The organism is Psychrobacter sp. MES7-P7E (assembly GCF_002863645.1).
GTDB lineage: Bacteria > Pseudomonadota > Gammaproteobacteria > Pseudomonadales > Moraxellaceae > Psychrobacter.
In genome coordinates this window covers 1-103,382 of sequence record NZ_PJBU01000117.1, presented here as the reverse complement: position 1 = coordinate 103,382, position 103,382 = coordinate 1, and the positions used below count along the sequence as shown (strand labels likewise).

82 protein-coding genes, 1 tRNA gene and 2 pseudogenes are annotated in these 103,382 nt (G+C 42.6%); 34 read left to right on the top strand and 51 right to left on the bottom strand.

Going from position 1 to position 103,382, the window contains the following annotated elements; all coding sequences use genetic code 11:
• Positions 1-95: 95 nt before the first annotated feature.
• The 8 genes from CXF62_RS14885 to CXF62_RS14545 all read right to left on the bottom strand — a co-directional run bounded on the left by CXF62_RS14885 (position 96) and on the right by CXF62_RS14545 (position 10,836).
• Positions 96-230 carry a putative transporter small subunit gene (locus tag CXF62_RS14885; RefSeq protein ID WP_219621825.1) on the bottom strand — a complete coding sequence of 45 codons (135 nt, stop codon included), beginning with the start codon at positions 228-230 and terminating at the stop codon, positions 96-98.
• 84 nt (positions 231-314) lie between these two features.
• A complete protein-coding gene (locus tag CXF62_RS14575; protein WP_322868758.1) occupies positions 315-1,964 on the bottom strand; it encodes a sodium:solute symporter family protein in 1,650 nt (549 codons plus the stop codon).
• 785 nt (positions 1,965-2,749) lie between these two features.
• Positions 2,750-3,832 carry a formate dehydrogenase accessory sulfurtransferase FdhD gene (locus tag CXF62_RS14570; protein ID WP_228153262.1) on the bottom strand — a complete coding sequence of 361 codons (1,083 nt, stop codon included), beginning with the start codon at positions 3,830-3,832 and terminating at the stop codon, positions 2,750-2,752.
• Positions 3,833-3,926: 94 nt separating this feature from the next.
• The gene (locus tag CXF62_RS14565) at positions 3,927-6,248 is read right to left on the bottom strand and encodes an FdhF/YdeP family oxidoreductase (RefSeq protein WP_102094942.1); all 2,322 of its coding nucleotides are present in this window, start codon (positions 6,246-6,248) and stop codon (positions 3,927-3,929) included.
• Between the two features lie 215 nt (positions 6,249-6,463).
• The gene (locus CXF62_RS14560; protein ID WP_057759272.1) at positions 6,464-7,258 is read right to left on the bottom strand and encodes an ABC transporter ATP-binding protein; all 795 of its coding nucleotides are present in this window, start codon (positions 7,256-7,258) and stop codon (positions 6,464-6,466) included.
• A gap of 64 nt (positions 7,259-7,322) precedes the next feature.
• Complete coding sequence (locus tag CXF62_RS14555) at positions 7,323-8,222, bottom strand: ABC transporter permease (protein WP_102094941.1); 900 nt, start codon at positions 8,220-8,222, stop codon at positions 7,323-7,325.
• Between the two features lie 446 nt (positions 8,223-8,668).
• Positions 8,669-9,709: an ABC transporter substrate-binding protein gene (locus CXF62_RS14550; RefSeq protein ID WP_102094940.1), complete on the bottom strand. Its 1,041-nt coding sequence runs from the start codon at positions 9,707-9,709 to the stop codon at positions 8,669-8,671.
• A 77-nt stretch (positions 9,710-9,786) separates the two neighbouring features.
• A complete protein-coding gene (locus CXF62_RS14545; RefSeq protein WP_102094939.1) occupies positions 9,787-10,836 on the bottom strand; it encodes an ABC transporter substrate-binding protein in 1,050 nt (349 codons plus the stop codon).
• Positions 10,837-11,440: 604 nt separating this feature from the next.
• Between CXF62_RS14545 and CXF62_RS14540 the strand changes: the two genes are divergently transcribed.
• Positions 11,441-11,842, top strand: a complete 402-nt coding sequence (locus tag CXF62_RS14540) for a hypothetical protein (RefSeq protein ID WP_102094938.1) — start codon at positions 11,441-11,443, stop codon at positions 11,840-11,842.
• A 93-nt stretch (positions 11,843-11,935) separates the two neighbouring features.
• Here the strand turns inward: CXF62_RS14540 and CXF62_RS14535 are convergent, their stop codons facing one another.
• From CXF62_RS14535 to CXF62_RS14525, 3 genes are all read right to left on the bottom strand, one after another.
• Positions 11,936-12,502 (bottom strand): DUF2441 domain-containing protein, encoded by a 567-nt coding sequence (locus tag CXF62_RS14535; RefSeq protein WP_102094937.1) that lies wholly within the window; start codon positions 12,500-12,502, stop codon positions 11,936-11,938.
• A gap of 18 nt (positions 12,503-12,520) precedes the next feature.
• Positions 12,521-14,614 (bottom strand): methionine--tRNA ligase, encoded by a 2,094-nt coding sequence (metG, locus tag CXF62_RS14530; RefSeq protein WP_102094936.1) that lies wholly within the window; start codon positions 14,612-14,614, stop codon positions 12,521-12,523.
• Between the two features lie 231 nt (positions 14,615-14,845).
• Positions 14,846-15,703 carry a GntP family permease gene (locus CXF62_RS14525; protein ID WP_228153261.1) on the bottom strand — a complete coding sequence of 286 codons (858 nt, stop codon included), beginning with the start codon at positions 15,701-15,703 and terminating at the stop codon, positions 14,846-14,848.
• 364 nt (positions 15,704-16,067) lie between these two features.
• On the opposite strand from CXF62_RS14525, the gene CXF62_RS14520 reads away from it, so the two are divergent.
• The 5 genes from CXF62_RS14520 (at position 16,068) to dcd (ending at position 20,614) form a co-directional block, all read left to right on the top strand.
• Positions 16,068-16,769, top strand: coding sequence for a CoA transferase subunit A (locus CXF62_RS14520; RefSeq protein WP_102094935.1), 702 nt, complete (start codon positions 16,068-16,070; stop codon positions 16,767-16,769).
• A gap of 103 nt (positions 16,770-16,872) precedes the next feature.
• Positions 16,873-17,502 carry a 3-oxoacid CoA-transferase subunit B gene (locus CXF62_RS14515; RefSeq protein WP_102094934.1) on the top strand — a complete coding sequence of 210 codons (630 nt, stop codon included), beginning with the start codon at positions 16,873-16,875 and terminating at the stop codon, positions 17,500-17,502.
• Between the two features lie 128 nt (positions 17,503-17,630).
• On the top strand, positions 17,631-18,431 hold the full coding sequence (locus CXF62_RS14510; RefSeq protein WP_102094933.1) for a 3-hydroxybutyrate dehydrogenase: 801 nt from the start codon (positions 17,631-17,633) through the stop codon (positions 18,429-18,431).
• A 204-nt stretch (positions 18,432-18,635) separates the two neighbouring features.
• Positions 18,636-19,862: an iron-sulfur cluster carrier protein ApbC gene (gene apbC, locus CXF62_RS14505; protein ID WP_102094932.1), complete on the top strand. Its 1,227-nt coding sequence runs from the start codon at positions 18,636-18,638 to the stop codon at positions 19,860-19,862.
• A gap of 176 nt (positions 19,863-20,038) precedes the next feature.
• Complete coding sequence (gene dcd / locus CXF62_RS14500; RefSeq protein WP_058024138.1) at positions 20,039-20,614, top strand: dCTP deaminase; 576 nt, start codon at positions 20,039-20,041, stop codon at positions 20,612-20,614.
• A gap of 149 nt (positions 20,615-20,763) precedes the next feature.
• Here the strand turns inward: dcd and CXF62_RS14495 are convergent, their stop codons facing one another.
• From CXF62_RS14495 to CXF62_RS14470, 6 genes are all read right to left on the bottom strand, one after another.
• Positions 20,764-21,201: a ClpXP protease specificity-enhancing factor gene (locus CXF62_RS14495; RefSeq protein WP_102094931.1), complete on the bottom strand. Its 438-nt coding sequence runs from the start codon at positions 21,199-21,201 to the stop codon at positions 20,764-20,766.
• 133 nt (positions 21,202-21,334) lie between these two features.
• Positions 21,335-21,949, bottom strand: a complete 615-nt coding sequence (locus tag CXF62_RS14490; protein ID WP_058024136.1) for a glutathione S-transferase N-terminal domain-containing protein — start codon at positions 21,947-21,949, stop codon at positions 21,335-21,337.
• Positions 21,950-22,144: 195 nt separating this feature from the next.
• A complete protein-coding gene (locus CXF62_RS14485; RefSeq protein WP_101205476.1) occupies positions 22,145-22,858 on the bottom strand; it encodes a cytochrome c1 in 714 nt (237 codons plus the stop codon).
• Positions 22,858-24,078, bottom strand: coding sequence for a cytochrome b (locus tag CXF62_RS14480; protein WP_370587744.1), 1,221 nt, complete (start codon positions 24,076-24,078; stop codon positions 22,858-22,860). The genes CXF62_RS14485 and CXF62_RS14480 overlap by 1 nt, the downstream gene beginning before the upstream one ends.
• Before the next feature lie 7 nt (positions 24,079-24,085).
• Positions 24,086-24,670: a ubiquinol-cytochrome c reductase iron-sulfur subunit gene (gene petA, locus CXF62_RS14475; RefSeq protein WP_057759305.1), complete on the bottom strand. Its 585-nt coding sequence runs from the start codon at positions 24,668-24,670 to the stop codon at positions 24,086-24,088.
• Between the two features lie 521 nt (positions 24,671-25,191).
• Positions 25,192-27,135, bottom strand: a complete 1,944-nt coding sequence (locus CXF62_RS14470; protein ID WP_102094930.1) for an ATP-binding cassette domain-containing protein — start codon at positions 27,133-27,135, stop codon at positions 25,192-25,194.
• 231 nt (positions 27,136-27,366) lie between these two features.
• Between CXF62_RS14470 and CXF62_RS14465 the strand changes: the two genes are divergently transcribed.
• The 3 genes from CXF62_RS14465 to CXF62_RS14455 all read left to right on the top strand — a co-directional run bounded on the left by CXF62_RS14465 (position 27,367) and on the right by CXF62_RS14455 (position 31,015).
• Positions 27,367-27,624, top strand: coding sequence for a SlyX family protein (locus CXF62_RS14465; protein ID WP_102094929.1), 258 nt, complete (start codon positions 27,367-27,369; stop codon positions 27,622-27,624).
• Between the two features lie 222 nt (positions 27,625-27,846).
• Positions 27,847-29,346, top strand: a complete 1,500-nt coding sequence (locus CXF62_RS14460; RefSeq protein WP_102094928.1) for an outer membrane protein transport protein — start codon at positions 27,847-27,849, stop codon at positions 29,344-29,346.
• 313 nt (positions 29,347-29,659) lie between these two features.
• Complete coding sequence (locus CXF62_RS14455; RefSeq protein ID WP_102094927.1) at positions 29,660-31,015, top strand: outer membrane protein transport protein; 1,356 nt, start codon at positions 29,660-29,662, stop codon at positions 31,013-31,015.
• Between the two features lie 558 nt (positions 31,016-31,573).
• Here the strand turns inward: CXF62_RS14455 and putP are convergent.
• Positions 31,574-33,073, bottom strand: a pseudogene (gene putP / locus CXF62_RS14450) (sodium/proline symporter PutP).
• Between the two features lie 457 nt (positions 33,074-33,530).
• Positions 33,531-34,403 carry a LysR family transcriptional regulator gene (locus CXF62_RS14445; protein ID WP_101205469.1) on the bottom strand — a complete coding sequence of 291 codons (873 nt, stop codon included), beginning with the start codon at positions 34,401-34,403 and terminating at the stop codon, positions 33,531-33,533.
• 374 nt (positions 34,404-34,777) lie between these two features.
• On the opposite strand from CXF62_RS14445, the gene leuC reads away from it, so the two are divergent.
• The 5 genes from leuC to CXF62_RS14420 all read left to right on the top strand — a co-directional run bounded on the left by leuC (position 34,778) and on the right by CXF62_RS14420 (position 40,512).
• On the top strand, positions 34,778-36,196 hold the full coding sequence (gene leuC, locus CXF62_RS14440; protein ID WP_057759320.1) for a 3-isopropylmalate dehydratase large subunit: 1,419 nt from the start codon (positions 34,778-34,780) through the stop codon (positions 36,194-36,196).
• A gap of 142 nt (positions 36,197-36,338) precedes the next feature.
• The gene (leuD, locus tag CXF62_RS14435; protein ID WP_102094926.1) at positions 36,339-36,989 is read left to right on the top strand and encodes a 3-isopropylmalate dehydratase small subunit; all 651 of its coding nucleotides are present in this window, start codon (positions 36,339-36,341) and stop codon (positions 36,987-36,989) included.
• A 136-nt stretch (positions 36,990-37,125) separates the two neighbouring features.
• The gene (locus CXF62_RS14430; RefSeq protein ID WP_102094925.1) at positions 37,126-37,845 is read left to right on the top strand and encodes a hypothetical protein; all 720 of its coding nucleotides are present in this window, start codon (positions 37,126-37,128) and stop codon (positions 37,843-37,845) included.
• A gap of 62 nt (positions 37,846-37,907) precedes the next feature.
• Entirely contained in the window at positions 37,908-39,011 is a 1,104-nt protein-coding gene (gene leuB, locus CXF62_RS14425; protein ID WP_102094924.1) for a 3-isopropylmalate dehydrogenase, read from the top strand.
• Between the two features lie 379 nt (positions 39,012-39,390).
• Positions 39,391-40,512: a L,D-transpeptidase family protein gene (locus tag CXF62_RS14420; protein ID WP_102094923.1), complete on the top strand. Its 1,122-nt coding sequence runs from the start codon at positions 39,391-39,393 to the stop codon at positions 40,510-40,512.
• A gap of 260 nt (positions 40,513-40,772) precedes the next feature.
• Here the strand turns inward: CXF62_RS14420 and infA are convergent, their stop codons facing one another.
• The 7 genes from infA to dinB form a co-directional block, all read right to left on the bottom strand.
• Positions 40,773-40,994, bottom strand: a complete 222-nt coding sequence (infA, locus tag CXF62_RS14415) for a translation initiation factor IF-1 (RefSeq protein WP_021814850.1) — start codon at positions 40,992-40,994, stop codon at positions 40,773-40,775.
• Positions 40,995-41,115: 121 nt separating this feature from the next.
• Entirely contained in the window at positions 41,116-41,949 is an 834-nt protein-coding gene (truA, locus tag CXF62_RS14410; RefSeq protein ID WP_102094922.1) for a tRNA pseudouridine(38-40) synthase TruA, read from the bottom strand.
• Positions 41,950-41,992: 43 nt separating this feature from the next.
• Entirely contained in the window at positions 41,993-43,093 is a 1,101-nt protein-coding gene (locus tag CXF62_RS14405) for an asparaginase (protein ID WP_228153260.1), read from the bottom strand.
• Positions 43,094-43,256: 163 nt separating this feature from the next.
• Positions 43,257-44,933 (bottom strand): FimV/HubP family polar landmark protein, encoded by a 1,677-nt coding sequence (locus CXF62_RS14400; RefSeq protein WP_102094920.1) that lies wholly within the window; start codon positions 44,931-44,933, stop codon positions 43,257-43,259.
• Positions 44,934-44,984: 51 nt separating this feature from the next.
• The gene (locus CXF62_RS14395) at positions 44,985-46,742 is read right to left on the bottom strand and encodes a type IV pilus assembly protein FimV (RefSeq protein WP_102094919.1); all 1,758 of its coding nucleotides are present in this window, start codon (positions 46,740-46,742) and stop codon (positions 44,985-44,987) included.
• A gap of 110 nt (positions 46,743-46,852) precedes the next feature.
• Positions 46,853-48,055 (bottom strand): tRNA preQ1(34) S-adenosylmethionine ribosyltransferase-isomerase QueA, encoded by a 1,203-nt coding sequence (gene queA / locus CXF62_RS14390; protein WP_102094918.1) that lies wholly within the window; start codon positions 48,053-48,055, stop codon positions 46,853-46,855.
• A gap of 170 nt (positions 48,056-48,225) precedes the next feature.
• Complete coding sequence (gene dinB / locus CXF62_RS14385) at positions 48,226-49,311, bottom strand: DNA polymerase IV (RefSeq protein ID WP_102094917.1); 1,086 nt, start codon at positions 49,309-49,311, stop codon at positions 48,226-48,228.
• Positions 49,312-49,817: 506 nt separating this feature from the next.
• Here dinB and CXF62_RS14380 point away from each other — a divergent pair.
• Positions 49,818-50,063, top strand: a complete 246-nt coding sequence (locus tag CXF62_RS14380) for a hypothetical protein (RefSeq protein WP_057759343.1) — start codon at positions 49,818-49,820, stop codon at positions 50,061-50,063.
• 85 nt (positions 50,064-50,148) lie between these two features.
• Here CXF62_RS14380 and CXF62_RS14375 read toward each other — a convergent pair.
• Both CXF62_RS14375 and CXF62_RS14370 read right to left on the bottom strand, forming a co-directional pair.
• Positions 50,149-50,234: transfer RNA gene (locus CXF62_RS14375), tRNA-Leu, on the bottom strand.
• Positions 50,235-50,373: 139 nt separating this feature from the next.
• On the bottom strand, positions 50,374-51,147 hold the full coding sequence (locus CXF62_RS14370; protein ID WP_025650828.1) for a ferredoxin--NADP reductase: 774 nt from the start codon (positions 51,145-51,147) through the stop codon (positions 50,374-50,376).
• A 456-nt stretch (positions 51,148-51,603) separates the two neighbouring features.
• Between CXF62_RS14370 and tsaA the strand changes: the two genes are divergently transcribed.
• Positions 51,604-52,488 carry a tRNA (N6-threonylcarbamoyladenosine(37)-N6)-methyltransferase TrmO gene (gene tsaA / locus CXF62_RS14365; RefSeq protein ID WP_102094916.1) on the top strand — a complete coding sequence of 295 codons (885 nt, stop codon included), beginning with the start codon at positions 51,604-51,606 and terminating at the stop codon, positions 52,486-52,488.
• A gap of 104 nt (positions 52,489-52,592) precedes the next feature.
• Positions 52,593-54,392, top strand: coding sequence for a type IV pilus assembly ATPase TfpB (locus CXF62_RS14360; RefSeq protein WP_102094915.1), 1,800 nt, complete (start codon positions 52,593-52,595; stop codon positions 54,390-54,392).
• 21 nt (positions 54,393-54,413) lie between these two features.
• On the opposite strand, the gene CXF62_RS14355 is transcribed toward CXF62_RS14360, so the two are convergent.
• Positions 54,414-55,079, bottom strand: a complete 666-nt coding sequence (locus CXF62_RS14355; protein ID WP_102094914.1) for an acyltransferase — start codon at positions 55,077-55,079, stop codon at positions 54,414-54,416.
• A 253-nt stretch (positions 55,080-55,332) separates the two neighbouring features.
• On the opposite strand from CXF62_RS14355, the gene CXF62_RS14350 reads away from it, so the two are divergent.
• From CXF62_RS14350 to gspK, 6 genes are all read left to right on the top strand, one after another.
• Positions 55,333-56,121 (top strand): TatD family hydrolase, encoded by a 789-nt coding sequence (locus CXF62_RS14350; protein ID WP_102094913.1) that lies wholly within the window; start codon positions 55,333-55,335, stop codon positions 56,119-56,121.
• 233 nt (positions 56,122-56,354) lie between these two features.
• Positions 56,355-57,038 carry a TetR/AcrR family transcriptional regulator gene (locus CXF62_RS14345; protein ID WP_057759351.1) on the top strand — a complete coding sequence of 228 codons (684 nt, stop codon included), beginning with the start codon at positions 56,355-56,357 and terminating at the stop codon, positions 57,036-57,038.
• Between the two features lie 409 nt (positions 57,039-57,447).
• A complete protein-coding gene (locus CXF62_RS14340; protein ID WP_371546707.1) occupies positions 57,448-58,074 on the top strand; it encodes a prepilin-type cleavage/methylation domain-containing protein in 627 nt (208 codons plus the stop codon).
• Between the two features lie 23 nt (positions 58,075-58,097).
• A complete protein-coding gene (gspI, locus tag CXF62_RS14335; RefSeq protein ID WP_102094945.1) occupies positions 58,098-58,583 on the top strand; it encodes a type II secretion system minor pseudopilin GspI in 486 nt (161 codons plus the stop codon).
• Positions 58,580-59,443, top strand: a complete 864-nt coding sequence (gspJ, locus tag CXF62_RS14330; protein ID WP_102094911.1) for a type II secretion system minor pseudopilin GspJ — start codon at positions 58,580-58,582, stop codon at positions 59,441-59,443. The genes gspI and gspJ overlap by 4 nt, the downstream gene beginning before the upstream one ends.
• Positions 59,444-59,491: 48 nt before the next feature.
• A complete protein-coding gene (gene gspK, locus CXF62_RS14325; RefSeq protein ID WP_228153259.1) occupies positions 59,492-60,559 on the top strand; it encodes a type II secretion system minor pseudopilin GspK in 1,068 nt (355 codons plus the stop codon).
• Positions 60,560-60,581: 22 nt separating this feature from the next.
• On the opposite strand, the gene CXF62_RS14320 is transcribed toward gspK, so the two are convergent.
• The 4 genes from CXF62_RS14320 to ychF form a co-directional block, all read right to left on the bottom strand.
• Positions 60,582-61,262 carry a TetR family transcriptional regulator gene (locus CXF62_RS14320; protein WP_102094910.1) on the bottom strand — a complete coding sequence of 227 codons (681 nt, stop codon included), beginning with the start codon at positions 61,260-61,262 and terminating at the stop codon, positions 60,582-60,584.
• 104 nt (positions 61,263-61,366) lie between these two features.
• Positions 61,367-62,782, bottom strand: coding sequence for a deoxyguanosinetriphosphate triphosphohydrolase (locus tag CXF62_RS14315; RefSeq protein WP_102094909.1), 1,416 nt, complete (start codon positions 62,780-62,782; stop codon positions 61,367-61,369).
• A gap of 273 nt (positions 62,783-63,055) precedes the next feature.
• Complete coding sequence (locus CXF62_RS14310) at positions 63,056-63,664, bottom strand: hypothetical protein (protein WP_102094908.1); 609 nt, start codon at positions 63,662-63,664, stop codon at positions 63,056-63,058.
• A 128-nt stretch (positions 63,665-63,792) separates the two neighbouring features.
• Positions 63,793-64,884, bottom strand: a complete 1,092-nt coding sequence (ychF, locus tag CXF62_RS14305; RefSeq protein WP_102094907.1) for a redox-regulated ATPase YchF — start codon at positions 64,882-64,884, stop codon at positions 63,793-63,795.
• Between the two features lie 409 nt (positions 64,885-65,293).
• On the opposite strand from ychF, the gene CXF62_RS14300 reads away from it, so the two are divergent.
• The 3 genes from CXF62_RS14300 (at position 65,294) to CXF62_RS14290 (ending at position 69,505) form a co-directional block, all read left to right on the top strand.
• Positions 65,294-67,492: an ATP-dependent helicase gene (locus CXF62_RS14300; protein ID WP_102094906.1), complete on the top strand. Its 2,199-nt coding sequence runs from the start codon at positions 65,294-65,296 to the stop codon at positions 67,490-67,492.
• A 263-nt stretch (positions 67,493-67,755) separates the two neighbouring features.
• Positions 67,756-69,003, top strand: coding sequence for an NAD(P)/FAD-dependent oxidoreductase (locus CXF62_RS14295; protein ID WP_102094905.1), 1,248 nt, complete (start codon positions 67,756-67,758; stop codon positions 69,001-69,003).
• Positions 69,004-69,166: 163 nt separating this feature from the next.
• A complete protein-coding gene (locus tag CXF62_RS14290; protein WP_055124581.1) occupies positions 69,167-69,505 on the top strand; it encodes a RidA family protein in 339 nt (112 codons plus the stop codon).
• A gap of 189 nt (positions 69,506-69,694) precedes the next feature.
• Here CXF62_RS14290 and CXF62_RS14285 read toward each other — a convergent pair whose 3' ends face one another.
• On the bottom strand, positions 69,695-70,507 hold the full coding sequence (locus CXF62_RS14285; protein WP_102094904.1) for an enoyl-CoA hydratase: 813 nt from the start codon (positions 70,505-70,507) through the stop codon (positions 69,695-69,697).
• 337 nt (positions 70,508-70,844) lie between these two features.
• Positions 70,845-71,345 (bottom strand): lactoylglutathione lyase family protein, encoded by a 501-nt coding sequence (locus CXF62_RS14280; RefSeq protein ID WP_102094903.1) that lies wholly within the window; start codon positions 71,343-71,345, stop codon positions 70,845-70,847.
• Positions 71,346-71,452: 107 nt separating this feature from the next.
• Between CXF62_RS14280 and CXF62_RS14275 the strand changes: the two genes are divergently transcribed.
• A complete protein-coding gene (locus CXF62_RS14275; protein WP_102094902.1) occupies positions 71,453-72,322 on the top strand; it encodes a LysR family transcriptional regulator in 870 nt (289 codons plus the stop codon).
• 111 nt (positions 72,323-72,433) lie between these two features.
• On the opposite strand, the gene CXF62_RS14270 is transcribed toward CXF62_RS14275, so the two are convergent.
• From CXF62_RS14270 to ppsA, 8 genes are all read right to left on the bottom strand, one after another.
• Positions 72,434-73,570 carry a glycerate kinase gene (locus tag CXF62_RS14270; protein WP_102094901.1) on the bottom strand — a complete coding sequence of 379 codons (1,137 nt, stop codon included), beginning with the start codon at positions 73,568-73,570 and terminating at the stop codon, positions 72,434-72,436.
• Positions 73,571-73,682: 112 nt separating this feature from the next.
• On the bottom strand, positions 73,683-75,038 hold the full coding sequence (locus CXF62_RS14265) for a GntP family permease (RefSeq protein ID WP_102094900.1): 1,356 nt from the start codon (positions 75,036-75,038) through the stop codon (positions 73,683-73,685).
• Positions 75,039-75,507: 469 nt separating this feature from the next.
• Positions 75,508-75,747, bottom strand: a complete 240-nt coding sequence (locus CXF62_RS14260) for a hypothetical protein (protein ID WP_101205444.1) — start codon at positions 75,745-75,747, stop codon at positions 75,508-75,510.
• Between the two features lie 354 nt (positions 75,748-76,101).
• Complete coding sequence (gene rplI, locus CXF62_RS14255; protein WP_102094899.1) at positions 76,102-76,608, bottom strand: 50S ribosomal protein L9; 507 nt, start codon at positions 76,606-76,608, stop codon at positions 76,102-76,104.
• Between the two features lie 20 nt (positions 76,609-76,628).
• Positions 76,629-76,859: a 30S ribosomal protein S18 gene (gene rpsR, locus CXF62_RS14250; protein ID WP_010198808.1), complete on the bottom strand. Its 231-nt coding sequence runs from the start codon at positions 76,857-76,859 to the stop codon at positions 76,629-76,631.
• A gap of 16 nt (positions 76,860-76,875) precedes the next feature.
• The gene (rpsF, locus tag CXF62_RS14245) at positions 76,876-77,280 is read right to left on the bottom strand and encodes a 30S ribosomal protein S6 (protein ID WP_101205443.1); all 405 of its coding nucleotides are present in this window, start codon (positions 77,278-77,280) and stop codon (positions 76,876-76,878) included.
• 295 nt (positions 77,281-77,575) lie between these two features.
• Positions 77,576-78,556, bottom strand: coding sequence for an RDD family protein (locus CXF62_RS14240; RefSeq protein ID WP_102094898.1), 981 nt, complete (start codon positions 78,554-78,556; stop codon positions 77,576-77,578).
• A 114-nt stretch (positions 78,557-78,670) separates the two neighbouring features.
• Positions 78,671-81,055, bottom strand: coding sequence for a phosphoenolpyruvate synthase (ppsA, locus tag CXF62_RS14235; protein WP_102094897.1), 2,385 nt, complete (start codon positions 81,053-81,055; stop codon positions 78,671-78,673).
• Positions 81,056-81,771: 716 nt separating this feature from the next.
• Between ppsA and CXF62_RS14230 the strand changes: the two genes are divergently transcribed.
• The 3 genes from CXF62_RS14230 (at position 81,772) to sthA (ending at position 84,949) form a co-directional block, all read left to right on the top strand.
• A complete protein-coding gene (locus CXF62_RS14230; protein WP_101205440.1) occupies positions 81,772-82,668 on the top strand; it encodes a posphoenolpyruvate synthetase regulatory kinase/phosphorylase PpsR in 897 nt (298 codons plus the stop codon).
• Positions 82,669-82,797: 129 nt separating this feature from the next.
• Entirely contained in the window at positions 82,798-83,199 is a 402-nt protein-coding gene (locus CXF62_RS14225) for a DUF4377 domain-containing protein (RefSeq protein WP_101205439.1), read from the top strand.
• 100 nt (positions 83,200-83,299) lie between these two features.
• Entirely contained in the window at positions 83,300-84,949 is a 1,650-nt protein-coding gene (gene sthA, locus CXF62_RS14220; RefSeq protein ID WP_102094896.1) for a Si-specific NAD(P)(+) transhydrogenase, read from the top strand.
• A 101-nt stretch (positions 84,950-85,050) separates the two neighbouring features.
• Here sthA and CXF62_RS14215 read toward each other — a convergent pair whose 3' ends face one another.
• The 5 genes from CXF62_RS14215 to CXF62_RS14195 form a co-directional block, all read right to left on the bottom strand.
• Positions 85,051-86,241: an ABC transporter permease gene (locus CXF62_RS14215; protein WP_102094895.1), complete on the bottom strand. Its 1,191-nt coding sequence runs from the start codon at positions 86,239-86,241 to the stop codon at positions 85,051-85,053.
• Positions 86,241-87,548: an ABC transporter permease gene (locus tag CXF62_RS14210; RefSeq protein ID WP_102094894.1), complete on the bottom strand. Its 1,308-nt coding sequence runs from the start codon at positions 87,546-87,548 to the stop codon at positions 86,241-86,243. Before CXF62_RS14210 ends, CXF62_RS14215 begins: the two co-directional genes overlap by 1 nt.
• A gap of 3 nt (positions 87,549-87,551) precedes the next feature.
• Positions 87,552-88,751 carry an HlyD family secretion protein gene (locus tag CXF62_RS14205; RefSeq protein WP_102094893.1) on the bottom strand — a complete coding sequence of 400 codons (1,200 nt, stop codon included), beginning with the start codon at positions 88,749-88,751 and terminating at the stop codon, positions 87,552-87,554.
• Between the two features lie 48 nt (positions 88,752-88,799).
• A complete protein-coding gene (locus CXF62_RS14200; RefSeq protein ID WP_102094892.1) occupies positions 88,800-89,666 on the bottom strand; it encodes a YihY/virulence factor BrkB family protein in 867 nt (288 codons plus the stop codon).
• 102 nt (positions 89,667-89,768) lie between these two features.
• Positions 89,769-91,427 carry a TolC family protein gene (locus CXF62_RS14195; protein WP_102094891.1) on the bottom strand — a complete coding sequence of 553 codons (1,659 nt, stop codon included), beginning with the start codon at positions 91,425-91,427 and terminating at the stop codon, positions 89,769-89,771.
• 507 nt (positions 91,428-91,934) lie between these two features.
• On the opposite strand from CXF62_RS14195, the gene glpK reads away from it, so the two are divergent.
• The 4 genes from glpK to CXF62_RS14175 all read left to right on the top strand — a co-directional run bounded on the left by glpK (position 91,935) and on the right by CXF62_RS14175 (position 96,514).
• Complete coding sequence (gene glpK / locus CXF62_RS14190; protein WP_102094890.1) at positions 91,935-93,545, top strand: glycerol kinase GlpK; 1,611 nt, start codon at positions 91,935-91,937, stop codon at positions 93,543-93,545.
• A gap of 247 nt (positions 93,546-93,792) precedes the next feature.
• Positions 93,793-94,296: a hypothetical protein gene (locus tag CXF62_RS14185; RefSeq protein ID WP_102094889.1), complete on the top strand. Its 504-nt coding sequence runs from the start codon at positions 93,793-93,795 to the stop codon at positions 94,294-94,296.
• A gap of 266 nt (positions 94,297-94,562) precedes the next feature.
• Complete coding sequence (locus CXF62_RS14180; protein WP_102094888.1) at positions 94,563-95,585, top strand: endonuclease/exonuclease/phosphatase family protein; 1,023 nt, start codon at positions 94,563-94,565, stop codon at positions 95,583-95,585.
• Positions 95,586-95,821: 236 nt separating this feature from the next.
• A complete protein-coding gene (locus CXF62_RS14175; protein ID WP_057759404.1) occupies positions 95,822-96,514 on the top strand; it encodes a TetR/AcrR family transcriptional regulator in 693 nt (230 codons plus the stop codon).
• Between the two features lie 115 nt (positions 96,515-96,629).
• Here CXF62_RS14175 and CXF62_RS14170 read toward each other — a convergent pair whose 3' ends face one another.
• The 3 genes and pseudogenes from CXF62_RS14170 to CXF62_RS14780 form a co-directional block, all read right to left on the bottom strand.
• A complete protein-coding gene (locus CXF62_RS14170) occupies positions 96,630-97,406 on the bottom strand; it encodes a hypothetical protein (protein WP_102094887.1) in 777 nt (258 codons plus the stop codon).
• A gap of 155 nt (positions 97,407-97,561) precedes the next feature.
• Positions 97,562-102,895, bottom strand: coding sequence for an SdrD B-like domain-containing protein (locus CXF62_RS14165; protein ID WP_102094886.1), 5,334 nt, complete (start codon positions 102,893-102,895; stop codon positions 97,562-97,564).
• 139 nt (positions 102,896-103,034) lie between these two features.
• Positions 103,035-103,382 (bottom strand): annotated as a pseudogene (locus CXF62_RS14780) (hypothetical protein); the annotation flags it as partial.

Sequence of the window (103,382 nt, the reverse complement as noted above, 5' to 3'; positions counted from 1 at the left end):
TTTAGCCCCAATTTAGAAGCGTTTATACTGTTAATAGGCTTTTTCAAACTATTAGTAAACCAGTGTTTAATGATGATGGTTTAAAATATAGTGCGCTAAACTATATCTTTATTGTTACGTTTGGCACTTTTCACATCACGATAAGTGGCCGTGCAAATTAATACGAGTACGCCAAGAGTAATGGCGGGCCAAATTAAGATATATAAGCCGTAGATAAAAACGTTGTCCATGATATCTCCTTATAATATCGCTAAGTAAGTAGCGATTAGCCAAATACTTCTGGCCAATCGGCACTTGGATAAAGCGACTTTGATTTAAGATTTAAGTGACGATGGGATTTCCGACTTTTTATCGTAATTGCCCACACGCTGCTTAATTAAGTCGAAGTCGAAGTGTTCGTCTCCCATCAGGCTGATAATCACACAGACGACGGTACTAGCGCCGTAAGCTGTTAGAGAGGCTAGCAGGACCATATATTGACGTAAGAAGCCAGTAGCGAAGATAAGCATCAGCACTAGCGTGATAACTGCGGCGACCATGCCAATCTTACGACCTAAGAATCCAAAGACCATTAGCCCAATAACAACCGCTGCACCGACACTGGCCAGTATTTCAAAGAATAGGGCGGTGACACCAGTGATTGGGAGTAATTCGAAACGGGCAACGCAAAATAAGAGTAGTCCGACGATAACTGCTGAGGTAAAGGCAGTGTTGGTGACGCGATTCCAAAACACACTGGCGATAACAGGGAAGACAATAGCCCCCCATAGTGCACCAACAAATACTAGCATGACGAGAATATCAAGCTTAAAGCTCGCAAAAATTAGTCCAGCTGCTGTCGCAACAATCATCGTGCCGCGACCAATTAGCATCATTGTTTTAGGTTTAACATGGCCTTTTTTGGCGATATTTTTACCGTAGACATCCGCCATCATAATAGTTGATAGCGCTGACAAATCTGAATCAGCAGTTGAGGACAATGAACCAATCACTAAAATAAAAAATAATGCAATAAAGACTGGATGTAGATAAGTACTAACCATTTGAGGGATTAGGTTATTCATATTGCCATCGAGTGGTTCAACACCAATAGTCACAGCCATTAATCCAATCATACCAAGGCCGATGACGATACCCGCATAGCCAACCGTAGCAGTGATAAACGTTGCTTTGATTTTGGTCTTATCAATAGCAAATAGGCGCTGAGTGATGGTTTGATTACCAATAGCATATGCCAATACCGCTACAAAATAAGGCGCACCTTGTTGAAAGAATGCCTCAGAAGAAAAGAAATTCTGTTGCTCCAAAGTCAGGTTTGACAGGCCGCTAACCATAACTTCAGGGCCGCCCATAGCAAATAATACCGCTGGGATAATGACAATACCAATGGCCATTAGAGCGACCAACTGGGCGAAATCCGTAAAGACGGATGCTCGAAAGCCTGATGTTAGCGTATAACTTAGGACACCAATACCTGCAATCATTACCCCTGTTTGGAAAGATAATGGCGAAAGAACAGATACCAAGGCTCCAGCAGCAGTAAAGTTGACCATCAAGCTAATTAAACTGCCCATAATGTTGGATATGGCTAAGATTAATTGGCTTGATGAACCGTGGCGGGCATGAATCAGTTCACCTAGTGTATGGCCATCTGGTGCCAATTCACGAAAGCGCATACCAAAAGGGTAGATGAATAAAATCATCAATGCACCCCAAAAGCCATAATGTATCGGCCCTGATACGCCGTACTTATAGCCAGAGGTGGCCGCAGCGTAAAATGAGGCTGCCCAAATCCAAGTGGCGGTCATGCTGGCTGCACCCATACCAAAGCCAACACCGTGACCTGCGACCATAAATCCAGAAGTGGTCTCTTTATCTTTTTTGATTAATAAGGACAGTAAATAGGTGCCGCCATAAAATGCTAATAATAATAAAATAATCGTTAATGATGAAAATTGGAACAATGACTCAGTTTTCAAACTCAGACCTCGCAATTGTTAGTTGATGAATAAAGTTCAGCAAAAATGAAAGATACCAAACCATTAGGAATACAGCATAGCCTACACAGTCCTCATACCGAACGTATGTGGCTAATATAAATAGCGAAAATACCAACTGCAGTGGTAAGCAAATGCTAAGTGTTACGCCCAAATCTTAATGAGACAGATACTGTCAAATCAAAAAGACAGGGACTACTTTCAATAGGCGTCAGTTAATGGGTAAACCATCACGCTATTAATAGGCATACACAAAGGTAGCTACATGCTAAAGAAAACTCATGTGATGAGTGTCTATAGCGGAATTACGAATAAGCACTAAGCCATGATAAAATGACCCGAACTCGATTTAGACAGCCTTATCAGCTGTAATAAACAATAGCTGAGAAATCTCTACTCATCTATTGCGATTGATGTGTTACTAAGCGGCATTAATAAATAAAACTACATATTTGTTAAGTGCCTGTAACATATTTGCGGGATAAGAGTAACCTATTATGTCATTAACCTCAAACATTATCCGATATTTACCAAACAATGACCGAAGATGATATATAAGTATTTATTTAAAGAGATTTAATAATATTTTTAATAAAGCATTGAAAGATAAGGTTTTATTATTAGTAGCATCGAGTGATATATCGCTATGAGCTAAGTTATAACCATGAATGGTTAGCTGAAGCTTTCATTAGAAAAATAGATAATGAGCGATAGATGATGGTTGCTCTCAATGAACAAGTAGAAGTGAATTTTTATATATTATCTTGTTTGGTATAGTAAGTGACTCGGTTATCACGTAAAAATCCAGCCAATCCAAGGCCATAACGCTCAGCCACGCGCACTGCTGTACTGGTAGGCGCTGACATGCCAACTAGCCACGGGATTTGACTTCGAATAGACTTTTGAACCAGTTCAATAGAGAGACGCGAAGTCATAAGCACACAGCTAACGTCTGCTTTTTGGCGTAATTGCCAACCGATGAGTTTATCAAGTGCATTATGGCGGCCTACATCCTCGAATAAATGTAGCTGCTGATTATGTATCGTCGCTGCGGCATGTACCGCACCTGTCAGTTGATGCGTATGTTGCGCGGCATCCACTTGTTGACGCAGTGCCAATAGGGAGTCAAGACTTGGTGCGCTCGTTTGAATGCCATTTATACCTGTCTGTTGGTTATGTTCATGGTGTAAATGGTCTTGTGAGTAAGTACTTAAATCAGGCAAAGCTTGCGTTAGTCCAGTAATACCGCACATACCGCAGCCTGTACGCCCTGCGAGCTGACGTTTCTGTGCTTGGATACGTTGATGGCAGCGTTGGCTCAATACCAACTTAACGACATATATATCGTAATCTTGAAATTGTTCTAAGCTTTGCTCAATTGATACTGAGTCAAGGCTTTCATCATTCGAATCTTGAGCAAACTTCTGGTAGCTAGCGATATCTGCAAGGTGAGTCACTTCCCAGTCGAGTAACTCGTGACTGTATTGAATTAAGCCTTCACTAAATAAGAACCCAACAGCCAAATACTCTAACTGATGAGGACTGGCCATCAACACAGCATAATGAATCCCATTAATAATGATAGAGACCGCAGCTTCTACGGCTAAGCTAGTAGTCTGAGATTCAATTTGAAGGTGAGAGTCATGAGTAGGGTTATTGCTAACTGACGGGTAATGATGCTTTTGTGCTAAGTGGCTACGAGCAAGTGGTCTCTCTGACAACCTCTCATCGTTAGACAGCTCAGGTGTAACTATCTTAGTGCTAGTTGAGTTATCTATCATAGTAGGGTCGATAAGAGCCTCACTTTGCTGAGCGTTATTTTCAATGGTTATCACGGTTTATCATGGCCTAGAAATATGAGTGTGTTTATGGTCATTTAGAGGAGTAGCCAATGAAAATGTCATTCTCATCGGCTCTCCGCAGTATGATTTACGCAGGCGTAGCTATTGATGTATTTGCCTCTACGCGCTCTAAAACGACGGTCGTCGATTTGTACGCTGGGATATGAGATTCTGGCGCATGTGTCTCCAAATCAAAGAGATCATTGCACTCAGGGTAGTAAGCGGCGACAGCGTTAGAGGCAATATCCATCTCGCTCAATACCAATGGGCCCAATATGCGTGGTTGCTCTAGGCTATCTTTAGCACGCTGGCGAGTGACTATAACACGGTCACCTTTTTGCCAACCTAAACGACTTATTTCATCGGGATGCATGAACAGCACATCACGGCGATCCGTCTGACGATAGCGGTCTTTAAACCCAAAAATCATAGTGTTAAATTGGTCATGGCTGCGGACACTGGTCAATTGCCAAATCTTTTGCGCTGTATTTTCAACATCATCGATATCGTTTGCGGCTGCCATTTGTGCAGCGACAAAAGTAATCGGATATTGTGGGACTTCAAACTGGGCTTTGCCGCTTTCGGTATTCCATACACGATGACGCGCCGCATGATACAAATGAAAGCCACGCTCAGAGGTACGAATACGCTGATTGAAGTCTTCAAATCCATTAATCGCTTGAGCGATATAGTCCCGAATAATATCGAAATCCTCACTCATCGCAAGCCAAGGAATAGACGAGTCGGCGCCGAGTACATGGGTCGCAATATCCGCTACGATTTGAGCTTCAGATTTTAGAGTATCACTAACAGGTTTGAGTTTGCCCTGAGTGGGTACGATCTGACACATGGAGTCTTCGATAGTGGCAAATTGCTCACCCTTTGTTGTGACAATACGTTCGGTACGGCCTAAGCAAGGTAGGATCAAATTGTTAGCACCGGGGTATAGCATGGTCTCATTGAGCTTAGTACCGACAAATATATTAAGCTGAGTAGTGGTTAAGGCTTGCTCAATCGCGCTGGTATCAGGGGCGGCCACTGCATAGTTACCACCCATGCCCATAAAGACTTTCAATTTACCTGCGATAAGAGCCTTGGCACCTGTGACGACATCGTAGCCATGTTCTTGTGGCATAGGGTGCTTAAACACACGCTCTAAACTGTCTAGTAAGCTTTTGCTAGGACGCTCATGGATACCCATAGTGCGATCGCCCTGTACGTTGGAGTGCCCACGTACTGGGGATGCACCAGCGCCGTCGATACCAATCATACCCATCAGCAGGAGCAAGTTGGTAATCATCGCGACATTATCATCACCCTGTACATGCTGAGTAATGCCCATGCCCCAAGTGCAAATCGTTGCTGGACTATCAGCTACCAGCTCAGCGAGATTGATAATATCTGTCTGAGAAATACCGCAGCCAAGTGTGATATCTGACCATGATTGCTCTGTTAGCCACTGTTTTAGAGGTTCAAAGCCTGAAGTATGAGTGGTAATAAACTCATGATTTATTTTATCGTTTTCGATTAACCACTTGGCAATGCCCGTCAATAAGGCTGCATCACCGCCGATTTGAATTTGAATAACGTCATCGACCATATCAGCACTTTGACCGGCTGCCATGTGAGTTGGTTTTTGTGGATTTCTGAACTTGCTTAAACCTTGCTCACGCATCGGGTTGATTGAGATGATTCGACAGCCTTGCTCATGCGCATGGGCGAGCATCTCTAGCATACGTGGATGGTTGGTCGCTGGGTTTTGCCCAAACATCAATATCAGCTTGGCTTGCTCAAAATCTTCTAGCATGACCGTCGCTTTACCAATACCTAGCTGTCTGCTTAGCATTACTGAGGTTGGCTCGTGACACATATTTGAGCAATCAGGCAAATTATTGGTACCAAAGCAGCGTACGAACAATTGAAATAAGAAGGCAGGCTCGTTAGTCACACGGCCTGATGTATAAAATAATGCCTCATCAGGTGAATCAAGCTGTCCTAACTGCTCAGCGATTAAGCTGTAAGCGGCTTCCCAAGGGATAGGAACATAGCGATCTTGCGCCGCATCGTAATACATCGGCTCTGATAAACGTCCACTGTGTTCCAGCTCGTAACCAGTCCATCCCTGTAGTTCAGTGACAGTATGTCTCGCAAAAAACTCGGCATCTGCTTTGTGGGTCATGGTCTCACTGGCAATGACTTTAATGCCGTTTTCACAGACATCGATGGCTTTGTGCGACTTATGGTCAGGCCAAGCACAGCCTGGGCAGTCAAATCCGCCTTGCGGCTGATTGCTTTTAAATACACTTATACCGCCACGCAAAAATGTCTTATAGTCCATTAGTTTTTGGGTAGATGAGATCAGCGCAGGCCAACCAGCAGCAGGGTGGGAGTAGATAGGAATTTTGCGCATGACAGACCTCATAGATAGATGACAATAGCGAAGCTTTGATAGACGACAACTATATAATGGTCAGTGAAAAGTTCATATGATCATTAACTATAGATAACAAAAAACCTCCAAGAAAAATCAATTCTCTTGAAGGTCTTTGAAGTTATCGGAAATGATTATATCCGACAGGTACAAATTTATAAGTCGTAAGTCATGGAAAGCATTAGCTTAAAAACTTAGCTCAAAATCAAACTGTCGTCTTCAACTTTTTCGCCACGTGTTTGCTCAAACATATCGAGTAGATCATGTACGGTCATGCCTTTGCGAATGTCACCAGCCACATCCAACACGACTTGACCCTGATGCAGCATAACGGTGCGTGTACCATGTGCCAATGCTTGTTGCATAGAGTGGGTAACCATCATCGTAGTCAGTTTATTATCCGTGACAATCTTATCAGTCAATTCTAAGACAAAAGCCGCAGTCTTTGGATCAAGAGCTGCAGTATGCTCATCAAGCAACAAGATTTTAGAAGGCTGCAATGATGCCATTAGAAGACTTACTGCCTGACGTTGACCACCAGAGAGTAGACCCATACGATCGGTTAGACGATTTTCTAGACCTAACTTTAAAACGGATAGTTTTTCTCGGAACAAATCGCGGTTGTTTTGATTCAGTGCAAATTTCAGACCGCGATTACCGCCGCGTTTGTAGGCCAAAGCCATATTTTCTTCAATCGTGAGCGCTTCACAAGTGCCCGCCATCGGATCCTGAAAGACACGAGCAACCCAATGCGCGCGTTGATGAGCAGACTTTTTGGTCACATCAATGCCATTTAGCAAGATTGAGCCACTATCGACACGCGTCGTACCGCTTACCGCGTTCAAAAAAGTAGATTTACCTGCGCCATTGGTACCGATGACAGTGACAAATTCACCATCAGCAATATTTAAGCTGATACCACGTAGGGCAGGGTTTTCGATTGGCGTGCCTGGGTTAAAGGTCAACCGTAAATCGGTGGCTTGCATCATAATCGTTATTCCTTATTATCTCTTCAAGCGTCACAAGTATTATCAATACTTGCTTTGACTGTCATTAGGCGCGAACTTTGCGTGATAAAAACTTGGTTTTCGCTTTTGGCAATACTAAGGCTAGTACCACGAGCAATGCGGTAATCAAGTTCAAATCCTGTGGTCCAAAGCCGATGCTACGTAGCGTATCGCTTGATAGTGCGACCTGAATAAATAGCTTATACAGTACCGCGCCGACAACAACGGCAAAGGTAATCAGCCAAATACGCTTGGCAGGAATGATGGTCTCACCGATGATGACCGCTGCTAGACCAATGACGATGGTACCGATACCGATAGAGATATCAGCGCCGCCTTGGGTCTGGACAAATAGCGCACCCGCTAAGGCAATCAAGCCGTTAGAAATCGCCATACCGATGATGGTCATCCATGAGGTATTGATACCTTGCGCCTGTGCCATTCTTAAGTTTGAGCCAGTAGCGCGCATCGATAGCCCAGTTTCGGTGCTATAAAACCAGTTTAAAAATAACATCGCGAGCGCGACGACGACACCGATAATCAGACAGCGCATCCAATAACCATTGCCGTCAGTGACTAAGCTACTAAATACCGTCGTCTCACCAAGCAAAGGTAGGTTTGGCGCACCCATAATGCGTAGGTTGACAGAATATAGAGCGACCATCACCAAGATACTAGCGAGCAGTTGCAGGATACCGAGCTTGACGTGCAGCCATGCGGTGACGATACCAGCGACTGACCCTGCTAACATACCAAAAGCACAGGCGATCCACGGGTTGATACCAGCGACGATAGAAATGCCAGCGACGGCGCCGCCTAACGGAAAACTACCGTCAGCGGTCAAATCAGGAAAGTCGAGTGTACGAAATGAAATCAGCACACCGAGTGCGACTAGGCCATAAATCAGACCACTTTCAAGCGCACCAAAAAAAGCAATTAAAGACATAAGAGATCAGTAAGTCATAACCCAGTGTCTAGCGTATGGTATCAAGATAGGTAAGTGGCAATTGCCAAAATCATCTACCTGCTAAACAGCTAAGCGGTGAATTTAACAGATTAAGCAATCTGCGGTTAGGGTAAACCAAAACAGGTCACGATTAATAACGATCATAAGTTACCTTGGTTTAAAGCTCTGATTCAAGCAACAGCAATATTCGATGAGGTAAAGTATATTTTACGCAACAAGTACCAGATAAGCCACAAGCTAAATACCGCAATATACGAAACAAGCTTATTGAAATAGGCGTTACTGAAACAAGAAGCCCAGCCTACTGATTCATAGCTGGGTTTCTTGTCTAACATTTAACATCGAAGCATAAGATAGACGATCAATTAATAAGCGTTACGGCTATCTTATAACGGCTGCTACTCTGAGCTAAATATAAAGGTGCGTTATTCTACCACTTCTTTTGCTTTATCGATAACCGCTTGTGACAAAGTAATGCCTTCTTCTTTGGCATGTTTTGGGCTGACATATAGATTAAGCGCTTGCGGGGTGTAAACAGGGATAGCGCCCGCTTTTTCACCGTTCAGGATACGCACAACGATTTTGCCCGTTTCACGGCCAAGCTCATAGTAGTCCACGCCTAGTGCAGCAACGGCACCGCGCTCAACTGAGCTAGTGTCTGAGGCAATTAGAGGAATCTTACTTTGTTTAGCGATTTGATAAAGTGATTCGTACGCTGATACCACGTTGTTGTCAGTTGAAGTATAGATCATATCGACCTTACCTTCGAGACTACGGGCTGCCATCGCAATGTCGTTACTACGCTGTGCAGGTGCTTCAAGTACATTGATACCGAGTGGTGTTAGCTTCTCTTTAAGATTTTTTAAGATAATCGTTGAGTTGACTTCACCTGGGCTATAGACATAACCGACGTTCTTTAATGATGGAATGATTTGACGCATCAAATCAATCTGTGGCTCGTACGGTAGGGCATCTGATGCGCCTGTAACGTTGGTGCCAGATCCATCTAGCTTAGGTACCAGTTTGGCTGCTACTGGGTCAGTAACTGCTGAGAATACCAATGGAATGCTGCTAGTAGAAGCGGCAACAGATTGAGCAGATGGCGTTGCGATAGCGACGATAACATCTGGCGCATCAGCGACAAATTGCTTGGCAATCTGACCAGCAGTAGCAGTGTTTCCTTGCGCGCTTTGGAAGTTAACGGTTAAGTTTTCACCGTCCTTGAAGCCTGCTTCGTTTAGCTCGTCGATGACACCTTTACGTACATCATCAAGCGCTGGATGTTCGACGATAGCGGTAATAGCAACGGTCTTCATAGCTGTCGCTGCATCACCACTAGCGGCAGCATCCGTAGAGCCATCATCTTGTGCTGATTGGTTACAACCAGTCAAGATAGCCGTACATACACCGCCTAATAATAAAGCCTTACCGAAATTAAAACGACCAAAACGATTTTGAGACAACATGGGTCTTACTCCTAAAATAATAGTGTGTCCGTACACTATATAAATAATTGACGAGCTAATAGATAGCTTACTACTTTTTATTTGGTTTCAGCATCAATATCAACATTGATGGCGTTTTTTAGTAACTCTGCTGGCAAGCTGACACCTTGTGTTTTGGCGTGCTTAGGACTGACATATAAGGTCAGGTCATTCATGACTTCAGGTTTGATGGTGTTGACCGCTTCGCCATTTAACACGCGATATACCATCTTGCCAGTGGTACGACCAAAGTCATAGTCATTAACACCAAGCGCAGCAGTCGCGCCGCGTTTTACACTGAATTCATCAGACGCGATAATCGGTAACTTGAGCTCATTTGCTGCTTGGGTCATGGCCTCAAAGGCAGAAGCAACATTGTTGTCAAATGAGGTATAGATGATATCTGCGCGTCCTTGCAAGCTGCGCGTCGCCATACCGATATCCGTTGGACGATTGGCAGGAATGTCTAATAGGGACAGACCTCTTGCTGGTAGAGCTTGTTTTAGGTTCTCACGCAATGACACTGAGTTTGCTTCACCTGGGCTATAGACATAACCGATGGTTTTTAAGTCAGGCTTTATTTGCTGTAATAAATCTAATTGCGGCTCTAATGGCAGCTGGCTTGATAGTCCAGTCAAATTGCTTTGAAAGGGCTTGCCATCTGCTGTGATGAGTTTGGCACCTAGCGGATCTGACACAGCAGTATAGATAATAGGGATAGTGGTGGTCGCGGCTACCACTGACTGCGCAGAAGGCGTTGAGATTGCTACGATCGCATCAGGGTTGTCTCCTGCAAATTGTTTGGCAATCTGTCCTGCAGTCGCTGTGTTTCCTTGCGCACTTTGAAAGTTAACAGTTAGGTTTTGACCTTCGACATAACCATTATCTGCCAATTCATCAATAATCCCGCGGCGCATATCATCTAATGATGGATGCTCAACGATTTGAGTAATGGCAATTGATTTGGCAGGTTTGTCTGTAGCCGTGCTATTTTCAGCAGTCGCTGCGGTCTCGGTAGAGGAGTTTGAGCAGCCGATTAGTCCAAGTGTGCTAATGGCACTAAGAGCAACGCCATATAGGCTTAAGCGTAGAGTAGAAGCGATAGTCATTATTAGGTTAACTCATAGGTTATATCAATCGCAAAAACCAAATGGATACTGCCAGACTGACTGAGCCTACTAACTTATATAGTATTCATTTTGCTCATCTGTTTGGTGTACTTTGGTTTTTTGCCATGATATTGAAGAATGCAGATTAGCCAAGTCAATGCTATGTTGATGCTGAGATAGCAGGCTAACAATTAAATAAAGTAATCGTTCCATCGATTATTATGTTCATATTATGACAGTAATGTAAGTTATCGCAATAAAAAATTAATGTGTGGCGGTCATGGTGATGGATAATAAAAAAATCATCACTTCTTTTTATCTTATCAAGACGCGTAATGCATTGAAGCTCTTATGTAGATCTAAATATAAAGGATGCCACTAAGGTACTTTTGTTTGCTCAAACCATATGCAAAACGCTTACAGCCTAGCAACGCATCTATTACGTACTCACTTCATAATTAACGTAAGCTAATTTTCATACGAGAAACATGATAAGTCTAAAGATAATCCAGTCATTTTGGTGACATTGTGCTGCCATAGTGAATACAAAATAGACCTTATAGTTTATCTAAATTTTTCGAATGACTATTTTAAGGATAATATAATGAACACTGCTAATCTCAAATTATTAACCATCGCTGGTATCACTGCTACTTCTTTGATTGGATTGCCTGCTATGGCAAAAGATGGTCATGGAAACGGGCACGGTAATGGACATGGTAATAGCAAAGGTAACTCTGCCCATGTCAGTAAAAACTATAAGCATAATGGCAACGCCCACCCAAGTATTAACGCTTATCGCAATGCTAGCCCAAATGCTTCATTTAAGCGTGATCTTGATAGATACGGTTATAGAGTAGTCGGCAAGATTGATAGAAGGGATTATGACCGTTCTGTCGTTTTAGATCGTTATGATGACCGTTACGTTCGTATTCGTACGCCAGAAAACAACATTGTGACGGTGATTAATGATACGTTGCAGATCATCGATATTTTGAGCAGATAAGTATCAGGCTTGGTTTTTAGCCATTTGCTAAATCAGCCATAAAAAAAGATGCCACTTAGGGCATCTTTTTTTAAATGATGTTAATGATAATATCTAGACTTTGTTACCAATAACTGCAGGCAAAGGTATAACAGCTTCTAGTTTACAGTTATTGCTTCTGTCACCTGACCAGTATTTACGAGCCATTTCATACGTACCAATAACAGAGCCGCCTAAGTAAAGTAGTTTTTGATCTGCTATAAAAGCATTTTTGATTTCTACCTCGAATATAGAATGTTTGTCGCCTAAAGACGAATTAAATTCTCTTGCATCATCTAAGTTACACCATGCAAACATTGACTGCAGGCGAGAAGGAAGTTGAGGAAACTCATTTCGACGGACAAGCTCAAATACGGCTTCAATCATCGGTGTTGTGGGAGCTAATGGTAAAGGTTCCCTTGTCATATTTTTAAAAATAACTAGACACTCTTTGATTAAATATTGTATACCATGAAATGATAAACCTTCAGGGTAAAGCTGTTCTATTCTAGCGATTGCATCTTCTTCATCATATATATCTTGAACAGTCCATATTTTATGGTCAGAATAGTTTTTTTGAAGCGAAAAGACCATATTTTGATCTATATTATTTGAGCGATCAACTGTATAGAACTTTGACAAGTTTACATCCTTCTAGTATTAGGCCAGTACGTCGCCAACAACACAAGCATCCGGTAAGGTAACGACTGTTAAGCCGGTCTTTGGCTCGCCAGTTGACAATACCATACCTTCTGATACGCCAAATTTCATCTTGCGCGGGGCAAGGTTGGTCACGCAAATCACTTTCCTATTAATCAATTGCTCAGGCTCATAAAACTTGCGAATACCGCTAAATACGTTACGTGGCTTATCTTCGCCAACATCTAGCGTGAACTGTAGTAACTTATCAGCACCTTCCACATGGTTACACTCTAAAACGTGTGCGACTTTCATCTCAACTTTGGCAAAGTCTTCGATACCAATATAGTCAGTTTGCTCAGCACCTGCATTTGTTGCAGGTGTTTTGTCTTTTGCGGCAGGCTTACTATTGTCAGTCGCAGCAGGAGCGTCTGCTTGAGTTAAGGATGCTTTAGAATCTTCGACCATCGCTTCGATATCTTTTTCTTCGATACGTTGCATTAATGGTTTGAACTTATTGATTTTATGACCTAGTAACCACTCATTACGACTGGCAAAACTTAAGTCATCAAGGTTCAAAAACACTTTGGCATTATTAGTCAATTCAGGTAGCACTGGCGCAAGATAAACCATTAATTGACGGAAGATATTGATAGCGACTGAGCAGACGTCTTGAACCTCTTGCTCAGTACCTTCCAATTTCGCTAATGACCATGGTTTTTTGGCATCGATGTATTCGTTGGCTTTGTCCGCACATTGCATAATTAAACGCATAGCACGTGAGAATTCACGATTCTCATAGGCAGCAGCAATCTCATCGCCCGTTTTGGTGATGTCTTCTAACAGCTCTGACTCGACGCAAATTTCTGACAGCATGCCGTCGTACTTCTTAACCAAGAACCCTGCACTACGACTGGCGATATTGACGACTTTACCAACCAAGTCAGAGTTGACCTTTTGCATAAAGTCTTCTAAGTCTAAGTTAATGTCTTCAACTTTATCAGACAGTTTGCTGGCAAAGTAATAACGCAGATATTCAGGATGTAAGTGCTCAGCATACGTCTCGGCTTTGATAAAAGTACCGCGTGACTTACTCATTTTTTCGCCATTGACCATCAAGAAACCATGGGCAAAGACGCCAGTCGGCGTACGCAGTTCACTACCTGCTAGCATCGCTGGCCAAAACAAGGCATGGAAGTAAACGATGTCTTTACCGATGAAGTGATAAACTTCGGTTTTGTGCTCGTTTTCTTGTGCCCAGTAGCGGTCAAAATCAAGCGCTTGCTCTGTTCCCGCACGCTTATCACATAGGTTTTTAAAGCTTGCCATGTAGCCAACTGGCGCATCAAGCCAGACATAAAAATATTTGTCTGGCTCATCGCTTGGGGTATCTGGAATTTGAAAACCGAAGTAGGGCGCATCGCGCGAGATATCCCAGCTGGTAAGTCCTGCATCAAACCATTCTTGTAGCTTGTTGGCGACTGAGGTTTGCAAACGATTGTCACTGCGCGTCCAGTCCTGTAAGAACTGCTCAAACTCTGGCAAATCAAAGAAATAATGCTTAGAAGTTTTAAGGACAGGGGTTGCATCAGACAGTGTCGAATGTGGGTCTTTTAGATCCGTTGCATCATAAGTGGTGCCACATACTTCACAGTTATCGCCGTACTGGTCTGGTGAATCACACTCTGGACAAGTACCTTTGACAAAGCGATCAGCTAGAAATAATTGCTTTTCAGGATCAAATAGTTGCTCGACATCCTTTGTGCTGATATGACCAGCATCATTGAGACGACGATAAATCAGCTCAGAGAACTGTTTGTTTTCTTCTGAATGAGTGCTGTGATAATTATCAAAATTGATCAGGAACTTTGAAAAATCCGCTTCGTGTGAGGCTTTGACTGAGGCAATTTGCTCTTCTGGCGTGACGCCATTGGCTTCTGCTTTGAGCATGATTGCCGTACCGTGTGCATCATCCGCGCAGACATAGGTGACCTGATGGCCTTGCGCTTTCATCGCACGTACCCAAATGTCGGTCTGAATATATTCTACAAGATGCCCCAAATGGATATAGCCATTGGCGTAGGGCAGCGCACTGGTTACTAGAATCTCACGCACAAAATCACCTATATTTTTATATAAACGGGTTAGTTATCGAACATCTTAAGCGGCTCATCGCTCATCGATGTGACATCGTTAATGCTAAAAACTTCTAAAAATAATAAAAAATCCAAAAGTGTGCCTATGATACCGTAATTCAGATAATTTTGTGATATTCCTTGGTAATTACTTCTCATTTGGCAAGCATTTATTAGCCATGAACGATAGGTTTACACCGCATGTTGATGGTCATAAACCAGCCATAAAAAACCCATCTGGGAATTGAGTTTTTAGGCTACTGAAATCTATCGATGGGAAAACCACATAGGTCAATATAGCGTTCAAGCCAATGACCAATATCAGCGGAATCATGGCAACGGTGAATGAAGTGTGATGAGTGTTTAATACCTCAGCTTCTTTTGCAGCCGCTCCAACGCCGCCTACATCCTCTTCATCATGCTGACCATAACCTTCCCCCGCTGCATTGGCTTTTTTGGCACGTGACTGAAGCCACAACCAACCACAGATAAACATGATTGTACCGCCAATGATACCCAAGATAGGCGCGGCAAATACGTTGGTATTGTAGTAAGGAATTGGAATAGCGTTTTGAATAGCTGGCGTGCCTGGCAGTGCAGTCATTGTAAAGGTAAATGACCCTAGGGCAATGGCAGCAGGAATCAAACGTTTTGGAATATCGGCTGCTCTGAACAAGTCCTTGGCAATAGGATAAATGGCAAAAGCCACCACAAACAGTGATACCCCGCCATAGGTCAAAATAGCACAGACCAAAATCACCGCAAGAATGGCCTTGCTGGCACCGAGCTTTTCGACAACGGTATTGGCGATGGCAGTTGCCGCACCAGAGTCTGCCATCAAACGCCCAAACAATGCCCCTAGCAAGAATATAGGGAAGAATTTGAGTAAGAACCCACTTAACGCGCCCATAAAGACATCGGTATAAGCGGAGATGGTGTTTAAAAAATCACCTGATAGTAAGACTGCTAGCGTCGCCATAATCGGTGCTAAGATCAGCACAGAATAACCGCGATAAGCAAAAAACATGAGTAATAATAGGGTAATGACAATCGCAAATTTACTAAACATGATAGCCCTCCTTGGCAAAATTAAGACAGCGTGTATGTCGCGCTTATCGATGTAGGTCAATAAAATTAATCAAAAAACCTTATTTATTGTATTTTATTAAACATAAATCCAGTTGAGATATTACTGAAGGATAAGGAATACTTTGTTGACTCGCGTCCTCTTGGGGTTATTTTCTAATCACTAAGCAACTAGGCGCTACGAAAATAATATGTTAAGTTAGCATAAGTATTTTGTACGTGATATACCGATATAATATGTATTGATTTAAATTTAAAACAGTCAATGCGCTATTGATTGGCACAATAAATAAATCATGATAGATAATGGACGTTAATAACAAAAACAGACTTGCAAGGAGACAAGCATGAGTCAATCAAAAGTATATAGCAGTGCCGAAGAAGCGCTAAAAGGTGTGGTCAGTGATGGGCAAACGCTCGCGATCGGTGGCTTCGGTCTATGCGGTATTCCAGAAGCATTAATCAAAGCGCTGCGTGATAGCAAAGTCAAAGAGCTGACCTGTATCAGTAATAACGCTGGTGTCGATGACTTCGGTCTAGGACTATTGCTACAGACACGTCAAATCAAAAAAATGATTTCATCTTATGTGGGCGAGAACAAAGAGTTTGAGCGCCAGTACTTGGCAGGCGAGTTAGAAGTTGAGTTGACGCCACAAGGGACATTAGCTGAAAAATTGCGCTCAGGCGGTGCTGGTATTCCTGCGTTTTATACTGCAACAGGCGTAGGTACGTTGGTTGCTGAAGGCAAAGAGACTCGTGATTTTGATGGTCGTACTTATGTGCTAGAGCATTCATTGCGCGCAGATGTCGCACTAATCAAAGCACAGAAAGCCGATAAAGCGGGTAATTTGATGTTCAATAAAACAGCTCGTAACTTTAACCCAGACTGTGCAATGGCGGGTAAAATCACGATTGTCGAAGTTGAAGAGATTGTAGAGACGGGCACATTTGATCCAGATGAAGTGCATCTACCGGGTATCTTTGTTCAACGTATTGTATTGAATAATAGCCCTGAAAAACGCATCGAAAAAACCACGACTAAAGCTTAACTATGTTTGAAACTAATAATCAGTTTTTATATTCATGACAGTTTAGATAGCTCATCGTTTAGATAAGTAAAAATAGAATATCGTAAAAAATAAGGAAATCAGCATGGCATGGACAAGAGAGCAAATGGCGCAACGCGCTGCAAAAGAGCTACAAGATGGCTATTATGTCAACTTAGGCATTGGTCTACCAACGCTAGTCGCTAACTATATTCCTGAAGGCGTAGACGTATGGCTACAATCAGAGAACGGCTTGCTGGGTATTGGTGAGTTCCCTACATTAGATGCCGTCGATGCCGATCTGATTAATGCGGGCAAGCAAACCGTGACCGCAGAAGCAGGGGCCAGTTATTTTAGTAGTTCAGAGTCCTTTTCGATGATTCGCGGCGGTCATGTCAACTTGGCAATATTGGGCGCAATGGAAGTCTCAGAAAAAGGCGATCTTGCTAACTGGATGATTCCCAAAAAGATGGTCAAAGGCATGGGTGGTGCGATGGACTTGGTTGCAGGCGTACAGCGCGTGATTGTCCTAATGGAACAAGTCAATAAACACGGCGACCCAAAAATTCTGGCCAATTGCGAACTACCATTGACGGGTAAAGGCGTGGTTGATCGTATCATCACTGAGCTTGCCGTATTAGACGTTACTGACAGCGGGTTAAAATTGGTTGAGCTGGCAGATGGTGTGAGCTTTGATGAGTTACAAGAAAAAACGCCCGTCAACATTATCCAGTAATGTGATTGCCTTAAAATCAATGAGCTTCATCCCGCAGATAAATACGCCACTATAATTATAGTGGCGTATTCATTCAGTTCTATTTTTATAAAAATTAATAGTATTTTAGACCATTATAAGGAATATGTATGGCGACTCAATTACAACAAGATTTGACAGGCAAAGTAGCATTGGTCACTGGCTCTGCAAGTGGTATCGGACGTGACATCGCTGAGACTTATGCCAAAGCAGGCGCGGCAGTTGGTATTGCTGATATCAATCTTGAAGCAGCTCAGAAAACCGTTGATGCGATTGAAGCTGCTGGTGGACGTGCTCTCGCGATTGCCATGGATGTGACGTCAGAAGATGCGGTAAATGACGGTGTACAGCAGCTAGTTGATACTTTTGGTGGCATTGATATTTTGGTTTCGAATGCCGGTATTCAGATCATTGATCCTATCGATAAGATGGCATTTAGCGATTGGAAAAAAATGCTTAACATCCATTTGGATGGTGCATTTTTGACCACTAAAGCCGCGATTAAGCACATGTATAAAGGCGATAAAGGTGGCACGGTCATTTATATGGGTTCTGCTCATTCACATGAGGCTTCATTATATAAAGCGCCTTATGTTACCGCCAAGCACGGATTACTAGGTCTGTGTCGTGTACTCGCCAAAGAAGGTGCAGCACACAAAGTACGTTCGCATGTGATTTGTCCAGGCTTTGTCAAAACACCTTTGGTAGAAAAGCAAATCCCCGAGCAGGCAGCTGAAAAGGGCATCAGTGAAGAGTCAGTGATCAACGATATTATGCTGGTGAACACAGTAGATAAAGAATTTACCACGGTGGAAGACATTGCCCAATTGGCACTATTTTTAGCCGCTTTTCCAACCAACGTATTTACCGGACAATCTATCGTGGCCAGCCATGGTTGGTTTATGAATTAAGCGATATATGTAAATGCTAAAAACCACAAAGTCAGACCTACTGGCGTTGTGGTTTTTTTATGCGTTCAATTCAGCTACACTAGCACGATAAAAGGTTTGGCTAAATGGCTCTATCGGCTCACCACCAGCATGTGTTAGATATGCTGCGATATGCCTTAAGCAGTTTGCCACACCTATCCACTTGTATAGGCAACAATAGTCGCTATGTTTAATTTTATGAAAAAAAAGCCCACAGAAGAAACGCCGCAGTTGCAAGCGGAACGAGACAGCGCTGTCGATAAGGTATTGCTGGGTTACGAGATAAACTCGGTCAGTATTACCACCATGGTCACCGGCCTTGAGCGTAAAGGCGATGCACTCACGTTAGACTTGCGTCTGCCGAAAGATAGTAATCCTGAAGCTATCCAACAGGAGCTGGGACAGTTGCTACATCCGCATGGCATTACCACGATTCATATGAATGTGCGTCTGCCAGCGCCAGAAAAAGGCTCAGGTTCAAGCTTACCAAAGGCAATGCCAAAAACGACTGACGCGATGGTGTCTCAATCTAAACCATCATCGAACGTTGATAGCAGTGCTAACAATACCGATGCTGAGCCAACAATCACTAAAGCAGCACCAACACAAGCCTCATTAGCAGCGCATCCTCGTATTCGTCATATCATCGTGGTAGCATCAGGCAAAGGCGGTGTTGGTAAATCGACAACGACAGTCAATATCGCGTTGGCATTGCAAAAGCTTGGTAATCGTGTTGGTGTGCTTGATGCTGACATTTACGGCCCTAGTATGCCAACCATGTTAGGCGTTGCTGACGTAAAACCGCAGTTAGAAAACGAGCAATTCGTACCGGTCGATGCGCACGGTATGGCAATGCTCTCTATCGGTAGTTTGCTCGATGGAGATAATACGCCGGTTGCATGGCGTGGACCAAAAGCCACGGGTGCATTGATGCAGCTATATAATCAAACCAACTGGCCGCAGCTAGACTATTTAGTAATTGATATGCCGCCTGGTACGGGTGATATACAGTTGACATTGGCGCAGCGTATTCCAGTCACAGGTGCTGTCATTATCACGACACCGCAGCATGTTGCCCTGCTTGATGCACAAAAAGGCGTTGAGATGTTTAACAAAACCAACATTCCTGTGCTGGGTGTGGTTGAAAACATGGCGCTACATACCTGTAGCAACTGTAACCATACCGAAGCGATCTTTGGGTCTGGCGGCGGTGAGTTTATCGCTGAGCAGTATCAGGTGCCACTACTGGGTCAGTTGCCACTTGCGAGTGGTATTCGTGCGCAAGTAGATAAAGGCATACCGAGTGTCTTGGCTGATGATGAGTTTGCGAGCTACTATGTGAGCATTGCAAAAAATATCGAAGCCAATATTAACAAATTTGCCAAACCTATTGATGACAAGCGGATTTTTTAGCGAGTATTGATAACAATAGCTGTAAAGAATAAAAATGATATAAGGTGATGGTGGTTTGAATATCCTGAAGTCAATGTGGGATAAAAAAGCAAGTAGGATAAAACAGCCATCACGCTATAAATTTTGCCATCACTTCCGTATAATCGTCGCTATTAAATATTTGCTAAGGAACAACAATGTCTATTAAGTCTGACCGCTGGATTCGTAAAATGGCCGAAGAGCACGGCATGATTGAGCCATACGAGCCGGGTCAAGTACGTTTTAATGATGCAGGCGAGCGTTTGGTTAGCTACGGCACCTCAAGCTACGGTTATGATGTGCGCTGTGCTCCTGAATTTAAAGTTTTTACCAATGTACATTCAGTGGTCGTTGATCCTAAGAACTTCGATGATAAAAGCTTTATCGATATCGTTGGTGACGAGTGTATCATTCCACCTAACTCGTTTGCTTTAGCACGTACTATGGAGTACTTCCGTATTCCACGTGATGTATTGACTATTTGCCTAGGTAAGTCAACTTACGCGCGCTGCGGTATTATTGTCAACGTAACGCCGCTTGAGCCTGAGTGGGAAGGGCACGTCACTTTAGAGTTTAGTAATACGACTAATTTACCAGCCCGTATCTATGCTGGTGAAGGCGTTGCGCAAATGCTGTTCTTCCAAAGTGATGCTGATGATGTTTGTGAGACCAGCTACAAAGACCGCGGTGGTAAATACCAAGGTCAACGTGGCGTGACACTGCCAAGAACCTAATCAGTAGGCGTCCGTTTAAAAGCTTATCAGTTATAGAAAGTTAATAAGCCTTTAAATAGTTAATAAAAAAGCTAGTCATATTAAATATGGCTAGCTTTTTTATTGGGTTAAATAGAACTGTTCTAAGGTTCTATTTATTTCAAGATTTTCTACTTTAAGACCTTTAAACCCGCTTTATTATCGCGCTTTGGTTTAGGCGCTTTAGCAGGACTGTTGTTAGACATTGGTGCTGAGTCGTCTTCTGGCTGATAGTTGTCATACTCGTTAGGATCAAAGAACATACCCTGTGAGTTCTCTTTTGCATAGATACCCATCACCGCAGTAAGCGGTACCCAGATTTCTTGTGATACACCACCGAAGCGTGCGCTAAAATGAATATAGTCGTTTTCCATACTCATGTTACCAGTAGCACGGCTGGCAATATTTAATACGATACGACCGTCTTGCACATGTTCGGTTGGTATTTGCACATTGTCAGCCGTGGCATCGACCATCAAGTATGGTGTCAGAGCGTTGTCTTCTATCCATTGATATAGTGCGCGTACCATATAAGGACGGGTAGGTGTAATAGAGGTGGTTTCGCTCATCTAATGATTTCCTATACTAATAATTTTTAATAATTGAAAAATATCTCGTTTAGCAATTTATCACATGACAAATGCTAATTAACGTCTATCTTATTTATACTTTATTTTAGGACAGCTTTCGATACTTGTCTAATCAACGCACGCTTTTTTGGAAGCTACTACGCTCAAACACTCTCGTTTGGTATTCGAACAATGGACGGCTAATGGCACGTGGCAGCTCAATCCCCATCTCATCTAATCGCCATAATAGTGGTGCTAATAACACGTCACACCAACCAAACTCATCAGCCATAAAATAAGGCTTATGAGCGAACAGCGGTGACAGAGTAATCAACGAATCACTAAGCTGTTTTTTGGCAACGGCAGCCTGTGCTTTATTAAAGCTATCTGGATGCGTCAGCAGACGCTTGCCAAGTACTAACCAATCACGTTGAATGCGCCAAGCCAGTTGGCGAAACTGTGCACGCTCTTGCGGTGTCTCAGGGAGCAGTTTGTTTGTGTGATAACGCTCTTCAAGGTACTCAAAAATGACGTTAATCTCATAAAGCGCAATCTCACGCTGCTGCAATACAGGCAAGGTATGATAGGGGTTTAGCTCAGTCAAATCTTCAGGGCGCTCAGAATGTAAGCGAGACAAATAGTAAGCGAGCTTTTTTTCTTCAAGTAATAGGCGTACCACATGACTGTCGTAGCCGTCATCAGCATACAAAATTAGCTGACTACTTGGAATGTCATTCGCATCAATCATGAAAGCCTAATGTTAATAGTGAAGGTTGTCATCGTAAACAAACTCGCAACGTTTATCAAGGTAGTGTGCGTAAACATTAGCGCTGAGCGACTTATTTTCCGGCTTATCTAGTATTTATGCTCTATATCAAGGCAGAAAAAAGCACTACCGAAGTAGTGCCTTTTTTAATTCGAAGAACTATCTGCTGACTATGACTTATTTAACATCTTTCCAGAACTCTTTATTTAATAAGTAAACTGGTATGAGCAGTACTAATAAGAATAGAATGACGAAGAAACCAATTACTTGACGGTCGTGACGAGCAGGTTCACCCATCCACGCCATAAAGTTAACCAAGTCACCAACTTCAGATTCAAACTCTTCTTGGCTCAACTCTTCTTGCATATTATGCAATACGTGAGGCATCGCTGCATTGGCCAGTACTAAGTTGTTTGCACCCCAAGGACGGCTTGGATCTTCATAGAACGATAGTAGGTAAGTATATACCCAGTCGTCGCCACGTAGACGTGTCTCAAGTGATAGATCAGGCGGCGCTGCGCCAAACCAAGATGCTTGAATCTCAGGATCTATCTCAGCAGTAATGTGGTCACCGATTTGATCGGTAGTAACCATCAAATACTTTTCAACCAACTCAGGCGGTATCTCTAAATCTTTAGCAATGCGCGAATGACGAACGTACTTGGCTGAGTGACACCCAGCACAGTAGTTCATAAAGATCTTCGCGCCGTTTTGTAGTGAGCCCTTATTGGTAAAATCAATAGGAGCTGTACTACAAGCCAGGTGTTCATCAACGCCATCTGCATTGGTGAATGTACCGCAGCCACTGCCTGAAGCCATTGCCGTACCAGCAGTCAAGGTTAATGCCGCGCCTAAGCCTAGACCAGCTAGGGATTTAATTAGCGTGTTCATTAGTGACCTCCGGTAACGCGTTCTGGTGGCTGTTTACACTTCTCAATCGCAGTGTAGAAAGGCATCAGTAAGAAGAACAAGAAATATAGAATCGTGAATACACGAGCCATGATGGTTGCCGTTGGTGTAGCAGGCGTCGCACCCAAGTAGCCCAATACAACAAAGCTAATAGCAAAGACGGTCAGCGCAATCTTAGATAATATACCTTTGTAACGTATAGAGCGCACAGGAGACCTATCAAGCCATGGGATCAAGAACAGTACGGCAATCGCACCACCCATCGCAATCACGCCACCAAGCTTGTCAGGAACCGCACGTAAAATAGCGTAGAACGGCGTGTAGTACCATACTGGTGCAATATGTGCTGGTGTTTTCAGTGAGTTCGCTGTCTCAAAGTTTGGTGGTTCAAGGAAGAAACCGCCGCCTTCTGGGAAGAAGAATACCACTGCAAAGAAACAGATAAAGAACACTACGATACCAACCATGTCATGCACAGTGTAGTACGGATGGAATTCGATACCGTCTAATGGCACACCATTTTTATCTTTTAGCTTCTTAATATCGATGCCATCAGGGTTGTTCGAGCCCACATGATGCAATGCTACAATATGCATGAATACTAAGCCTACCAGTACTAATGGAATAGCAACAACGTGTAGCGCAAAGAAACGGTTTAGAGTAATACCAGAGATGATATAGTCACCACGTACCCATTCAGCAAGGCCATCACCAATAACAGGTAGAGCTGCAGGTAAGTTCAAGATAACCTGAGCACCCCAGAATGACATGTTGCCCCAAGGTAGTAGGTAACCGAAGAAACCTTCTGCCATAAGTGCTAGGTAGATACCCATACCGATGAGCCAGATAAGCTCACGAGGTTTTTGGTATGAACCATATAGCAAGGCTCTAAACATATGCAGGTATACAACGACGAAAAACGCAGATGCGCCGGTTGAGTGCATATAGCGAATGAGCCAACCACCTTTTACGTCACGCATGATGTATTCAACAGACGCAAATGCCCCTTCGGCACTTGGGTTGTACATCATCGTAAGCCATATACCAGTCACCAATTGGTTGACCAGTACGATCATTGATAGCACGCCAAAGAAGTACCAAAAGTTAAAGTTCTTTGGTGCGTAGTACTTTGACATATGGTATTCATAGGTTTCGGTCGCTGGAAAACGCGCGTCCACCCAATGCATTAACTTTTTACCCATACTCATATCAAGCCTCCCCAACCGTCAAGATGGTACCATCCATACCATATTCTGGAACGGGTAAATTAAGTGGTGCAGGAACGCCGCTATATACGCGACCTGCTAAGTCATATTTTGACCCGTGACACGGACAGAAAAATCCGCCGTACCAATCATTACCACCTAAATCCACCGCGCCCACATCAGGACGGTAGTTTGGTGCACAGCCCAAATGTGTGCAAACGCCTTCGACCACCAATACGGTTGGATCTAAAGAGCGAGTAGGATTTTTGCAATATTCAGGTTGTAGAGACGCATCAGACTCAGGATCAGATAATAGAGGTTTGACTGACTCTAGTCCTGCAACCATGTCTTCGGTGCGCTTAACCACATAAATAGGTTTACCACGGTATTTGACGACGATCATTTGTCCATCTTCGATAGAACCAATATCTTGGGTCACTGCAGCCCCTGCAGCCTCAGCTTTAGCGCTTGGGTACCAAGAACGGACAAAAGGTGTCGCCACGGCAGCTACCCCAGCTGCACCAATCGCGGCAGTTGAGGCAATAAGAACTCTACGGCGTTGTACATTAACGCCTTCGGCTTGGCTCATTAATACTTCCTCCAGGTGAATGAAATGGGATTATCCCACACTGGGTTTGTGGCTTAGAAAATATACAATATCAAGCCACTTTAGCTGTGCCTAATTTTGCTAATTGTTGCTATTCTAAGCTATTTCGGTGATAAAATAAATTATTGCGTTAAAAATAAAGCAACCTCAATAGGACATATTAGAAGGTTGAATATGATAATCAAACCAAAACAGTTGGATTATCAACGCTTAACGCTAACTTTGCTTTAACAAGGATTATGATGTGATGACCTTATAAATAATAAGGATTTTCAGCAATAGCGAATGATACTTGAAATTAAGGTAATGTTCACTAACTTTCACCATCTAACTACTTTGTAAGTTGCTGTAAAACAAATATCACCACTCTATATAATAAAGTGGTGATGCCTTCACAATGATTAATAATGTTTTGTCAGACTATCAGAAACTTGTTTATCGAAATAAGCAATGCAAAATACACATGCGATATTCCAATAAACTCAGCTAGAGAGTTGCCAATACTAGCCTTCAAGCTCGCTCCAGCGTTCAAGCTTGTGCATCATCTCATCTTCAATGGTTAAGAGACGCTCACTAGCAGCTGTCGCCGCATCAAAGTCGGTATTGAACCAAGAGCCATCGGCCAGCTTTTCTTGCAATTGAGCTTGTTCGGCTTCGAGTGCAGCGATTTCTTTTGGCAAGTTATCCAGTTCGCGTTGATCATTATAATTTAGCTTTTTGGCTGCCTTATTTGGTTTCGCTGCTGTGCCAGACTTGTTTGTCGCTTTATTGCTTGCTGCATTGTTGGCAGGTGCTTTTGCAGCACGAGATGCTTCTTCGCGGTTCTTTTGTACGAGGTACTCTTGATAACCACCTACATACTCACTGACCACTCCTTTGCCATCTTCATCTTCGCCAAACACCCACGTAGAGGTAACGACGTTGTCCATGAATGAACGATCATGACTGATCAGCAAAATCGTACCACCAAAGCTGGCGACTGACTCTTCTAATAGCTCAAGTGTTGCCATATCCAAATCGTTGGTTGGCTCATCGAGTACTAAGATATTGGCAGGTTTTAATAACTGTTTAGCCAGTAGTACTCGGTTACGCTCACCACCAGACAAGGCTTTGACAGGTGTACGTGCGCGCTCTGGAGCAAATAAGAAATCTTGCAAGTAGCTCATGATATGCGTCTTACGACCGCCAACTTCGACAAAGTCAGAGCCTTCCGAAACGTTTTGTGCAACGCTCGCTTCAAGGTCCAATTGATCACGCAGCTGATCGAAAAATGCGATTTTCAGATTAGTACCTAATTCGACGCTACCAGACTTGGTAACTTCGTCATCAGACATATCGAGTAGGGCTTTAATAAGCGTAGTTTTACCCGCACCGTTAGGGCCGACAATACCAATCTTATCTCCACGCATAATAGTGGTCGTAAAATCATCTACTAGTACGTTGCCGTCATATTCAAGATGTAAGTTTTTGACTTTACAGACAAGCTTACCGCTTTTCTCGCCTTGACCCATGGTGATGTTTACATTGCCCACTTGCTCACGGCGATCGCTACGCTCTTCACGTAAGGCTTTTAGTTCACGTACACGGCCCTCATTACGAGTGCGACGTGCTTTGATACCTTGGCGAATCCAAACTTCTTCTTGTGCCAGTTTTTTATCAAAGTTGGCATTGTTCTTTTCTTCAGCCTGTAACTGTAGCTCTTTTAGCTCTTGATAGCGCGCGTAACCACCTTCGCCTTGCGTCACGTCATAGCTGGTCAATTGGCCACGGTCAAGCTCAATAATGCGAGTCGATAGTTTATTGACGAATGCTCTATCATGAGTCACGAACAACAACGTCAGGCCTTGCCAATCGAGCAAAAAGCGCTCTAACCATTCGATACTTTCAACATCCAAATGGTTGGTTGGCTCATCTAGGAGTAGCACATCAGGCTTAGTGACTAGCGCACGAGCGAGTAACACGCGGCGTTTACGACCACCAGATAGGGATGATAAGTCGTCTTCTGGATTAAGGCCCATGGTCGTAATCAGACGCATGGCATCGCGTTCTAAGTCCCAGCCATGTACCGCATCGATATCATGTTGTAGGGTCGCCATGTGCTCACAGGCATCCATATCGCCATTCGCACACATATCGACCTGCTTATTATAGTTAATGAGCAAATCAGCCGTGCGACGACTACCGCCCATAACGATGTCTAATATGCGACCACTGGTCTCGGGAACGTCTTGTTCTAGCATCGCTACACGCATGCTACTGTTGGTAATAATCTCGCCACTGTCAGGCTGCAATGAGCCATTGATCAGTTTAAACAAAGTGGATTTACCTTCGCCGTTGCGGCCAATCAAGCACACACGCTCGCCTGTATTGATAGAAAAATCAATACCATCAAGAACAGGCGCGATGCCAAAGGCTAAGTGAATGTCTTTTAAATGAATCAGTGCCATAGAGTATCTTAAGCTTATATAATAGTGAGGTAGGGGTTGTTGCAAAATTGCCTGCAGTATAACATGCCACCACGTTACTGTAGTGCGAGTAAATAGTTTTATCAGTACTATTTATTGCTTTTACTAACTGCTCCTATTCCATGACTATGTTTGTAGGTTTATCTCTAATCTACAGTACCTCTCAACAATCCATCCTTTCAATTTAATACTTAATATAATTTAGAGAAAAATATGAACCAACCTAGAATTACAGATGATACTTCTGATATTCAAAATGATTTGCAAGCCCAAGTAATCGATTTGCAAATGAGCCTCGCGCATCTTGAAGTGACCGTCGAACGACTGGATGACGTAATCACGCGACAAGACAGAGATATTCATACGCTGCAACGTCAATTACAGCTGATTTATAAACAGATTGAAGGTCAAGATACGGAAAGCGGTATTGCAACATTTGATGTAATGGCAGACAGACCGCCACATTATTAATGAGTAGAATTTGGAAAGAAAGCATCTAATAGCGGGAAGTATATACGTATTTTTATATATAGATACTGTCTGATGACTATGTGGTCATAACATAGAAATAATGTGTTTTTGTAGTTGTTTTAGTGTTAAAAAGTCTTTACTATCTCCCACCTCGGATGCTGATTACCTATTAATTAATACTTGGTAAAACAGTAAAACAATGCGGATGTTTGGAGATATAAAATGCGCCACACCTTTCATTTAAAAACTCTTGCAGTAGCTGTTGCTACTCTTTCTGTTGCTAGCGTCGCTAGTGCTGCTGGCCTTGATCGCTCAGGCCAAGATATCACCGCATTCCTACAAGACGGCACGTATGCAGAAGCTGTCTACACTTATATCGATGCTGATGTTACTGGTAAAGATACCTCAGGTAATAAGATCGATGACATCGCAGAGTCTTATGATTTTTTCCGTTATGGCGTAAAAACAGATATCAACGATACATTCAGTGTTGGTATCTTATATGATGAGCCTTTTGGTGCAGCAGCCGATTACACTGGAAATAATAACTTTGTAGGCGCACCAACTGATGCTGTTAATAATATTATTGCATCGCGTCTAGGTGGATTAGGCGTTAATAATGTAGAAGAGTTGAAAGGTTTAGTTGAAGGTACTCAAAACCAGTTAACTGCTGCTGAAACTCGTTTAAATGCAGTTAGAGAGCAAGTAAGACAAGCCCAAGCAGCTGTTAATCAAAACCCAGCACTTGAGCCTGCACTGCGTCCACAGATTAATGCTGGTTTAGCAGGTATCGCCGCTGGCGAAACGCAGCTAGCAGAAGGTCAAGCACAGTTAAATCAACTTGAGCAATTAGAAGGCTTTGCGGATGGTCGCCTTGCGAATGATGAAGGCACAAATGTTGAAGTCCGTAGCGAAAGCATCACAGGTATCCTAGGTGCTAAGTTTGGTCAAAACAAAGAATTCCAAGTGTACGGTGGTCCTGTTGTTCAGCGTATCAAAGCTGATGTAAGTCTTCGTGGTAGTGCCTATAGTGCTGCTACAGGCTATACCGCTCATATTAGTCCTGATACCGACTATGGCTATATCGCTGGTATATCTTATAGTAAACCTGAAATTGCTCTAAAGGCGGCTTTGACCTATCGTTCTGAAATTGACCACAGCTCGAATATCGATGAGATATATCCAGTAGTAGCAGCTTTAGGTGGTGAAGCGAATCAAGGTAATACGCTAGATATTACTACACCTAAATCAGTTAACTTCGATTTCCAAACTGGTATTAACCCTACAACCTTAGCAACTGCCAAAGTACGCTGGGTACCATGGAGTGATTTTGCAATCGTTCCACCACTTTATAATGAAGTAAGCAAGCAAGCAACTAATGATGATAAAGGTTTATCTTTAGTCAGCTATGACGATGACCAATGGCAAGTAGAGTTAGGTCTGGCCAAACGCTTAGCGCCAGCATTGGCAGTAAGTGGTACTGTCGGTTGGGATAGTGGTGCTGGCAACCCTGTAACTTCATTGGGTCCTATCGAAGGCTACTATAGTGCAGGCTTAGGCGCTAAATACAACGTTACTGAGAACTGGGCCGTATCTGCCGGTGGTAAGTATCTATGGTTTGGTGATGCAGAAGGTCAGATTCCAACGAAAGCTATTGTGAGCGACTTCGAAAGCAACGATGGATTTGTACTTGGTGTAAAGGTTTCTTACCAAGCTCAGTAATTCATAGCTTAGTTATATAGTAAAACTCCTAAATGTTATTGATAAAAAAGCGATCCTTTAAGGGTCGCTTTTTTATTATGTATTTTTAAAAATCACATTAAAGACAAAAAGTAAACCACAGCATTTTATTTATATCTTATATGTACTGTTCAGTCATAATTGAGAAATAAAGCACTTTAAATGTTGTTTTAGTGTCAAAAAGACATTAGTATTCAACTTAGGACAAGACTTTAGTAATATCAATATCGAGCATAGCAATGCTACATAATGGTTATTAAAGTATTAATACAACAAGGACCGTTGGAGATACACAATGCGCACTACCTTTCATTTGAAAACCCTCGCAGTAGCTATTGCTACTCTCTCTGTTGCTAGCGTAACCAACGCTGCTGGTCTGGATCGCTCAGGTCAAGATGTCACTGCCTTTTTTCAAGATGGCACTTACGCTGAAGCGGTCTATACTTATATTGACGCTGATGTAAGCGGCTACGATAGTGCGAATGTCAACCCTGGCCAAAATGACTATGAGCGCGGCAATAAAACGGGCGACATTGCTGAATCTTATGACTTCTTCCGTTATGGCGTAAAAGCAGATATTAACGATACTTTCAGTGTTGGTATCTTATACGATGAGCCATTTGGTGCTGCTGCTGAGTATACTCAAAGCAATTTTGTGGCAAGTGAAGACAGGAATGCTTCAGGAGGGGCTTTGGTAGGTGATGGTGTAGACCCACAGACTGCAGGTGCCATAGCACTAGCCGAAGCAAGTACTGCAGGTGAAAATACCAATGTAGAAGTTCGTAGCCAAAGCCTAACGGGTATCCTTGGTATGAAGTTCGGCGCGAATAAAAACTTCCAAATTTATGGTGGTCCAGTTGCTCAGCGTATCCAATCTGAAACCAAGCTGCGTGGCTTAGCTTATGGGCCTGCTAGTGGTTATACCTCAAACAGCAATCCTGATATGGATTACGGTTATATAGCAGGTATTGCCTATAGCAAGCCTGAAATTGCTCTAAAAGCAGCGTTGACTTATCGTTCTGAGATTGACCATGATATAGATATCTCTGAGAATTATCCTATAGCAGGTATTTTGGCTCAAGGAGCTGCTTTGCAGCAAGGAGCGACTCCAGCACAGGCAGCGGCTATAGGGGCTGCGGCTGCTAACCGGAACAGTAATTATGAGATTACAACCCCTAAATCAGTCAACTTTGATTTCCAAACAGGTATCAATCCGACTACTTTAGCAACGGCAAAAGTCCGTTGGGTACCATGGAGCGATTTTGCCATCACACCACCATTATATAATGACGTTAGTAAACGTAATTACGGCCCTGATGGTTTGGACTTGGTTGAATACGAAGATGACCAATGGCAAGTGGAGCTTGGTCTTGCCAAGCGTGTCGCGCCTGCACTTGCTATAAGTGGTACTGTGGGTTGGGATAGTGGTGCCGGTGATCCAACAACGTCGTTAGGTCCTGTCGATGGCTATTACAGCGTCGGTCTTGGTGCCAAATACAACGTGACGGAAAACTGGGCAGTGTCTGCTGGTGGTAAATACTTATGGTTCGGTGATGCAAAAGGTCGTCTACCTAGTGGAAAGATCGTTGGTGATTTCCAAGATAATGACGGCTTTATCGCTGGTGTGAAGCTATCTTATCAAGCGAGATAATTTGACTTTATAATAGCAACCTAACAAAGAGCGACCTATCATAGGTCGCTTTTTTATGGGCTTTCTATTACCTATTTGACTGTAAGTTCTCAAATATAGATAGAACAGCAAATATAATCTTTATAGTACTAATTCATATAGCACGACTACATTTTATTTGCCTAGTTTAGCTTAGTGTCCATATACAGCAAATACCCTTGCATTTAAGAACCTATACGCACTCGTACCTTACCGAATGAGTTGTTAATAACGTAGCATACTTGAGGTACACAAGGAAAAGATCTAAATAGATAATCAAATGTGATATTAAGAAAAGAAGTATTGTTGATAAAGGCTTACTTCGTAAAAGTGAGCAGCAGTTGGAATGCCAAATAGGCTAGGACAATCTGGCTTAGTATATCCATCACAGAGCTATCCATACTACTGTCTCATTGATCATAAGTTCTCTTTGTTTAATACTGTAGTAGGTTAAATATACTAAGTCGTCACTCATGAAAAAAACCTCGCCAATAGTGACGAGGTTTTTTTATAGCAATAAACTTAAGATATTACGTAAACTTATTTATTTAAGTTTAGCTCCATCTCTTTGTACTTAGCAGAAACTGAAGGTCTTGGGCCACCAGTCATGATACTAACAGCAAAGATAGCGATAGTACTTAAGATAAAGCCTGGGACGATAGCATATAACCAGCTATTCAATGCCATACCATCTACTTGGAAAGGACCATAAATCCATAGGATAACAGTCAAAGCACCAACAACCATACCGGCAACAGCACCATTACGGTTCATACCACGCCATGTCAGGCTGAAGATAACCAATGGACCAAACGCTGCACCAAATCCTGCCCATGCATTAGAAACTAGGTTCAATACTGAGCTATCTGGATTAGAAGCAAGCATGATAGATACTAGAGCAACCACTACGACAGAAACACGACCAACCAATACCTGGCGAGCTTCTGGTGCATCTTTATCAAAGAATAGTTTGTATACATCTTTGGTTAAAGAGCTTGATACAACCAATAGCTGTGATGAGATAGTACTCATAATTGCTGCTAAAATAGCTGCCAATAGGAAGCCTGAAACCAATGGATGGAACAAGAACTAAGTGAATACTAAGAAGATAGTCTCAGGATCATCCAGCGTCATCGCAGTTTTTTGTACGTAGGCACGACCAGCAAAACCAGTCATTAGTGAACCAATAAGACTCACAACCATCCAGCTCATACCGATATTACGTGCAGTCGGTACATCTCTCACTGAACGAATCGCCATAAAACGTACGATAATATGCGGTTGGCCAAAGTAACCTAAGCCCCATGCCATTAACGAAATAATACCGATAACACTCATACCGCTAGTAACGTCTAAAAGGGTAGGGTCGATGTTTCTAACCGCTTCTGTAGTGGCTGAAATACCACCAAGATCAGTAAAGGCAACGACAGGTACGATTACCATGGCAAACAGCATGATGACGCCCTGTACGAAATCGGTCATAGATACTGCTAAGAAACCACCGAATAGCGTATAAGCCACAACCACACCAGCAGTAACCCATAGGCCAGTACTATACGATAGGTTAAGTGAGCTTTCGAAGAGTTTACCACCACCTACAAGACTTGCAGCGGTATAGACGGTAAAGAATAGAATGATGACCACTGCTGAGATGACGCGTAGCATGTGCGACTTGTCTTCAAAGCGGTTGGCAAAATAATCGGGTAGGGTGATAGCGTTGTCAGCCACTTCAGTATAAACACGAAGGCGAGGTGCTACGATGAGATAGTTTAATAATGCACCTAATGTCAAACCAAGCGCGATCCAAATACTGACCACACCATCGGCAAACATATAACCAGGTAAGCCAAGTAGTAACCAACCTGACATATCTGATGCACCTGCAGAAAGTGCGGTTACTGCTGGGCCTAAGTTACGACCCCCTAACATATAGCCTTCAGTATCATTGGCTTGCTTAAAATAAGCGTAAACACCAATCCCAATCATCACTAAGAAATAGGCGCCGAGTGATATCAGCACGCCACTAGAAACTCCGTTCATATAAATTGTCCTTAACCAACATGGTTGGCTGTAATTATTTTTTAACTATAAAAGTTCTGTCCTACAAGGCGATGTCCAAAACAATATTTAAAGACAAAAAAAGCCATTAATTAAGACATAATGGCTTTTTTCAGTATCTTCTGTAGTTATATATGATTGATGTCGTTCTATGGCTAGCACTCATATAGAGATAGAGAACAATGGGAATTTCGCATTCCACTTATCTATTGTTATTGCTCGCATCTGCTATTTGTATATGAGTATTAGCAACCTATACAATCAATCAAAACCATTAAACCTACTGTTAACCATCATATCTTACTAGAAGTATTCAATATATGACTATCAGTGTCCTTGTGGTAAATTTTTGTTATAAAAACAACGTCAAGCGTATTATAACGCATGAGAGTCACAAATGCGAATAGCTTAATGGTTAGACTGTTATAGCGAGCTCTTTTTATTCAATAGGCGCAAGTAAGTCTAGTAGGGCGGTCACGCTGCTAGATTGAGTTAATTTTGGATTGATAACCACACCTAAATAGCGTTGTAATTCAATATTGTCAGCCATATCGATACGTTCCAAGTCTTGACTGACCATCGTTTGTGGTAGTACTGACCAACCAAGACCAACAGATACCAGCATACGGATAGACTCAAGAGGGTTGGTGCTCATCGTGGCATAAGGCTTCAGATTGTGCTTGGCAAACTCAGCCAAGGTAATTTGACTGGTAAAGGTATTGGCAGAAGGCAAAATGGCAGGGTAGCGCGCTAACTGCTCTAAAGTGACATTTGATTTGGTAGCCAAAGGTGATAGCGTACCCGTCATAAAATAAAGAGGGTCTGACCAGAGCGTGTGATAGGTTAGCCGCTTATCGTAGACAGGTGGAAGCGTAACAAAGGCTAAAGACAAATCACCATCTAGTACTGCTTTATGAGCTTTTTCAGAATCTACAAAGTGTACTTCTAACTGAACAGCTGGATAAGCTTGAATGAAGTGTTTCAGGACAGGTGCTAAATGATGTAGGCCAATATGATGGCTAGTACCAATGACTAATTTGCCAGAGACGATATGCTGAGAATGCTGCAAGTTGATTTTAAAGTTCTCATAGTCTTCTAGCCAACGTTTAGCATGAGGTAGCATTTCACTAGCCGCTTGAGTAGGTACAATCCCACGTCCTACCGTATCAAACAAGGTAATGTTAAACTCGTCTTCTAAGTTTTTGATACGTTTACTGACAGCAGGCTGAGTGATAAACAGCTTTTCTGCGGCACCTGAGATACTGCCAGTGTGCATAACGGTAACGAATGTCGTCAAGTTTGTGGTGTTCAAACGAATGTCCTTAGCTACTCTAGGAGCTATAAATAAAAGTTGGCTGACCCAATCACAACGTATTAGAAAAAAAAGTTTGCGTCTGGTTAAAAATCATCAATTATTATTATAGGATTTGCCTGCTATAATCACAAGACATCGAGGCGTATTGTGACATATTTATCCTAAAAAACTGGCTATTTGCCACTTAAAACGTATTTTAAGCGTTAATTTTAGTCATATGTTGGGTCTCATAAAGAAATAGTATTTAAATCTTAGATATGACAGTAATTATCAAACATTATAGATAGACATAGCATTTACATAGAATCTTTGCTTGGCAATGTGCAAGTAAGTAAAAATTAAGTAATTAGTAACCTATAAAGGATAGCAACATGGCTGGTCAAACGTTATATGACAAACTTTGGAACGCTCACGAAGTCACTAAGCGCGACGATGGTTCGAGCCTGATTTATATCGACCGCCACCTGTTGCACGAAGTGACGAGTCCACAAGCATTTGAAGGGTTGGAATTGGCAAATAGAGCGCCATGGCGTTTATCGGCTAACATTGCCAGTCCAGATCATAATGTGCCGACCGTCACTAAAGAGCGCTTAGAAGGGGTGCCTGGGATTAAAGACAAGGTATCACGCTTGCAGGTTGTCACTTTGGACGATAATTGCACCAAGTTTGATATTGCTGAATTTACTATCAATGATGCCCGTCAAGGAATTTTGCACGTGGTCGGTCCTGAGCAAGGTTTGGTCTTGCCAGGTATGACGGTTGTTTGCGGTGACTCGCATACAGCGACTCACGGAGCACTTGGTTGCTTGGCTCATGGTATCGGAACCTCTGAAGTTGAGCATGTATTGGCCACACAGTGTTTGATTCAAAAGAAATCAAAAAATATGCAAATCCGTGTCACTGGTCAACTTGGTGCTGGCGTCACTTCAAAAGATGTGGTATTAGCTATTATTGCGAAGATTGGTACAGCAGGTGGAACAGGACACGCGATTGAATTTGCAGGTCAAGTGTTCGAAGACATGAGTATGGAAGGCCGTATGACCGTCTGTAACATGGCGATTGAAGCAGGTGCACGTGTTGGTATGGTTGCGGTCGATGACACGACAATTGATTATGTCAAAGGTCGTCCATATGCGCCAAGCGAAGCACAATGGGAACAAGCGGAAGCCTACTGGCGTACACTATATTCAGACGATGACGCGGTATTTGATACTGTAGTGGAAATCGACGGTAGTCAGATTGCACCGCAAGTATCTTGGGGTACATCGCCTGAGATGGTGGTAGATATCACGCAATCTGTACCGACACCAGATCAAGCTATTGATGAAGCTCAAGAAGAAGGCTGGTTACGCGCTTATACTTATATGGGGCTAGAAGCTGGTCAGAAAATTACGGATATCCAACTTGATCGTATATTTATTGGTTCATGTACCAATTCACGTATCGAAGATTTACGTGATGCGGCAGCGGTAATCAAAGGTCGCAAAGTTGCTGATAACGTAAAAGAAGCGATCGTTGTTGCAGGCTCTGGACAAGTGAAACTGCAAGCAGAGGCTGAAGGCTTGGATACGTTATTTACTGAAGCTGGTTTTGAATGGCGTGAGCCGGGCTGCTCGATGTGTCTTGCGATGAATGCAGACAAGCTTGAGCCGCAAGAGCACTGCGCTTCAACGTCTAATCGTAATTTTGAAGGTCGTCAGGGTAATGGTGGTCGTACGCATTTGGTAAGCCCAGCAATGGCAGCTGCCGCCGCGTTGGCAGGTCATTTTGTAGACGTTCGTACGTTTTAAGTCTGATAATAAGTAGCTGACATCATGCTTGTATTAACGATAAATATATGAGCATGCTGTCAAAGATGGTAAAAACTTATTTACTATTTAACATGCTTATCAAGATCATCAGCCAGCAAAAATACAATTGATAGGAAATTTTATGCAAGCTTATAACACCCAAACAGGTATCGTTTGCCCGTTAGATCGCGCAAACGTCGATACCGACCAAATTATCGCAAAACAGTTTTTAAAGTCTATTAAACGTACAGGTTTTGGCGTAAATCTATTTGACGATTGGCGCTATCTTGACGAAGGCTATCCTGGTCAAGACAACAGCACACGAGTCATCAATCCAGATTTTGTATTAAACAAACCACGTTATCAAGGTGCTACTATCTTACTAGCACGTAGAAACTTTGGCTGTGGCTCTAGTCGTGAGCATGCACCTTGGGCACTTTCAGAGTATGGTTTCCGTACGGTAATTGCGCCTAGTTTTGCAGATATCTTTTACAATAACTGTTTCAAAAATGGCATGTTGCCGATTGTGTTGGATGAAGCGATTGTCGATACGTTAATGAAGGCGACTTTTGAGAACGAAGGCTATGAATTGACCGCTGATCTTGAGCGTCAAGTCGTTATTACACCAACTGGTGAAGAGTATGCCTTTGAAGTAGATGCTTTTCGCAAACATTGCTTGTTAAACGGACTTGATGATATTGGTTTAACCTTGCAACAAAGTGATGCTATCAAAGATTATGAGCAACAAATGATGCAAAAAACACCGTGGATATTTAACGACGTACGAGCGTAGAAGGTCATTCTATAATCTATTGCTAATAAAATATGAGTAGTCGCAACGCAGCGTTGAGTTATGGCGGTGAACTGTCTAAAATGAAGGATAGTTTTTCACTACATTTTATTATCTCTCTTGAATAGTAGCCGCCATTATGAATACAAAACGTTATGCTCTATGGACAAGTACAATTGTTGCTGCAAGCTTATTATTGTCAGGCTGTCAGCTATTGACGGGCTATCAAAAAATAAATGAGGCAGAGAGTGCTGAAGCATGGGTAGGTAAGATCCAACCCGTTACTGGCGAAGTAAATATTGCCTGTGTGGGTACATATCATTGCGAAATTGTGCAGATAGATAAAACACTCATTATCGCGCCCAACAGTCACGAGCCAATCAATCCTCAGATTATGACATCCTTACCACGTCAAGAAGGTATGGCGAAAACATCGATGAACATGGATATGACGCCACTGGTCAATAAAAATGACATAAAAGTTGTGTCGTTAGCGCCTTCAAGTATGCCAGGATTGACTAACTACTATGCACGGGTCATGCCTGCCAAACACGAAGTACATGTTAATTTTTATCCAGAGAATAACATGGGCTATGTTGAGCGTTTTGCGATGATTCATGATTTTACTGAAGCGGGTACCTATCAGTTACGTGCTTATCAAAAGAAGAGCAGCGAAAAATCAGGCAGTCTATTGGACACAGCATCACCTGAGCCTTTATGTATTGAGCTATTGCAAGGTACTCAAGTACAGCGCCGATTCTGTAAGCAACTAGACGCTGAGCATCAAGGTGAGTTTGTAGAGACTGGTATGGCCAAAGCAGTAACATCAGCACCTATAGCCAAAAAAATCGCAGCATAAAATATGAGTATAAAAAGCTCAAAAATATAACCAACCAATAAAAATATTTCAAAAGGATCAGTATGGCAACGATTTTAACATTAGCGGGTGATGGTATTGGCCCTGAAATCATGACCCAAGCCGTTGACGTGCTCAAAGCTGTCAATGATAAGTTTTCACTTGACTTAACGCTTGAGTCCGGATTAATTGGCGGTGTGGCTATTGATGCAACTGGTGAGCCTTTGCCAGATGAGACATTGGCTCGTGCTCGCGCCGCAGATGCCGTATTGCTAGGAGCAGTTGGTGGTCCTAAATGGGATACAATCGAGCGTAGTAAACGTCCTGAGCGCGGTCTATTGAAAATCCGCGGTGAGCTTGGTTTATTTGCCAACCTACGCGTAGCCAAGCTATATCCACAGTTGGCTAATGCCTCAAGTATCAAACCTGAAATTATCTCAGGTCTAGATCTATTGATCGTTCGTGAACTGACAGGCGGTATCTATTTCGGTGAGCCTCGTGGTATTCGCACACTAGAAAACGGCGAGCAACAAGGCTATAACACGATGGTGTATAGTACAAGTGAGATTCAGCGTATTGGTAAAGTTGCCTTTGAATTGGCAAAAACGCGTGCGCAAGCAGCGGGCACAGCAGCTAAGGTATGTTCAGTTGATAAAGCCAATGTATTAGAAGTCACCGAGCTGTGGAAACAGACGATGATCGAAGTGCAACAAGCTGACTATAGCGATGTGGCGTTATCACATATGTATGCCGACAATGCTTGCATGCAGTTGATTAAAGATCCTAAGCAGTTCGATGTCATGGTGACGGGAAATATGTTTGGCGATATCCTATCTGATGAAGCTGCAATGTTGACAGGCTCTATCGGTATGTTGCCATCAGCGAGCTTAGATGAGTCAGGTAAGGGTATGTATGAGCCGTGTCATGGTTCTGCGCCTGACATCGCAGGACAAGATAAAGCCAACCCATTAGCGACTATCTTATCTGTTGCTATGATGCTGCGTTATACCTTTAAACAGGAAGATGCGGCACAAGCAATTGAACAGGCAGTTAGTGATGTGCTTGATGATGGTCTACGTACGTTAGATATTTTAGATAGCAGCGAAGCTGGACTTAAGCAGGTAGGCTGTAAGGAAATGGGTCAGGCGGTCTTGGCCAAACTGATATAAGTTAATTTGCGTTTAAAGGCTATTCCTATATAGCATTTTCTGCAAGCTCATTTTGCATGTTATATACCCATAAGCTATTAAGTGGCTTATGGGTTTTTTATCGTTTATCGTTTACCGTTTATCTATTAGCAAAGCTTATTTATAAGCGCCTTATTAACAGAGACGCTGTACAACAAAGCTCCTTTTAACACAAAGCTGTTATATGCTCACAAGGTAATATGACAATATTGATGACTCGTAAAAGACTTAAAATCTTTTGCTTTTAGCAGAAGCATAAGAGTAAACGTAAGATTAACGAAATCAAGTTATATAGAATTTAAAGACTGTAGTATTTGAAAACTGAAAATAAAAATAGAATTTATTAAATGAGGAGTGTTACATGTATCAACTAACAAGAATCAGTAAAGCATTGACAGTGCTTAGTCTCTCTAGCTTACTACTGATGGGACAAAGCATTGCAGCAGAGACAACGGATAGTGTGAACGCAAATAATAGCGTTAAGGCTCCGGCAGAAGTCAGTCCAGTGACTAATGGCGTAAGTCAAAAGTTAACAGGAGATAGTAAAGCCGCGATTTCATTGAATAAGCTACTACCTACGATTAAATACACAACTGAGAACCTATCTGACAATGCAAAAAAGATAAACAATGTCACTTGGACGGCAGATGCAGATATTGATCGTAATATAGGAACGAAGCTGCAGGCTCTATTAAACTGGCATCACAATGGAGTAGGGCCTGTCGATGGCTACTGGGGCAAAAATACTCGCAAAGCCATGCAGGCATTTCAAAAAGCAAATGGCTTAGACGTAACCGATACGTTGAACAACGAGACGTGGCAAGCGCTGACCAAGAATGAGAAGCTTACGGCTCAACCAGTACTAGTCAGTTATCAGCTTACTGAAGCAGACGTGAATGTCAAAACCACAACCATACCTGCTGATTCTGTTGCCAAATCCAAGCTTGAGGGAATGTACTACGAAAGCATTACTGAGGCGTTGGCAGAGAAGTTTCATATTAGTGAAAAGTACTTAAAATCGCTTAATCCTGATGCCAGTTTTACTGCCGGTGAAATCATTACGGTATACAACCCTGGTAATCCTAATACCAAGCCTGTGCATCGCGTTGTCGCTGATAAAGCCACTGAAACACTTTACGCTTATGATGAGAACAATAATTTGATCGCTAGCTATCCGACGACAGTGGGCAGTACAGCGACACCATCACCAACAGGTACTCATACTGTCAAGGTAAAGGTGCACGAGCCCAACTACACTTATACGGCCAATGATGGTAGCAAGTCTATCATTCCACCAGGTCCTAACAATCCAGTTGGCTCGGTATGGATTGGACTTAGTAAACCAACTTATGGCATTCACGGATCGCCAGATCCTGCTCGTATCAGTCGTCAGGCATCAGCAGGCTGTGTGCGTTTGACCAATTGGGACGCGCTTAGTTTGCTAGGAGTCATAAAAAACGGCGCAACTGTCGAGTTTAGTTAGACACGGCAGTACTAAATCATAAAAAATGGACAAAAAAATACCGCTAAAATCTAGCGGTATTTTTTGTGGTAAGTATAAACAGTCAATACTAAATAACTAAAATATTGATAGGCAATAATGAGCAGATTAGCATTTTCATTATTATTATCAGTTTCACTACCCAAGCGTCATATCAGCTATCAGCGATAACGTAGCTATTCAGTTATTAGCTGTATCTTACCAATGCTAATACTTTCATAACCATATTGGTCAGTCAGTATTTAGTTTTTACCACGGTAGGTGATACGGCCTTTAGATAGGTCATAAGGTGTCATTTCAACTTTAACCTTATCACCTGTCAAGATACGAATATAATGCTTACGCATCTTACCAGAGATATGCGCGATGATTTCGTGCCCGTTTTCTAAACGAACTTTGAACAAAGTATTAGGAAGGGTATCAATGACTTCGCCTTCAAATTCAATAATATCGTCTTTTGCCATAATTTGTATCAATCAATTAAAAAATAAGCCCATATTATACGTAAGTTAGCGGATTAAAGCAATACGAACCTGCTTTTGACTTGACAGCATGTAAGTGATATGTATGCCAAATGATATTGATTTAATCAGGTAGATTTAACCAGACAGGCGTTAATGGCGCATCTGGCAATAAACTTTGGAAACGTTCAGGATAATAGGCATTGATAAAATACAATCCATCACCTGAAGCCGTAGGTGGTGCAATCGTTCGATCCTTTTTATGCAAAATATTCAAAAAGTCTGCTGGCTCTAGCTCATGTCTACCAATGGCATACAATGTACCCATCAAATTGCGAACCATGTGATGTAAAAACCCATCTGCTTGTATATCAAAAACGATAAATTGGCCATGAGCAAAAAGGTTGGCATGGCTAACCGTGCGCACTGGCTGATTGGACTGACAGGCCGCAGCACGGTAACTGCTAAAATCATGTGTACCGACGATATCAGCTGCTGCTTGCTGCATGGCTCCCAAATCAAGCGGTTCGTAGATATGAGTTACTTGGTGATTTAGTATCGCAGGGCGCTGTGCTTGGTTGAGCGTAATATAACGATAGCGACGAGCAATAGCACCAAAACGCGCATGAAAGTCAACTGGCATGGGTTGTATCCAGCGTAAAGCAATATCATCAGGGAGTAGGCTGTTCACACCGCGTAACCAGTTATGAGTAGGGCGATACGCATGAGTTGTAAAATGGGCAATCATATTACTCGCATGGACGCTGGCATCAGTACGCCCAGCTGCGATGACTTCTACAGGCTCGTTAGCCACTTTGCCGATAGCTGTCTCTAAGGCTTCTTGTACACCCAAAACCTCTCGTTGCCGTTGCCAGCCATGATAATGCGTTCCTAAGAACTCAATGGCAATCGCTAAAGTATAGGTTGGTTCAGTTTCGATAATTTCAGTCTCAGACATTAGGGTTTCTAAACTTATAAAATTGGAATTAATTTAAAGTCGCTTATCGCTTTTTGATGCTAGTGCTGGTTTGATTGACATTATTCAACCAACGCTGTCTGCGTCTGGCAGGACTGTCATAGCGAAGTAGCAACCATAGTAATCGGGCATAAATAGCAGGTGTGGTCAAACGTCCACCAGCAATGACATGATGCTCGTACTGCCAACTACCTGCCGCATAGCTATCGCTGACGCCACCAAACGGACATTGACTGGCTGATATCACCATATGTCCACGCTCATGAGCAAGGGTCAGTGTCTCTGCTAGTGCAGCTGAGTAAGGGATGTTACCGGCGCCAAATCCCAATAGAATGATGCCACATGGTGGCTGCGACAATAAAGCTTGTAGCTGGTTGTTTATCATTGAGACGTCGTTAGGTAGGCAATATAGCGCATGAACACTCGCGTTTTCAGCGCGTGTTTGAATACTGGATAGCAAGTCTTGTTGGTCATCAAGCCAATGTTGCCTACGCGTGTCAGGTAGGTTTTTTATATAGCTATTGGCTGGATAAGCAGCGCGAGAATGACCAGTAAATGCCATCAGATCATGGCTGTGAATTTTTTGTACCGTTTGAGCAGGCCATGCTTCCCCGCCAAAACTAACCTTCACGCCTGATTCACCAGCAGCGGCTAGTTTTAATGAGTCGGTGAGATTGCCCCAAGCATCGCTATGTTCATCGATGTTATAGGAGTGCAATATTTCACTGTCTAATAATGGGCGCATACTTGCGGTCAGAACAATACAAATATCACTACCTGCAAACGCTTCTGCTAAAAATGCGCCTAAGTAACTCAACGTATCCGTGCCAGTGATGAGTACAAAGCATCTATCACCTTTGGTATAAGCATTTAGTAGTAGTTGATAGAAATGGATAAAGTCGCTAGGAGTAAGTTGGCTGCTGTCTTTGATCAGGGCGTTTTCTAACCATGAGACGGTCGGTAAATTATTCGTACTGTCTTGTGCAGATAAAAGTTTTTGTAGAGTAGGCAAAAATATTTCTGCTGATAATGGCGCTAAAGGTCTGCCATAGCTACCAAAGGTACCACCAGCATAAATCAGTTGAATAGGATCGGATAGATTTTTGAGCATAACAGAAGATGACATAGTATCAACACAGTAAACAAGTATGGAAGAAAAGAGGCGCTAGAGGATTGAGCAACGATGGCTGAAGGGTTCAATAATAGATAGTATTAGAGTTAAATGCAAAAAAAATCAGCAAGCATCCCGTGATTAGGAAATACTTGCTGATGAGAGACTAGACGATTAACTACGCAGTACGTTCAAGTAGTAACTGTGCTTGCTGTTTCTGTTCACTATTACCTTGAGCTATCACCTCATTGAGTAGACGCTTTGCACTGTCATATTCACCCAGCTGCAAATATTGATCTGCCAAGTCTAACGTCACTTGATTACTGTCTAGTGACTTTACGAAATCAAAATCTGCTGCGAACCGTGATGAGAAATCTTCTGCTGACTCAGTCTCTTGAGGCGTAATAGGAGTGTCACTCTCAACTGGTGCAGCTGTAGAGACTGGGGTAGTGGTCGACGGAGTGTCAAATAGAGAATCAGCATCGTCAATATTAAAATCATCGTCTATCAGTGTATTGTCGTCAAATCTCAATGGTGCAGCAGGTGCGGTATTCGATTCTTCAACATCGCTAACATCATTAACCTCGATATCATCATTGAGTAATGGTTCCTCAAGATTAATATTTGCAAAGTTGTCTTCTTCAAGGGTCATACTCTCAGAAGCATTACTTCCAAAATCAGTATTTTCCAGAATGAAATTGTCAAAATCACTGTCGTTTTCAGTCGTAGATAGGTCGTCATTGGAGACAGTACTGATATCATCTGATGCATCTAGACTGCCCAAAGATAAAGCAAAGTCATCTTCACCGTTTTGGATAGTATCAATAGAGTGTTGTTCTGAATTCGTAGATACGTCATTAGGAACGATATTGTCTTTGTCTGTATCGGCTGCTAAATCATCGAAATCTAAGATAAAATCTTCTTCTAGTGCGGCTTTCTCATTGTCATCATATGAGAGGTTAGTGTCTATAGATGATTCATTCGAAGTATCATTAAATGAATCAAAGTCAAACTCAAAGTCACTAAGATCGTTATCTTTGTTATTACTAATATTATCGTTAGCGGAGCTCTCTAAAACGTCGTTATTTACATTGTCCAATGGTGTGACAGGCGTTTCACTTGTCGTATTAGGCGCATCGAAATCATTCTCTAGATCGCTGAGAGTCAGATCAAAGCTATCATTCGGATTTTCGGTAATAGAACTAACATTGTCGACTTTATCTGATAACTCTAAGCTGTCGATAGAATCATTTATTGCAATCTCATTTAGTGCAGTATCGTTATTACTTTCTTCAATTGGCTGATGAGCTACTGCATTAGTACTATCATTCTGACTAATAGGTAAATCGAAGTCGATAGCGACAAAATCGTCTTTGGTATTGTCTGTGGCTAGCGTTTGCACAGCGGCAGGTTCTAATTCCTCAAAAGATAGACTTCTTATCTCGTCTGCTTGAGCGATAGTCTGACTATCGTTATGAGCTCTTATAGACTCATAAATATGGTTGAAATCTTCTGGCTGGTTTATCGTCGCGTATATGCTGAGTAGTTTAAGAGACAATGCACTGTTATGAGGTTTTTCACTTAGACCACGTTTAATGGTTTCGATCGCCTTGTCATAGCGCTGCTGATCCATAAAGCGTTGAGCAATAGTGATATGGTCAAATTTATGGCTATTGCTGACATTAGTGTGGGTAGGAGTATCATAGTCTACTTTTGGTGATGGAGTAGGCGTATCTTTTCTTGCATTAATAGGCGAAGGTGATGACGATTTCTGCGCCTTATTTTTGCGCAAGAATAAAGCAGCCACTAACAGAATAAGCGCCAATCCGGCGATGATATATAGCATATTGTCCATAGTTATTCCTACGCCTGTGATCACAATCTAATGTATGAATCAGTTAGGCAATTATTGATTGCGTAATTTTTCGAGACGAGCCTGTAGCTCAGCCAATTTTTGGTTTTGTAATTGAATTTTTTTAGTATAGCTACTAAGAGTGCTACTTGTACTTGATAATCGTTGAGCCTGTGATGCTGCCTGCTGCCGCGATGCTTTAAGTGTCTCTAATATATCTGTACTCAAACCATTCCCTGTACTTGATGCTGCTTTTGCTTGAGTGCCATCTGCATTGCCATCTCGCCCAGGCGCAAGCACAGAAAATTGTGCTTTTGATAAGGTCTGTGTTTTAGTTGTCGTGGCTTTCTCAGGGCGTTTGACCGCTTGCGTACTTATAGAAGGTTTTTTAAAAGGTCTCTGAGCTGCTTTTTGCATCGCCGCTGTATTTGCTCTACGAATATATTGTCTTTGTGTATCGATAGCCGCTTCTAAGTTTTTCTGTGATGGTATAACATCGTAACTAGGCAAAATAAGCTTAGCATCTGCTTTTAATTGATCTGCGTCTTTATTGATAAAGGCATCAGGGTTTTGTGACTGAATTTGCTTCATCACAATGGAAGTATCTAGATTATTTTCTTGCGCAATCTGTTGAGCAATAATCCATAGGCTATCGTTACGTTGTACTTGGTATTGATTGATTGTCGAGCTATCTGTTGCTCTATCATTTGAAGGTACATTATTAATAGTGCTATTAGGGGGTTTCGACGTTGCATTGCCAATAGAAGCTGCCACGACGCTAGTAGCATTTTTCTCAGTATTGCTTGCGATGATACTAGGAATCAGAGTAGGTACGGGTGAGGCGTCAGCGTCTGTTTTTTTACGACTCGGTTGTATCTGCCGTGTGACTTGAATATTTAGAGTATCGAGTGGTTTATCGATCAACACTTTATCTAAGATAGGAGTGTTTTTAACACTTGCCTTAGCGCTGTCATTGATGACAGCTTTCGTAGTTTCAGTATCGTTATTTGCATTTAAGGAACTGCTATCTAAACGGTTCGCTGAACTAAGTCCGTTATCAGTATTCTTTGCATTACTGATAGTATTTTTTATATTAGAGTCGCTATTTAAGCGCCCATTATCAAGTCGACTAGGCGCGTAAGTAAAGTTGCTAGTCTGCGAAGTAGCTGTCACTGTTGGAGCTTGTATCTTAGACACTGATCTGGAAATGAAAGAATCAACTGATGCTATGTTTGCTAGAGCTGGTTTATTTGCAGCAGCGTTAGATACCGATATTAGTGGCGGCGGTGCACCTTTTCTTACGGTTAACGGTTTTGCAGCGCTTGCAGAAACATTTGGTAAATTGAGTTTCTGAGTGCCTTTAACACTGTTCTTGGAAGCATTATTAATCGGTAGACTATCGCTTAACGGCATTAATAATGTTTTTGGTACGACATTTTGCTGCCCATTATCATTGATCGATAACACCAAATCAGCAAAAGGCTTGGACACAGGCTGTGATGTGCTGATTAATACTTGACCGCTAGTCGCTGAAGTTGCTTGAAAGCGCACCTGCATTGAATCAGTCGGCGTCAAGCCCATCTGCTGATAGATAACTGGATTGGCCAAGCTCGCTGAAAAATCAGCCGCTCGTATGTCGGTAACCACGATACTTGCGCTCAAAGGTTCATGCTGAGCTGAACTAACGACTGTCTTACCGATAGTCGCGGCTTGCGCGCTTGGAATAATAGCGGCCAAACCTACAGAATAAAGTAATGCCATCGATACCGCGCGATGTACAGGAGTCAAGCGACGAGATAAATGACAAGACATGAGCAGTCCTTTACAAAATAAGTTATCTTTGCTGTTATAACAAAGTACGGTTTAGTTTACCAGTTTATTTCACAACTGTTGCGTCCAATGCATAAATGTTTAATTAATGTTCAGCTTGTTTTCTTGTCAAGTAACATCGCATCGCCATAGCTAAAGAATCGATATTCGTTTTCAATAGCATGTTGATATGCCTGTTCAATCGATGCTTTGCCAGAAAAAGCTGATACCAACATTAGCAACGTCGATTTGGGTAAATGAAAGTTTGTTAACAGTCGATCAATGACACCGAATTTAAACCCTGGATAAATAAAAATGTCCGTGTCCCCTGACCAGCTAGAAAGTGCTTGCCCATTGATAGCTGTTTTTTGATACACCGTTTCAAGGACGCGAGTCACCGTGGTACCAATAGCAATAACCTTATTGCCATTTGCATGCGTCTGATTAATCAGCTCAGCAGTTGCTTGTGGCAGATGTGCATACTCACTGTGCATAGTATGATTGAGTAGATTGTCTGTTTTAACTGGCGCAAAGGTACCAGCGCCAACATGCAATGTCACAAAAGCAGTACTGATGCCTTTTTCCACCAGCTTATTGAGCACCAAGTCATCGAAATGCAAACTTGCTGTCGGTGCAGCGACACTTGCAAGCTTAGCGGGATCATGAAACACCGTTTGATAACGAGTATTATCAGTATCGTCAGCATGACGTTCAAAGTAAGGCGGGATAGGTAGCTCGCCGTAAAGTTCTAAATCAGGCAAAATTGGCGCATCAAAGGCTAAAATAAACAAGTTGTCCTGACGACCAATCATCGCGCCACTCATATGACTATCGGCCAGTTGAAAACGTTGACCAAGTTTCAGTGCTTTGCTGGCTTTTACATGGCAAAGGGCAATATGTCCTTGGTTGACTGATTCATTATTTGAATCTTCTAAATGCAGTGTCGTTATATCTAAGTCTGAGACAGTAACCAATCGCTCAATCAAAACCTCAAGTTTACCGCCAGTATCTTTTTGACCAAATAGGCGTGCCTTCATCACCTTTGTATCATTAAATACAATCAGGTCTCCAGCATCTAATAAATCAGGCAACTTAGAAAACAAACAGTCTTCTACAGGCGTAGCATTTGTGTCAGTGTGAGCAGGCAAGTACAAAAGTCTTGAAGCAGAACGCTGCGCTAATGGATATCGCGCAATCAAACGATCTGGTAGGTCATAGTCGTAATCTTCCACGCTTAGATAATCTAAGACGTCACTATTGTTATTGGTATTAAGCGAGGCATTAGAATCGGAAGATGCAGTGTGAGTGTTGGTCATAATCAGTCTTTAAATGGATAGAAATTTTGGCATAATTGTAGCAGAAATACTGCTATAAAAGGTTGCTTTACTAAGTAGTCAAAGTGCACAAAACATATTTGAACTACTTAAATAGCCTAAGCAATGAATTTTAACTGTCCTAATGTTTATTACGTTAGTCTTTGTTTATTTTACTCAAATAAATTTAATTGAGGCAATAGTTGGGCTGCAGGTGTCAATGACGAAAAAGTAACCCCGACTAATCGGATAGGGAGCTGGCGCGGAATATCTAAGAATAATTTGTCTAACCAGTAATGAGCAGATTCAGCACTACTAAAAGCGGTAGTCAGCGTGTGCGTACGGGTAATCTGAGTAAAGTCGGCATACTTAACCTTGAGCGTTATAGTATGAGCGATGAGATTTTTTTTGTGCAGTTGCGCGAAGGCATCCGCATTTTGTTCATAGATTTGTACACGTAACGCCGTGTCATCGTTTAGGTTTTCTCTAAAAGTAGTCTCCGAACCAACAGACTTATGCAGGCGCTCAGACTTGACAGCGCGTTCATCGCGACCATGAGCGATATCATGATAAAACTGTCCTCGCTTACCAAACTCATTAATCAATACTTCGGCTGACATACGGCGTAGATCAGCACCGTTAGTCACGCCCATCGCATGTAATCGTCTTGCCGTTGCTTTACCTATCCCATGAAATCGTTCAATAGGCAGTGTACTAATAAAAGCATCAGCGTCTTCTGGTGTGATAATAGCGGTGCCGTTAGGCTTATTGATGTCAGAGGCAATCTTGGCCAACATTTTGTTGAAGGACACGCCAGCAGAAGCAGTCAATCCTGTATGTTGCAATATTTGTGTTCTTAACCAATTGGCCATCAATGTCGCTGAGCCTTTATGTACCGTGAGACCAGTGACATCAAGATAAGCCTCATCTAGCGATAATGGCTCAACATGAGGCGTTAAGCTGTACATGATATTGCGAATATCGCTGCTAACAGCTCGATATACTTCAAAACGTGGTCTGACAAATATGACTTCTGGACAACGTTTGCGAGCCTCATAACAAGACATAGCTGAGCGCACCCCAAACTGACGTACCTCATAGCTAGCTGCTGCTACAACACCGCGACCATTTGGATCTCCACCAACAACTAATGGCTTGCCCCGTAACTCTGGGAAGTCACGTTGTTCTACACTGGCATAAAACGCATCCATATCTATATGAATGATTTTACGTGGATTGGATGCTGTAAGAGTTTTCATTATTAATATTTTACATCACTCAATACTTTTATTTCAGTATCGATTATTAAACGGTAAAGGGGTTTTTCGAATATAGAACCATAAAAATATGGCAATATGCGAATAATTCATATATCAATAATTAAATATAGTGTAAAGTTAATAGTCAGATATATATGGCGTTAAAATACTAATAAATTAAATATAGTTAACATATGTTTACTAATAGATGTTCTGTATGGTACATACCTTAAGTTTTTCAGATTTTCCATACCGCCTGTCTGAATATTATCGCCTTCCATCATGAATATTATAGTTGTATGTTACAGTTCTAATGCTATCGTTTTACAATATATTAACCACGATAATCAATAGTTATGAAAGTAATAAATGGTCTTTTATAGGAATTGTATTTACCTGATAAGACATTGTTTATAGCTCATACCAAACTTATGAATTGAGTACTGGCAAATTAACTTTCTAAAAAAATAGTAATGAGAAAGTTCAAGATAATTAAGGAGCTGATGATGAGTCATGAATTAAAAGGGAGCGATTTGACACGAGCAATGCTAGCGCGGGGTGATGAAAATATATGGTGTGCGGTGTGTGATGAAAGCGATGAACAAGCGATGATGGATCAGTGTGGTAATGATTTTACCGCTTATATTGTGTCATTTAATGATGGATATTTTTATTGTAGTGCTGGCATGCCATGGAGTTATGCGGTACCGATTAAGATAAGCGCTGTCATGCCATTTGAAGTATCGATATAAACAAGCTAGGAATTTATTAAAACACAAATATAAATAATAAGCACAAAAAAACCTCCGATAAAGGAGGCTAATTTGTACTAAATAATGGTACCAGTGGTCGGACTCGAACCGACACGCTTTATAGGCAACGGATTTTGAATCCGTCATGTCTACCAATTCCATCACACTGGCATGTTAGGTGATAAAGTCTATTGTGCGAAACCTTATCGAATTGGGCTACAGTGTTCTCTGTATAGGCTGCGTATTATAGCAGCCTATTTTTTAGCGTCAAGAATTATTTATAATAATTGTGCTTTTAATCACATTAATCTTAACCGACAAAGGCGCGCTCAACCGCATAGTCCGCTTGCACGCCCATGCGTGGCGACACAGTGAGACCAAAACCATCTAAAATCTCAGAGACTTCCGCATTGAATGGCATGCTGCCACAGATCATGACACGGTCATCGTCTTTATTCATCGGTGGCAAACCAATATCTTCAAAAAGTTTGCCTGATTTCATTAAGTCGGTAACACGGCCTTGATTTCTAAATTCTTCGCGAGTAACCGTTGGATAGTAGATAAACTTCTCGCGGAACCATTCGCCAAAGATTTCATCGTTGGGTAGCTCATTTTCGAACATGTCACGATACGCCAAATCATCTGCATAACGAACGCCATGCACCAAGATGATTTTATCAAAGCGCTCATAAACCTCAGGGTCACGTGCCAAGGCCAAAAATGGCGCAAGCCCCGTACCAGTGGACAACATATAAAGGTGTTTACCGGGTAGTAGATCGTCTAAGACTAGCGTGCCGGTGGGCTTTTTGCTGACCAATAGCTCATCGCCGACTTTGATATGTTGTAGGCGTGAGGTCAAAGGGCCGTCTTGAACCTTGATAGAAAAGAACTCTAGATGGTCTTCATAGTTAGGGCTAGCAATCGAATAAGCGCGTAGCAGTGGTCTGCCATCGACAGCGAGACCAATCATCGCAAACTCGCCATTGCGAAAGCGTAAGCCATCGTCACGTGTGGTTTTGATGCTAAATAAGGCATCATTCCAATGATGAACCTCTGTAACCGTTTCGGTGCGAAGTTTTGACATAAAGTCCTCGTTAATAAGTCGCTATTTTTATCGTTAAGTGTAAATGAGTATGAAATTAGAATTTTCAATGATAGCTGTTGGACGCTAACCATATATAAGCGGGTAATTATTATTAAAATATTAAAATGACTATAAATGCTCATGCTTTGAAATATTTTTTAGCCAAAAACCAATAATATTGTGAATGTATGAAGCAAGTTACAAAGCATTTTTTTTACATTTATACAAGGAATCGTAGGCTAGTCATAAGGTTTTTGTCCTCATAAGCACTATAGGTATTGTATGAATGCAAGCCATTCTCAATAAATTTCACGCTCATAATACCAAACTTTAAAATAAAAATCTGTCTAGCAGCCACGATGTACCATGATAAAATGGAATATCGTTAGTGAGTAATTTTGTATGCTTGAGCCAATTGGCTCGATAAAGACCGTTTGTTATCAGTGGAGTGACCATATGTCTGGCGATAATGCCTTGTTGAATGACCAGCATCGAGCACCAATCATTGGCTACCATCGTGCGCCGCTCTCACAGAAGTTTGGTGCGCCAAGACAACCGAATTTGGTGGCGCTGACTAGTGTAATTGAGATGCTAGCGCCTTACGATACGCCAGCGGCATTCATTGGCTTAGACACTTTTAGCCATATTTGGATCAGCTGGCAGTTTCATCACAACTATTTATATAAAGACAATCAGAATCACAAAAACGAACAGAAACATCAAAACGACCAACTTGATATCACAGGTAGCGGTTTTCGACCACAAGTTCGACCGCCAAGGCTTGGTGGTAATCAAAAAATAGGCGTGTTTGCCAGTCGTAGTATGTATCGACCATCCGCTTTGGGATTGTCTGTGGTGAAACTTGAGCGTATTGAGGTGATACAAGGTCGGGTATTAATTATCATCAGCGGTGCTGATATGATAGATGGTACGCCCATTATCGATATCAAACCTTATGTGGCTTATAGTGATGCATTGAGTCATGCAAAAAGTGGTTTTGCGCAAACTGCGCCGCACTTGTTGGATGTGACGATTATCGAGCTGGCTTATGAGCAGTTTTTGCAAATTGTCGCCAATCAAAGTGCGCAAAATGCAGCGGTAGAAAATGCTCAAAATAAGCAATCATCAGTTAAAGCAGTCATTGATAAAACTCAAAAACAGTTAATGATGGCTGATCTAGACACTATCAAAGCCTTAATCGCCCAAGATCCACGTCCTGCCTATCGGCGCACCGAGTTAAATAAGCGTTTTACCATGCGCTATAAGTCTGTTGATGTCAGCTTTCAGCTGATAGAATCGGGACAGTTGCAAATAACGGCCGTTGTAGCAGTGACTCCTTAGCATGAAATTGGCGCACTGTATTTATGCTTTATCAAAGCCATGAAAGTGAAAGCTATAAACTGCTGATTTGTGAAATATTTATTGACCAATAAAAGAAGAAAAATATGTCTGCTCAAAAATATTCGATCGTGATTGATTTACGTTGGTGTCTTGATGAATTACTAGCAGATAGAGTAATTGATCAGCGCGGCTATAATCTGGTGATAACCAGTCGCCGTGACAAGGCGCAGCATCCGCTTCTGACGATTAGTGAGTTTGGGTTGCCTAATGGTCATGCGGATGATCATGCGCTTGATAGTCATGCTGAGAGTAAATTAACGATAGCATGGCTCAATCAATGGCTAGCGGCCAAAGCAGACATGCCACTTGTGCGTATTGATCCACTGAAAGTTGATGTGCCAGCCGTCACGCAGCTGATGTCGTTCGAATATGCGCGCTCGCAGCATATTTTACCGATTGAGGTCGCTGTAGACGAAGTGGTTATCGGAACGGATCAGCCTTTTTATACTGACTGGCACTCAAGTATTGAAAAGTTAATCAAATCAAAAAGCTATCGTACGGTCTATATCAATCCTGAGCAGATTAAACGCTATCGGCAAGAGTTCTATCAAGTCACCCAAGCGATTGCAGGCGCAAACAGTGTCCATAAACGTGCAGCTGCCGATGTGACCAATGTCGAAGCATTATTACAATTGGGTGACAATACCAACCCTGATGCCAATGACCAGCATATTGTCAGAGTCGTTGATTGGCTGTTGCAATATGCCTTTGAGCAACGAGCTAGTGATATCCATTTAGAGCCACGTCGTGAGACAGGTAAGGTTCGCTTCCGAATTGATGGTGTACTCCATACGGTGTATGAGATGCCATTGGCAATCATCGTCGCGGTGACCGCACGTATCAAAATTCTAGGACGGCTAAATGTTGCAGAAAAGCGTAAACCGCAAGATGGTCGTTTAAAGACGCGAACGCCAAAGGGGCTAGAGACAGAACTTCGTTTGTCGACTATGCCAACCGCTTTCGGTGAAAAGTTGGTCATGCGGGTATTCGATCCTGAAGTGCTGGTGCGTTCCTTCGCTCAGCTTGGTTTATCGGGTAAGCAGCTTGAAACGTGGCATGAGTTGACTGCTCATCCAAATGGGATTATTTTGGTCACCGGGCCTACAGGTTCAGGTAAGACCACGACCTTGTATAGTACTCTCAAGCAGCTAGCGACTGAACAAGTTAATGTCTGTACCATCGAAGATCCTATTGAGATGATTGAACCTGCATTTAACCAGATGCAAGTGAATCCAGGTGTCGATTTAAACTTTGCTGACGGCATTCGCTCTTTGATGCGTCAAGATCCTGATATTATTATGGTGGGGGAGATTCGTGATGCTGAAACAGCCAATATGGCAGTACAAGCCTCATTAACAGGGCATTTGGTGCTCTCGACACTACATACCAACGATGCGCCAAGTTCAATCACTCGCTTGCATGATTTGGGTATTCAGCCATTTTTGACATCAGCGACTATATTGGGCGTAATGGCACAGCGGTTGTTACGTACGCTATGCCCGCATTGCAAAAAAGCGGTAGACGTTGTGCCAGACAGTGAGATTGCCATTCAATGGCAGGAGTTGGTACAACCTTGGCGCGCACCTGCCCCAGCACAAATTTATATGGCTCAAGGCTGCGAGCATTGTCGACATACTGGTTATCAGGGACGAGTCGGCCTATACGAGATTATGCCATTGTCTAACGAATTAAAAAAACTGGTCGCAGCCGATACAAACTTAGATGTACTCAAACAACAAGCCTATCGTGAAGGTCTACAGCCATTGCGTTTATCAGGGGCAAAACGTATTAGTGAAGGCGTGACAACCATAGAAGAGGTGATGCGAGTCGTGCCTCTTAATTAACTATTGTATTTGAAGTCGTGTTTAGCGTTCCCAACGTACGTTTTGGCGAATAATTTTTGCTGGTGTGCCTGCTACCATACAGTTTGGTATAGTGACTGGTTTATTGACGAAGGCACCTGCTGCGATGATACATCCATCAGCGATAGAGACGTTTTTTGAAATAGTCACATTAGCCGCAATCCAAATATGATCTCCTAGAATGACATCAGAATGTGCTTTGTTCACTCGTACGTTAGTATCTATATCGTAGACCTTGTGCACATCGGTAGCGCGAATTTCAATACCACGCGATATCATGCAAGACTTACCAATGGTTACACTCTTGTCACGTGCCAAGATATAGCAATCAATGGCAGTGGTATGCTCACCAATATGAATGCGTAAATGATTACCAACGACTAATAATTGACCAGAGAATTTAACATGTTCTGCGATAGTGACTTGATTGTGATTACCATTAATGTCGATTTTTAATTTATTAAGTTTCCCATGACTACCAATGGTAATTCGATTGTTATCACCTTTACGAATGGTAATTGTGGAGTTGCCAATGATACGTACGTCGTTAGCTATTTCAATGTAATTACTATGGCCTTTATCTTGTAGTAAAAACCGTTGTCTATAGAGTTGCTTCGGTAACAATGTTTTGAATATATGCGGTAAAGTGATAGTTTTTTTATGATTCATATTATGGCACTTATGAGAGGTAATAAAGGTTTTAAAGCTTCGGTTTTTAAAAGACTGTTATGACGTATCGACTAAGCTCGTATCATCCATTTATTTAGAATAAATTCTATTTAGAGTATTTTTGATAGCTATTAATGTAGTGTACCGTTAAACGATACTTGAAAACAGATTCCTTCACAGCAACCAATGCAAATAAGATTTAAATTTTAATTCCCATACTTTTAATTAATAAGTTATAAAAACGAGATTATTTATGTTTACAGATACTCATTGTCACCTTAACCGTTTAGATTTGACGAAATACGATGGTAAATTATCTGGCGCGATTGACGCCATGAAAACTGCTAATGTTACCCGTGCGATGGCGATCATGTGTGATTTTGCAGAATATGATGAGATTGCCAATATTGTGAGCACCTATGGTGACGAGACATTAAATCTAGGGATGAGTGTAGGGATTCATCCTTGTGAAGATATTGATGTACTGAAATCAGCGACGGTTGAGCGTTTAGTAGAGACTGCTGATAAAGATCATGTATGGGCAATAGGCGAGACGGGGCTAGATTACTACTGGTCTACAGAAAATAAAAAAGAGCAGCAAGCCAGTCTTGCACGTCATATCCATGCCAGTCAGCAACTAAAAAAACCGCTGGTCATACACATGCGTGACGCAAAAGAAGATACGATCGATATCTTAAAAAGTGAAGGCGCTGAGCATGGTATTATTCATTGCTTTACTGAAGACTGGGAGACCGCAAAACGTGCTTTAGATTTAGGATTTTATATCTCCTTCTCAGGTATTGTCAGTTTTAAAAGTGCCCAAAATATCCAAGATGCTGCAAGGCACATGCCTAGAGACAGAATCTTGATTGAGACCGACAGTCCATATTTGGCGCCTGTGCCTAAGCGTGGTCGTCCCAATGAGCCTGCCTACGTACCCTACGTCGCGAGCTTTATCGCAGATATGTATGGTTGTGATAGTAACGAGGTCGGAGCATTAACCGCAAAAAACTTTGAAAATTTACTGGCACAGTATCGCTAAAATGGTTATGCTATGACCAGTCAGTCATTTATGTGATAGTCGTATAGCTCAATCCCCCTTAGTATCTGATTTACTAAATGTAACTATATGATTATCAATGACTATTTGTAAATATAAGCATATCCCTTTTATGGTATTTCAGCAGTTCTTGTATAGTTTTATACGCTCATTGCCAAATGTACGCACATAATTGATGGTCATATGCTTAATCTTGTCATGTTTTAGGAGAGATTATGAGTCGTCAGCACCAGTTCAAGGCACGAGAAGAGAACATCTTAGCGATGGCAGAACAATTGCTACTTGAGTCAGGCGATGGTGATATCACTTTAGACAGTTTGGCAGATCAGCTCGATTTGGCTAAAGGCACCCTGTACAAGCATTTCTCCAGTAAAGATGAGCTTTATCTGCGTATTATTATTCGTTACGAAGAGCAATTGTTTGAGATTAACCGTATTGATGACTGCCCCTCGGCAGGCGTTGCCCGTATGATTTTTCAGCAGTTATTCAACCCGCAAAAAGCCATGCTATTGAACCAAATCGAAGAGCGTCTGGCAGCATCAGTGACTGGGCTCAATCGTTTGTTTGGTGAGTTATATGATATCCGTCGCCAGCGTATGAAGCGTTTGATTGATATTATTAGCGCATACCTAAAAGATGAGCACAGTAATTTGAGTACTCGTGATTATCTATCGTCTATTTGGGCGATTGGTCAGGGCGGTGCAGGGCTCTTAAACTCAAGCTTTTACCAACGCTACTTAGGTCGCCGTGATACGCTGCGTTATGCCTTTGTTCAGCAAGTGCTAGAGTTGCCAAGCCATTATCCTGCTGATGATGAAGAGGTCATGGATGAAGATATGCAAGAGCTGGTAGAGCAAATCGATACTGAATCAGAAGAGCACCGTAATACCAACTATTAAATTAGTTATCGGTAAAGTATCTCTTAGCAAAGTAACTATTAATAAAGTAGCAAGTAATTTTTGGGTTATGAACCTTTTTCGGCTTTGATAAATCGTGTTGTAATGCTTACCATTGCAGCACGATTTGTATTATGAATTTATATATCTTCTAATATTCTTCAAACCCCCTTTCTCATTCTGCGACAATTAAAATTGGGCTTATAGGTGCAATATGCCGGTCAGTGTTAAGACGCAGTCCAGTTCAGCGGCTACTTGCTCTTTTACTCTAATTAGTCAAACGTCTCAGTCAAGCTGCTTAGATACAAGACCTACAGACCATTGTCGCAGCTGCGTCTCCATATCAAGTGATGCTTATCACTTATCATCATTCTCATCAATAAACAGTCGGCCACAGGCTGGTTTTACATTGGTGGAAATCGTGGTGGTAGTGGCTATCTTGTCTATATTTGCTGGCATAATGAGTTTGTCTGTCGGTAGCAGTGAATCCCGCAAAAACCGCGCTTTTTATGAGCATCTGACCGATTCATTGAGTTACGTTCGCCTATTGTCGGCTGAACGTATGCAGCCGATGGGTTTGCGTATGCAGGCAGATAAGCAGGGGCAGGTAGAGCCGGTCATCGTTACATTATCAAATCCATATGTCGCGTACCAGACAACAGAGATGATGTCAGATAGCGCCGACAGTCAGCCTAAGAATGCTATGGAGCTGTCGGCAGAGGTTGCTGGTCTATCAGGCTCTACTGATGAGCAAAAACCAACGCCAAGTTGGGAAGTCGAGTCGGATATCAATTTGCCTGAACTGCCCACTGGCGTGAGTATTAGAGTTCAAAGTTTGGATTCTAGCGGTTTACAGAGTACGGGACGAACCCAAACGTTACAGCCTTGGTTTAGCGATCAAAATGTACCGCAGGTATTGTGGTTTGGTACAGGACAAGCAACGCCCGTCACCATTGAAGTGCTTCACGATTCGCGTTTAGTGGGCGAGGTGATTACGATAATGCCAGATGGTAGCATGCGAATCGGACAGGGGTTATAGTGGCTAGATTATATAAACCTCCTATGACAAGCCAGCCTGTGTCACCAAGATCTATATCACTCAAGTGTGGACGCGAGAGCGGCTTTACCCTTATCGAAGTGATGGTTGCTTTGGCTATTTTGGCAGTGGTAGCAGTCGCGGCGAGCCGTGCCAGTAGTGCATATCTGAGCTCAGTTGATATATTGCGTACTCGTACGCTTGCTCACTTCGTCGCTCAAAATGCCGCCGCTGATTTGCGTATTCAAGAGACGTGGCTGACAGCCAACCGCACCCAAACCGTGAACGCTCAAGGGCGTGATTGGCAAATATCAATGACAGTCGGCGACGCCATCACACCTGCCCTAAAAGAAGTAAATATCGCAGTTGCGCCTATTATAGATGGACAGACACGCACATCGGTCACTGATATCACTGTGATGCTAAGTAATGCTGAGCAAGATACGGGCAGTTTGGATTTAAGTGGTCTAAGCACAACAGGTGATAGCGGGCAAGCAGAGGGCGGTCTGTGAGGCATCAGCGTGGTTTCACATTACTTGAGCTAATGGTTGCCATGGCAATATTTGCGATGCTAGCTGTTGCATGCTGGCAAGTATTTGATGGGGTCAACCGTGCTCGTGAGCGCGCGCAATTTCATGCTGACAATCTGGCTGTCTTGCAGTACGCCTATTTGCAATTACAGCAAGACATGGGTCAAATTATCCCTTATCAAGCGGCTACTACTCAAAGTGTCAGTGCGACGAATAACAGTCCAAGCGATAGTACTAACGCGAACACTAGCTCCCAATCAAGCGAGCAAATGAACAAAATTGCGCCTGAGCCCTTTATGAGCTTAGATGGCGAGCATATCAGCTTTGTACGCTTTGCCGATCCTGATCCAAGATATCAGAGTAGCAATAGCCTCCAACGTATCGAATATATTTTTGCGGATGAACGTTTGATACGTCGCCAATATACCAGTATGGAAGGCGGGCGTGATAGCGTCAGCTTGGACAGCGTATTGCTCGAAGGTGTCACAGCAGGGAGCTGGCAAGCCTATCTACCAGAGCTAAGTACCAGATTTCCGAGCGATGACATTAACAGTGGCAGTAGTGCAAGCGTAGCAGTAGTACAATCAGCGAATACAGCGAATTCCAAGCCAACAGCTGTTTTATTACCGAAAGGAGTCGCGGTTAGCTTTACATACCAAGACATGCCAATCACTTGGCAATGGGCACTTGCCCCGCAACCGATATCGCATAGCAATAGTCAAAGCATCGCCAATAATACAGAGGGTGGTAGCAATGATAATGCCAATAATGACAACAGCGGTAATGATGGTAGTGACAATAATAGCAGTGCGGATGATAGCAATGTAGGAACGAATAATTGAGAAGGTAGTAGTTAAAATGCATCAATTGCTCAACAACAAAGGCTATGTATGTCGATGACTGCGAACTCTCAACGCGGTGTTGCACTGCTGACTATCTTATTATTGGTAGTGAGTATTACTGTGGTTGCAGGATCAATGCTTGCTAGCCAAAAAATTGCGATTAGGCGTAGTGGTCTGTTATTCGATCAAAATCAGTTGCTGCAAGATATCGATGCAGGTCAACAGTTGGCTGTGACGATGATTCGCGCTGATAGCAACCTCAATGATACGGATAGTGCGCAAGATATCTGGGCGCAGCCTATACCACCTTATACATTGGCTAGTCACAGTGTCAGCATCGAGCTACGCGATGAGTCTGGTCGTTTTAACATTAATAACTTGTATCAAGATGGGACGGCCAATACCACTGCTTTAGCAGTATTCCAACGACTACTCACGCAACTAAATCTAGAGCCTGATATCGCTATTGCTATACTTGATTGGCAAGATGCAGACGGCGAGGTATATCAAGATGGCGGTGATGAAAGTACGGTATATGCGCAGCAGTCAAACGCTGTAGCAACAGATGCTCTGCCAAATCAGCCTTTTGTCAGTATCGATCAGCTACTAGAAGTGAAAGGGGTAAGCGCTGAGACATTAGCAGTATTACGGCCTTATCTTACCGCAGTGCCTTATTATGTGCCGATTAATATCAATACTGCCAGTCCTGTATTGTTAGCAGCACTAATTGAGGGTGCTAACAGCCAACAGATGCAATCACTGGTAGATATGCGCGCACAGCAGGCGCTGACGTCTATTGATACAGTATGGCAATTACCGATATTCGGCAGTCTAAATGATGAGCAACGAAAAGCACTAACACCAATGCTTGCCGTTGACAGCCAAGCATTTATGGCGCTTATCACAGCGATTGATAATGCAACTGTCGGACAGGCGAGAGAGCGTTTTGCCACTGTTTTGATTAGTAAAACTGTCGTTGATAATAATCAAGTAGTTAATAGTAGTGAGGCTGCTAATAATAATCAGGCGAGTAACAGTAGTGAGGCAAACGGTAAAATGCCCAAGGCAGTCAAAGTAGTGACACAGCGACTATGGGCATTTCGTCCGAGCTTTTAGCAGAGAGTATTGGGATCGACATTTAGTCTTTTAGGCGTGTTTCTTCGCTAGATTTCCAATTATAAGCCCCGTAAAAAAGCATCTGTGCTTGACGAGTACAGTTATGTAGCATCAGCTGTTTGTTCTCTTCGATTTCATTTAGATCAATCTCATCATCATGATCTTCCGTATAGGTCAGCTCTAGCCAATCAACAATCCAAGAGAAAAACATATTCACACCAGCTTCAGCCAATAGACGACGGTCATAAGCGTTGATATGGGTAAACGCTGGCTGCAACGCTAAGTCGTCGGCCAACCCTTGAGCATGTATCTTAATCAACTCATTGATGGCTTTGCGTACTGCTTCTGATCCACCATAACGCTCACTGACCAAGAACTGCCAGTAATAAGGCTGATCGCTGACCATATACAAGAATAGCTGAATACTTTTTGCGATTTGACGATCAAAGCTACGTTTGCGGCCAATCTGCAGGCTATCACTTAACGTGGCTAACGTACCGCCCAATTCCTCAATGACCAAAGCGCGCCCGAGTGACTCCATATCATCAAAATGGCGATAAAACGCCGTCGGCACAACGCCAACCTCGCGTGTTACTTGTCTGAGACTGATAGAGCTAAAAGATTGCCCTGTCATACATAAATCGAGCACAGCATTAAAAAAGGCGTGCCGAGTTTGAAGTTTTTTTTGTTCGCGACTGCTCATAATATTTCAAAATTGTCCGGTAGGTGTTTATCATACTCATTTCAACGCATAAATACGACTGAAATACGCCATTCGTGTTAATTTACTAAACCTGTATTGGTCTTTTAAACCACTGTGCCCCAATGACCCTGCAACTCTTGCGCCAGTCGATAAGCTTCATGATCATTCATACCTGTAATAAAATCCAAAATATTTAAGACATTATGATAGATATCGTCAGACAAGATGCGGCGATGTTCGTCAAGATGAGGCTGTAGTAATCTTAACAGACGTTGCTGCTCAAAAGACATCGGCGGCTGCATAGTAGCAGATTGAGACCCTGTCCAAGCGAGTGGCATAAAGGCATTCAATAGGCTATGCAAGCACTGATTGGCCATCAGCTCCATTCTTACTTTGCTCGGATGGTTAAATATTTTTTCGCGTGCCAGCTGCTTAGCTTGATTGATACCATTCTGCACACTGGTATCGCAATGGGCAAATAGGCTGCCTTGCAGCGTTCCAGTTAGCAATGCATCACTATTGGCTACAAAGGCATCGGTGACGGTATTGACCAAACGCATCATGGCTCGTGCCCGCAGTGAGGCAAGACTTTGTCTGACAGACATATGCGCTGGCAAGTTTACGCTGCTTGGACGCTCACCAATCAGCTCATAAAATATCGTGGCAACTTCGGCATAGGTTAGCATATTCAGATTGATGCCATCTTCTAAATCGATTAGCGCATAACAGATGTCATCTGCCGCTTCTAGCAAGTAAGCCAATGGATGGCGCGCAAAGCCATCGTGTTGCTCTGAGCGCGGTAAGTGCAAACACGCAGCTAACTCTTCTAACTGAGAAGCCTCGCTATAAAAGCAGCCAAATTTTTGCACGTTATAATGGTTGTCATTGACATCGTTACTGTGAGTTGCCAACCACGGATACTTCATAAAGGCGCCTAGCGTGGCACAGGTGAGCCGCATACCACCCTTGTCAGGGTGATGCTCATTACGTGCCAATAGGCGAAACCCTTGAGCATTACCCTCGTATGCCAGTAAGTCCAGTCGCTCGTTGCTGCTTAAATTTTGCAAAATTGCTTGCGGTTCAGGCTGCTTAAACCAATCACGAATCGCATACTCTCCTGCATGTCCAAAAGGCGGGTTGCCAATATCATGAGCGAGGCAGGCGGCTTGTACAATAACGCCGACATCCGCAGGCGAGATACCCGCTGGTAAACCATTGCCTAATTTATCATGTAACTTCTCTGCTGCCATCATTGCTAAAGAGCGTCCAATACAGGAGACCTCAAGCGAATGCGTCAGGCGAGTATGAATGCCGAGCTGATTGGTCAACGGATGAACTTGGGTTTTTTGATTGAGCTGACGAAAGGAGTGCGAAAACACCAGTCTGTCATAGTCTTTATGAAATTGAGAGCGAGTGCTTGTATTGGCGTTGAACTTCTTGGAAGCACCAAGACGCTGCGAGTTGAGCAGATGAGACCATTGTGTGGTAGGAGACGGCAAAGAAGTTGGTGTACTTAGCATATTAAACATCCGAAACCAAGGGAGCCTCTAGCATAGCAAAATAGCGCCCTTGGTACAGATATATAGTCAGAGAACTACTAAACGACTACGGTGTTCCCCTCCTTAAAGGTGCTATTTGTACAATCTGTAGTCGGCTGCCTTGTACTCATTTTAGACTTCTTTGACTAGAGTTAATGCCCTATAAATTGTATACGGTGCCAGTTTCGCTTAGCCTACTATTTGTAGTAATTTCACTCGCCTTGCTTGTATCCAAATTATATTGAAACGACTATATTAAGACTTTTGACAGTTAAAAAGTACGTCTTCTTTGTCGATAGCTACATCGCTGTCCAGTGTCTTCTTGAGCAATGTCGCTTTGTCTCCATTTACTCGCCATATGATGCCGTGGGTATCGTCTAATCCAATATCGCTGGTATAGATGCCCTTATCAGCATCAGTTTCACTATTAGCAGTAGCCGTTAAATCGTATTCGATACCATCGATGAGCAAATGCGCTGTCTGTGGTGTACTGTCGCTATGATAAGAAACGCCGATAGTAGCAGTAGGCTCACAAGAGAAAGGAGTGCTGTTGCTGGCATGAGCTGCATGATCGTGACCTGCGTGCGCATGTTCCTCGTGGCTATGACTTTCATGATCGTGTCCTTCATCATCGGGCCCTTCATGGTCATGTTCCATATCACTATGCTCTTCGTGGTCGTGCTCTTCATACTCTTTATCATCATGCATCTCATGATCTTGTTCATGCTCGACGTGATTATCTACTGGTGCTTCTTCAGATACCACTGCATCGGTATCGTTGTTCGGCTGACAGCCCAGTAAAGAGCCAGCCATCACACTACCTAGTATAGTAATACCTGCAAGTTTAGAAAAATAAGCCGCCATAATATAATTCCTCAAATAAGCAAAATAAAGATATGTTATAATATAACAATATAATGACAAAATAAAGCCGATGATGGAGAATATCCAACATCGGCTAATTAACTTTAAACAAGCTATACTATTTAAAGTTACACGTTAAATCTAAAGTGCATCACGTCGCCATCTTGCACGATGTAAGTTTTACCTTCTAAACGCGATTTACCAGCAGCAGCAGCGCCTTTTTCACCGTTGTATTCGATAAAGTCGTCATAGGCAATGACCTCAGCACGAATGAATCCGCGCTCAAAATCAGTATGAATTACGCCAGCTGCTTGCGGCGCTGTCGCACCAATAGCGACAGTCCAAGCACGTACTTCTTTTACGCCAGCGGTAAAGTAAGTCTGCATATCAAGTAAGTCATAGCCACCACGGATTACTTGGTCAAGACCGGCTTCTTCCATGTCCATTTCAGCTAGGAAGTCTTTTTTATCATCTTCATCGAGCTGTGCAATTTCAGATTCGATCTGATTGCATAGCGCGATTACGATAGAGTCTTCACCAGTGGCATAGTCACGAACAGCGTCAAGATATGGGTTGTTTTCAAAACCATCTTCAGAGACGTTAGCGATATACATGGTCGGCTTTAGCGTGATTAAACCATAGCTTCTGATCAGTTTTTTCTCATCAGCGTCTAGGTTAGCAGCACGAGCCGCTTTGCCTTCTGCTAGTAATGGCTCAATCTTTTTGAACACATCAAGCATGGCACCAGCGTCTTTATCGCCGCCTTTTGCTTTTTTGGTCAAGTTAAATACCGCACGTTCAACAGCTTCTAAATCTGCAAGTGCCAGTTCAGTGTTGATGGTTTCGATATCATCAATCGGGCTAACGCGGCCATCAACGTGTACGACGTTGTCATCATCGAAACAGCGTACAACGTGAGCAATTGCATCGGTCTCACGGATGTTCGCTAGGAACTGGTTACCCATGCCTTCGCCTTTCGATGCCCCTGCAACCAAACCTGCGATATCGACAAACTCCATCGTCGTTGGTAATACGCGTTCAGGATTGACGATATCAGCCAGTTGCTTTAGGCGTGGGTCTGGTACTGGCACGATACCCGTGTTGGGATCTTTGGTACAAAATGGAAAGTTTTCAGCGGCGATACCCGCTTTGGTCAACGCATTAAACAAGGTGGATTTGCCCACGTTTGGTAGGCCGACGATGCCGCAATTAAAACCCATAACATTCTCTCAATGTATTAATAAAATCAGTTGGTATAAAGTTTGGTTAAATGATAAATCAAAATTGGGCACATTGTAGCAAATTTACCTGAATAGGGGTGAGGTTGTTACGGTATATGCTCAGGTTTTTACTCGATGATAATACGCAGCTTTATGATAAAAGTAGGTCATATTTGAGGCTTGAAAATGAACAAGGCGAATCAATAGGAGTGACACATAGCTTATGTGGGCTGATAAACCCTATTTTTTAATATGGTAAACTGTCACGCACAGATAAGGGCTTAAAGTTCACGTAAATTCAGCACATATATTCTGCTACTTTTAGCAAATCATACTTATTCTAAAGTTATAAACAGTCAGACATACGCTGATAATATCGCCAAAATAAAATGTAAGGCAATTTTAGACAATGACAACCTCGATTTTTGACACACGCCACTATAAATACCCGCAAAACTTCCTTGAGATGAAGCCTAAACTGTCTCGACTTGAGCAGGCCATCAAAAAGTTAGAGGCAAACCTCATTGATGCTAATGATCAAGCAAACACGAAGTTGTTGACGCAAAGATTGGATAGTTATTTAGGATTAAAAGTAGATTATGCCAGTGAGCTCAATCCCGATCAGCTCATGGCTGCCACTACTATCGAAGGTAAAGTATTGGTGATTGCGGGGGCAGGATCGGGAAAAACCAAAACCTTGACTTACCGTACCAGTTATCTATTAGAAAATGGCGTGTCGCCTAAAGAGATATTATTACTGACCTTTACGCGCAAAGCGGCAAATGAAATCAAAGATCGCGCTAAATCTTTGCTGGCAAGTAGTCCTTCAAATCAAGAGCTATCTGATGATGCATTGGCTGAAGATAAGCTGCCAACCGACAAGGCCTTAAACAGTATCACCAGTGGCACCTTTCACTCATTTTGCAATATGCTGCTGCGTCAATACTCGGGCCTGCTCGGTATCAATCCACGATTTACGATTTTAGATACTGGCGATAGTGAGGATGCTATTGACTTGGTACACAAAGAAAAAAAGTACCCTGCCCAAACCAAAACCCAAGCCTTCCCGCGCAAAAAAACGCTGCAAAATATCATATCGACGTCTAGAAACAGACGGATTCATATTCGTGATTTAATAGAGACTAATTATCCTGATATTGCGGTACACATTCCTATCATCGAGCAATTGGCAATCGATTTTCATGAGTATAAGCGCGCCAATCACTTATATGATTTTGATGACATAATTAGCCAAGTAGTGCGTCATTTAAAAACCAATGACACCTTTCGACAGCTGCTGCAAAGCCAATATCGTTACATTATGGTTGACGAATATCAAGACACCAATATTCCGCAAAAGCAGCTAATTGACTTAATATGTGAGCCTGAGTCAGTATCGCTAATGGTCGTTGGCGATGACAATCAAAGCATCTACGCCTTTCGCGGCGCCAATTACGAAAATATTTTGCTCTTTGGTGAGACATATCCCAATGCCAAACTTATCAAGCTTGAACAAAATTATCGTAGCTCGCCGTCAGTTTTAACATATATCAATGCGTTGTCAGCACAAATCACGCTAGGCTATCAAAAGCAGCTTTACTCTGACGCACCGATAGAAGGGGAGAAGCCAATATTCCGACGACTCAGCGACGAGACAAAAGAAGCCAGCTATATAACTGACAAGATCATCACGCTAAAGCCAGAGTATGACTACAACGACTTTGCTGTATTATGCCGCACGTCTTTCCAGTCCAACTATGTGCAGCTAGAATTTATGGCGCGCAATATTCCCTTTATCGTGGTAGGCGGTATTAAGTTCATTGAAAGACGCCACATCAAAGACGTGTTAGCATTTGTCAAAATCCTCTATAATCCAAATGATACGATTGCTTGGCACCGCATCTTGACCTTGTTCAAAGGAGTAGGCGCAGTCACCGCGACACGGTTGACCCAAGCCATTACTGCTGACAATAATGCGTTTGAGCCGTTACTAGCAGCGCCGTTTGCCAAAAAAAGCGATCAGCTAAAGCCTCTATACCACACGCTCACCAATGCACAGCAAGCAGAGACGGTCGAGACAGCCATTGAGCATATTCTTGAGTTTTATATTCCAGTCTTGAAGCTGATTGAAGACAATTGGCGTGAGCGTACCGAAGACTTTCGCGTGCTAAAGAATTTAGCGACAGAGCACACGAGCCTCGATAGCTTTTTAGAAAATCTCGCGCTCGACCCACCTAATGATTCTGTCGCGGTCATGGGAAGCTCTGACGATGGACAAAGTAATGATAAAGTCACGATCTCAACCATTCATAGTGCTAAGGGGCTTGAGTGGCCAGTGGTATTCGTTAACTCGTTGGTCGATGGCATTACGCCGCATCATCGCTCGCTGGATGACTTTGAAGCATTAGAAGAAGAGCGCAAGCTGTTTTATGTGGCCTGTAGTCGTGCAAAGACGCAGTTATATTTGACCGCGCCGAATTATTTTTCCAGCTATTCTGGATACTTTGACATGGCCTCACGCTTTATCGCGGAGCTATCTGCTGATGAAGTAACAGTCGAAACAACCAAGCTGCCTGTCATAGATAACGATGATCCAATGTGGTGGTGATTTTTCATTGTCATTGACGAATGTTTTTGCTTCAAATGTCAGATAATATTGTCTTGTATTTATCACCAAATCATGGCTTCATACGCCAACTATTCCTTTTGAAAATGACCTGCAAATAAAGGTATAGCCAAAAGTATTTAATAGTAAAAATATTTCTCAGATAAGGGTTTCAAATTTATCCTAATGCGTTACTATTACCACCTAATTTGGTTAGACCCTTATATTTGATACTCTGTATTAACACCCTAAGAAAAGGATAGGTTATGCGCTATGAAGTTATCGTTATCGGTGCAGGTATGGTTGGCACGTCAATCGCGTGGCATCTACAAAAAAATAACTCAAATGTATTACTCTTAGACAAGAAATTGCCAGGGTCAGAGACCTCATATGGTAATGCCGGTTTGATTCAGCGCGAAGCGATTCATACGCATCCTTTTCCTCGTCAGCTGACAGAGATGATCCGAGTATTGCCGAACCAAGGTACTGATATTCGTTATCGTATTCCAGCCATTCTGCGTTATCATCAAGCGCTACTGCAATACTGGAAATATTCGACCCCAGCGTCTGTCAAAAAAATCGAGTCAGAGTGGCAGACGTTGATTGAGCATTGCACCAGTGAGCACCAAACCATGATTAGCGCTTCTGGTGCTGATGAGCTCATTACTCGTGATGGTTGGTTACAGCTACATCGCTCAGAAGAGACATTCAAAGAAGCACAAGCATCAGCCATTGATGCGCGTAACCAAGGTGTTGAGCATAACGTACTGAACCTTGAAGAGCTAAAAGCAATGGAGCCTCGTGCCAATTTTGAAGGTTTCGTTGGTGCGATTCATTGGTTAAATTCATGGCAAGTATCAAACCCAAGCTCACTCGTGAAAGCTTATGCAAAAAACTTCCAAGACATGCAGGGTACGATCAAAGAAAATGATGTAAAAGAAATCGTTCAAGATGGCGAAGGCTGGAAAGTTATCACTGATAACGATACCTACTATAGTGACAAATTGGTTATCGCAGCAGGCCCATGGTCTAATGATTTGATCAGACCACTTGGCTATAACTTGCCATTGTTCCCAATGCGCGGCTATCATCAGCATTTCAAAGTGACAGAAAAGAACACCATCAATCACAGTATGTTTGATATGGACAAAGGCTTTGTGATGGGGCCAATGCAGCAGGGTATCCGTATCACCACTGGTGCTGAGATGACCACGATGAATGCGCCAAAGAACTTTGGTCAGTTAAAAACCGTATTGAAGCTTGCTAAAAAAATCTTGCCATTAGAAGATGCGGTTGAGAGTGAAGCATGGGCGGGCTCTCGTCCTTGTATGCCTGATATGAAGCCAGTAATCGGTCCTGCTGACAAGCATGACAAACTATGGTTCGCATTTGGTCACAGTCATCAAGGCTTTACCTTAGGGCCAATGACAGGTCGTCTGATTGAAGAGATGATTCACGATAAACCTACATTGGTCGATCTTGCACCATTTAGTGCCCAGCGTTTTTCTAACTAAGCGCGCATCTGATATATAGTTGGTCCAGTTTAAGAGCGGTACAAGGCAACCGAGTGCAGATGTATATGTCATACTTCAAGCGAGGTTAACGCTGTAACGCTTTTATAGTGGATTGACTGTAATTAGCACAGACTTAAATTAATAAATGAAAGGTATAGACATGATTAAGAAACTACACAGCAATCAACGTATGAGCAAAACCGTAATCCATAACCAAACTATCTATTTGTGTGGTCAGGTAGGTAATGCAGAAGACGATATCAAAGCGCAAACATTGACTTGTCTAGAAAAAATCCAAACGTTGCTAGAAGAGGTAGGCAGTGACAAATCAAAGCTACTATCAGTAACAGTTTGGATCAAAGACATGGCTGACTTTGCTGCCATGAATGAAGTCTATGACCAGTGGTTTGAAGGTATTCAGCCACCAGCTCGCGCTTGTGGTGAGTCAGCTTTAGCACGTCCTGAGCTATTGGTTGAGATGATCGCTATCGCTGCTGAGTAAAGACTGCTCATAGTACCTATAGTACCTGTATTAAATAGAAATAATAAAGGCCATGATAGCGATATCGTGGCCTTTTTTATGCTTGGCAATAAGCAAGTTTAATTATCGAAAAGGAAAATGCTCGTTTTATAAACCAAGCATATTCTGTATGACGTTAGCTAAGTAATACAATGATTAGTATTATAGGAATTAGCACCCTTTCCATACCGCTTGGCGTTTCTCAATAAATGCATCAATCCCTTCACCCACATCGTCTGCCATCATATTGCCCGTCATTACTTCACTGGCATAGTCATAAGCATCTTCAACGCTCATACCCAGCTGCTTATAAAACATATCTTTGCCAGTTTTTACTGCCACCGGAGACTTGGCAGTGATTGCTGTTATCAGTGACTGTAGTGTTTGATCGAGTTGCTCTGCTGGTGCGACTCGATTGATCAAGCCATATTGCAAGGCAGTATGCGCATCGATAAATTCACCTGTGATTAGCATTTCAAACGCTTGCTTACGAGGTAGATTACGGCTGACAGCAACGGCAGGCGTGGAGCAGAAAAGTCCAACGTTTATCCCAGAAGTGGCAAATTTTGCATTATCAGCGGCAACGGCCAAGTCACAAGCGGCGACCAGCTGACATCCTGCAGCGGTAGCAATGCCTTGTACTTTTGCAATGACGACTTGCGGCATACGGTTGATGGTAAGCATCATTTTGCTACATTGCTGAAATAGAGCGCGGTGAAATGCTTCATCGTCGTGTGCGCGCATTTGTTTTAGATTATGACCCGCACAGAACGCCTTGCCCGTCGCTTGAATAACCACAACTCTGATCGTATCGTCTTGAGCGATATTGTCCAGCTCTGCTTGCATGGCAGACAGTACTTCAACGGACAACGCATTGAATTGCTTGGGTTGGTTTAAGGCGAGCGTGACGACGCCACTGTCTTTAGTGTCTTCTCTAATAACCAAAAGGTCGTCTAGGTCTAGAGTAATGTCAGATTGAGTCATTTATCATCCTTGATAATCGATTGTTTGATTTGGCAAATGCTGCTATCTATGAATTTATATCAAGCGTTTTAAATAGTAGCATGGCTCATATTCTATACAATAGATGGAGCACATAGAAAGCGCACGAAAAAAATAGCGCACTCAGATGATGAGTACGCTATTGGTTTTTCAGTCAGATATATAGTCAGTTCAATATAATTTCGATACAAGGAAACCGAGTGCAAGTTATACATTAGTATGCTTAGCGAGGATGACGCTGTAGCGGATTTATATAGACTTGACTATAAGCTAACTCTATACTAACTTAAATTTATACTAAGCTGTATTTATACTGAACCTAGTATGCGCCTTCGCTATAGATAAGCTCGTAGCTATGGCTATAAATTTCAACAATGTTACCAAACGGGTCTTCCATATAAATCATGCGATATGGCTTTTCACCAGGGTAGTAGTAACGTGGTTTTTCCATACGCTTTTTACCGCCTGCTGCAACCATACGCTCAGCCAGTTCTTCAACGTTTGGATCTTGAACACAAAAGTGGAAGATGCCAGTTTTCCAGTATTCAAAGTTGTTTTCAGGGTTTTCTTGATTTTTGAATTCAAAAATCTCAACACCGATACGGTCACCAGTAGATAGGTGAGCGATACGAAAGCTGCCCCAACCAGCACCGAATACTTCAGTACACATCTCACCGATCGGGCTATCATCTTCGATAATCTCAGTTGGTTCCATGATGGTGTACCACCCCATCACCTCAGTATAAAATTTTACGGCGGCATCTAAGTCAGGTACTGACAGACCGATGTGCGAAAAGCTTCTTGGATAAACGTTGTTCATAGTTTGTGCTCCTGTTTGCTGTATTCTTGTTTAACGTGAGGCCAGTATACAAACGCATATTCATTATGTAAAATTATCAAATATTATATAAATAATTATGAAAAGTAATGATAAATATCACATGGTTACGCACCTTTTGCACGCTTGCTGAAGTTGGGCACTTTACCCGCACAGCTGAACGTCTATATATGACGCAGTCTGGTGTGAGCCAACACATAAGTAAGTTAGAAGAGCAACTAGATACGGACTTGTTGATTCGTCAAGGAAAGCAGTTTTCATTGACCAATGCAGGTGAGCAGCTTTATAAAGAAGCAGGCGAGATATTGCAGCGATTATCAAATTTAGAACAGCGCATCGGTGAAGATCCACCTTACGAAGGATTGGTACGGTTGATGTCACCGGGTAGTGTGGGACTTAAACTATATTCGCAGCTTTTGTCTTTACAGCAGCAGCACCCAAAACTAGTGATTGATTATCGTTTTGCTCCAAATTCTGATATAGAGCGGGCACTGGCAAATCACGAGATTGATATTGGCTTTATGACGGATATCTCAGACGATGAAACAGTTAGCTGCAGGCCTATGGCACAAGAAGCATTGATACTAGTAACCCCTGCGGCTACAGTAGAGCCTAGCTGGGAGCAGCTTATCGAACTTGGATTTATCGATCATCCAGATGGTGCCCATCATGCAGGCATGCTACTGACTGCCAATTATGAGCAATTTCAGCATATCAATGACTTTGAGAAAAAAGGATTTTCGAATCAGATAGGGTTAATCTTAGAGCCCGTCAGCAGGGGAATAGGTTTTACTGTTTTGCCAGCACATGCCGTGGCTGCTTATCCAAAGCCTGAACTGATTAACAGTCATCATTTACCAGTTGCCGTTAGCGAAACGCTATATCTGGCAGTCAGAAGACAGCAGGCACTCTCTAATAGAATGCAGACGGTCATTGATGAAGTAAAAAAATGGCTATAGATATGTTGAGAATGATAAATGCACAGCTAACGAAGGGTTAATCAAAAGTTCAATAGCTGTGCGTTTAACAGAAGAGGTTTATTGGTAGATTGCGACTATGAAAGATTGCGTCTATTTTAAAGTCTGCCCAAGTTTGATACTTGCAGCGATATTAGCAGCAGTAGTTTCAATATTGTTATAAGCAGAGCCTAACACGTTATCAATCGTGTCTACTTTTTGGATACTCGGCATAACTACATCGAACTGACTGGTCTGGGCAGGTTTTAGTCCATCGACGCTGCCGCAGATAGCGATGACAGGTGTACGGCTAGCCTTAGCGATTTGGCTGATACCGCCTGCCACTTTACCCATGGCTGTTTGCGCATCGAGCTTGCCTTCACCAGTGATGACAAGATCTGTCTCTGCGATATACTGTGACAGGTGAGCCACTTCGGCAACCGTATCAAAGCCTGACTTTAGCTGAGCTTGAAAGAAAGTCATCATCGCATAGCCAAGACCGCCTGCCGCGCCAGCACCTTCAACATATTGACAGTCTTCATAGCCCTGCTGTCCACATATAGTAGCAAAGTGACTAAGTGCCTTGTCCAAAGTATTAACCTGCTCTGGACAAGCGCCTTTTTGTGGGCCAAATACTGCACTTGCACCCAGCAGACCGCATAATGGATTGGTCACATCACAAGCAACTTCAAATACCGTGTCTGATATCTTTGCATGCAGGCTAGTATTATCGAGCTTATGTAGGCTGGCAAGTGCGCCGCCCCCATGAGTGAGCAAGCTATCATTGATGTCATGAAATGTTATGCCCAACGCCATTAGCATGCCAAGGCCTGCATCATTGGTTGCGCTACCACCTAGACCAATAACGATACGCTTAGCACCTTCTTCTAACGCATCTTCGATCAGCTCCCCAACACCATAACTACTCGCAATAACGGGATTACGCTCATCAGCTGTCAGTAGATGCAATCCGCACGCTTGAGCCACTTCGATAACAGCGGTCGCGTCAGGCAATAACAGATACTTTGCCATAATCGGTCTCATCAATGGGTCATGTACTCTGACTTCTTTCCAGCGCCCGCCCAATACATAAGACAATACCGCAGAGGTACCTTCACCGCCATCGGCCATTGGCAACAGCTTATAGTCAGCATCTGGAAACACTTGGCTAAAACCAGATTGAATGGCGTGGCACACGTCCAGTGCTTCTAAACTTTCTTTAAACGAGTCAGGGGCGATCAAAATTTTCATACGGCTCTCTTTGAATATCTTAATGACACGATCATTGCGATAGTGTCATGTTTTAAAACGTTTACTTAGTAATAATCAAATAAACGTCTGTATAAATACCCAATCTCATGAACTAGATAAATACTAGGGTCAACAACCAGATAAATACGATGCTAGTCACACCTTGGATACCAGTGGCCATTGAATGAGCTTTGTACGCTTGTGCCACGCTCATACGACTAAACTGGCTAACAATCCAAAAGAAGCTGTCATTGGCATGTGAGATGGTCATGGCACCAGCACCAATTGCCATCACGCAGAACACGCGTCCAAGCTCACTGTCTAGGCCGATCTGACTCAATAGTGGGGCAACCATAGCAGAAGTAGTAACCAATGCGACTGTGGTTGAGCCTTGTGCTGTTTTTAGCGCAGCAGAGACGATAAATGGCATGAAGATACCTAAACCCAAAGCAGATAGCGTCGAACCTAGGTAGTCACCGATCGGCGTAACTTTTAGCATCGCACCAAACGCGCCACCAGCACCAGTGATCAATAGGATAGGGGCAGCTACTACCAAACCTTGCGAGATACTATCGCTGATTTCTTGCGTTTTTTTGCTTGATTTAATTAAGAAAAATGATAAGAATAAACCGATAAGTAACGCAGTCAATGGGTTACCAATGAATATCAAAATCTCCGCTACCATGCTACTGCCAAATGGTGCGCTTGGGAAATTAGCAACCGAAGACAGGCAGATTAATATGATAGGAACGATAATCGGTAGGAAAGCCATTGTCGCTGAAGGCAAGTGACTGTAATCATCACGAGTTTTCATTCCTTCAGGCATTGCTGCTGGAGCATCTACCGCATTGATATTATCAGGAGTAGCGTTAAGAAAGCGATTAGACCACCACCAACCAGCCAGTACAGCAACTGCTGTCACCACCACACCGACCATAATGACCAAGCCTAAGTTTGACTCTAGACCTAAGTTACCTGCCGCTGCGATTGGGCCTGGCGTAGGCGGGACAAAGGTATGGGTAGCGTATAGACCAGTGGCCAAAGCAATACTCATCGCGACACTTGATACATGTAGGCGCTCAGCCAAAGACTCTTTTAGAGAGTTCAAGATAATATAGCCAGAATCACAAAATACAGGTATAGAAACGACTGCACCGACGATAGACATGGTCAAAGTAGGGAAGCGTGGCCCCAATACTTTGATAACTGACTCTGCCATTACGATAGCAGCACCCGTTTTTTCAAGGATTAAGCCAATAATCGTACCAAATACAATCACAAGACCGATATAGCCTAAGATACCACCGAAACCATCAGAGATCGTTTTGGCGACCGTGTTAAGTGGTACTTGATAAAATAGCGCAACCAAGAAAGCGGACAAGATTAATACTAAAAAAGGATGCCACTTTAATTTTGCGGTAGCGAAAATAATAAAAAGAATGGTCAGCACAAGCCAAAATACAATCATCACTGTCTCAATATGGTTTATATCTTAATCGATTACCAATGCAATACAGCCAATTATATCGAGATTAAACACGGTATATAGCTTGCTAATTCTACTTTGCGTAGTGCTTGTAAGTGCTTTTACCATATCTACATTTAAACGATATTGGACCAACTATCTGCATCACTAACGATACGAAATTTTAAAGGGGCATATTTTATAGCAAATAGACGCCGCTAGGAAATAGATTCGTTAAATAGTTGGCGCTGTTGACAAAAAATTGAGAGATACTTAATTTTAAAATGACGGAAATCAGTAAGAAAACGTCGAAGACGTGTGTGGAAATACTTGTATAACTAGCAATTGCTAATACTTCAAACCAAAAAAAACTGGCCATCTATAATGACCAGTTTTTGTCTAAACAATATTTACCTACCTGAGTAATGATTATTTTTAGAATAGGTATTCTAAGGAGTGCCCTGATTGACAGTTAGGCAATCTTATCAAAAAAAGCTTTGTTATTGGTAGCAGTTGCAGTATCAAAGCTGACGTAAATGCCTTGATCATCCAACGTGGCATACCAATGATCATCATTGCCACTGGTCAGCAGCTGAAAGTATTTGTCATTGACTATTCTGCCAACTGTATACACCTCACCTTCGGAGTAGTATGCATTACCTTGAGTACAGATAAGCTTGTCATTGGTATGAATGTTATGATTTTCTTTCATATTCTTGCGCCCAATTAGTACATTAGATAGCAGTAGATTATCAATTCTGCTAATAGTAATAAAGATGATTATATAGGCAGTATCTTGTTGTTTGGTATAGCGTTTTTAAGGCAATTGTTGCATTTAGTTACTACAATATTGCATAGATAACACCGCTATCATAGCAATAGATTTTTTGAGAATCCTAAGCTGTTTAGGAATATATAAAATCCTAATTTGTCGAGATAAAGGAGTGCAAGTTAGCGTTATAAATTGTCTAAATATATAAACTCTAATGTCAAAAAGGACGCACGTAAAAAAGCCAGCAACCTAAGTTGCTGGCTTTTTGCAGACTGAGTCTAACTATATAGAAGATTACTCTTCAGAATAGTCTTCTTCAGCAGCTTCTTCTTCAGCTGAATCTTCGTTGTTACCATCTTCAGAAAGAATAGTAACTAAGATGCTAGCAGTAACGTCATGGTGTAGCTGAATATCAACATTGTATTCGCCAACTTGACGTAGAGTGCCTTCAGGTAGCTTGATTTCAGCACGGTCTACTTCTAGACCTGAGTTAGTCAATGCTTCAGCGATATCGCGAGTACCGATAGAGCCGAATAGCTTGCCTTCGTCACCTGATTTAGCACGCATGATAACATTAACGTCAGTCAATGCATCAGCACGCTCTTGAGCAACAGCGATCTCTTTTGCTTCTTCAGCTTCAAGTTCAGCACGACGTGCTTCGAACTTTTCGATGTTAGCTTTAGTCGCAGGTAACGCTTTGCCCTGAGGGATAAGAAAGTTACGTCCGTAACCTGGTTTTACATCGACAGTTTCACCGAGTTTACCAAGGTTGACGATACGCTGTAACAAAATAATTTGCATGAGTCATTCCTAGTTAGCGGTTAACCTTGATGGTTATCAGTGTATGGAAGTAGCGATAAGTAACGAGCTTGCTTGATAGCAGTCGCTAATTGACGCTGATATTTAGTAGATGTACCAGTAATACGGCTTGGTACGATTTTACCATTATCACTAATGTACTGTTTTAGCAATTCAACATCTTTATAGTCGATGTGAGTGATGCCTTCAGCAGTGAAACGGCAGAATTTGCGACGGCGATAGAAACGTGCCATGAGTATTCTCCTTTAATTAGTCTTCACTGTTGTCGTTGTCGTCATTATCGTTTTCACGATTGTCTGGACGACGAGTAGTTGCTTTGCGTGCGCGTTTTTCATCGGCATTCTTGGCTAACTGCGACTCTTCAGTGACAGCTTCGTCACGGCGCATAACTAGACTACGAATGATCGCGTCGTTATAACGGAATAATTCTTCAAGTTCAGCTAAAGTTTCACCGTCAGTTTCAATGTTGAAAAGAACGTAATGAGCTTTGTGAATCTTGTTGATTGGATAAGCCAGTTGACGACGGCCCCAATCTTCTAGACGATGGATAACACCGTTGTTGTCTTGAACTAACTTGATGTAGCGCTCAACCATGCCGACCACTTGGTCGCTTTGGTCTGGGTGTACAAGTAACACCAGTTCGTAATGTCGCATTATGACTCCTTACGGATTAGTAGCTATTAACCCTATGTTAATAGCAAGGAGATTTATAAGGTAAGCCCAATTCTAGTCATATTTTATAAAAAACAATCAAGAATAAGCTTAGTTTATAAAGCGCCGTATTATAACAGTACTCGGCAACTAACACAAAGGTTAATCACCAAGCTACTGCCAATAAAATATAAAAAGAGGCTAAATAAGCTTTGCTAAATAAAAAAGCCGCGATAGTACGCAGCTTTTTTAAGTATAACGAGCTATAAAACCAATAACTAAATTAAAATACTGTTATTCATTCAGGTTTTGATTTTTTTACCAATTGGCTACTGTCTGCTTTGACCACTAAGGTTTTGGCAAGTTTGTCATGCCAACCAATGTTTTCAGGGCTTTTAGATGCCATGTAATAATGGATAGCAATAATCACAAAGCCTAAAAAGCTGGTAAACGAAAACAGTAAGTTATAGATAATAAATAACAATAACGTACGTGTACCGATCAATTTAATGAACGAAGGCAGTCGATGCGTGGTTTGATCTACAACACGAATACCAGTGATCAGCTTGCCTAGCGATTGACCACGCATGGTAATAAATACCAATTGTAAGGCAAATAGCCCAAAGACCATCACCTGTGACATCATCAATGTGCTACTAGGAAGACTTTCCATGAGCGTCATTGAATATTGATAGGCGGCGTCCATGTCTTGAATGTTTTGGAACTTGGTATAGTCCACATCCATCTTAGTCAATGCCATTACTAGCGGCAGTATAGCCAATATATAAAGTAGGCCATTCAATGCAGTCGCCAATACGCGTGACATGATTGGCGCAAGTACCACGTTGCCGACGACTTTATCATTGTCTGCAACAGCCTTTTTGAGAGTAGACTTGTTTAATGAAACATTGTTGTGCGGCGTTTGATGACGATTGGTCGTCATGTCAGCTTTCACGTTTTTAGGACGTTCAGGCTTGCCATATAGTCTGTCTAACGATACTGACTTATCATCTTTCGCTTTATTGGTACCTTCAGGGAAGACGGTCACGTTATTGATGATAGAGTCGTTTACTTCAGGCGTGTTAGCACTGGTCGGGCGATACACCGTTTGGTTATTGGTAAGATCACCTACGCGCTGCCACTGAGCTAAGCCTTCATGCCACATCAAATCATCAAGCAATACTTCGCCAGATGCCAGCATGATGTTCAGCTGCTCCAACTGATATGGGCCAGCTTGTACGTTATTTCGAGCAAGGAAAATCTGCATAATTGCCTGCATAGTTAGTCATGTCTTAGGACATTATATTAGGGTCTATTTGAAAAAATCAAATAGACCCTAATAGTGGTATCTTTAATGACTGTGTGAATGACCGCTGTGACTAAACGTAGCGGTTTACTTCGCTTCTTCACCAGCTAAGAAGAACCAAGTATCTAATACTGAGTCAGGGTTCAATGACACTGAGCTGATACCTTGCTCCATTAGCCAGAACGCTAGATCTGGATGGTCTGATGGACCTTGACCACAGATGCCGACGTATTTGTTTTGTTTACGGCAGGCTTCGATAGCCATAGATAATAGTTTCTTAACAGCAGGATCACGCTCATCAAATAGATGTGAGACGATACCTGAATCACGGTCAAGACCAAGCGTTAACTGAGTCAAATCGTTAGAACCGATTGAGAAACCATCAAAGTACTCTAGGAATTCTTCTGCTAATAAGGCGTTGGTTGGTAGTTCACACATCATGATGACGCGTAGACCATTCTCGCCACGTTTTAGACCATTTTTCTCAAGTAATTCGATCACTTGTGCCGCTTCGCCAGTGGTGCGGACGAATGGAATCATAATCTCAACGTTGGTCAAGCCCATCTCATCACGAACACGTTTTAGCGCTTTACACTCAAGCTCAAAACAGTCACGGAAGTTATCAGACACATAACGGCTAGCGCCGCGGAAACCAAGCATTGGGTTCTCTTCTGATGGCTCGTACAGCTTACCACCAAGCAGGTTAGCGTATTCGTTTGATTTGAAATCTGACATACGAACGATAACAGGCTGATCCATAAAGGCAACAGCTAGCGTTGAGATACCTTCGACCAATTTATCAACATAGAAGTCAACAGGTGATGCATAGCCTGCGATACGCTCTTGGATTGCTTGCGCAATTTCACGTGGCAAGCTGTTCATGTTTAGCAAGGCTTTTGGATGCACACCAATCATACGGTTGATGATGAACTCTAGACGTGCAAGACCAATACCTTCGTTTGGCATTTGGGTAAATGAGAATGCGCGATCTGGGTTACCAACGTTCATCATCACTTTGAATGCTAGCTCTGGCATAGATTCAACAGAGTTAGTCTGTACTTCAAAATCAATCTGGCTTTCGTAGATGAAACCAGTGTCGCCTTCAGCACAAGAAGCAGTTACGTCTTGACCATCAACCAATAGCTCAGTTGCGTTACCACAACCAACGATAGCTGGCACACCTAGCTCACGCGCGATAATAGCAGCGTGACAGGTACGACCACCACGGTTGGTGATGATAGCAGAAGCGCGCTTCATAACTGGTTCCCAATCCGGATCAGTCATGTCTGATACGAGTACGTCGCCTTCTTCTACTTTGTCCATCTCGTTTAGGTTGCTAACGATACGCACTTTACCTGAACCGATACGCTGACCGATTGAACGACCTTCACATAATACTTTTGCGCCAGTCGTGTCGATGACATAACGCTCCATTACGTTGCTGTCTTGACGGCTCTTAACAGTCTCAGGACGTGCTTGAACGATAAAGATTTCGTTAGTATCGCCGTCTTTTGCCCACTCGATGTCCATCGCTTGGCCATAATGCTGTTCGATCGTTACCGCTTGTTTGGCAAGTGAGGTTAGCTCTTCAGTAGATAGAGAGAACTGCATACGATCTTGTTTTTCAACGTCGACAGTTTTAACTGATTTAGCGGTACTACCTTCATCACCATAAACCATTTTCTTATGCTTGCTACCTAGGTTACGACGAATAACTGACGGTTTGCCATTGGCTAGTAATTTTTTAGAGATATAGAACTCATCTGGGTTAACTGCACCCTGTACAACCATTTCACCTAGGCCGTAGCTTGAGGTGATGAATACCACTTGATCAAAGCCACTTTCGGTATCTAGCGTGAACATAACACCAGCAGCACCAGTCTCTGAACGTACCATACGCTGTACGGCAGCAGATAGTGCAACGCCTTCGTGCTCAAAACCTTTGTGTACACGGTAAGAGATTGCACGGTCGTTGTATAGAGAGGCAAATACTTCTTTAATAGCAATTAGGACGTTATCAATACCGCGAATGTTCAAGAAGGTTTCTTGTTGACCGGCAAATGACGCATCTGGCAAATCTTCAGCAGTAGCAGAAGAACGTACAGCAACAGCGATGTCTTCGCCGCCACTCATGGTTTCAAATGATTGACGTACTTTTTGCTCAAGATCTTTTGGCAGTTCTTGCTCAATAATCCAAGTACGAATCTTTTTACCAGTTTCTGCAAGTTTTTTTACATCATCAACATCTAATGTTTTTAGTTCATTGTTGATTTTGTCAAGCAAGCCGGTTTCAGTCAAAAAGCGGTTGAATGCATTTGAAGTGGTGGCAAAGCCGCCTGGAACACTAACGCCTAAATCAGAAAGATGGCTGATCATTTCGCCAAGCGAAGCGTTCTTACCACCAACCATTTCGATGTCGTCTTTTCCTAGCTGATCAAGATTGATTACAAGTGCTGTAGATTGCGCTGCCATGATAACTCCAGAAAATAAGGTTATTTAGTAAAGATTATAACGGTGAATTATACCGCCATATTAGGACAATTTCGAGGGTTTTCACCAAAAAACTTGTTAAAAATATACAAATTGTGGGGTTTGCTACATAAATTAGGGCCAGTCCAATCAAGTTTCTTATTTACTCAGATGAAAAATATCATTGTTAGTGATGATGTTATGCGCTTTCAACAGCCAATTACTACATAAAATAGATGCATTCAAATAAGCCATATTTAGAGTATTTCCATCATTTATGTTTCAATCTTATGTATCTGTATAAACAAAGCATAATAGAAGAAGCATAAAAAAATACCTCAATGAAAGGTGAATTAGCTATGACAATGAGATAAAAAACAATGTTGGTGCTAAGTATACGCCTGTAACATTGATTTCTATTAAGAGGCTAATATGCGTATAATGTAGCGCATAGATAGTTGATGCACATTGCATGGTAAATGTGCAGTATAGGTACTGAAAAAGGCTCGTTTTAAGAAGGCGGTTATAAAACTTAGTTATACGAGTTATAAAGGTAACTGTAAAAATCTAAGTAAAAGCCACACTATTAATGATAGTCAAAGTAATGCTATTAATAGTCAATAACTGCTAAACATTTACCAAGTCTGAATTATTACTAAGATCTATACCAAAAACTAAATGAAGGTCATTATTGAGTTTTCAACCGAGGTGTCAACGATATGTACTCAAGCAATCCATCTGAACAAGTTAAGTCCACTATCCAAAATCGCCATGCGCTAAACTTGGACAGCTCACAGGCGATTAGAACGGCGTTTTTTATCTCAGATGGCACAGCGATTACGGCTGAGACACTTGGACGCGCTATTTTGAGTCAGTTTGCCTCAGTTCCCTTTGAAACAAGAGTATTGCCATACGTCGATAGCTTAGAGCGTGCAGAAGATGCGGTTGAACAAATCAATATGGCCTATCAGCGCGATGGGTCGTTGCCATTAGTGTTCGATACGATCGTTAATCCTGAGATTCGTGAAAAGATCAACTCAGCACATAGCTGTAACTTAGATATGTATGAAGGTTTGATTGGCCGTGTTGCAGAAGAGACTGGCGTAGAGCCAGATGGTCATTCAGGGCATGCACATGATGATGTCGATTCTGAAACTTATAAAGAGCGTATCGATGCAGTGCATTTTGCGTTAGACAATGACGATGGTGCGCGTACTCGTCACTATAATGCAGCCGATATTATTTTGGTGGGTGTGTCGCGCTCTGGTAAGACGCCGACTTCTTTATACTTAGCATTACAATTCGGTATTCGAGCGGCTAACTATCCTTTAACCGAAGATGACTTGTACGACAATCAGTTGCCAAAAGCATTACGTGAGCACAAAGACAAGCTGTTTGGTTTGCTCATCGATACTGATCGCTTAGTAAAAATCCGTCAAGAGCGCCGTGCAGGCAGTCGTTATTCTAGCTATCAGCAATGCCAGCAAGAGCAGCGCGCGATTCAGGGTATTTATATCACGCACGGTATCCCAAGCTTAGATGTATCAGAGATGTCTGTTGAAGAGATTGCCACGCGTATTTTGCAGATGACAGGTCTCAAACGCCGTATTGGATAATGAATGTCAGCTTAAACAGTATCTGTTCAATCGGTATTAATAAGTGTTCAGGCAGCTTTAATAAATGCGCAAAAAACACTAATAAACATACATCATTTCATCCTAGATAATTATCATATAGAGAATATTATGATTTCAGCCTATCAATCTATAAAGCCATCGTTGTTGCTGGCAGGTTTAATCAGTGCAGCGACTTTACTGAGTGCTTGTCAAACATCACCATTTGCAAAGGATCCAGTACCTGAGCCGCGCTATATTCCAAGTATCGTATTGGGTGAAGCACAGACACTGACCGTCATGCCAAACCGTGTGGCCTGTGCCTCAGAACTGCCAATGCAGTGCCTGCTTGCTAAATCTAAAGACGGTAGCGTGTTTCAGATTCCTTACGACTGGATCGATGACTTCAAACCAACCCTTGGTACAGAGTACATTATTAGCGCCCGCCCACAGATTGATGAAGGGCAACAGAGCGCCACTGGTCATTGGACATTGCAAAACATATTGTCACAACGTATGGTGGGCATGCCTTAGTAGGGCGGTATTCATTTATCTACATGATACTAACTCAGCTATATATTGATTCATTTATATCTCAAACATTTACTCGATAAATAAATATAAAGAGGACATCATGGTAAGTAAAAGTGCAAGCGACGAGACCAATGATACTGGTAAAGATATTCATACCGAAGTATCAAATAAATCTAGCGGACACGTGCCAAGCCCTGAACATACCGAAGGTAAGAACAAAAAAGAAAAGATAGAGCAGACTCACGAGCAAGTGACTGATGATGTCATGCATCATCCTGACTTAGTGAATCCGCTCGATGACACACGAATCGATATTAAGTCTGGCTTTACCAAAGACTCTCGTCGTCTAAAAAGTGACGACCATGAGTATGAGTATGATGCCGTTGTTTTAGGGGCGGGGCCTGCTGGTGAAGCCGCTGCTATGAAGCTGACTAAATCTGGTAAAAGAGTTGTCGTCGTCGATCCACGTGATCAAGTAGGGGGTAACTCTACTCACGTCGGTACGATTCCAAGTAAAGCACTACGCCAATCTGTATTTAACTTGATTAACTTCCGCCGCGATCCAATGTTTACCAAGGCGATGGAATATAAGCAAGTACCGCTAAATGAAGTATTGGCCAAGGCGCGTCAAGTTATCCGTCGTCAAGTCAGTACCCATACACGTTTTTATGAGCGCAACCGTATTGAAGTCATTCAAGGTTGGGCAAGTTTTATTGACGCACATACGCTACGTATTGAAGTCGATGAAAATGTGTACGAAACCATCACTTTCAATAAAGCCATCATTACTGTCGGTAGTCGTCCTTACCGTCCTGAGATTTTAGACTTTAACCATCCACGCGTTTTTGACTCTGACAAAATCTTGCAAATGGATTATGTAGTCAAAAAAATCATCATTTATGGTGCAGGGGTGATTGGCTGTGAGTATGCATCTATCTTTACTGGTCTTGGCTACAAAGTTGATCTAATCAATAACCAAAATCAGTTGCTCAATTACTTAGACAGCGAAATCAGTGATGCCATCGCGCATGACTTTAGACAGTTCGGTGTACTTATCCGTAGTAACGAAGAGATTGATCATCTAGAAACTCATGATGATTATGTAGTCTTGCACCTAAAGAGCGGCAAGCGCATCAAATCTGATGCCATTCTTTGGTCAAATGGTCGCTCAGGTAACACCGAAGGCTTGAACTTAGAAGCCATTGGGTTAAAAGCAAACGGCCGCGGTCAGCTAAAAGTAGATGATACTTACTGTACGGACGTCGACAATATCTATGCTGCTGGTGACGTAATCGGTTGGCCATCACTAGCCTCTGCTGCCTACGACCAAGGTCGCTGTGCTGCCGCATTTATGGTTGGTGATAGTGATGCTGAGCCAGTATCTAGTGTACCGACGGGTATCTATACGATTCCTGAAATCTCTTGTATCGGTAAGACAGAGCAAGAGCTCACGGATGAAAAAGTCCCATATGAAGTGGGTCAGGCGTTCTTTAAACATCTGGCACGTGCCCAAATTATCGGTGAACGTTCGGGCGTATTAAAAATATTGTTCCATCGTGATACGTTAGAAATTCTAGGTATCCATTGCTACGGTAACCATGCTTCAGAGATTATTCATATCGGTCAAGCAGTGATGAAGTGCAAGAGCAACAATACACTTGAGTACTTTGTAAATACGACTTTCAACTATCCAACGATGGCAGAAGCGTATCGTGTGGCAGCATTGAACGGTTTGAACCGAGTCTTTTAAACCACCGCTATTTATATCGTATAAATAAAAAAGCGCCTGCACTATTAATAATATAGTAGCAGGCGCTTTTTTATGCTCATAGATTTAATTAATTTGAGGATTTATAAATAGGCTTTTCTTTGCGGAGTACGCTTTCGTAAAAATAGCAATAAAACAAAATAGAGCAACCATAAGCCAGCTAATGCGTAATATCCTATAGCGACTTGAGAGACACTGGCACCCATTTGATTAAGCTGCACAGAGGTATTGATTGCAGGCGTGGTCGGTACCAGCCAACGTATTACTTGTAATACTTGAGGCAATTGGTCTGCTGGCCAAGGGTAGCCGCTTAAGAAGAATATTGGTAAGGAGATAAAAATTAATATTTGCATACTGCGCTCACGCTGCCGGAACCATAATCCGAGCACGCAGCCGAGCGTTGCGACTGTCGGACAAAATAGTGCCAAAAATAGCAGCGTACCAAGCATGTTTTGTCCGCGTGGATAATGATGTAGCTCAAACGCCCACCCATAATAAAAGCAGCCAACGATAAAACTAAGTGAGCTCAAAGCCCCAATACGTCCCAACCAGCCACGTACACTCGTACTGTGACGGCGCTGCTCATACCATGTGCCAATCAGCATCGCAGTCGCCATCAAAAGTGTCTGCTGTAAAATAATAACAGAGACAGCAGGTACGACATAAGCACCATAGCCCTCGGTTTGGTTATACAGTGGCATAATTCGTAATGGCACAGCTTGTGTATTCTGTGCTGCAGTCGGTGCATAGGCGCCCTTAGCAATGCTTTTCTTTACCTTGATGCCTGCGGATACCGTACCTACTGCTTGAGAAAATCCCAATTGGACGTTTTTATTTAAAATAAAATAACCGCCATTACCCAGTACGCTAACGTGTGCTTGTTCTCCGGACTGAACTTGTTCTTCGAGACCAGCTGGAATCACCATATAGCCTGCAATTTGATCTGACCATATGGCTTCTTTGGCCGCCTGCTCATTGATAAATCGTTCAGTATCTAGGTATGGACTAGCACTCGCATAGCGAACAAGAGTACGCGATAAGTTGCTGTTGTCATGATCAATGATACCTACTGGCACATGATTGACCACCTCAGACGAGTAAGGCCAAGGATAGAAAAACCCATAGATAATAGGGGCAATAATCAACATCAAAAGTACGCCTTTATCGCCAAAGACGTCTTTGAAAGTTTGAATAAAGCTGCTCCAAAAACTGTGTGATGCCGGAGTGTCGGTTGATGTAGCTTTTGAGTGTGTATTATTTGATTGTGCAGACATTAGCGTGCTCCCCAACGTTCAGGATGCGCCAATGCGCGTTTGGTTAATAGTGCCGCAAGTATTAGCGCTATTATGGCTGCAAGCATGAGGCCATAGACGATAGGTAGCGATATGGCGATCGGTGCTTGCATTTGTAACTGTGCAATATGGAGTTTGAGATAATGCGTTAGCGGCAGGGCATTTGACCAATATTGCGCGCTATCACTAATCGCAATATAAGGAAAAGTAACACCGGCAAAGGCGTAAGAAGGCGCTGAAATAAATCCAGTAGTCGATAGACCCATACGTAATGAAAAAGAATTCAAAGTAAAAATAGCACCCAGCCAAAACGACAATACCATTAGGCACAGAAACCCAGCATAGACTGCCATAAGAGACATGATGTTGATATTCTGATTGGACGTTGCTAGCCACAATATCAACGCTGACCACAAGCTATATGCCAGTATAGGCCAAAAATATTTACCCAATAAACCAAATACTAAAACTGATAGGCTGACCGAATTGGGCATTTTTGCATTCGATGATGCTTTGTTATAGCTGCTATTTTGTTTGGTTGATAGCGAAGCTGTCGTTTTTGAGGCTTTAGATAAAGTTAGACTAGGTTTGCCTGTATCAATAAAACGGTACCAGCGACCGATATTCTTATCACGTAACTCGCGGCCAATCGTGGTCGCGCCAATGACCATTGCCAATATATGTAACAAGGCAGGTATGACGGTCGATGCCAAAAACTGCTGATAATTGGTTGCAGCATTGAATAAGCTAATACGCTGCACACTGATAGGCGCATAAGCCGTCATCGCTTGTGATGGCGCTACGCCTTGTTTGATCAATCGCTTAATCTCTACACCTGCGGATAATGTACTAGCGACTGCTTGGACACCTGCCTGAATAATACCAGAGTGCGTACCGTACTGTGCATTGACTTGTAAAGTCAACGGAGCAGGCTGGCTCGATAATATATTACGAGAAAAATCCTCTGGGATAATGACCACAGCATAAATATCGCGCTGTAAAATGGCAGCCTCTGCATCCGCTTGGGAGTAATACAGCTGTCTGACTGTCAAAGTAGGACTGGCCTCTAAGTAACGGACGGCAGTATTGGCAACAGCGCTGTTGTCTTGATCGATGACTCCGATAGGCAAATCGGTAATTTGAGTCTGTGAAAATATCCACCATATTAGCAGCACCGTTGCCAGTGGTATCCATACCACCATGCTAAAGTCCCAGTGATTTTTTGCCAAAAAACGGCGCTCATAGGCTGCACTGCGTAAAAAAGCCTCACTTAACTTAGTCAAGTGCATGGCTTACTCTTGGTTCTGATTGACAGGAGTAGGGTTGATACGTACGACCACGCTCATACCTGAGCGGATACGAGCATCGGGCTTAGATGGTCGTGCCTTTACCTCAAAAGTACGCACATCAAAACCATCATCGTTATTGGTCGGACGCCAAGTGGCAAAGTCTGATAGGGTCGATGTCGCATAGACGGTAAACTGTTTTGTATAAGGTTTATCCGCTGATGACAGCGCTGGGATAGTACCGGTAAATGTCTGACCAATAGCAAATTGATTTAAATAAGACTCAGTGACGTTAAGTACTACCCATTGGTCAGTGGTATCCACCAACGTCAGGAGCGGAACCCCTTGACCGATGACTTCTCCAGCACTCACAATGACATTATCGACGATACCAGCAATAGGACTTCTTAGGTTCGCTTCCTCTTTTGCTACTAGCGCTTCATCGAGTTTTGCATCGACCTGTGCGACTTGTGCAGTGGCCGCTGACTTATCTTCAGTACGTGCGCCTTCTAGCGCCAAATCATATTGTAAGCGGGCTGCTTCGGTTTGGTCTTGAGTAGCAAGATATTGAGCATACGCCTCATCGCGCTTTTGTCGCGCCATCAACCCTTCTTCGTAAAGGCGATTGACACGTTGATAGGTGTTTTCTGCCAAGTCAGACGCGGCTTTATTGGCTTGCCAAGCGGCTTTTGCTTGGGCGATTTCTTGCGGGCGAGCACCATTTTCTGCTTTGTCTAATTGGCTTTGCGCGATTTGCTTACCAGCACGTGCTTGATTAATCTTGGCATTAATCTCAGGCGAATCCATCTCAACCAATTGCTGACCTGCTGTTACCGTATCACCTTCTGTTACCATAATTTGAGCAATACGCCCTGGTACTTTTGCAGCGATCGACGTTTGCTGCATTTGCATTTGCCCTTGTAGCGTAATAACTTCTGGCTCGCTATGCGCATTACTTTTGTATAAGCCGTACGCAATCGTACCAAGGACAATCAGTATGAATAGGGCAAGTAGTGCTTTTTTCATACGCGCAGATTTGTCAGTTTTAGAGGCCCTACGATTATAAGTAGGTGTCGGTTGCTCTGGTTCAATATCAGACACGTCTTCTACAGGATCGACTGAGTTTTGTGTATCTTGAGAAGTCACTGACTCGGTTGCATCAGCTGATTTATTTGAGTCGTCTGATTCGCGTGGTAATTCTGTCATGACAATGAGATTCCTAAAGCAACAAAGTTGAAAATAAAGGGTTTATTACTAGTACACTCGAAACGCATAAGGCTTGGCGTTGTCTATGGCTTCAGAATTGAAAATAGCACCAAGAGCGACGATAAATGCTGAATAATAGAGCCATAGCATAATGACCACAGCAGCTGAAAGCGCGCCAAACTCAGCACTATAGTTATTAAAATTTTGCACATAAATTGAAAATAAGATGGACAATATAATCCATAAAACCGTTGCCAGCGCAGCGCCCGGCATTAGTTTTTTGAGGGCAACAGCATCACGATTTGGGGCTAGACGATAAAGACCCAAAAAGCTTAAGAATATGATACCTGTCAATATGGGCCACCTGCTCCAAAGCGCAATCGTCTTTGCTATCTGAGGGAAAGGGAAGTAGGCGGCTCCCAAGGGAATAATCGCGATAGAAGAGACTGCGATAATCAATACGACTACTGCTGCAAAGGTCAAACCAACTGCGCGAATCGTGCTTTGTACAAAACTACGCTCTTGAGTGATATGAAACGCAAGATTAATAAGAATAATTAAAGATTTGATACCTTTGGAGCCCGCATAAAGTGCGAGCAAGGACGATATAAGCAAGCTGAAAGTCAGGGCAGACGTGGTTGTAGAAACCAACTCGCTCAGACGGGAGTTGAGCACTTCATATACTGTATCAGGTATAAACTGACTCAAAAGCGCGATTTGCTCTTGCATCTCAGCAGGAGAAAACGCAAGACCATAAAGCAGGACAAACACAGCCATTACGGGAAAAATTGATAAGAATCCAAAGAAACCTACACTTGCACAATGCGCCCAAACATTAGAGTTATTGGCAATACGCCACGTTTCTAGTAACGTCTGTAGCCAGTTTTTTATCGATTTAGAGGTCAATTTTTTCATAAAAGCAGCTGTTCGTAATAGGGTTGGTAATAGTATTTTCGATATCGGCTTTATGGTAATACAAAGCGTTTATCAGCACGACTTATGGTTTCTCACATCAAATCATTGCTCAGTATATAAAGTAGGCAATTGAATGTCAGCGGCATTGAGATAAGCATTAAAAGCAAGTGGCGTACCACAGCTTTGCATAAGGGCAGCCAGTGACTGTACATAGTCATTAGCAGCCTGTGCTTGCTCGGTACGTGCCTTCAGCGATTGCGTTTGTGCTTGCACTACGTCAACGGTGGTATTTACACCTTCTTGTAATCCTAAGCGTCGTAGTCGTAATACTTCTGCTGCCAAATCAACATTACTTTGTAATGCTTGATAGCGTGATTGAGCATTATTGACATCGTGCCAGTTTTTTTCTACCAGTAGCAATAAATTGTCACTAACTTCAATCTCAGAGAGATCGGCCTGACGTATTTTGGCACTACTGGATGCTAGCGATGCGGCTTTATCGAGTCCGCCCCATAGTTTCCAACTGGCAGATATACCAGCGACCCAGCTTGGATCTTTCTCTACCTGACCATAACCGTATAGTAATACCGTAGGTTTGTAGCCCGTATCTGATAGCGCATGTAACTGCTGAGCCTGTGCCCGCTTGGCTGCAACTTTTTGCAGTCCGGGATGGTTGTTTAGTGCCAAGTCCTGAAAATAGCTCACATCTGGTAGAGGGCGACTAGAGACAAACAATGGCGTGGTCGGTTTAATACGGTAGTCGGTACGTAGTAGACGCTGTAGCGCAATCATGGCTAGGCGCGCGTCATTATTCGCATTGACGGATTCACTCTTGGCATCCGCAAGCGCTGACTGTGCTTCTAGTCTATCGACACGTGAGATAAAACCTTCTTCAAACAGACGCTCGGCCATATGGTCGGTCTGTTGCAATGTATCGTAAGCGTCTTCTCGTAAGTAAGCAGCGATAATCGCTAGCTGTGCCTTAAAATAACGCTCAATTAACGTATTATAAAGCTCATTTTTATCCAGTACGCTATCAGCCATCGCTTCTTGTGTACGTGCATCCGAGGCGCCAGTCAATGCGTCTGTACGCCCAGCAGTATAAATAGGCCAAACGACACCAAGACCTGCACCCGACGTAGAGCCTGAGCGCTTGAAGTTATAAGAGTCGGGAATACGCTCACCGACCAGCTCACCAAAGTCTGGTAGGTCTGCTGTAGGAGGGACTATGTTATCTACGCCATTGTTTACTTCGTTGACGATACCGCTTCTGAGAGAAGATAAATCTATATCCTCATCTAAATGATAGGCACTGGCAGATACTCGAGCAAATACGAGCGGATTGTCGATAGTTCTGAGCGCGTCAGTTTGGTATTCGCTAGCAGCAATCGCTGCTTGATTGGCAGCAATTTTAGGTGATACTTGTACCAGCAGCTTTTGCGCTTGCTCTAAACTCAAAAAGCTTGAGACGTCTAGTGCGTAGCTGTTATCGACTGTTTTATGTGTAATAGGGTCCACAAGCGTAGACAGTGCCTGCGACTCAACGTTTTGAGGGTTTGGTACTGTATGAAAAGGCGCGACAGCTGGTTTATCATTCTCAGTCAGACTATTAGCATCTATGATTTGTGTCACAGCCACTGGTGTAACATCATCTGACACTTCTATACTGTCAGCGTCAGTGCTTGCGTAAGTCATGACAGGCACGCTCATGACTGCAACTGTCATCATAGCAGTCGGTAGCGCTGATAAAATGAATTTCATAAGTCACATAAGCCATTAATTAGAATGTAAGGTATTATAAAATAAGGAACAGCACCGATAGGTTTCATTGCTCAGGATATAAAGTTGCTGAACTATTATAGACTATTTGCTAGCTAGCGAAAGAATGATGCTTAAATAAATCATTCATATTCTAATATAAAAATACGTCTATATTAAAAGTGCTAACAAGCGGTTATTCGTCATAAGAGGTACACTGTAGAGCCACAATGGTGACGGGTCAATGCTCAGTATTTTGCCGTTTTCTATTGTGCGACCAGTAGCGGTATGATAGAGGATTGATTTAATTTTTAAATATCTGTTTATAAGTAACAACATAGCCAACAAGACGTTTTCAATTCAAGCAATTTATTTTTAGTTAGATTTTGTTTTTAATCTCATTATGAAAAATTTAGGCAGTAATTAACAAATAGAAAATGCTCAATCAGTCAATGAATAGTCACTAAATGGCTATCAAACAGAATAAACAATATTAGCAGAGGATGTGTCATGGCAGGGTATATTTTAGCGTTGGATCAAGGGACCACATCGAGTCGAGCGATATTGTACGATGATCATGCGCGTCCTATCAAAATGGTACAACAGCCAACGACGCTGCAAACACCAAGAGCTGGATTCGTTGAACAAGATGCACAGCAGATCTGGCAAACTCAGATTAGCTGTGCACATGATGTTATTAATCGGGCAGGGTTGCTTGCCACTGACGTTACCAGTATCGCGATTACCAATCAGCGTGAGTCGATTGTGATGTGGGATAAGCAAACTGGTAAGCCACTGGCTCCCGCCATCATTTGGCAAGATAGGCGTACCGCAAATTACTGTAAGACGCTTGCTGCTGAAAGCGCTAGCAATAGTATGAATGACCCTGTGCATCAGAGCATTGAGAGCGTCAACATGGCACATGAAGTTCAGCGTATTACAGGCCTGCGTTTAGACCCGTATTTTAGTGCCAGTAAGATCGCTTGGTTGCTCGAAAACAATCCGAAACTTAGTGTACGAGCCAGCAAAGGTGAGATAGCGGTCGGTACCATTGATAGTTGGCTGATTTATAAGCTCACAGGCGGGGAGCATGTCATCGATGTGACCAATGCTTCTCGTACATTGTTATTCGATATCCATAAGCTGGCATGGTCAGAGACACTTTGTGACCGATTTACTATACCTATGAATATATTGCCTAAAGTACTATCGTCCGACGGTGATTTTGGCAAAACCAAAAAAGGTCTGTTTGCAAAGCAAATACCCATTCAAGCAGTATTGGGTGATCAGCAAGCAGCGCTCTTTGGGCAAGGTTGTCTTGATGCAGGCATGGCTAAGAACACTTACGGTACAGGCTGTTTTATGCTGATGAATATTGGCCAACAGCCAAAATTGAGTGAGCATAAACTGCTAACCACCATCGCATGGCAACGTAAAACCTCACCAATTCGTCCAGACAATTTGTCATTTGATCAAATCGTACAGTCAGGCAAACGCATGCTACAACCGCCCAAAAAGGAAGTCACTTATGCTCTAGAGGGCAGTGTCTTTATGGCAGGGGCTATCGTTCAATGGCTACGTGATAATTTGGGTATGATTCAGCAGAGTAGTGACGTCGAGGACCTAGCCCGTCAAGTAAACAGTAGCGAAGATGTTGTTCTATTACCTGCTTTTACTGGATTGGGCGCGCCTTACTGGCGTTCGGATATTAGCGCTAGCATCACTGGTATGAGCCGCGGCACTACTAAGGCCCATATTGCTCGCGCTGCATTGGAGGCCGTTGCCTATCAAACCTATGATGTACTTATCGCTATGCAAAAGGACAGCCCTCATCCTTTGACTGAGCTGAGAGTAGATGGTGGCGCTGCAAATAATGATTTACTCATGCAGTTCCAAGCAGATTTGTTGGGTGTTCCGGTATTACGTCCTAGAGATACAGAGATTACGGCAAAGGGCGCGGCACTACTCGCAGGTCTGAAAACTGGGCTATATGATGAATCGACAATGAAAGCTTCATGGCAGGTAGATCGCGTGTTTGAACCAAGTATGTCGGCTGATACTCGTGAGCGACATCTTGCTAAATGGCAACAAGCTATCAAAAGGTCTCTAATGCCGTTATAAGATTGATTTACTTAGTAAATTTATTGTGATAGTACATTTATAATTACTCAAAGTATGAGGCTGCCGTACACAAATGTGATAAAGATACAGGCTGTAACGCAAGATAATCGCAATACGGACACAGTTTACAAAATCGGCCTATCTGTCCTTACCTATAAATTTCTATACTTCAATTGGATTTAGTAAGACCGCTAATAATTAGCAAATAAATAATTCAATAAATAATAAATAATTTAAGGACAATACTATGAGTAACCATGATGCTATCGATCGCAGTGAAGTAAAACATATGTCAAAAGAGACAAAAGAAGATTTAAACGCAGACATCATTACCGGTGAGCCAGGTTCACATCCAGTAGGGACAGGTATTGGCGGTGCAGCGGCAGGTGCAGCTATCGGCACAATGGCAGGTCCATTAGGTACGCTAATTGGTGGTGCTATTGGTGCTATCGTTGGTGGCGGCGCAGGTCATGCAGCAGCAGAAGCTATTGATCCAACGCATGAAGAAGCGTACTGGCGTGCAGAATACGCGAACGCCGATTACTTTAAAGAAGGGTATGACTTCGATCGCGATATGCACCCAGCTTATGCAGTAGGTTACGCAAACCGTGCTCGTTATCCAGTAGATGCACGTTTTGAAGATCATGAGGCAGATTTAGAGCGCTCATGGCACGAAGTGAAGGGTGAGTCTCGTATGGAATGGAACGAAGCGCGTCAAGCATCACGTGATGCATGGCACCGTGTATCATAATAAACGATAGGTAGTACATGGAGCTGTATGTTAGATATCCTAGTAAACGTGCGGATTAGTAATTGGCTAGTATATGAGATTACTATTTTATTGCACAATACAGCTCGATTGTTTTCTCGGCTCTATTAATAGAGTTACCTATCTACATATATGTTATTTTAAAACTTCCAAAGTTTAGCTTTGGGAGTTTTTTTAGGCATAAAATTTGCAACGTATACATATACGTGAATATTATGTACTATAATAATGAGAACGATGGGGAATATATGAGTAATAACACTGAAGGTCATAAACAGTTTTATATCGCAACGGCAAACCTGCTGAACCTTGCGAACCCTAATCGAACTTATTATGAAAATGTGCCAGCTTATAATGATAGAACCTACGAACATAAGCTGCGAGGTCTTACAGATTTATTGGCTAAAGCGCATGCTGACATTATCGCAGTACAAGAGGTTTGGGATAGTGATGCATTAGAGGCGCTGGCTGTTTCACTAGGTTTCAAGCCCGAGCATGCGGTCATTCCACTTGCAAGTAATGATAGCGCGAGTATATATACCAAAGGCATGGGTGCACAGAATACACCTGCTGTCGGTATTATCAGCAGATTTGAGCAGTTAGAAACCAGTTTGCTAGAAGATATAGCACCAAAAGCCATTATTGATGTACCTGATATCGGTCCCTATCAACGCTTCAACCGTCCTCCATTAGTGTTACGTGTTGACGCCTACGGGCAGCCCATTACAATTATTACAGCGCACCTAAAAAGCAAACGTGCTTTTTTCTTACGCGACGAAAATGGTGACCTATTAGAAGACATGGACGATCCAAATATTCGAGTTCGCGCCAAGCTTCGTAGTTTATGTATGCGCGCGGCAGAAGCGGCCTCTATCCGTATGTCTATTATAGAGCGATTGCAACATACCCGTGAACCATTGATCCTATTGGGCGATATGAATGATGTTACAGGTAGCGTGACTACTCAGTTGATGACAGAAACTGGGGAAGTTAATTATGATAAAAGTATGCGTGATGTCGCACTTTTTGATGCTGCTCGTATTCAAGCACGATATGGCTGGATGAAGGATGTTGCCTATACCCATATATATCAAGGTATGCCAGAAGTTATTGACCAGTTGTTTGTCTCAGAAGAGTTCTTGCCTGATAGTAAGTTTTCGCTCGGTTATGTCGAACGAGTTGATTATTTTAATGATCATTTGAAGTGGGACTATGCCGATAGAGTCACTGATCATGGTATTATAAGGGCGAAAATAAAACTCAATGATTAACTTTATAAAATTAGACGGTTAGCTCTATTAAATTGCTGATCGTAGTATTGTTTTTTAACCTATTCATGTCCCTTGCTTGATAATGTACAAGCGTTTATGATGCCTTTGCATTGAACATAGTAGTGACCATACAGGCTTTATATTTTAGCTGACAGTCATCATCCTTTATTTGAGGATAAATACTATTCAATGAAGATTATATTTATAAAATAGGGCGCAACATTAAGAGATTCACAATGAGTGATAACAAAGACGAAAAGATTGAAGATGTGTTGGTAGATTCGGAATTGGCAAAAAAGCTTGTACCTAATAAGTTTAAGTTTACTAGCCAACAAGGCCGTGCACGTCGTCAAAAACTATTGGCTGGTGCCAAAAAATTGAGCGAAACGCATGCTATTAACGATATTACGTTAGCAGCTGTGTGTGAAGAAGCGGGCATACCAAGAGCTTCTGCTTACCATTTTTTCCCTAATATTGAAGCAATCTTTTTAGCATTGCGTTTTTTGAATGCGATTGAAATATTAGAGATGGTAGAGACCGTCGATATTGGTAACTATGATAGATGGCAAGGGTATCTAACGGCGCTTATCGATCGTTGTATTACCATATTCCATAACGATGAGACAAAAGCCAAGCTTATCTATGACACCAATACACCTGATTTTGAAGGTGACAGTTTTGGTGAAGATATGGATCATCAAATTGTTGATCTGGTCTATAAGCGTTTGTCAGAGCGTTATGAGATGCCAAACTTCCATGATATCCAAGATACCTTGTTGATTGCTTATAGCATCGTAAATGCTATCTTTACGTTGTCTTATCGCCGTCATCAGAGTATTACTGAAGAGTATATCCAAGAAGCAAATACAGCATTTATTGCTTATTTACGTTGTTACCTACCAGAAAAGCTACCACGTAAAAACCGCTAATTGAGCTTACTTTAAACATAAAAAAGCCGACAAATATGTCGGCTTTTTCTCGTCTAATTTTTAGCATAAGATTAGAAATAATAGAGATTAATATCTCTAATAAAACAGCTATTTTTTAACGATTAGATGTCAAATCTTGTCCACGGCAAATATCATCGCTCGCGTCTAAAGGCGAGTACTGCTTATGATAACTGACTATTGACTTCTCTAGCGCTACATTGGTCTGTGAGTCATTTGCATTGACGTAAGCTTCGCGAGCTTGTTCAATCCAGCGATCAGCCATGCGAAAATGCATACCAGATTCGCGCCAGCCTCGAGCGCATTGATTGGTTGCAGCCCAAATTAAAGCCACTTCACTAAATGCCATCTCACGTGGTGCTGACGCTATGCCATCACCATCTTTAAGTGCGCTTAAAGTTGCCCATAGATCAGGACGCATTAGAGCAGAGGTAGACGGAATATCTTGATGCAAGCCCAAGTCTTGTACCGTGTCATTATCTAGCGCTTGCAATATAGGCTCTGCCATTTCTAACGCAACTTGACCCGCGGATGAGCGGCTATTCATACTGTCTTGATGAATAGCATAGTTCAACCACGCTTGCGCTTTATATGCGAAATACTGTTGAGCTACTGTCTTGTCTTTTTGTTGATAAGGTTTTAACTGCGTTACCATACAATTTAATAGGCGCTGCTGTTCGCTTTGATATCTATAAGAGCGTGTTTGAGTCTGACTATCATCGCGGCAATATTCACCCATGCTAGTTGAGTTAGCTACTTGGACAGTCTCACTCTTAGCTAAAGCTGGCTGCATAAAGGTTAACGAAAATAAAGCTGACAGTGTAACGCATACTGAGCGCTTGAAAGGTGCTGCTTTGATGGCTGAATCAAACATGGTGTAAACCTTATGTTAAGGTAATAAACGTTGGTATTATTTACCATTACTAGGGCTGACTTAATTGTTTACTGAATGACAAAATAATTTGTCATAAGACAATCATGATACTGTCATAAGATTGTACTTACGACAGTGTCATTAGTATCAATCAATTAAAATGCAGAATTGCTGCTCAGACGTTGGTTCTTACGTGGGTCTTCACGTTTGAATAAGTCTTCATCAAACTTAAAGCGCAATCTAAAGTAAGCACCTTGCTGAGTACTGTCGTCATAAGCAATATCTTCATCTTCAAAGCCCATGAAGTTATAACCAAGTGATAACCAAAGATTGGTCATTGGGCTATAACCCACTTCTGCACCAAGCATATAAGCCAAGTCATTTGCTTGATCATTCCAATAAGTACCTGCTTGTAAACCAATATCCCAGCGCTCACTGATGTCATAAAGACCGCGGCCATAAACAGCGTGAGCCGTATTATTACTAGTTAAGCTATCTGCTTCGTATTCTGTATACTTACCAGCATACCGTCCAGACAACGTCAACGGACGCGTAGGATGGTAATTACCATTCCATGACCAAATCATGGTGTCTTTTTGGTAAGCGTCATCGCCAGTATTATTATCATCCAAACGATATTCGAATTTTGCAAGCATATCTAACTGATTGCTATCGTAGTCACGATATGCAGCACCTAGCTGAAAACGATTGATAGTGCGATCGCCATCACTATAGTCAGTGCGTGAGTAGATGTCTTTGGCTAAGAAGGTAACCTCATCAGTATAGCGATAGGCGATACCAGCACTACCAAGTAGCGTATCACTTGTTTCACCCCAACGTTTTTCAAAACGTCCTGATGCTTTATAATTCTCTTTTGCAAGATATTCAACACCGATACCTGCCGCTGTTGCAGTGTTACTTTCTTCACCTTCCAGAGATTCAACACGCTCAAATAAAGTGTTTAAGGTTAAACCTTCTTGAACATACCACTTGTTTTTTAGACCAATAGCTGCTTCTGCCTCACGTGCACTAATGGCATCGCGCATGCGGTATTCGCTATAAACCTTACCATCTTTCATGTAAGTCGCGTCAAAACCAATAGTGGTACGTTGGCGCTCATCTGTATCATCAAGACCATAAGTACCAGACAGGCTATTAATCAAATCATGACGAGCATATAGACGACCCAAGTCCCCAAGTGCTGTCTCACCGCCGATAGAAGTCGCATTACGTGAGCTGTTTTCGATATCTTGCTCATACTCTGCAAATACCAAGCTATTATTCAACTTAGGTAGACGAGAGGTAATACGAGCGCGAACAGTCGTGCCTTCAATATCTTCTTCAGCGTTACTAACGCTGCTTAATGCTGACTGATTGATGATGTCATCATTAAACAAAGTGTCGTCTGTAATATCTACAACGTCTGTCGCGGCTTGAGTATTACGTGAGGCAGCAGTCGCGTCTTGTTTGTAATAACGAACCCCAATTTCACCAACGATGTTTTCGCTTAAACGATGCTCAACGCTTGCTTGCACGCCTTCGCGGCTAGCGTCAGTAGTATGCTCTTCTGTGCGTATGCCTTCTAACTTAAGAGCAGTCTGCTTATCATTTAGAGTATGAGTAACCTCTACACCAGATTCAGTACGTCCAGCAGTAAGCGGTGATGCACCAGTGGCAAAACCTTCATCAGCATCATTATAATAAGCTTTGGCAAGCGTATTTTTCTTATTATCAAAATCAAGCTCAATACGTAGTGCGTTACCTTCAACATCACTATCAGTCAATTCTGTCGCGTTGATTTGATTACTTGACTGAAAATTTGGGTTCTCAGCTTTGTTCATCGCATATTCTGCGACCAGCTTTAGCTTATTATTGAATTTAACAACACTATTAACACTAGCCAACTCTTCTTTGTTCAATGGGTCATCGCTATTCACATAGCTACCACCGATGGCGACTTTATCCGTTAGTTGCTGCTTCGCGGCAATACCACCGACCAAATAATCTTCACCGCCTTCATCAACTTCTACAGTGACACGGATATAGATAGGATTGCCTTCGATATCCTGACTAGCAATTGGTGCCGTCAAGAATAAGCTACGGCTGATAGGGTCGATCTCATAATCAGCAAAGCGAGTAAGCGTCTCACGATTGATAATCAACCCAGGGTTGTTGGCATCACGAGTAATAACTTCAACCGTTTCAGAGTTTTCTAATACCGCATCGAAGTTCTCAGCCAATGGATATGGGCCTGAAATGCCCAAACCGCGAGTCTCATTTACACGTTGGCTAGTACTGGTCTCTGCTAAAAAGGCAGTAACACGAGTATTGCTATCTTCAAATTGAGCTTTTAGACCAGTTAATGTACGGTTGTATTGACCAAGTTTGATACCTTCGTCATCATCAATCTGAGTTTTCAAATCACCATACATAGCGAACGAGCGACCTTTATCAAGGCGCACGTAAAGCTTGCTAGTAGATTGCGCATCGAAGCCTTTGGCTGATGAATCGCCATAGACAGGGTAATATTCGCCCGGCTCGATATCACGGAACAAACGCTCGCCTTTTTTATCACTATCATATGCAAGCGTTAGCAGATAGTCGCCGCGTACTTTTCCTTTGAGGAACATCGCAGCACGACCAGAAGCTGTGTAATCATCATTACCAGCAAAGTCATTTAGCTCTTGCTCAAATGCACCTTGAGCATCGGTGATGCTGCTGCCGTCAAAGTCTTTTAGTGAAATAGCACCTTCTACAATACCAACAGCAAGTAGTGGACGTAGTTGAGCAGTAAACTGTAACGGAATGATTTGTTTGCTGCTACCTGTGTCAATTACTAGCTCGCCCTTACCTGGTACGCTAGGTGCAGTTACGGGTATTAACAGCTCACCACCAGAAACAGTAATTTGAGTGCCGGCCTTGTCTTGGCTACCATCCTTTAGGTTGATACGGCCGATATTGGTATCGATAGTAATCGGCGTAGAGGCGACATAAGGACGACCATCACGATCCTTTAGGCTGATGACGATTTGATATTCACTCATGCCATCGGCTGGGACTAAGCTATCTTGAGTACGATAGTCAATCGCTTGCAAGCTATCTGGCGTCAAGACGTTGATCGTCTGTTCAGAGATGACTTTGCCATTGACGTCAGTTGCCACACCGCGCAAGGTGTTCTTGCCGCGCTGTAAATCAACAGCATAGTAATCGAAAGCTACAACACTCTGCTTTTTCTGCTCAGCAGTTTTACCGATTTGCTGCTCTGATACGGCTTTGCCATTAGCATAAAGGGTAAAGCTGCTGCCTAGTGGTGCCTGAACTTGGACCATTTGTTTATAAGTGCTAAGCTGCTGACCTTCATTTAAGTTAATGAAGGTAACATCGTTATTAGCCACTTCTTTTAAGTATTCTTCAAGCTCTTTTTCTACTGGTGGAGCAACAGTGGTTACCGTCATATCAACACGATTGGCGGCTGGATTGATTATCTCATTGACGATAGCAGAGTCACAGTTGCTACCCAGATCTAAGTCGCCATTGATGTTGCAGCCACTGGCGTCTACATTATCATCGTAGTCACGATTGTAGTCAGGATCTAGGGTTAGCTCGGTTTTTACTGCTTGCTCAAGGCTACCATTCTTAGCGCTTACTGATTTGCTACGAGCGACAAGCTCCGTATTCAAACGCTCAGTGCTATCGCCCATACCGACCACGATACCGAAATCGGCACGATGTAATTCGCCATATTTTAAGTCAACGAAACGGCTGCCAGCATCACCAGCATTGCGATTACTTTGGGTGACCATCTCGGTTGAGTGAGGGATGGTGGTGCGGTCAACTTTTAAGACGTGAGTTTTGGCACTGACACCATAGAAGTTATACTTACCTTCAGGATCAGTCACGACAAAGTTACCGTTTTCCATGTAGATACGCACGCCTGCAACGCCAAGTTCGCCATCTTCTTTTTGTTGAATGCCGTCACGGTTGATATCGTGGTAGACCTTACCGATGATGATGCCATCAGTATTCATGACGCCGCGCTCTACTTCAATCTTCCACTGTGCTTCTCTTGAAACTAAGCTTTTACCTTGTTCATTGCTAGCAACGGCAGTCGCGCGGTTGATGCCATCACCGCCTAATGATGAAGCACCGATTAAGACACGATACGTGATTTTTTTACTTTCGCCATTTGCCATATTACCTAAATTTAGCACCTGATATTTACCATCAGCTTTAAACTCAGTGGTTTGCGCTTGGTCGATATTGATATCAGTAGTTTGGTTGACACGTACACTACCATCTACATAAGCAAAACCACGTGGTAGGGCGTCTTTTAGTTGCACATCGTAAGCGGTAGAGTTGCCACTATTGGTGATATTAATGGTGTAGCTAACATAATCACCAAATTCAGCGCTTTTAACGTCGCTTTCTTTGGTGACGACTAAGCTTGGGCTATCATCGACGATATTGATTTGTGTATCTAAGTCATCGATACGTACGGTGAAGTCACCTTCGCTTGGTAGCTGCTCAGCGCCAGTGCCGACAGAAGGCGCGATACAGGCGTCTAGACTTGCAGTCAACGTATCATTTGCTAGAGTCTGAATAAATTTGTCATTGACAGCGTTGGCATTGTTTTGTGTTGGTGCTGATAGCTGATATTTACCAGTACTATTGCCCGTCTCAATCGCTTTCAATGCGTATTTGTCACCCGTCAACAAAGAGGTAATCGTGACCCATACTTGATCTGGCTTATCTAGTTGAACGTTACACTGCGCATAGCTGGCATCGATATAGACATTTTCATCGATTTGCGAGGTGGTTTTGTTTTCGTCAAACTTAAGCGTTGTAAATTTGATTTCAGGCTCAACGATGATCAGTCTATCAATCGCGTTGACACTCGATACGGATGGGTCTTCTAGAACGACAGCGCCAATTTTAATATCTGCAGTATCGCCACTTTTGCCGTTAACATCTGATAAGGCTTGCACGATAAACTGGATACTTTCACTGTGTCCAAGTTTGATTTGTGCGCTTAAATTATCGAAAATAACTTCAGTATCACCACTATCAACGACGCCGTTTTTATTTAAATCTTGATAGACTTTTAAGTTTGAGAGCGTTGGCGATACAGCCAATGTTAGCTCAACAGTCTGGTTGCTATAGCTGGTATTGCTTAGGACGTTTACCCAGTTGACCAAGGCGTTAGGCATAACGGTGAGTAACGGCTGTTGAGTGAGTTTAATACCGTATTCAGGAAGGTCTGAGGCTTTGACTTGTACTTGGTTTGAGGTGCTAGATATTGTGACGTCAGTCTGGTTATTGACGTTATAATTAGCATTTGCAGTATTGTTAATGATTTGCAGATTAGGGTTTGCTGCATCAGCTGCAATCGCGATATTTGATTGCATAAGCAACATTGCCAATGACAGCGCAGAGATCTTTGCTGAACACAATGCAGTACGATTAGACGGTGTCATGGTAGATAGAGTCATATGTCGCTTATCCAATAAAATATCAGTGAGGGTAAGGGTAGAGATTCTCTAGCTTGTCTAATTTAAAATAACTAGGTCAAGCTAGAGGAGTCCTACAAGCATCGTTTGATGCTTGTAGAATTTGGAATTCCTTATAAGATTAATTAGGTGTTACTGTCGCAGCATTAGGTTTGATACGAATTGAAAACTGTAAAGTTGCTGTACCTTTAGGAGTTAGCGGATTGACAGTAGTTGTAACGAAGCCACCTGAGGTTGTAGCTGTTGTTGTTATAGTGCCACCAGTAGTAGTGGTTACAGCATCATCTTTATAAATAGCGTTACCTGTGAACTTAGCTAGTTCATCTGAAATAATTAGATCTGTAATACTAAAGCCTAAGCCTGTCGGTGTTGCTGAAGAAGATGAATTATTTTCCGCTACGATTTGATAGATGACACATTGCCCAGGAATTGCTGATATTTGGGTATTTACTAATGTTTCACCACTATC

What these genes read in the sequence shown, in the direction of transcription:
- CXF62_RS14885 (WP_219621825.1), bottom strand. Translation starts at nt 230, where the DNA reads ATGGACAACGTTTTTATCTACGGCTTATATATCTTAATTTGGCCCGCC.
- CXF62_RS14565 (WP_102094942.1), bottom strand. Translation starts at nt 6,248, where the DNA reads ATGCGCAAAATTCCTATCTACTCCCACCCTGCTGCTGGTTGGCCTGCG.
- CXF62_RS14560 (WP_057759272.1), bottom strand. Translation starts at nt 7,258, where the DNA reads ATGATGCAAGCCACCGATTTACGGTTGACCTTTAACCCAGGCACGCCA.
- CXF62_RS14555 (WP_102094941.1), bottom strand. Translation starts at nt 8,222, where the DNA reads ATGTCTTTAATTGCTTTTTTTGGTGCGCTTGAAAGTGGTCTGATTTAT.
- CXF62_RS14550 (WP_102094940.1), bottom strand. Translation starts at nt 9,709, where the DNA reads ATGTTGTCTCAAAATCGTTTTGGTCGTTTTAATTTCGGTAAGGCTTTA.
- CXF62_RS14545 (WP_102094939.1), bottom strand. Translation starts at nt 10,836, where the DNA reads ATGACTATCGCTTCTACTCTACGCTTAAGCCTATATGGCGTTGCTCTT.
- CXF62_RS14540 (WP_102094938.1), top strand. Translation starts at nt 11,441, where the DNA reads ATGAACACTGCTAATCTCAAATTATTAACCATCGCTGGTATCACTGCT.
- CXF62_RS14525 (WP_228153261.1), bottom strand. Translation starts at nt 15,703, where the DNA reads ATGTTTAGTAAATTTGCGATTGTCATTACCCTATTATTACTCATGTTT.
- CXF62_RS14520 (WP_102094935.1), top strand. Translation starts at nt 16,068, where the DNA reads ATGAGTCAATCAAAAGTATATAGCAGTGCCGAAGAAGCGCTAAAAGGT.
- CXF62_RS14515 (WP_102094934.1), top strand. Translation starts at nt 16,873, where the DNA reads ATGGCATGGACAAGAGAGCAAATGGCGCAACGCGCTGCAAAAGAGCTA.
- CXF62_RS14510 (WP_102094933.1), top strand. Translation starts at nt 17,631, where the DNA reads ATGGCGACTCAATTACAACAAGATTTGACAGGCAAAGTAGCATTGGTC.
- apbC (WP_102094932.1), top strand. Translation starts at nt 18,636, where the DNA reads ATGTTTAATTTTATGAAAAAAAAGCCCACAGAAGAAACGCCGCAGTTG.
- dcd (WP_058024138.1), top strand. Translation starts at nt 20,039, where the DNA reads ATGTCTATTAAGTCTGACCGCTGGATTCGTAAAATGGCCGAAGAGCAC.
- CXF62_RS14495 (WP_102094931.1), bottom strand. Translation starts at nt 21,201, where the DNA reads ATGAGCGAAACCACCTCTATTACACCTACCCGTCCTTATATGGTACGC.
- CXF62_RS14490 (WP_058024136.1), bottom strand. Translation starts at nt 21,949, where the DNA reads ATGATTGATGCGAATGACATTCCAAGTAGTCAGCTAATTTTGTATGCT.
- CXF62_RS14485 (WP_101205476.1), bottom strand. Translation starts at nt 22,858, where the DNA reads ATGAACACGCTAATTAAATCCCTAGCTGGTCTAGGCTTAGGCGCGGCA.
- CXF62_RS14480 (WP_370587744.1), bottom strand. Translation starts at nt 24,078, where the DNA reads ATGGGTAAAAAGTTAATGCATTGGGTGGACGCGCGTTTTCCAGCGACC.
- petA (WP_057759305.1), bottom strand. Translation starts at nt 24,670, where the DNA reads ATGAGCCAAGCCGAAGGCGTTAATGTACAACGCCGTAGAGTTCTTATT.
- CXF62_RS14470 (WP_102094930.1), bottom strand. Translation starts at nt 27,135, where the DNA reads ATGGCACTGATTCATTTAAAAGACATTCACTTAGCCTTTGGCATCGCG.
- CXF62_RS14465 (WP_102094929.1), top strand. Translation starts at nt 27,367, where the DNA reads ATGAACCAACCTAGAATTACAGATGATACTTCTGATATTCAAAATGAT.
- CXF62_RS14460 (WP_102094928.1), top strand. Translation starts at nt 27,847, where the DNA reads ATGCGCCACACCTTTCATTTAAAAACTCTTGCAGTAGCTGTTGCTACT.
- CXF62_RS14455 (WP_102094927.1), top strand. Translation starts at nt 29,660, where the DNA reads ATGCGCACTACCTTTCATTTGAAAACCCTCGCAGTAGCTATTGCTACT.
- leuC (WP_057759320.1), top strand. Translation starts at nt 34,778, where the DNA reads ATGGCTGGTCAAACGTTATATGACAAACTTTGGAACGCTCACGAAGTC.
- leuD (WP_102094926.1), top strand. Translation starts at nt 36,339, where the DNA reads ATGCAAGCTTATAACACCCAAACAGGTATCGTTTGCCCGTTAGATCGC.
- CXF62_RS14430 (WP_102094925.1), top strand. Translation starts at nt 37,126, where the DNA reads ATGAATACAAAACGTTATGCTCTATGGACAAGTACAATTGTTGCTGCA.
- leuB (WP_102094924.1), top strand. Translation starts at nt 37,908, where the DNA reads ATGGCAACGATTTTAACATTAGCGGGTGATGGTATTGGCCCTGAAATC.
- CXF62_RS14420 (WP_102094923.1), top strand. Translation starts at nt 39,391, where the DNA reads ATGTATCAACTAACAAGAATCAGTAAAGCATTGACAGTGCTTAGTCTC.
- infA (WP_021814850.1), bottom strand. Translation starts at nt 40,994, where the DNA reads ATGGCAAAAGACGATATTATTGAATTTGAAGGCGAAGTCATTGATACC.
- truA (WP_102094922.1), bottom strand. Translation starts at nt 41,949, where the DNA reads ATGTCTGAGACTGAAATTATCGAAACTGAACCAACCTATACTTTAGCG.
- CXF62_RS14405 (WP_228153260.1), bottom strand. Translation starts at nt 43,093, where the DNA reads ATGTCATCTTCTGTTATGCTCAAAAATCTATCCGATCCTATTCAACTG.
- CXF62_RS14400 (WP_102094920.1), bottom strand. Translation starts at nt 44,933, where the DNA reads ATGGACAATATGCTATATATCATCGCCGGATTGGCGCTTATTCTGTTA.
- CXF62_RS14395 (WP_102094919.1), bottom strand. Translation starts at nt 46,742, where the DNA reads ATGTCTTGTCATTTATCTCGTCGCTTGACTCCTGTACATCGCGCGGTA.
- queA (WP_102094918.1), bottom strand. Translation starts at nt 48,055, where the DNA reads ATGACCAACACTCACACTGCATCTTCCGATTCTAATGCCTCGCTTAAT.
- dinB (WP_102094917.1), bottom strand. Translation starts at nt 49,311, where the DNA reads ATGAAAACTCTTACAGCATCCAATCCACGTAAAATCATTCATATAGAT.
- CXF62_RS14380 (WP_057759343.1), top strand. Translation starts at nt 49,818, where the DNA reads ATGAGTCATGAATTAAAAGGGAGCGATTTGACACGAGCAATGCTAGCG.
- CXF62_RS14370 (WP_025650828.1), bottom strand. Translation starts at nt 51,147, where the DNA reads ATGTCAAAACTTCGCACCGAAACGGTTACAGAGGTTCATCATTGGAAT.
- tsaA (WP_102094916.1), top strand. Translation starts at nt 51,604, where the DNA reads ATGTCTGGCGATAATGCCTTGTTGAATGACCAGCATCGAGCACCAATC.
- CXF62_RS14360 (WP_102094915.1), top strand. Translation starts at nt 52,593, where the DNA reads ATGTCTGCTCAAAAATATTCGATCGTGATTGATTTACGTTGGTGTCTT.
- CXF62_RS14355 (WP_102094914.1), bottom strand. Translation starts at nt 55,079, where the DNA reads ATGAATCATAAAAAAACTATCACTTTACCGCATATATTCAAAACATTG.
- CXF62_RS14350 (WP_102094913.1), top strand. Translation starts at nt 55,333, where the DNA reads ATGTTTACAGATACTCATTGTCACCTTAACCGTTTAGATTTGACGAAA.
- CXF62_RS14345 (WP_057759351.1), top strand. Translation starts at nt 56,355, where the DNA reads ATGAGTCGTCAGCACCAGTTCAAGGCACGAGAAGAGAACATCTTAGCG.
- gspI (WP_102094945.1), top strand. Translation starts at nt 58,098, where the DNA reads ATGACAAGCCAGCCTGTGTCACCAAGATCTATATCACTCAAGTGTGGA.
- gspK (WP_228153259.1), top strand. Translation starts at nt 59,492, where the DNA reads ATGTCGATGACTGCGAACTCTCAACGCGGTGTTGCACTGCTGACTATC.
- CXF62_RS14320 (WP_102094910.1), bottom strand. Translation starts at nt 61,262, where the DNA reads ATGAGCAGTCGCGAACAAAAAAAACTTCAAACTCGGCACGCCTTTTTT.
- CXF62_RS14315 (WP_102094909.1), bottom strand. Translation starts at nt 62,782, where the DNA reads ATGCTAAGTACACCAACTTCTTTGCCGTCTCCTACCACACAATGGTCT.
- CXF62_RS14310 (WP_102094908.1), bottom strand. Translation starts at nt 63,664, where the DNA reads ATGGCGGCTTATTTTTCTAAACTTGCAGGTATTACTATACTAGGTAGT.
- ychF (WP_102094907.1), bottom strand. Translation starts at nt 64,884, where the DNA reads ATGGGTTTTAATTGCGGCATCGTCGGCCTACCAAACGTGGGCAAATCC.
- CXF62_RS14300 (WP_102094906.1), top strand. Translation starts at nt 65,294, where the DNA reads ATGACAACCTCGATTTTTGACACACGCCACTATAAATACCCGCAAAAC.
- CXF62_RS14295 (WP_102094905.1), top strand. Translation starts at nt 67,756, where the DNA reads ATGCGCTATGAAGTTATCGTTATCGGTGCAGGTATGGTTGGCACGTCA.
- CXF62_RS14285 (WP_102094904.1), bottom strand. Translation starts at nt 70,507, where the DNA reads ATGACTCAATCTGACATTACTCTAGACCTAGACGACCTTTTGGTTATT.
- CXF62_RS14280 (WP_102094903.1), bottom strand. Translation starts at nt 71,345, where the DNA reads ATGAACAACGTTTATCCAAGAAGCTTTTCGCACATCGGTCTGTCAGTA.
- CXF62_RS14275 (WP_102094902.1), top strand. Translation starts at nt 71,453, where the DNA reads ATGATAAATATCACATGGTTACGCACCTTTTGCACGCTTGCTGAAGTT.
- CXF62_RS14270 (WP_102094901.1), bottom strand. Translation starts at nt 73,570, where the DNA reads ATGAAAATTTTGATCGCCCCTGACTCGTTTAAAGAAAGTTTAGAAGCA.
- CXF62_RS14265 (WP_102094900.1), bottom strand. Translation starts at nt 75,038, where the DNA reads ATGATTGTATTTTGGCTTGTGCTGACCATTCTTTTTATTATTTTCGCT.
- CXF62_RS14260 (WP_101205444.1), bottom strand. Translation starts at nt 75,747, where the DNA reads ATGAAAGAAAATCATAACATTCATACCAATGACAAGCTTATCTGTACT.
- rplI (WP_102094899.1), bottom strand. Translation starts at nt 76,608, where the DNA reads ATGCAAATTATTTTGTTACAGCGTATCGTCAACCTTGGTAAACTCGGT.
- rpsR (WP_010198808.1), bottom strand. Translation starts at nt 76,859, where the DNA reads ATGGCACGTTTCTATCGCCGTCGCAAATTCTGCCGTTTCACTGCTGAA.
- rpsF (WP_101205443.1), bottom strand. Translation starts at nt 77,280, where the DNA reads ATGCGACATTACGAACTGGTGTTACTTGTACACCCAGACCAAAGCGAC.
- CXF62_RS14240 (WP_102094898.1), bottom strand. Translation starts at nt 78,556, where the DNA reads ATGCAGGCAATTATGCAGATTTTCCTTGCTCGAAATAACGTACAAGCT.
- ppsA (WP_102094897.1), bottom strand. Translation starts at nt 81,055, where the DNA reads ATGGCAGCGCAATCTACAGCACTTGTAATCAATCTTGATCAGCTAGGA.
- CXF62_RS14230 (WP_101205440.1), top strand. Translation starts at nt 81,772, where the DNA reads ATGTACTCAAGCAATCCATCTGAACAAGTTAAGTCCACTATCCAAAAT.
- CXF62_RS14225 (WP_101205439.1), top strand. Translation starts at nt 82,798, where the DNA reads ATGATTTCAGCCTATCAATCTATAAAGCCATCGTTGTTGCTGGCAGGT.
- sthA (WP_102094896.1), top strand. Translation starts at nt 83,300, where the DNA reads ATGGTAAGTAAAAGTGCAAGCGACGAGACCAATGATACTGGTAAAGAT.
- CXF62_RS14215 (WP_102094895.1), bottom strand. Translation starts at nt 86,241, where the DNA reads ATGTCTGCACAATCAAATAATACACACTCAAAAGCTACATCAACCGAC.
- CXF62_RS14210 (WP_102094894.1), bottom strand. Translation starts at nt 87,548, where the DNA reads ATGCACTTGACTAAGTTAAGTGAGGCTTTTTTACGCAGTGCAGCCTAT.
- CXF62_RS14205 (WP_102094893.1), bottom strand. Translation starts at nt 88,751, where the DNA reads ATGACAGAATTACCACGCGAATCAGACGACTCAAATAAATCAGCTGAT.
- CXF62_RS14200 (WP_102094892.1), bottom strand. Translation starts at nt 89,666, where the DNA reads ATGAAAAAATTGACCTCTAAATCGATAAAAAACTGGCTACAGACGTTA.
- CXF62_RS14195 (WP_102094891.1), bottom strand. Translation starts at nt 91,427, where the DNA reads ATGAAATTCATTTTATCAGCGCTACCGACTGCTATGATGACAGTTGCA.
- glpK (WP_102094890.1), top strand. Translation starts at nt 91,935, where the DNA reads ATGGCAGGGTATATTTTAGCGTTGGATCAAGGGACCACATCGAGTCGA.
- CXF62_RS14185 (WP_102094889.1), top strand. Translation starts at nt 93,793, where the DNA reads ATGAGTAACCATGATGCTATCGATCGCAGTGAAGTAAAACATATGTCA.
- CXF62_RS14180 (WP_102094888.1), top strand. Translation starts at nt 94,563, where the DNA reads ATGAGTAATAACACTGAAGGTCATAAACAGTTTTATATCGCAACGGCA.
- CXF62_RS14175 (WP_057759404.1), top strand. Translation starts at nt 95,822, where the DNA reads ATGAGTGATAACAAAGACGAAAAGATTGAAGATGTGTTGGTAGATTCG.
- CXF62_RS14170 (WP_102094887.1), bottom strand. Translation starts at nt 97,406, where the DNA reads ATGTTTGATTCAGCCATCAAAGCAGCACCTTTCAAGCGCTCAGTATGC.
- CXF62_RS14165 (WP_102094886.1), bottom strand. Translation starts at nt 102,895, where the DNA reads ATGACTCTATCTACCATGACACCGTCTAATCGTACTGCATTGTGTTCA.